Origin of the sequence: Bradyrhizobium sp. ISRA464 (assembly GCF_029910095.1) — a bacterium.
Classification (GTDB): Bacteria; Pseudomonadota; Alphaproteobacteria; order Rhizobiales; family Xanthobacteraceae; genus Bradyrhizobium.
In genome coordinates, this window is sequence record NZ_CP094526.1 from 3,132,920 (window position 1) to 3,242,369 (window position 109,450).

At 64.5% G+C, this 109,450-nt stretch carries 114 protein-coding genes and 2 pseudogenes (2 of these 116 cut by a window edge); 61 read left to right on the top strand and 55 right to left on the bottom strand.

What is annotated here, in order from left to right; genetic code table 11:
• A protein-coding gene (locus MTX19_RS14465) for a phosphoketolase family protein (RefSeq protein WP_280984169.1) crosses the window boundary here: on the bottom strand, positions 1–2,340 show its 5' portion. 81 nt of this gene lie to the left of the window's left edge; the window shows 2,340 of its 2,421 coding nt (coding positions 1–2,340); its start codon is at positions 2,338–2,340; its stop codon lies beyond the left edge, outside the window.
• A gap of 260 nt (positions 2,341–2,600) precedes the next feature.
• Here MTX19_RS14465 and MTX19_RS14470 point away from each other — a divergent pair, with 260 nt between their 5' ends.
• Both MTX19_RS14470 and cynS read left to right on the top strand, forming a co-directional pair.
• Positions 2,601–3,329 (top strand): SDR family oxidoreductase, encoded by a 729-nt coding sequence (locus tag MTX19_RS14470; RefSeq protein WP_280984170.1) that lies wholly within the window; start codon positions 2,601–2,603, stop codon positions 3,327–3,329.
• A 193-nt stretch (positions 3,330–3,522) separates the two neighbouring features.
• Positions 3,523–4,011 carry a cyanase gene (cynS, locus tag MTX19_RS14475; protein ID WP_280984171.1) on the top strand — a complete coding sequence of 163 codons (489 nt, stop codon included), beginning with the start codon at positions 3,523–3,525 and terminating at the stop codon, positions 4,009–4,011.
• Positions 4,012–4,160: 149 nt separating this feature from the next.
• Here cynS and MTX19_RS14480 read toward each other — a convergent pair whose 3' ends face one another.
• Positions 4,161–4,484: a DUF1476 domain-containing protein gene (locus MTX19_RS14480; protein ID WP_280984172.1), complete on the bottom strand. Its 324-nt coding sequence runs from the start codon at positions 4,482–4,484 to the stop codon at positions 4,161–4,163.
• A 349-nt stretch (positions 4,485–4,833) separates the two neighbouring features.
• On the opposite strand from MTX19_RS14480, the gene purC reads away from it, so the two are divergent.
• The 4 genes from purC to purQ all read left to right on the top strand — a co-directional run bounded on the left by purC (position 4,834) and on the right by purQ (position 7,210).
• Complete coding sequence (gene purC / locus MTX19_RS14485; RefSeq protein WP_171708996.1) at positions 4,834–5,601, top strand: phosphoribosylaminoimidazolesuccinocarboxamide synthase; 768 nt, start codon at positions 4,834–4,836, stop codon at positions 5,599–5,601.
• A gap of 68 nt (positions 5,602–5,669) precedes the next feature.
• On the top strand, positions 5,670–5,912 hold the full coding sequence (gene purS, locus MTX19_RS14490; RefSeq protein WP_280984173.1) for a phosphoribosylformylglycinamidine synthase subunit PurS: 243 nt from the start codon (positions 5,670–5,672) through the stop codon (positions 5,910–5,912).
• A 13-nt stretch (positions 5,913–5,925) separates the two neighbouring features.
• Positions 5,926–6,504 carry a hypothetical protein gene (locus MTX19_RS14495; RefSeq protein WP_280984174.1) on the top strand — a complete coding sequence of 193 codons (579 nt, stop codon included), beginning with the start codon at positions 5,926–5,928 and terminating at the stop codon, positions 6,502–6,504.
• A 4-nt stretch (positions 6,505–6,508) separates the two neighbouring features.
• Positions 6,509–7,210 (top strand): phosphoribosylformylglycinamidine synthase subunit PurQ, encoded by a 702-nt coding sequence (gene purQ / locus MTX19_RS14500; protein ID WP_280984175.1) that lies wholly within the window; start codon positions 6,509–6,511, stop codon positions 7,208–7,210.
• Between the two features lie 222 nt (positions 7,211–7,432).
• Here the strand turns inward: purQ and MTX19_RS14505 are convergent, their stop codons facing one another.
• Both MTX19_RS14505 and MTX19_RS14510 read right to left on the bottom strand, forming a co-directional pair.
• Positions 7,433–8,377, bottom strand: coding sequence for a DMT family transporter (locus MTX19_RS14505; protein WP_280984176.1), 945 nt, complete (start codon positions 8,375–8,377; stop codon positions 7,433–7,435).
• Between the two features lie 369 nt (positions 8,378–8,746).
• Complete coding sequence (locus tag MTX19_RS14510) at positions 8,747–9,445, bottom strand: helix-turn-helix domain-containing protein (protein ID WP_280984177.1); 699 nt, start codon at positions 9,443–9,445, stop codon at positions 8,747–8,749.
• A 194-nt stretch (positions 9,446–9,639) separates the two neighbouring features.
• Between MTX19_RS14510 and MTX19_RS14515 the strand changes: the two genes are divergently transcribed.
• Positions 9,640–10,455 carry a class I SAM-dependent methyltransferase gene (locus MTX19_RS14515; protein WP_280984178.1) on the top strand — a complete coding sequence of 272 codons (816 nt, stop codon included), beginning with the start codon at positions 9,640–9,642 and terminating at the stop codon, positions 10,453–10,455.
• Positions 10,456–10,491: 36 nt separating this feature from the next.
• Here MTX19_RS14515 and MTX19_RS14520 read toward each other — a convergent pair whose 3' ends face one another.
• Positions 10,492–10,971, bottom strand: a complete 480-nt coding sequence (locus MTX19_RS14520; protein ID WP_280984789.1) for a PaaI family thioesterase — start codon at positions 10,969–10,971, stop codon at positions 10,492–10,494.
• A 162-nt stretch (positions 10,972–11,133) separates the two neighbouring features.
• Here MTX19_RS14520 and purL point away from each other — a divergent pair, with 162 nt between their 5' ends.
• The gene (gene purL, locus MTX19_RS14525) at positions 11,134–13,353 is read left to right on the top strand and encodes a phosphoribosylformylglycinamidine synthase subunit PurL (RefSeq protein ID WP_280984179.1); all 2,220 of its coding nucleotides are present in this window, start codon (positions 11,134–11,136) and stop codon (positions 13,351–13,353) included.
• A 121-nt stretch (positions 13,354–13,474) separates the two neighbouring features.
• Here the strand turns inward: purL and MTX19_RS14530 are convergent, their stop codons facing one another.
• Genes MTX19_RS14530 through MTX19_RS14540 form a run of 3 tightly spaced genes read right to left on the bottom strand, consistent with a single transcriptional unit; the run spans position 13,475 to position 15,118 of the window.
• The gene (locus tag MTX19_RS14530; RefSeq protein WP_280984180.1) at positions 13,475–13,735 is read right to left on the bottom strand and encodes a GlsB/YeaQ/YmgE family stress response membrane protein; all 261 of its coding nucleotides are present in this window, start codon (positions 13,733–13,735) and stop codon (positions 13,475–13,477) included.
• Between the two features lie 7 nt (positions 13,736–13,742).
• Positions 13,743–13,898, bottom strand: coding sequence for a hypothetical protein (locus MTX19_RS14535; protein WP_280978692.1), 156 nt, complete (start codon positions 13,896–13,898; stop codon positions 13,743–13,745).
• Positions 13,895–15,118 (bottom strand): IS701 family transposase, encoded by a 1,224-nt coding sequence (locus tag MTX19_RS14540; RefSeq protein ID WP_280984181.1) that lies wholly within the window; start codon positions 15,116–15,118, stop codon positions 13,895–13,897. The genes MTX19_RS14535 and MTX19_RS14540 overlap by 4 nt, the downstream gene beginning before the upstream one ends.
• 482 nt (positions 15,119–15,600) lie before the next feature.
• Here MTX19_RS14540 and MTX19_RS14545 point away from each other — a divergent pair, with 482 nt between their 5' ends.
• From MTX19_RS14545 to MTX19_RS14555, 3 genes and pseudogenes are all read left to right on the top strand, one after another.
• Positions 15,601–16,824 carry an IS701 family transposase gene (locus MTX19_RS14545; RefSeq protein WP_280985451.1) on the top strand — a complete coding sequence of 408 codons (1,224 nt, stop codon included), beginning with the start codon at positions 15,601–15,603 and terminating at the stop codon, positions 16,822–16,824.
• Complete coding sequence (locus MTX19_RS14550; RefSeq protein ID WP_280978692.1) at positions 16,821–16,976, top strand: hypothetical protein; 156 nt, start codon at positions 16,821–16,823, stop codon at positions 16,974–16,976. The genes MTX19_RS14545 and MTX19_RS14550 overlap by 4 nt, the downstream gene beginning before the upstream one ends.
• A gap of 123 nt (positions 16,977–17,099) precedes the next feature.
• Positions 17,100–17,815 (top strand): annotated as a pseudogene (locus MTX19_RS14555) (IS5 family transposase).
• Positions 17,816–17,947: 132 nt separating this feature from the next.
• Here MTX19_RS14555 and MTX19_RS14560 read toward each other — a convergent pair.
• Positions 17,948–19,198 carry an IS701 family transposase gene (locus tag MTX19_RS14560; protein WP_280985968.1) on the bottom strand — a complete coding sequence of 417 codons (1,251 nt, stop codon included), beginning with the start codon at positions 19,196–19,198 and terminating at the stop codon, positions 17,948–17,950.
• Positions 19,199–19,248: 50 nt separating this feature from the next.
• Positions 19,249–20,433, bottom strand: coding sequence for an acyltransferase (locus tag MTX19_RS14565; protein ID WP_280984182.1), 1,185 nt, complete (start codon positions 20,431–20,433; stop codon positions 19,249–19,251).
• Between the two features lie 194 nt (positions 20,434–20,627).
• Between MTX19_RS14565 and MTX19_RS14570 the strand changes: the two genes are divergently transcribed.
• Positions 20,628–20,801 (top strand): DUF1328 domain-containing protein, encoded by a 174-nt coding sequence (locus MTX19_RS14570; protein WP_280977095.1) that lies wholly within the window; start codon positions 20,628–20,630, stop codon positions 20,799–20,801.
• 131 nt (positions 20,802–20,932) lie between these two features.
• Here the strand turns inward: MTX19_RS14570 and MTX19_RS14575 are convergent, their stop codons facing one another.
• Positions 20,933–21,292 (bottom strand): DUF427 domain-containing protein, encoded by a 360-nt coding sequence (locus MTX19_RS14575; RefSeq protein ID WP_280984183.1) that lies wholly within the window; start codon positions 21,290–21,292, stop codon positions 20,933–20,935.
• Between the two features lie 183 nt (positions 21,293–21,475).
• Between MTX19_RS14575 and MTX19_RS14580 the strand changes: the two genes are divergently transcribed.
• Both MTX19_RS14580 and MTX19_RS14585 read left to right on the top strand, forming a co-directional pair.
• Positions 21,476–21,712 (top strand): BolA family transcriptional regulator, encoded by a 237-nt coding sequence (locus MTX19_RS14580; protein WP_024518049.1) that lies wholly within the window; start codon positions 21,476–21,478, stop codon positions 21,710–21,712.
• A gap of 24 nt (positions 21,713–21,736) precedes the next feature.
• The gene (locus MTX19_RS14585) at positions 21,737–22,930 is read left to right on the top strand and encodes a low temperature requirement protein A (RefSeq protein ID WP_280984184.1); all 1,194 of its coding nucleotides are present in this window, start codon (positions 21,737–21,739) and stop codon (positions 22,928–22,930) included.
• Between the two features lie 197 nt (positions 22,931–23,127).
• On the opposite strand, the gene egtD is transcribed toward MTX19_RS14585, so the two are convergent.
• Positions 23,128–24,096 carry an L-histidine N(alpha)-methyltransferase gene (gene egtD, locus MTX19_RS14590; protein ID WP_280984185.1) on the bottom strand — a complete coding sequence of 323 codons (969 nt, stop codon included), beginning with the start codon at positions 24,094–24,096 and terminating at the stop codon, positions 23,128–23,130.
• A 53-nt stretch (positions 24,097–24,149) separates the two neighbouring features.
• Positions 24,150–25,403 carry an ergothioneine biosynthesis protein EgtB gene (egtB, locus tag MTX19_RS14595; RefSeq protein WP_280984186.1) on the bottom strand — a complete coding sequence of 418 codons (1,254 nt, stop codon included), beginning with the start codon at positions 25,401–25,403 and terminating at the stop codon, positions 24,150–24,152.
• A gap of 293 nt (positions 25,404–25,696) precedes the next feature.
• Between egtB and grxD the strand changes: the two genes are divergently transcribed.
• From grxD to MTX19_RS14615, 4 genes are read left to right on the top strand one after another with little or no spacing between them, the layout of a single operon-like run.
• Positions 25,697–26,029: a Grx4 family monothiol glutaredoxin gene (gene grxD, locus MTX19_RS14600; RefSeq protein ID WP_280977100.1), complete on the top strand. Its 333-nt coding sequence runs from the start codon at positions 25,697–25,699 to the stop codon at positions 26,027–26,029.
• Positions 26,026–26,577, top strand: a complete 552-nt coding sequence (locus MTX19_RS14605; protein WP_280984790.1) for an O-acetyl-ADP-ribose deacetylase — start codon at positions 26,026–26,028, stop codon at positions 26,575–26,577. Before grxD ends, MTX19_RS14605 begins: the two co-directional genes overlap by 4 nt.
• 48 nt (positions 26,578–26,625) lie before the next feature.
• Positions 26,626–27,906, top strand: a complete 1,281-nt coding sequence (locus MTX19_RS14610) for a serine hydrolase domain-containing protein (protein ID WP_280986035.1) — start codon at positions 26,626–26,628, stop codon at positions 27,904–27,906.
• Position 27,907: 1 nt separating this feature from the next.
• Complete coding sequence (locus MTX19_RS14615) at positions 27,908–29,170, top strand: serine hydrolase domain-containing protein (protein WP_280984791.1); 1,263 nt, start codon at positions 27,908–27,910, stop codon at positions 29,168–29,170.
• A 114-nt stretch (positions 29,171–29,284) separates the two neighbouring features.
• Here the strand turns inward: MTX19_RS14615 and MTX19_RS14620 are convergent, their stop codons facing one another.
• The 9 genes from MTX19_RS14620 to MTX19_RS14660 form a co-directional block, all read right to left on the bottom strand.
• The gene (locus MTX19_RS14620) at positions 29,285–30,352 is read right to left on the bottom strand and encodes a threonine aldolase family protein (protein ID WP_280984188.1); all 1,068 of its coding nucleotides are present in this window, start codon (positions 30,350–30,352) and stop codon (positions 29,285–29,287) included.
• A gap of 201 nt (positions 30,353–30,553) precedes the next feature.
• Positions 30,554–31,171 (bottom strand): 30S ribosomal protein S4, encoded by a 618-nt coding sequence (gene rpsD, locus MTX19_RS14625; RefSeq protein WP_280977103.1) that lies wholly within the window; start codon positions 31,169–31,171, stop codon positions 30,554–30,556.
• A gap of 269 nt (positions 31,172–31,440) precedes the next feature.
• Entirely contained in the window at positions 31,441–32,226 is a 786-nt protein-coding gene (locus MTX19_RS14630; RefSeq protein ID WP_280984189.1) for an acyltransferase, read from the bottom strand.
• A gap of 445 nt (positions 32,227–32,671) precedes the next feature.
• A complete protein-coding gene (locus tag MTX19_RS14635) occupies positions 32,672–33,448 on the bottom strand; it encodes an aldolase/citrate lyase family protein (RefSeq protein WP_280984190.1) in 777 nt (258 codons plus the stop codon).
• A 61-nt stretch (positions 33,449–33,509) separates the two neighbouring features.
• Complete coding sequence (murI, locus tag MTX19_RS14640; RefSeq protein ID WP_280984191.1) at positions 33,510–34,307, bottom strand: glutamate racemase; 798 nt, start codon at positions 34,305–34,307, stop codon at positions 33,510–33,512.
• A 218-nt stretch (positions 34,308–34,525) separates the two neighbouring features.
• The gene (locus MTX19_RS14645) at positions 34,526–35,698 is read right to left on the bottom strand and encodes a M20 aminoacylase family protein (RefSeq protein WP_280984192.1); all 1,173 of its coding nucleotides are present in this window, start codon (positions 35,696–35,698) and stop codon (positions 34,526–34,528) included.
• Between the two features lie 175 nt (positions 35,699–35,873).
• Positions 35,874–37,181: an adenylosuccinate lyase gene (gene purB / locus MTX19_RS14650; protein ID WP_280984193.1), complete on the bottom strand. Its 1,308-nt coding sequence runs from the start codon at positions 37,179–37,181 to the stop codon at positions 35,874–35,876.
• Positions 37,182–37,572: 391 nt separating this feature from the next.
• A complete protein-coding gene (locus tag MTX19_RS14655) occupies positions 37,573–38,226 on the bottom strand; it encodes a response regulator transcription factor (RefSeq protein ID WP_280984194.1) in 654 nt (217 codons plus the stop codon).
• Positions 38,226–39,599: a histidine kinase gene (locus tag MTX19_RS14660; protein WP_280984195.1), complete on the bottom strand. Its 1,374-nt coding sequence runs from the start codon at positions 39,597–39,599 to the stop codon at positions 38,226–38,228. The genes MTX19_RS14655 and MTX19_RS14660 overlap by 1 nt, the downstream gene beginning before the upstream one ends.
• 382 nt (positions 39,600–39,981) lie before the next feature.
• On the opposite strand from MTX19_RS14660, the gene MTX19_RS14665 reads away from it, so the two are divergent.
• The 6 genes from MTX19_RS14665 to MTX19_RS14690 all read left to right on the top strand — a co-directional run bounded on the left by MTX19_RS14665 (position 39,982) and on the right by MTX19_RS14690 (position 43,987).
• The gene (locus tag MTX19_RS14665) at positions 39,982–40,743 is read left to right on the top strand and encodes a MotA/TolQ/ExbB proton channel family protein (RefSeq protein ID WP_280984196.1); all 762 of its coding nucleotides are present in this window, start codon (positions 39,982–39,984) and stop codon (positions 40,741–40,743) included.
• Positions 40,740–41,411: a hypothetical protein gene (locus MTX19_RS14670; protein ID WP_280984197.1), complete on the top strand. Its 672-nt coding sequence runs from the start codon at positions 40,740–40,742 to the stop codon at positions 41,409–41,411. Before MTX19_RS14665 ends, MTX19_RS14670 begins: the two co-directional genes overlap by 4 nt.
• Positions 41,404–42,012, top strand: a complete 609-nt coding sequence (locus MTX19_RS14675) for a hypothetical protein (RefSeq protein ID WP_280984198.1) — start codon at positions 41,404–41,406, stop codon at positions 42,010–42,012. Before MTX19_RS14670 ends, MTX19_RS14675 begins: the two co-directional genes overlap by 8 nt.
• 377 nt (positions 42,013–42,389) lie before the next feature.
• On the top strand, positions 42,390–42,524 hold the full coding sequence (locus MTX19_RS14680; RefSeq protein ID WP_280977119.1) for a hypothetical protein: 135 nt from the start codon (positions 42,390–42,392) through the stop codon (positions 42,522–42,524).
• Positions 42,521–43,117, top strand: coding sequence for a TetR family transcriptional regulator (locus MTX19_RS14685; RefSeq protein ID WP_280984199.1), 597 nt, complete (start codon positions 42,521–42,523; stop codon positions 43,115–43,117). Before MTX19_RS14680 ends, MTX19_RS14685 begins: the two co-directional genes overlap by 4 nt.
• Positions 43,118–43,246: 129 nt before the next feature.
• Positions 43,247–43,987, top strand: a complete 741-nt coding sequence (locus tag MTX19_RS14690; RefSeq protein WP_280984200.1) for a metallophosphoesterase family protein — start codon at positions 43,247–43,249, stop codon at positions 43,985–43,987.
• Between the two features lie 165 nt (positions 43,988–44,152).
• Here MTX19_RS14690 and MTX19_RS14695 read toward each other — a convergent pair whose 3' ends face one another.
• Together MTX19_RS14695 and rpe are read right to left on the bottom strand one after the other, a co-directional pair.
• Positions 44,153–44,293: a hypothetical protein gene (locus MTX19_RS14695; protein ID WP_280977122.1), complete on the bottom strand. Its 141-nt coding sequence runs from the start codon at positions 44,291–44,293 to the stop codon at positions 44,153–44,155.
• Between the two features lie 178 nt (positions 44,294–44,471).
• On the bottom strand, positions 44,472–45,173 hold the full coding sequence (gene rpe, locus MTX19_RS14700; RefSeq protein WP_280984201.1) for a ribulose-phosphate 3-epimerase: 702 nt from the start codon (positions 45,171–45,173) through the stop codon (positions 44,472–44,474).
• Between the two features lie 312 nt (positions 45,174–45,485).
• On the opposite strand from rpe, the gene MTX19_RS14705 reads away from it, so the two are divergent.
• Positions 45,486–46,289, top strand: a complete 804-nt coding sequence (locus MTX19_RS14705) for an EF-hand domain-containing protein (RefSeq protein WP_280984202.1) — start codon at positions 45,486–45,488, stop codon at positions 46,287–46,289.
• Here MTX19_RS14705 and MTX19_RS14710 read toward each other — a convergent pair.
• The 7 genes from MTX19_RS14710 to MTX19_RS14740 all read right to left on the bottom strand — a co-directional run bounded on the left by MTX19_RS14710 (position 46,286) and on the right by MTX19_RS14740 (position 53,287).
• Entirely contained in the window at positions 46,286–47,281 is a 996-nt protein-coding gene (locus MTX19_RS14710; RefSeq protein WP_280984203.1) for a P1 family peptidase, read from the bottom strand. The genes MTX19_RS14705 and MTX19_RS14710 overlap by 4 nt on opposite strands.
• 170 nt (positions 47,282–47,451) lie before the next feature.
• Positions 47,452–48,570, bottom strand: coding sequence for a branched-chain amino acid ABC transporter substrate-binding protein (locus MTX19_RS14715; protein ID WP_280984204.1), 1,119 nt, complete (start codon positions 48,568–48,570; stop codon positions 47,452–47,454).
• A 161-nt stretch (positions 48,571–48,731) separates the two neighbouring features.
• A complete protein-coding gene (locus MTX19_RS14720) occupies positions 48,732–49,472 on the bottom strand; it encodes an ABC transporter ATP-binding protein (RefSeq protein ID WP_280977129.1) in 741 nt (246 codons plus the stop codon).
• A gap of 169 nt (positions 49,473–49,641) precedes the next feature.
• Positions 49,642–50,475, bottom strand: coding sequence for an ABC transporter ATP-binding protein (locus tag MTX19_RS14725; protein ID WP_280984205.1), 834 nt, complete (start codon positions 50,473–50,475; stop codon positions 49,642–49,644).
• Entirely contained in the window at positions 50,472–51,794 is a 1,323-nt protein-coding gene (gene livM, locus MTX19_RS14730) for a high-affinity branched-chain amino acid ABC transporter permease LivM (RefSeq protein ID WP_280986036.1), read from the bottom strand. The genes MTX19_RS14725 and livM overlap by 4 nt, the downstream gene beginning before the upstream one ends.
• 14 nt (positions 51,795–51,808) lie before the next feature.
• Positions 51,809–52,726: a branched-chain amino acid ABC transporter permease LivH gene (locus MTX19_RS14735; protein ID WP_280984206.1), complete on the bottom strand. Its 918-nt coding sequence runs from the start codon at positions 52,724–52,726 to the stop codon at positions 51,809–51,811.
• Positions 52,727–53,071: 345 nt separating this feature from the next.
• Complete coding sequence (locus MTX19_RS14740) at positions 53,072–53,287, bottom strand: hypothetical protein (RefSeq protein ID WP_280985024.1); 216 nt, start codon at positions 53,285–53,287, stop codon at positions 53,072–53,074.
• A 203-nt stretch (positions 53,288–53,490) separates the two neighbouring features.
• On the opposite strand from MTX19_RS14740, the gene MTX19_RS14745 reads away from it, so the two are divergent.
• Complete coding sequence (locus MTX19_RS14745) at positions 53,491–54,015, top strand: hypothetical protein (protein WP_280984207.1); 525 nt, start codon at positions 53,491–53,493, stop codon at positions 54,013–54,015.
• Here MTX19_RS14745 and MTX19_RS14750 read toward each other — a convergent pair.
• From MTX19_RS14750 to MTX19_RS14765, 4 genes are all read right to left on the bottom strand, one after another.
• A complete protein-coding gene (locus MTX19_RS14750; protein ID WP_280984208.1) occupies positions 53,995–54,387 on the bottom strand; it encodes a carboxymuconolactone decarboxylase family protein in 393 nt (130 codons plus the stop codon). The two genes, MTX19_RS14745 and MTX19_RS14750, sit on opposite strands and share 21 nt — an antisense overlap.
• A 166-nt stretch (positions 54,388–54,553) precedes the next feature.
• Positions 54,554–55,336 (bottom strand): 3-oxoadipate enol-lactonase, encoded by a 783-nt coding sequence (gene pcaD, locus MTX19_RS14755; RefSeq protein ID WP_280986037.1) that lies wholly within the window; start codon positions 55,334–55,336, stop codon positions 54,554–54,556.
• 19 nt (positions 55,337–55,355) lie between these two features.
• The gene (locus MTX19_RS14760) at positions 55,356–56,711 is read right to left on the bottom strand and encodes a 3-carboxy-cis,cis-muconate cycloisomerase (RefSeq protein WP_280984210.1); all 1,356 of its coding nucleotides are present in this window, start codon (positions 56,709–56,711) and stop codon (positions 55,356–55,358) included.
• The gene (locus MTX19_RS14765) at positions 56,708–56,851 is read right to left on the bottom strand and encodes a hypothetical protein (RefSeq protein ID WP_280986038.1); all 144 of its coding nucleotides are present in this window, start codon (positions 56,849–56,851) and stop codon (positions 56,708–56,710) included. Before MTX19_RS14765 ends, MTX19_RS14760 begins: the two co-directional genes overlap by 4 nt.
• Positions 56,852–56,931: 80 nt before the next feature.
• Between MTX19_RS14765 and MTX19_RS14770 the strand changes: the two genes are divergently transcribed.
• The 16 genes from MTX19_RS14770 (at position 56,932) to MTX19_RS14845 (ending at position 72,348) form a co-directional block, all read left to right on the top strand.
• Positions 56,932–57,378, top strand: a complete 447-nt coding sequence (locus MTX19_RS14770) for a carbon monoxide dehydrogenase subunit G (RefSeq protein ID WP_280984211.1) — start codon at positions 56,932–56,934, stop codon at positions 57,376–57,378.
• Between the two features lie 255 nt (positions 57,379–57,633).
• Positions 57,634–58,119: a (2Fe-2S)-binding protein gene (locus MTX19_RS14775; RefSeq protein WP_280977139.1), complete on the top strand. Its 486-nt coding sequence runs from the start codon at positions 57,634–57,636 to the stop codon at positions 58,117–58,119.
• An 83-nt stretch (positions 58,120–58,202) separates the two neighbouring features.
• On the top strand, positions 58,203–59,009 hold the full coding sequence (locus tag MTX19_RS14780) for a xanthine dehydrogenase family protein subunit M (protein WP_280984212.1): 807 nt from the start codon (positions 58,203–58,205) through the stop codon (positions 59,007–59,009).
• A gap of 48 nt (positions 59,010–59,057) precedes the next feature.
• Positions 59,058–59,966: a MoxR family ATPase gene (locus MTX19_RS14785; protein WP_280984213.1), complete on the top strand. Its 909-nt coding sequence runs from the start codon at positions 59,058–59,060 to the stop codon at positions 59,964–59,966.
• Between the two features lie 127 nt (positions 59,967–60,093).
• Positions 60,094–61,296 (top strand): VWA domain-containing protein, encoded by a 1,203-nt coding sequence (locus MTX19_RS14790; protein ID WP_280984214.1) that lies wholly within the window; start codon positions 60,094–60,096, stop codon positions 61,294–61,296.
• 66 nt (positions 61,297–61,362) lie between these two features.
• Positions 61,363–61,686, top strand: a complete 324-nt coding sequence (locus MTX19_RS14795) for an XdhC family protein (protein ID WP_280984215.1) — start codon at positions 61,363–61,365, stop codon at positions 61,684–61,686.
• A gap of 2 nt (positions 61,687–61,688) precedes the next feature.
• Positions 61,689–62,390 (top strand): XdhC family protein, encoded by a 702-nt coding sequence (locus MTX19_RS14800; protein ID WP_280984216.1) that lies wholly within the window; start codon positions 61,689–61,691, stop codon positions 62,388–62,390.
• On the top strand, positions 62,387–63,991 hold the full coding sequence (locus MTX19_RS14805) for a molybdopterin-binding/glycosyltransferase family 2 protein (protein WP_280986039.1): 1,605 nt from the start codon (positions 62,387–62,389) through the stop codon (positions 63,989–63,991). The genes MTX19_RS14800 and MTX19_RS14805 overlap by 4 nt, the downstream gene beginning before the upstream one ends.
• A 262-nt stretch (positions 63,992–64,253) precedes the next feature.
• Entirely contained in the window at positions 64,254–64,622 is a 369-nt protein-coding gene (locus MTX19_RS14810; RefSeq protein WP_280984792.1) for a DUF4189 domain-containing protein, read from the top strand.
• 136 nt (positions 64,623–64,758) lie between these two features.
• Positions 64,759–65,169, top strand: coding sequence for a DUF2000 family protein (locus MTX19_RS14815; protein WP_280984217.1), 411 nt, complete (start codon positions 64,759–64,761; stop codon positions 65,167–65,169).
• Positions 65,170–66,218: 1,049 nt separating this feature from the next.
• Complete coding sequence (locus tag MTX19_RS14820; protein WP_280984218.1) at positions 66,219–66,857, top strand: TetR/AcrR family transcriptional regulator; 639 nt, start codon at positions 66,219–66,221, stop codon at positions 66,855–66,857.
• Complete coding sequence (locus tag MTX19_RS14825; protein WP_280984219.1) at positions 66,854–67,639, top strand: efflux RND transporter periplasmic adaptor subunit; 786 nt, start codon at positions 66,854–66,856, stop codon at positions 67,637–67,639. The genes MTX19_RS14820 and MTX19_RS14825 overlap by 4 nt, the downstream gene beginning before the upstream one ends.
• Complete coding sequence (locus tag MTX19_RS14830; protein ID WP_280984220.1) at positions 67,636–68,580, top strand: ABC transporter ATP-binding protein; 945 nt, start codon at positions 67,636–67,638, stop codon at positions 68,578–68,580. The genes MTX19_RS14825 and MTX19_RS14830 overlap by 4 nt, the downstream gene beginning before the upstream one ends.
• Entirely contained in the window at positions 68,577–69,740 is a 1,164-nt protein-coding gene (locus MTX19_RS14835; protein WP_280984221.1) for an ABC transporter permease, read from the top strand. The genes MTX19_RS14830 and MTX19_RS14835 overlap by 4 nt, the downstream gene beginning before the upstream one ends.
• 139 nt (positions 69,741–69,879) lie before the next feature.
• Entirely contained in the window at positions 69,880–71,202 is a 1,323-nt protein-coding gene (locus tag MTX19_RS14840) for an adenylate/guanylate cyclase domain-containing protein (protein WP_280984222.1), read from the top strand.
• Positions 71,203–71,430: 228 nt separating this feature from the next.
• Positions 71,431–72,348: a PhzF family phenazine biosynthesis protein gene (locus MTX19_RS14845; protein WP_280984223.1), complete on the top strand. Its 918-nt coding sequence runs from the start codon at positions 71,431–71,433 to the stop codon at positions 72,346–72,348.
• Here MTX19_RS14845 and MTX19_RS14850 read toward each other — a convergent pair.
• Both MTX19_RS14850 and MTX19_RS14855 read right to left on the bottom strand, forming a co-directional pair.
• Positions 72,345–72,806 (bottom strand): DUF488 domain-containing protein, encoded by a 462-nt coding sequence (locus tag MTX19_RS14850; RefSeq protein WP_280984224.1) that lies wholly within the window; start codon positions 72,804–72,806, stop codon positions 72,345–72,347. The two genes, MTX19_RS14845 and MTX19_RS14850, sit on opposite strands and share 4 nt — an antisense overlap.
• 11 nt (positions 72,807–72,817) lie before the next feature.
• Positions 72,818–73,657, bottom strand: a complete 840-nt coding sequence (locus MTX19_RS14855; RefSeq protein ID WP_280984225.1) for a DUF72 domain-containing protein — start codon at positions 73,655–73,657, stop codon at positions 72,818–72,820.
• A 126-nt stretch (positions 73,658–73,783) separates the two neighbouring features.
• Here MTX19_RS14855 and MTX19_RS14860 point away from each other — a divergent pair, with 126 nt between their 5' ends.
• The 7 genes from MTX19_RS14860 (at position 73,784) to MTX19_RS14890 (ending at position 81,417) form a co-directional block, all read left to right on the top strand.
• Complete coding sequence (locus MTX19_RS14860) at positions 73,784–74,140, top strand: hypothetical protein (RefSeq protein ID WP_280984226.1); 357 nt, start codon at positions 73,784–73,786, stop codon at positions 74,138–74,140.
• A gap of 71 nt (positions 74,141–74,211) precedes the next feature.
• Positions 74,212–74,418, top strand: coding sequence for a hypothetical protein (locus tag MTX19_RS14865; RefSeq protein WP_280977159.1), 207 nt, complete (start codon positions 74,212–74,214; stop codon positions 74,416–74,418).
• Positions 74,419–74,667: 249 nt separating this feature from the next.
• Entirely contained in the window at positions 74,668–75,801 is a 1,134-nt protein-coding gene (locus MTX19_RS14870; protein ID WP_280984227.1) for a glycosyltransferase family 2 protein, read from the top strand.
• A gap of 7 nt (positions 75,802–75,808) precedes the next feature.
• Complete coding sequence (locus MTX19_RS14875) at positions 75,809–77,311, top strand: glycosyltransferase family 39 protein (RefSeq protein WP_280984228.1); 1,503 nt, start codon at positions 75,809–75,811, stop codon at positions 77,309–77,311.
• A gap of 79 nt (positions 77,312–77,390) precedes the next feature.
• The gene (locus tag MTX19_RS14880) at positions 77,391–78,086 is read left to right on the top strand and encodes a DUF899 family protein (RefSeq protein ID WP_280984229.1); all 696 of its coding nucleotides are present in this window, start codon (positions 77,391–77,393) and stop codon (positions 78,084–78,086) included.
• A gap of 425 nt (positions 78,087–78,511) precedes the next feature.
• Positions 78,512–79,711 carry a tlde1 domain-containing protein gene (locus MTX19_RS14885; RefSeq protein ID WP_280986040.1) on the top strand — a complete coding sequence of 400 codons (1,200 nt, stop codon included), beginning with the start codon at positions 78,512–78,514 and terminating at the stop codon, positions 79,709–79,711.
• A 209-nt stretch (positions 79,712–79,920) separates the two neighbouring features.
• Entirely contained in the window at positions 79,921–81,417 is a 1,497-nt protein-coding gene (locus tag MTX19_RS14890; RefSeq protein ID WP_280984230.1) for an AMP nucleosidase, read from the top strand.
• Positions 81,418–81,439: 22 nt separating this feature from the next.
• On the opposite strand, the gene MTX19_RS14895 is transcribed toward MTX19_RS14890, so the two are convergent.
• Positions 81,440–82,069, bottom strand: coding sequence for a glutathione binding-like protein (locus MTX19_RS14895; RefSeq protein WP_280984231.1), 630 nt, complete (start codon positions 82,067–82,069; stop codon positions 81,440–81,442).
• 10 nt (positions 82,070–82,079) lie between these two features.
• Positions 82,080–82,673, bottom strand: coding sequence for a cysteine hydrolase family protein (locus tag MTX19_RS14900; RefSeq protein WP_280984232.1), 594 nt, complete (start codon positions 82,671–82,673; stop codon positions 82,080–82,082).
• Between the two features lie 127 nt (positions 82,674–82,800).
• Between MTX19_RS14900 and MTX19_RS14905 the strand changes: the two genes are divergently transcribed.
• Entirely contained in the window at positions 82,801–83,640 is an 840-nt protein-coding gene (locus MTX19_RS14905) for a LysR family transcriptional regulator (RefSeq protein WP_280984794.1), read from the top strand.
• A 180-nt stretch (positions 83,641–83,820) separates the two neighbouring features.
• On the opposite strand, the gene MTX19_RS14910 is transcribed toward MTX19_RS14905, so the two are convergent.
• From MTX19_RS14910 to MTX19_RS14920, 3 genes and pseudogenes are all read right to left on the bottom strand, one after another.
• On the bottom strand, positions 83,821–84,126 hold the full coding sequence (locus MTX19_RS14910) for a hypothetical protein (RefSeq protein WP_280984233.1): 306 nt from the start codon (positions 84,124–84,126) through the stop codon (positions 83,821–83,823).
• Positions 84,127–84,287: 161 nt separating this feature from the next.
• Complete coding sequence (locus tag MTX19_RS14915) at positions 84,288–87,629, bottom strand: adenylate/guanylate cyclase domain-containing protein (protein WP_280984234.1); 3,342 nt, start codon at positions 87,627–87,629, stop codon at positions 84,288–84,290.
• Positions 87,630–87,945: 316 nt separating this feature from the next.
• A pseudogene (locus MTX19_RS14920) lies at positions 87,946–88,181 on the bottom strand (hypothetical protein); the annotation flags it as partial.
• A gap of 516 nt (positions 88,182–88,697) precedes the next feature.
• On the opposite strand from MTX19_RS14920, the gene MTX19_RS14925 reads away from it, so the two are divergent.
• The gene (locus MTX19_RS14925) at positions 88,698–89,399 is read left to right on the top strand and encodes a Crp/Fnr family transcriptional regulator (RefSeq protein ID WP_348638291.1); all 702 of its coding nucleotides are present in this window, start codon (positions 88,698–88,700) and stop codon (positions 89,397–89,399) included.
• A gap of 16 nt (positions 89,400–89,415) precedes the next feature.
• On the opposite strand, the gene MTX19_RS14930 is transcribed toward MTX19_RS14925, so the two are convergent.
• The 3 genes from MTX19_RS14930 to MTX19_RS14940 form a co-directional block, all read right to left on the bottom strand.
• Positions 89,416–89,613 (bottom strand): hypothetical protein, encoded by a 198-nt coding sequence (locus MTX19_RS14930; RefSeq protein WP_280977171.1) that lies wholly within the window; start codon positions 89,611–89,613, stop codon positions 89,416–89,418.
• A 21-nt stretch (positions 89,614–89,634) separates the two neighbouring features.
• Positions 89,635–89,859 carry a hypothetical protein gene (locus tag MTX19_RS14935; RefSeq protein ID WP_280977172.1) on the bottom strand — a complete coding sequence of 75 codons (225 nt, stop codon included), beginning with the start codon at positions 89,857–89,859 and terminating at the stop codon, positions 89,635–89,637.
• Between the two features lie 216 nt (positions 89,860–90,075).
• Positions 90,076–90,432, bottom strand: a complete 357-nt coding sequence (locus tag MTX19_RS14940) for a phasin family protein (RefSeq protein ID WP_280984795.1) — start codon at positions 90,430–90,432, stop codon at positions 90,076–90,078.
• Between MTX19_RS14940 and MTX19_RS14945 the strand changes: the two genes are divergently transcribed.
• Positions 90,431–90,625, top strand: a complete 195-nt coding sequence (locus MTX19_RS14945; RefSeq protein WP_280984236.1) for a hypothetical protein — start codon at positions 90,431–90,433, stop codon at positions 90,623–90,625. The genes MTX19_RS14940 and MTX19_RS14945 overlap by 2 nt on opposite strands.
• A gap of 284 nt (positions 90,626–90,909) precedes the next feature.
• Here the strand turns inward: MTX19_RS14945 and groL are convergent, their stop codons facing one another.
• Positions 90,910–92,550 carry a chaperonin GroEL gene (gene groL, locus MTX19_RS14950; RefSeq protein ID WP_076830236.1) on the bottom strand — a complete coding sequence of 547 codons (1,641 nt, stop codon included), beginning with the start codon at positions 92,548–92,550 and terminating at the stop codon, positions 90,910–90,912.
• Between the two features lie 45 nt (positions 92,551–92,595).
• A complete protein-coding gene (gene groES, locus MTX19_RS14955) occupies positions 92,596–92,910 on the bottom strand; it encodes a co-chaperone GroES (protein WP_280984237.1) in 315 nt (104 codons plus the stop codon).
• A 383-nt stretch (positions 92,911–93,293) separates the two neighbouring features.
• Here groES and MTX19_RS14960 point away from each other — a divergent pair, with 383 nt between their 5' ends.
• Both MTX19_RS14960 and MTX19_RS14965 read left to right on the top strand, forming a co-directional pair.
• Positions 93,294–93,584, top strand: coding sequence for an usg protein (locus tag MTX19_RS14960; protein WP_280984238.1), 291 nt, complete (start codon positions 93,294–93,296; stop codon positions 93,582–93,584).
• Positions 93,585–93,740: 156 nt separating this feature from the next.
• Positions 93,741–94,295 (top strand): cupin domain-containing protein, encoded by a 555-nt coding sequence (locus MTX19_RS14965; protein WP_280984239.1) that lies wholly within the window; start codon positions 93,741–93,743, stop codon positions 94,293–94,295.
• A gap of 121 nt (positions 94,296–94,416) precedes the next feature.
• Here the strand turns inward: MTX19_RS14965 and MTX19_RS14970 are convergent, their stop codons facing one another.
• Positions 94,417–95,673 carry a nucleoside transporter C-terminal domain-containing protein gene (locus tag MTX19_RS14970; protein WP_280984240.1) on the bottom strand — a complete coding sequence of 419 codons (1,257 nt, stop codon included), beginning with the start codon at positions 95,671–95,673 and terminating at the stop codon, positions 94,417–94,419.
• Between the two features lie 115 nt (positions 95,674–95,788).
• Between MTX19_RS14970 and MTX19_RS14975 the strand changes: the two genes are divergently transcribed.
• The gene (locus tag MTX19_RS14975) at positions 95,789–97,012 is read left to right on the top strand and encodes an MFS transporter (RefSeq protein ID WP_280984796.1); all 1,224 of its coding nucleotides are present in this window, start codon (positions 95,789–95,791) and stop codon (positions 97,010–97,012) included.
• Between the two features lie 111 nt (positions 97,013–97,123).
• On the opposite strand, the gene MTX19_RS14980 is transcribed toward MTX19_RS14975, so the two are convergent.
• Positions 97,124–97,885 (bottom strand): SDR family oxidoreductase, encoded by a 762-nt coding sequence (locus MTX19_RS14980; RefSeq protein ID WP_280977179.1) that lies wholly within the window; start codon positions 97,883–97,885, stop codon positions 97,124–97,126.
• Positions 97,882–98,658 (bottom strand): peptidase, encoded by a 777-nt coding sequence (locus tag MTX19_RS14985; RefSeq protein ID WP_280986041.1) that lies wholly within the window; start codon positions 98,656–98,658, stop codon positions 97,882–97,884. Before MTX19_RS14985 ends, MTX19_RS14980 begins: the two co-directional genes overlap by 4 nt.
• A gap of 381 nt (positions 98,659–99,039) precedes the next feature.
• Here MTX19_RS14985 and MTX19_RS14990 point away from each other — a divergent pair, with 381 nt between their 5' ends.
• Positions 99,040–100,635 (top strand): ABC transporter substrate-binding protein, encoded by a 1,596-nt coding sequence (locus tag MTX19_RS14990; RefSeq protein WP_280984241.1) that lies wholly within the window; start codon positions 99,040–99,042, stop codon positions 100,633–100,635.
• A 157-nt stretch (positions 100,636–100,792) separates the two neighbouring features.
• On the opposite strand, the gene MTX19_RS14995 is transcribed toward MTX19_RS14990, so the two are convergent.
• Positions 100,793–101,086 (bottom strand): GYD domain-containing protein, encoded by a 294-nt coding sequence (locus MTX19_RS14995; RefSeq protein WP_280977182.1) that lies wholly within the window; start codon positions 101,084–101,086, stop codon positions 100,793–100,795.
• A 384-nt stretch (positions 101,087–101,470) separates the two neighbouring features.
• On the bottom strand, positions 101,471–101,689 hold the full coding sequence (locus tag MTX19_RS15000; protein WP_280986042.1) for a hypothetical protein: 219 nt from the start codon (positions 101,687–101,689) through the stop codon (positions 101,471–101,473).
• Between MTX19_RS15000 and MTX19_RS15005 the strand changes: the two genes are divergently transcribed.
• Genes MTX19_RS15005 through MTX19_RS15020 form a run of 4 tightly spaced genes read left to right on the top strand, consistent with a single transcriptional unit; the run spans position 101,688 to position 105,052 of the window.
• Positions 101,688–101,822 carry a hypothetical protein gene (locus MTX19_RS15005; protein WP_280986043.1) on the top strand — a complete coding sequence of 45 codons (135 nt, stop codon included), beginning with the start codon at positions 101,688–101,690 and terminating at the stop codon, positions 101,820–101,822. The genes MTX19_RS15000 and MTX19_RS15005 overlap by 2 nt on opposite strands.
• 38 nt (positions 101,823–101,860) lie before the next feature.
• Entirely contained in the window at positions 101,861–102,958 is a 1,098-nt protein-coding gene (gene pdhA / locus MTX19_RS15010) for a pyruvate dehydrogenase (acetyl-transferring) E1 component subunit alpha (protein ID WP_280977184.1), read from the top strand.
• Positions 102,951–103,931, top strand: a complete 981-nt coding sequence (locus MTX19_RS15015) for an alpha-ketoacid dehydrogenase subunit beta (protein ID WP_280984243.1) — start codon at positions 102,951–102,953, stop codon at positions 103,929–103,931. The genes pdhA and MTX19_RS15015 overlap by 8 nt, the downstream gene beginning before the upstream one ends.
• A gap of 20 nt (positions 103,932–103,951) precedes the next feature.
• Entirely contained in the window at positions 103,952–105,052 is a 1,101-nt protein-coding gene (locus tag MTX19_RS15020; protein WP_280984244.1) for a dihydrolipoamide acetyltransferase family protein, read from the top strand.
• Between the two features lie 84 nt (positions 105,053–105,136).
• Here the strand turns inward: MTX19_RS15020 and MTX19_RS15025 are convergent, their stop codons facing one another.
• The 3 genes from MTX19_RS15025 to MTX19_RS15035 form a co-directional block, all read right to left on the bottom strand.
• Positions 105,137–105,979, bottom strand: a complete 843-nt coding sequence (locus MTX19_RS15025) for a transglutaminase family protein (protein ID WP_280984245.1) — start codon at positions 105,977–105,979, stop codon at positions 105,137–105,139.
• Between the two features lie 39 nt (positions 105,980–106,018).
• Entirely contained in the window at positions 106,019–106,963 is a 945-nt protein-coding gene (locus MTX19_RS15030; protein ID WP_280977188.1) for an alpha-E domain-containing protein, read from the bottom strand.
• A gap of 176 nt (positions 106,964–107,139) precedes the next feature.
• Positions 107,140–108,558, bottom strand: a complete 1,419-nt coding sequence (locus MTX19_RS15035; RefSeq protein ID WP_280984246.1) for a circularly permuted type 2 ATP-grasp protein — start codon at positions 108,556–108,558, stop codon at positions 107,140–107,142.
• Positions 108,559–108,781: 223 nt separating this feature from the next.
• Here MTX19_RS15035 and MTX19_RS15040 point away from each other — a divergent pair, with 223 nt between their 5' ends.
• Positions 108,782–109,450, top strand: the 5' portion of a protein-coding gene (locus tag MTX19_RS15040) for a molybdopterin-binding protein (protein ID WP_280984247.1). The gene runs 87 nt beyond the window's last position; only the first 669 of its 756 coding nucleotides appear in the window; its start codon is at positions 108,782–108,784; its stop codon lies off the right edge, out of view.

Here is a 109,450-nt window from a genome sequence, read left to right on the forward strand (position 1 = left end):
ATGCTCGCGCACGTAGCGGGAGTGCTCGATCAGGGCGTCGCGGAATTGCTGCGTGACGGGTGCGGCGGCGACGTCGAGCCCCGGCACCCGCTCGATCACCTCGATGGCGAGATGGAAGCGGTCGAGCTGGTTCAACACCACCATGTCGAACGGCGTCGTGGTGGTGCCTTCCTCCGCAAAGCCGCGCACATGCATGCCCGCATGATTGGTGCGGTTGTAGGTCAGGCGGTGGATCAGATAGGGATAGCCGTGATAGGCGAAGATCACCGGCTTGTCGCGGGTGAACAGGCTGTCGAAATCGCGGTTGGACAGGCCATGCGGGTGCTGCTCCTTCGGCTGCAGCGTCATCAGGTCGACCACGTTGACGACGCGGATCTTCAGGTCCGGCAGCGCCTTGCGCAGCAGGTCGACCGCGGCGAGCGTCTCCAGCGTCGGGACGTCGCCGGCGCAGGCCATCACCACGTCGGGCTCGGCATCCGGCGGCTCCGTGCCGGCCCATTTCCAGATGCCGATGCCTGCCTCGCAATGCGTGATGGCCTCGCGCATCGGAAGCCATTGCGGGGAGGGCTGCTTGCCGGCGACGATCACGTTGATGCGGTTATAGGTCCGCAGGCAGTGATCGGCGACCCAGAGCAGCGTGTTGGTGTCCGGCGGCAGATAGACGCGGACGATATCGGCTTTCTTGTTGCTGACGAGATCGATGAAGCCGGGATCCTGGTGGCTGAAGCCGTTGTGATCCTGGCGCCAGACATGCGAGGTGAGCAGATAGTTCAGCGAGGCGATCGGACGCCGCCAGGGCAGCTCGCGCGAGACCTTCAGCCATTTGGCGTGCTGGTTGAACATCGAATCCACGATGTGGATGAAGGCCTCGTAGCAGGAGAAGAAGCCGTGCCGCCCGGTGAGCAGATAGCCTTCGAGCCAGCCCTGGCAGAGATGCTCGCTCAACACCTCCATCACCCGCCCGTCATGGGCGAGGTGGACGTCATAGGGCTCGATCGCCTCCGTCCAGACGCGGTTGGTTGCCTCGAACACCGCGTCGAGCCGGTTCGATGAGGTCTCGTCCGGGCCCATGATGCGGAAATTGCGGGCGTCCGCGTTCAGCTTCACGACCTCGCGCAGGAGCTTGCCGAGCTCGCGCGTGGCTTCGCCGACAACGCCGCCGGGGCAGGGCACCTCGATGGCATGCTTGCGGAAATCCGGCAGCTTGAGCTCGCGCTTGAGCAGGCCGCCATTGGCGTGCGGATTGGCGCCCATGCGGCGGTCGCCGGTCGGCGCGAGCGCCTGCAATTGCGGCACCAGCCGGCCGTCCGCGCCGAACAGCTGGTCCGGCTCGTAGCTCTTCATCCAGCGTTCGAGCTGCTTCAGGTGATCGGGATTGCTGCGTGCATTTGATATCGGCACCTGATGGGCGCGCCAGAACCCTTCGACCTTCAAGCCATCGACCTCTTTCGGACCGGTCCAGCCCTTCGGACTGCGCAGCACAATCATCGGCCATTTCGGCCGCTGGACACCCGCGGCCTGCTGGCGCGCGCCTTGCTGGATCGAGCGGATGCCGGCGAGCGCGCTGTCGAGCGTGTCGGCCATCAGCCGATGCATCACAGGCGGATCGTCGCCTTCGACGAACAGCGGCTCGTAACCATAGCCGGTGAAGAGGTTGCGCAGTTCCTCGTCGCTCATTCGCCCCAGCACGGTGGGGTTGGCGATCTTGTAGCCGTTGAGGTGCAGGATCGGCAGCACCGCGCCGTCATGCACCGGATTGAGGAACTTGTTGGAGTGCCAGGAGGCCGCGAGCGGGCCGGTCTCCGCCTCGCCGTCGCCGACCACGCAGGCCACGATCAGGTCGGGGTTGTCGAAGGCGGCACCGTAGGCGTGCACCAGCGCGTAGCCGAGCTCGCCGCCCTCGTGGATCGAGCCGGGCGTTTCGGGCGCCGCGTGGCTCGGAATGCCGCCGGGGAAGGAGAACTGGCGGAACAGCTTGCGCAAGCCATCCGCATCGCGCGTCACCTCCGGATAAATTTCGGTGTAGGTGCCCTCGAGATAGGTGTTGGCGACCATGCCGGGTCCGCCATGGCCGGGACCGCAGATATAGATGACGTTGAGATCGGACGCGCGGATCGCGCGGTTGAGGTGGGCGTAGATGAAGTTGAGGCCTGGCGTGGTGCCCCAATGCCCGAGCAGCCGCGGCTTGATGTGCTCGGGCTTGAGCGGCTCCTTGAGCAGCGGATTGTCGAGCAGATAGATCTGGCCGACGGAGAGATAGTTGGCGGCGCGCCAGTAGCGGTCGAGCAGTTCCAGATCGTCGGTGCGGGCTTGTTCGCCTGGGGATGTCGTCAGCGGCATGCCGATCTCCTTGGGAGGATGCGAACAAATGACCCCTAAGCCGCCGATCTGTTCCATCGGCGCCGACGTTAGATTGCAAATGTGACGACGGGTTTGAGGTGGGTCAAAGCGCGCGGCGCCGTGGCAGATTGTCCGCTCGGTGCGACAATGTCTGCAACCGAGCGCAAGCCAAGTGGCAGGCTGCCTCCGACGCCGACAATAGCGGATGGGATTGCTATACTCCGCCGCAAGGCGTGGAGATTTCAGCAAGGCGGGGACCTATGACGAGAGAATTGGAAGGGAAAGTCGCCGCCGTGACCGGGGCCGCCTCGGGCATCGGTCTGGCGAGCGCGGAAGCGATGCTGGCGGCGGGGGCGCGCGTCGTGATGGTCGACCGCGACGAGGCGGCGCTGAAGTCGCTCCGCGACAGGCACGGCGACGCGGCAATCCCGCTGGTCGTCGACCTGCTCGACCCGAACGGCTGCGCGACGCTGTTGCCGGGCGTGCTGGAGAAGGCCGGCCGGCTCGACATCCTGCATGCAAATGCCGGGACGTATATCGGCGGCGACCTGGTCGATGCCGACACCGCCGCCATCGACCGGATGCTGAACCTGAACGTCAATGTCGTGATGAAGAACGTGCACGACGTGCTGCCGCACATGATCGCGCGCAAGACGGGCGACATCATCGTCACGAGCTCGCTGGCCGCGCATTTTCCGACGCCGTGGGAGCCGGTCTATGCGTCGTCCAAATGGGCCATCAACTGCTTCGTGCAGACGGTGCGACGGCAGGTCTTCAAGCACGGCATTCGCGTCGGTTCGATCTCGCCCGGACCCGTCATCAGCGCGCTGCTCGCCGACTGGCCGGCGGAGAAGCTGAGGGAGGCCAAGGCGGCGGGAAGCCTGCTCGAAGCCAGCGAGGTGGCCGACGTCGTGATGTTCATGCTGACGCGGCCGCGCGGCATGACCATTCGCGACGTCGTCATGCTGCCGACGAATTTCGATCTCTAGGGCACGATCCGGAAAAGTGTGAAGCGGTTTTGCGAAAAGATCATGTGCAAACAAGGAGCTAAAGCGCGATGATGACTCAAGCCGATTTCATCGCGCTTTAGGCAGCAAGGTCAGGGCACGGGCGTCTCTGCTCACGGCTGCTGGCATGCTCCTTGCTCGTTGTTGGACAGTGCAACGCCCAAGGAGACGACCCATGAAACGATCCGAGCTCACCGAAAAGCTGCTCGACATCAAGCGCGAGAAGGGCTGGAGCTGGAAGTACATTTGCGAAAAGATCGGCGGCTATTCGGAGGTGCTGATAACAGGCGCGATCCTCGGCCAGATGAAATTGACCAAGCCGCAGGCGGCCAATGCCGGCGAGCTGTTCGGGCTGTCGACATCGGAGGTCGCGATGCTGAACGAGACGCCGATGCGCGGGCATGGCGTTCCGATGCCGCCGACCGATCCGCTGATCTATCGCTTCTACGAACTCGTGATGATCAACGGCCCGGCCTGGAAGGCGCTGATCGAGGAAGAGTTCGGCGACGGCATCATGTCGGCGATCGACTTCGACATGGTGATGGAGCGGCTGCCGAACCCGAAGGGCGACCGCGTCAAGATCACCATGAGCGGCAAGTTCCTGCCCTACAAATATTACGGCGCCAGCGGCAACGTGCCGGAGTACGGCTTCAAGGAAGGCTGAAGCGGTGAATTGCGGCTGACGCAGCAAGCGCGTCGCGCGCCATCGTCCGCTGTCTTCTGGAGATCATGCGTGCGGACTTCACCATGGCGAAATCCGCACAAGCGCGCGCCGGATCGACATCCGCCGCGTGCAGGGGTTGGATTGGGTCCTCAGGTGCCCGCCTTCACCTGCGCCACGGCCTGTGCCAGAAGTTCATCCATCTTGGCGCGGATGTCGGCCTCGGTGACGGCGTTGCCCTTGGCGGTGAGATCCTTCAGCACCTTGTGGAGGACGTCGCGGTCGCCGGCTTCCTCGAAATCGGCGGCCACCACCTCCTTGGCGTAGGTATTGGCGGCATCGCCCGTGATGCCGAGCTTTTCCGCGGCCCATAGGCCGAGCAGCTTGTTCCGGCGGGCTTCGGCCTTGAACTTCTGCTCCTCGTCGAGGGCGAACTTCTTCTCGAAACCTTCCTCGCGCTTGTTGAATTCGTTCATGGCCGAAGTTCCAATCCCCTGCTGAATGGTAGGCCGCAGCTCGTTGCGGCAGCCCCGATCCCTGCCTAGATATGCAAGAGGAATCGGCAACACAACGAGCCGTTAAGCCGCAGGCAAAACAGGCGGAATCGGCCCTTTATCATATGGCGGTATAAGTCAGCCCGATGGGGTCGTATCGATTGTGCTGGATGGGCCAATCGGATAGGTTGCCAGCAGGCTTGGTTCTTGTTCTGTTTCCAGTTGGAGCACCAAGGTTCCAGGCCTCCGCGGCAGCTCCGTCGTGGGTCGTAACCCCAAGTCATCCGGAGCACCCAAATTCATGGATTTCAACAAAACACGGTACATCCCAATGAGCCGTCGACGCCGTATTTATGAAGGCAAGGCCAAGGTCCTTTACGAAGGCCCAGAGCCGGGAACCCTGATCCAGCACTTCAAGGACGACGCGACCGCGTTCAACGCCAAGAAACACCAGGTGATCGAGGGCAAGGGCGTCCTCAACAACCGGATTTCGGAGTACCTGTTTCAGCACCTCAACGACATCGGGGTGCCGACCCACTTCATCCGCCGCCTCAACATGCGCGAGCAGCTGATTCGCGAGGTCGAGATCGTGCCGCTCGAGGTGGTGGTGCGGAACGTCGCTGCCGGCTCGCTGTCGCAGCGGCTCGGAATCGAGGAGGGCACCCAGCTGCCGCGCTCGATCATCGAATTTTACTACAAGAACGACCAGCTCAACGACCCCATGGTGTCGGAAGAGCACATCACCGCCTTCGGCTGGGCCACGCCGCAGGAGATCGACGACATCATGGCGCTCGCCATCCGCGTCAACGATTTCCTGACCGGCCTCTTCCTCGGCATCGGCATTCGCCTCGTCGACTTCAAGATGGAGTGCGGGCGGCTGTTCGAGAACGAGATGATGCGGATCATCGTCGCCGACGAGATCTCGCCGGATTCGTGCCGGCTGTGGGACATCAAGTCGAACGAGAAGCTGGACAAGGACCGTTTCCGCAGGGATCTCGGCGGCCTGCTGGAGGCCTATACCGAGGTCGCGAAGCGGCTCGGCATTCTCATGGAAAACGAGCGGCCGGCCGGGACCGGCCCGGTGCTGGTGAAGAGCTAGAGCATGATCCCGAAAAGTGGGAACCGGTTTTCGGAAAAAGATCATGCTCAAGCTTTAGGAGGGCGATCGTGAAGGCACGTGTGACTGTGACGTTGAAGTCGGGCATCCTCGATCCGCAGGGCAAGGCGATCGAGGGCGCGCTGAAATCGCTCGGCGTCGATGGCATCGCCAGCGTCCGCCAGGGCAAGGTCTTCGACATCGAACTCGCCGCGTCCGACAAGGCGAAGGCGGAAGCCGCGCTGAAGGCGGCCGCCGACAAGCTGCTGGCGAACACCGTGATCGAGAATTACCGGGTCGAGGTTCTGAGCTAGTCGGGCGAGCCAAATGATAACAGCCGCTCCCGCCTTTCCCGGCGGCAACCGCGTTTTCATCAGATCGTTGTTGCTTGCCCTGTTCACGGTTGCCGGAATTGGCGGTGCTTCGGCTCAATCGTCACCTGCGCCCACAGCAGGACCGCAGGCTCCGCCAGTTTCAGTCAGCGGGTGGAGTTATCATCGCGGCGGCTCCGATGTGCACATCTTCCACTGCGAGCAGCCAAGTTGTGGTGCGGGCTCCAAGGTGACCTATCGGCTCTATGCAGCCAATAATCCGATGACCCTGCAACAGTTTCGTGCGAGCCAGGACCAGATCATCAAGGCGCTGGAGCAGCGGAAGCCAGGGCAGCGGATCACGCTTCTCGGTGTCGATGGCGCCAAGGGCACAGCGGTGCCGCGGATGTACCGGGCCCGGCGCCTGACGGTGACACCCGACGGCACCAGCGAATATCAAGTCAACGGTTTGCTGTTTGGCACACGCGCCTCGGCCAGCCTGATCAGCTCGGCACACGACGAGAAGGCCAGCAACGACAATTACGCAAAGTTTGCGGCCGCAGTTATGCTTGCTCTAGCGCCTAAAACCCGGTGAACTCATGAAATCAGCCGTCCTCGTCTTCCCCGGCATCAACCGCGAGCGCGACATGGCGCGCGCACTCAAGCTCGCCTCCGGCAACGAGACCGCGATGGTCTGGCACGCCGAAACGTCCCTGCCCAAGGGCACTGATCTCGTGGTGGTGCCCGGCGGCTTCTCCTACGGCGATTACCTGCGCTGCGGCGCGATCGCGGCCCGCGCGCCCGTGATGGACGCGGTGCGCGACTTCGCCGCCAAGGGCGGGCTCGTGCTCGGCGTCTGCAACGGCTTCCAGATCCTTTGCGAGTCCGGCCTGCTGCCGGGCGTGCTGATGCGCAATGCCGGGCTGAAATTCGTCTGCCGCGACGTGCATATGCGCATCGAGCGCTCCGACACGCCGTTCACCCGCGGCTACAATGCCGGCCAGGTGATCCGCGTGCCGGTCGCGCATGGCGAGGGCAATTACGAGGCGGACGAGGAGACGCTGAAGCGTCTCGAAGGCGAGGGCCGCGTGCTCTATCGCTACTGCTCGCCGGAGGGCGTGGTCGACGAGGCCTCCAATTTCAACGGCGCGGCGCATTCGATCGCCGGTATCGTCAATGAGCGCGGCAACGTGCTCGGCATGATGCCGCACCCCGAGAACCACGTCGAAGAGATCATGGGCTGCACCGACGGCCGCGGCCTGTTCGCAGGGCTGGTCCAGCATCACGAGAAGGCGGCGTAAGTCGCATCGTGCTTTCTCGCGCGACGTCGCGAATACCGCCCGCTGCTGGCTGACGGCCAGAAGTCATCGCATGCCCGTCATTCCGTGGCGTTGCGTCAGCATCAAACTATGGCGCGCATTTGCGCGCCTGAGAATCTCAAAATTCCCCGATGCGCAATTGCGCACCTGAGGTTCGCGTCTCGCGACACGCCCTGGAATGATGCCCCTTGGCGCGACCGGAAGCTACGTGCCCCGTAAGCGACTTAGTCCGCGCTTGAGCACGTTGGCCGGCACGGTCATCGCGGCGACGCCGGCCATCACGAGCACCAGGCCGAGCGCAAGGTTCGACGGCACGGATTCCCCGATCAGCACGACCGACAGCGCCACGCCGATCGGGATGCGCAGATAGGCCTGCGCGTTGGTGGCGAGCGTGCCGAGCCGCGTCAGGCACATGTAGAACAGCATCAGGCCGAACGCGCTCGAGAAGATGCCCATGGTGACGGTGGCCACCAGCGCCTGCGGCGTCGGATGCAGCGTCCAGGGGTGTTCGAGGATCAATGCGACCGGCAGCAGCACCATGCCGCCGAACAGCAGCGAGCCGGCCGCGACCACCATCGGGTCGTAATCCGACAGGCGCAGGCCGAAGATCGTGGCGCAGGCAAACGAGATGGTAGCGAGCAGGATCGCGATCTCGGCAGCGATCTCCTTGCCGAAACCGCTGAGCGCATCGAGACCGATGATCGCGACGGTGCCGGCGAGGCCGAGGATCGCCCCTAGCAGCTTGATGAGCGAGGCCGGCTCGTGCCGCGTGATCGCCCAGGTGATGAGGAAGGCGAAGATCGGCGTCGTCGAGGCCAGCACCACGGTGTGCGATGCCTGCACGAATTGCTGCGCCCAGGTGATCACCAGGAACGGGATCGTGGAGTTGATGGTCTGCTGGAACGCGAACAGCTTCCAGGCCTTCAGGTCGGTCGGGACGCGGATGCCGCGGATGCGCAGTACTACGAGCAGGAAGAGCGCGGCGATCAGCGAGCGGGCCGAGATGAAGGTGACCGGCGGGATCGAGCCCAGCGCGATCTTGGTCAGCGGATAGGTCGAGCTCCAGCAGCAGGCGAGCGCCAACAGCAGTGCGTAGTCGCGCCAGCCGCGCACGGATGGTGCTGTCGTGGATACAGTGGACGTTCGCACGGGAGCCGTCACGCCGCCCGCTCTAGCTGTGCTCTTCGGCACCTTGATTGGCTCCCGGCGCATTGGCGCGCTGGGACACTGATACTTCGGGATTCCGGTGGAGGCCAGCGGATAATCCGCCGCGCCTCACCGGATCATCTCGGTGCGGCACAGTCTCGGCGGACGGTCGACCAGCCGGTTTACCGTGACGAGGAATTCGACCGTGTGCGGAGTGTGGCGCGGAGATCGACAGTGGCATCGGCTCACTCGCAATTCTGCCATACGGCATATCAGAACGACGCGTGCGTGCTGCAGTCTCAATCGAGCCATGCGTCTTTCACAAGAGCAACACTGGCGCGCCGCGCGATGCAAGAGCGATGGCACCCGGCTTCAGGCAACCCTCTTCTCCCTGTTTGCGAACATGCTGAGCTTCAACCACGTGCGCAGGTCGGCGGCGAGCTTCGGGTTTCCTGTCAGGACGAGCCGGCCATCTTCAGACACAGCGCTGATCGCCGCATATCCGAGCCAGATCTCGGTCATCGTCCGCAGATCCGTTGACACGTAAAGATCGACATCGAAGCCGGGATCGACGAGACACAGGTCAACTCCTGCGCCCGGCTCCACGATGAGCCAATAATTGCGCTCCGAGGACGGCCTGTCATTGAAGATGAACTGGATTGTATTGCGGCGAGCGGGCATTGGATCCGTGTTTATGTTTCGCCTGATGTCCCACATCAGCAGATTGGCATCGAGATTCTTCAGCGTAGCTTCGGTCGTAACCCACCGATGTCCCCAGACGCCGATCGCTTCGATGATGGAACGCAGCTCGTTTCCTGCTTCGGTGAGACGATATTCAAGTACGCCAGGCTCGCGTTCAGCGGCGGCGTGCACGACGATCCCGGCGGCTTCGAGATCCTTCAGCCTCTTGGAGAGAAGCGCGGGCGACATGCTCGGCAGCCCGCGCCGCAGTTCATTGAAACGGTTCGAACCCAGCACGAGCTCGCGCAGTACGAGAAGCGTCCAACGGGAGCAGATGATCTCTGCTGCCATCGAGACGGGACAGAACTGATTGTAGCCGCTGTCGGACATTGCAGCGTTCCTCCGACCATAACTCGCACGGCAAGAATGCTACGATCGATCCAACGGGGCCAGTTCAAAATCTGTACCACCCGGATTCAGATCCTGAACTGGCGGCTTTCCGGGCCGTGATGAGATGCTCCCGCCCGCTCGCAAGTTGCGGGGTCCGCCTTCAGGCGGAGGCATTTAGGCAAAGGAGATCGCTTATGTCGGTTGCGACGCTACCCCTTGATTATACTGCCATCAAGCAACGCCAGCAGGCCGTCTGGTCCGCAGGCGACTATGCAATCATTGGAACGACCCTTCAGATCGTCGGCGAGCGGCTCTGCGAGGCTGTCGATATGCGCGCCGGCAGCACCGTGCTCGACGTTGCAGCCGGCAACGGCAACGCGACCCTGGCTGCAGCACGCCGTTTCGCGCGCGTCACCTCCACCGACTACGTCGGCGCACTTCTCGAGCGAGGCAAGGAGCGCGCCGCCGCCGATCGTCTTGCCGTCAATTTTCAGGAGGCCGACGCCGAAGCGCTTCCATTTGCTGATGGCGGCTTCGACGCGGCGCTGTCCACGTTCGGTGTCATGTTCACTCCAAATCAGGAGAAGGCGGCCGCCGAGCTCATTCGCGTCGTCCGCAAAGGAGGTAAGATCGGGCTCGCCAATTGGACGCCGGATGGCTTTGTCGGCCAGCTTCTCAAAACCGTTGGAAGCTACGTGCCGCCGCCGACCGGCATCAAATCGCCTACGCTCTGGGGAACTGCGGCCCGCCTCGGAGAGCTGTTCCAAGGGCATGAAATCGATAGCTCCGTGCAGACCTTCACCTTCAGGTATGAATCTCCGGAGCACTGGCTCGAGGTCTTCCGCACCTGCTACGGTCCTACGAACCGTGCGTTCGCGGCGCTGGATGCCGAGAAGGCGGCCGCACTTGAAGCCGACATTCTCGACCTGCTGGAAAGGTCGAACTGGAGCCGCGGCGGCAGCCTCATCGTCCCCGGCGAATATCTCGAAGTCGTAGTTACGAGATCTTGAGTTCGCACCGGAGAGTGGCCGCATCGTCGCCAGGCTCTACGCGCCGGCCTCCGCCGGCACCTTCCGCTTCACCCGCTTGATGGTGCCGGAGAAGGTGAACAGCGGCCGCTCGCCCGATGTCAGCATACCTCGCACGAAAATCAGCGATCCGCCGGCGCGAGTGACCTCGCCGGTGCATTCGATCAGCTCTCCCTCGCGGGCCGCGTCGAGGAATTCCGAGGAAAACGACACCGTGACGCCGGGCCCTTGGAGCACCGAAGCGGCGAGCGCGAACAGGCAGTAGTCCGCGAAGGTCATGAAGCAGCCGCCGTGGACGTTGCCGGAGCCGTTGAGGTGCTTTTTGCCGACCCGGAACGCGCAGGTGATGACGCCATTCTCGTCCATGCGGTGGTAGAAGGGGCCGGTATGGGTCTCGAAATTGTCGCGAGTCCAGGTTCGCCAGCCGGCGAATTCGCCCTCGGTTTCGACGCGCAGATCGGGGCGGCGGTTGAATGCGGTCTTGGCGAGCTCGTTCACGAAATTGGCCTTCAATTATCGGGTTTCGGTCCTTAAATCCGATCCATCCGCGATGTGCAAATCCTGCGATCCGCGGCCAGCTGCCGCAAAGCTCTGGACAGGCCGAAAATGCCCCGTAATAAGGCCTTTTCGCCCCCGTTCGATCTGCCTATTAAGGGACCCATGAACGAGCCCAAGAACGAGCCCAAGATCACCCCCGAACTCGTCGCCGCCCACGGGCTGAAGCCGGATGAGTATGAGCGCATCCTGAAGCTGATCGGGCGGGTCCCGACCTTTACGGAGCTCGGTATCTTCTCGGCGATGTGGAATGAGCACTGCTCGTACAAGTCCTCGCGCATCCATCTGCGCGGGCTGCCGACCAAGGCGCCTTGGGTGATCCAGGGCCCCGGCGAGAACGCGGGCGTGATCGATATCGGCGACGGCCAGGCGGTGGTCTTCAAGATGGAGAGCCACAACCACCCGAGCTACATCGAGCCCTATCAGGGCGCGACCACCGGCGTCGGCGGCATCCTGCGCGACGTCTTCACCATGGGCGCACGCCCGATCGCCTGCCTCAACGCGCTGAGCTTCGGCGCGCCGGAGCATCCCAAGACCCGGCACCTGGTGTCCGGCGTGGTCGCGGGCGTAGGCGGCTATGGCAATTCCTTCGGTGTGCCGACGGTCGGCGGCCAGGTGCGCTTCCACACCCGCTACGACGGCAACATCCTCGTCAATGCGATGGCGGTCGGCCTCGCCGATGCCGACAAGATCTTCTATGCGGCGGCCTCCGGCGTGAACATGCCGATTGTCTATCTCGGCTCCAAGACCGGCCGCGACGGCATCCACGGCGCCTCGATGGCCTCGGCCGAATTCGACGACGCCTCCGAGGAGAAGCGCCCGACCGTGCAGGTCGGCGATCCCTTCGCCGAGAAGCTGCTGCTGGAAGCCTGCCTCGAGATCATGGAGCAGGGGTGCGTGATCGCGATCCAGGACATGGGTGCGGCGGGCCTGACCTGCTCGGCGGTCGAGATGGGCGCCAAGGGCGATCTCGGCATCGAGCTCGATCTCAACGCGGTGCCGACCCGCGAGACCGGTATGAGCGCCTACGAGATGATGCTCTCGGAAAGCCAGGAGCGCATGCTCATGGTGCTCAAGCCCGAGAAGGAGAAGCAGGCCGAGGCGATCTTCCGCAAATGGGGGCTCGACTTCGCCATCGTCGGCTACACCACGCCGACCAAGCGCTTCGTCGTCAAGCACGGCGGCGACGTGATGGCCGACCTGCCGATCAAGGAGCTCGGCGACGAGGCGCCGGTCTATGACCGTCCGCACGTCGCCTCGAACGCGCTGCCGGTGATCCGCGCGCAGGACGTGAAGCCGCCGCTCGGCATCGCGCCGGCGCTGGAGAAGCTGATCGGCACGCCCGAGCTCTGCTCCAAGCGCTGGGTGTGGGAGCAGTACGACCACGTCATTCTCGGCAATACCGTGCAGCGGCCGGGCGGCGACGCCGCCGTTGTTCGTGTGCAGGAGGGGCCGAAGGGCCTTGCGCTCACCGTCGACGTCACGCCGCGCTATTGCGAGGCCGATCCGTTCGAGGGCGGCAAGCAGGCAGTGGCCGAAGCCTGGCGCAACATCACCGCGGTCGGCGGCCGCCCGCTCGCGATCACCGACAATCTCAATTTCGGCAATCCGGAGCGGCCCGAGATCATGGGCCAGTTCGTCGGCTGCCTGAAGGGCATTTCGGAAGCCTGCCGCGCGCTGGACTTCCCGGTCGTCTCCGGCAACGTCTCGCTCTACAACGAGACCAACGGCCGCGGCATCCTGCCGACACCCTCGATCGGCGGCGTCGGTCTGCTCGACGATTTCACCAAGTCGGCGACGCTGGCCTTCAAGGCTGCGGGCGAGGCGATCCTTTTGATCGGCGACACCCAGGGCTGGCTCGGCCAGTCGGTCTATCTGCGCGACGTCTGCGGCCGCGAGGAGGGCGCTCCGCCGCCCGTCGATCTCGCCGCCGAGAAGCGCAACGGCGACGTCGTGCGCGGCATGGTCCACGCCGGCACCGCCACCGCGGTGCATGACGTCTCCGACGGCGGGCTTCTGATCGCGCTGGCCGAGATGGCGATCGCGAGCGGCATCGGCGCGCAGCTTCTGGCAGCGCCGAGCTCGATCGTGCCGCATGCCTATTGGTTCGGTGAGGATCAGGCGCGCTACATCGTCACCGTGCCGGCAGCGGAAGCCGGTCTCGTGCTCGCCAAGATGAAGGGCGCGGGCGTGCCGTGCGCGCGGATCGGCACCACCGGGGGCGACGCAATCGCAGTTGCCGGAGAGCCGCCGGTATTGGTCGAGACTCTCTCGCACGCGTTCGAACACTGGCTGCCGAACTATATGCGCGGCGCTGCTGCCTGATCAGGCGTCACAGTGTGAAGGTAAGATAACAGCGCGATGAAGCATCATCGCGCTGTTATTTTTTGTATGGGCATGATCTCCGCGCAAACGCTCTTTGCGTTGTCGCGAGGGAAGATCGCCATCAGGTCGCGCTCCGGACCGCGCGCCAGGCGAAAATGATGATGCAGGCGCCGATGAAACCGGCCACGAGGTAGCTGATCCATCCACCGCCGAGCGACACGCCAACGAGACCGAGCAGCCAGTTCGCCAGCGCCGCGCCGACGATGCCGAGAATGATGTTCATCACGATGCCGGTTCCGGACTTCATGAACATCTCGGCAAGCCAGCCGGCGACCCCGCCGACGATGATTGCGGCGATCCATCCGATTTGAGGGTCGTTCATCCTAGCATTACAGTTGTAATTTTTGCTTGAGATGCGCTTTGCGCGCGTTGGCTTGATGAGCCCTGCGCCAGGATGACCATGCGAGGATGTGGGCATGCGGGATGCGCCGCTGGGCGAGCTTCATGGCGATGCGGCGGATTTCCTGGATCGACCAGCGGATCAAGAACGATGCTTCGGTCGGGGCCGCGGTCGCGTTTTTTTAAGCAATGCTCCGGTGTTGGCCCGATGACGGATGACGGCCATCGTGGCGAAGGCAAGCATGACCAGTGAGACATGGCGATGCCAGCCATGCCAGGAGCGGGTTTCGTTGTGATCAAGACCGAGCTCGTTCTTGGCGGTTTCGAAGCTGTCTTCGATGGCCCAGCGATGGCCTTCCACGGATACCAGCTTCTGCATGGACGTGCCCTTGGGGCACCATGTGGAGAAGAAGGCTAAGCTGTTGTCGGCAATATTGCGGCGGATCAGAAGACCTCGGGTCCATTCCCCGGCAAGGTCGTCGTTGTATTCGCCGGCGTCGAGATCGGCCAGCTCAAGATAGGCCCAGTCGTGCCAGCGCGGACCTTTGGTTCCTTCGCCGGACGGCAGGCGGCGCCAGGCCTTCTTGGGAAGGCTCTGCGCGATCGTAGAGGCAGTGCCGGCGACAGGCTGCTGCTTGCCCCAGGAATAGAACACGTGATTGGAAGCAACCCCCAGAACATAGCCTTTGCCCGCCTTGCGCAGCAGGGTTTCGATCGCTCCCGTGCCATACACGCTGTCCGCTGCTATGAACGAGAACGGCACCTTTGCGGCGATCGCGCGAGCGATCATTTGATGCGCGATCCGGGGCTTCGTCGCAAAGCTCACATCGCTCGGGACATGTGCGGCCTTCAGGCGAGCGGGTTCGTCCGTCCATTCCTTTGGCAGGTAGAGCGCCCGATCGATGAAGGCATGGCCATGCCGCGACACATAGGAGGCAAACACTCCGATCTGGCAATTGGTGATCTTGCCCGCCGAGCCAGTGTACTGGCGCGCGACCCCACACGAGGCCTTGCCCTGTTTCAAAAAGCCGGTCTCATCGATGACCAGAACCGCGTCCTCGTCACCCAGCGTTTCCAGCGCGTACTCACGTACAATATCGCGCAGCGCGTCGGCATCCCACTGCCCCCGACCCAGAATCGCCTGCTGGCGCCACGGGCCTGGATCGCCAGCCGCTTCCGCCCGCATCCAACCCGTCTTGCGCGGCTCGTTGCCCAACAGTCCGTCGAGAAATTGCCCCGCCGAGGCCGCGACCCGCTCTTGCGTAAACAGCGGACGGATGCGTTGCTTGGCATCTCGCAACGACGAAGCCCACAGCGTCAGCGTATCCTCAACCGACGCGCCACCAATCATCAGATCCCGAATCATGGTCGCCCATAGATTCAGAACCTTCAGGAAGATGCAACTGTAATGCTAGTCTCCGTGTGCGGTCCACCAATACGATCAGCATAACCGAGAACCATTCACTCGCAATCGCATGCACGCGCGCCGCAGTCATTGCTGCCGACCTGCAGCAACGAAAGAGTGCAAGGATGAACGAAAGACTCCAATCGCACCAAGGCGATGCGCACGGATATCTCGGGTGCAATACTGTTTGTGACGAACTCGCGTCACGCCGCGAAATCCGTGGACGAAAAGCCGGGATGGTGGAGTGACGCTCGGTTCCAGCCGTGTGCGGCTTGATTCGCGTTGACCTGGCGGTGGTGCAGATGCCGCCTACTTGCACAATGCGTTCAGGCGAAGACGCGCCGGCGGCGCCGTTCGCGCTGGGACGCAGTCCCGGTGTTGAATGCTCAATGCTCTAGCATTACAGTTGCATCTTCCTGAAGGTTCTGAATCTATGGGCGACCATGATTCGGGATCTGATGATTGGTGGCGCGTCGGTTGAGGATACGCTGACGCTGTGGGCTTCGTCGTTGCGAGATGCCAAGCAACGCATCCGTCCGCTGTTTACGCAAGAGCGGGTCGCGGCCTCGGCGGGGCAATTTCTCGACGGACTGTTGGGCAACGAGCCGCGCAAGACGGGTTGGATGCGGGCGGAAGCGGCTGGCGATCCAGGCCCGTGGCGCCAGCAGGCGATTCTGGGTCGGGGGCAGTGGGATGCCGACGCGCTGCGCGATATTGTACGTGAGTACGCGCTGGAAACGCTGGGTGACGAGGACGCGGTTCTGGTCATCGATGAGACCGGCTTTTTGAAACAGGGCAAGGCCTCGTGTGGGGTCGCGCGCCAGTACACTGGCTCGGCGGGCAAGATCACCAATTGCCAGATCGGAGTGTTTGCCTCCTATGTGTCGCGGCATGGCCATGCCTTCATCGATCGGGCGCTCTACCTGCCAAAGGAATGGACGGACGAACCCGCTCGCCTGAAGGCCGCACATGTCCCGAGCGATGTGAGCTTTGCGACGAAGCCCCGGATCGCGCATCAAATGATCGCTCGCGCGATCGCCGCAAAGGTGCCGTTCTCGTTCGTAGCAGCGGACAGCGTGTATGGCACGGGAGCGATCGAAACCCTGCTGCGCAAGGCGGGCAAAGGCTATGTTCTGGGGGTTGCTTCCAATCACGTGTTCTATTCCTGGGGCAAGCAGCAGCCTGTCGCCGGCACTGCCTCTACGATCGCGCAGAGCCTTCCCAAGAAGGCCTGGCGCCGCCTGCCGTCCGGCGAAGGAACCAAAGGTCCGCGCTGGCACGACTGGGCCTATCTTGAGCTGGCCGATCTCGACGCCGGCGAATACAACGACGACCTTGCCGGGGAATGGACCCGAGGTCTTCTGATCCGCCGCAATATTGCCGACAACAGCTTAGCCTTCTTCTCCACATGGTGCCCCAAGGGCACGTCCATGCAGAAGCTGGTATCCGTGGAAGGCCATCGCTGGGCCATCGAAGACAGCTTCGAAACCGCCAAGAACGAGCTCGGTCTTGATCACAACGAAACCCGCTCCTGGCATGGCTGGCATCGCCATGTCTCACTGGTCATGCTTGCCTTCGCCACGATGGCCGTCATCCGTCATCGGGCCAACACCGGAGCATTGCTTAAAAAAACGCGACCGCGGCCCCGACCGAAGCATCGTTCTTGATCCGCTGGTCGATCCAGGAAATCCGCCGCATCGCCATGAAGCTCGCCCAGCGGCGCATCCCGCATGCCCACATCCTCGCATGGTCATCCTGGCGCAGGGCTCATCAAGCCAACGCGCGCAAAGCGCATCTCAAGCAAAAATTACAACTGTAATGCTAGGCAGTGTGGACTCTAAGGATTCCCTTTTGAGAGCAAATCAGATTCAAGGCTGCTTTTGGGGAGGCAGTCTTGGGTGTGATGGATCGTTTGGTGTTGAGCGACGCGGCCTGGGAGCGCATGGCGCCGCTGATCATCGGCCGGCCCGACCAGAAGGGCTCGACCGGGCGAGACAACCGGATGTTCGTGGAAGGTGTGCTTTGGATCGTGCGGACCGGCTCTCCCTGGCGTGATCTTCCGGAGGTGTTCGGGGACTGGAACAGCGTGTTCCGGCGCTTCAGCCGATGGAGCACCAAGGGTGTTTGGTGGCGGATCTTCGAGGCGATGTCCGACGACCCAGACTTCGAATATCTAATCGTCGATTCCACCATCGTCCGGGCGCATCAGCACGCCGCTGGGGCGAAAAAAGGGGGCCTGAAGATCAGGCGCTTGGCCGCTCGCGCGGCGGCCTGAGCACGAAGATCCATATGGCCGTTCGCGGTCTTGGATGTCCTGTCCGGTTCACGCTCACCGCAGGCCAGAAGGGCGATGCACCGCAAGCCGCCGCATTGATCGAGGGACTGCCCGCCGAGGTCGTCATCGCCGACACAGCCTATGACGCCGACCATTTGCGCCAAGACATCGCCGCCAAAAAGGCGCTCGCCGTGATCCCCAACAACCCGTCACGCGCGCTCAAATATCCGCTCGACAAGCATCTCTATGCCCAGCGCCATCTCGTGGAATGCTGCTTCTCCAAACTCAAGCAGTTCCGTCGCGTCGCTACCCGCTTCGAAAAAACCGCCCGAAATTACCGCGCCGTCGTCACTCTCGCCGCCATCGTCCTATGGATGCGATAAGTGTCCACACCGCCTAGCACTACAGTTGCATTTTTGATTTGAGATGCGCCTTTCGAGCTGCGGCTTGATGGGCGCGTCGGAATGTGGACCATGCCAGGACGCGAACGATTGGGATCCGGCGCTGTGCAAGCTTTAAGATGAGGCGTCGGATTTCCTGGACCGACCAGCGGATGAGTCTTGCCGGTGCGTCGATTTCGTTTTTTTCGGCATCATCGCGTTCACCTGAGATCGGACGGTGGTCATGACGGCGTAAGCCAGCATGACCAGGGAGACATGCCGGTGCCAGCCGTGCCAAGAGCGACTTTCATTGTGGTCGAGACCGAGCTCGCCCTTTGTCGTCTCAAAATCTTCTTTGACACGCCATCGCGTTCCTTCAACACGAACGAGGCTCTCGATCGAGGTGCCCTCGGGACACCATGTGGTGAAGTAGGAGAGTTCACCGTCGGCAAGGCCGCGTCGGATCAGCAGCCCGCGGGTCCAGATGCCTGGCAGCTGCATGTCGTATTCGGCAGCGTCGAGATCGGCCAGCGGGCAATAGGCCCAATCGTAGAGACGTTCGCCCTTGGTTCCATGACCTGCCGACAGGCGCTTCCACTTTTGGGCGGGGAGCGCCTCGGCAATCTCCTTTGCTTCACCAGCCACGAGGTAATCCGGGTGCCATGAGCTGAACCAGTGGTTGGCGTGGACGCCCAGCACGTAGCCTTTGCCGGCACGCCGCAGAGCCGCTTCGAGGTCGCCGACGCCATACACACTGTCGGCAGCCACCCAAGCGAAGGGGACGTCGGCCGCGATCGCCCTCTTGACCATGCTGACGGCCAACTGCGGCTTGGTGGCAAATGCCACCGTCTCCGGCACATGGGTCGCTTTCAATCGGGTGGGATCGGATGTCCAGGCTTTCGGCAGATAGAGCGCACGATCAATGAAGGCGTGACCCTTGACGGATACGTAGGAGGCGAACACGCCGATCTGGCAGTTGGTGATCTTGCCGGCAGAACCCGTGTATTGCCGCCCCACGCCGCACGAGGCCTTGCCCTGCTTGAGAAAGCCGGTCTCGTCGATCACCAGGACTGCGTTGTTGTCGCCCAGATGTTCGATGACATGATCACGAACGATGTCGCGCAAGTCGTCGGCATCCCAGCGCCCACGACCCAGTAAGGCCTGCTGTCGCCACGGTCCGCTGTCGCCAGCTGCCTCGGCCCGCATCCAGCCTGTCTTGCGCGGCTCGTTGCCGAGCAACGCGTCGAGAAACTGGGCCGCCGAAGCGGCTACACGCTCCTGCGTGAACAAAGGTCGGATACGCTGCTTGGCCTCCCGCAATGACGCCGCCCACAGCGACAGCACATCCTCAACCGAAGCACCACCATTCATCTGATCCAGAATCATGGTTGCCCATAGATTCAGAACCGTCAGATAAATGCAACTGTAGTGCTAGGCTACAGCACCTGCTTGGCGCCCGGGAGCTTGCGCAGCGCCGCCGTGGCGGCCCAGCTCAGCGCCACCGTGGCGAAGAACGCGATCGCCGCCTTTGCGATCGCCGGCAGGTCGAAGTCGAACAGCCAGTATTGCAGCCACAGCACGATCGGATAATGCGCCAGGAACATGCCATAGGCGTCTCCCTGCATGCGATCGAGCAGCGTCGGCCCCGACGCCTTCGAGTGCAGGAAATAGCCCAGGATCGCAAACAGGATCGAGGCGCTGAACAGCACGAAGAAGGTGCCGTAGAACGCAAGATACCAGCCCGGCAGCGGATCGGGATTACCGATGATCGCGCGCTTGATGTAGATCATCATCCACATCCCGGCGTAAGGGATCAGCGTGATGATCGCCCAGAACAGCGGAGTCCTGGTCAGCCGTCCGTTCGCGCTGAGGACGCCACGTTCGAAGTTTGCCGCACCGATGCCTGCGCCAATGAAGAAATAGGACGCATAGAGCAGCACGCGGCTGGCCTGCACCGAAAATGGTCCGAACTCGAACCAGCGGTTCTGGCCGTAATAGACCAGCATCGGCAGGTAGACGGCGGCGCTCCCGACGACGATCAACAGCCAGAACGTTGCGGGGCGATCGAATGCCTGCTGCGACAGGCGGTTGATCGGATCGAGCAGGCGCGGCGACACCCGGTAGAGCAGGCTCGCGGTCACGTCGAAGGCCAGCAGCACCCAGACGAACCAGATCGGGCCGCTCGGCCATGGTCCGACAGTCACCGTCTTCCACCAGAACTCAGAGAATGTCAGCGTCGGCGTCTCGCGCAACGCGATCGCGTAATAGGCGAGCGGGATCACGGTGAAGGCACAGATCGCGAAGGGCAGGCCGAGCCGCAACAGGCGGTCGCGCAGGAAAATGGGCAGCGGCTTGTGGCCAAGCCCAGGCCAGACAAACAGCCCCGACAGGAAAAAGAACATCGCCATGAAGAAGCTGTCGGTGGCGAGCACCACGCAGTCGAAGCCGATCCACGACGTCGGATCGGTGTGCCCGAAATAGGTGTAGGGGATCACCGAGTGATGCAGCAGCACGACCAGGGTCAGGAATGTGCGCGCACGGTCCAGCGCGACATTGCGCGCATGAGCCTTCGGGGCTGCCTGAACGTCGACGGCCGGAGCGGCGTGAGCGATCGATTTCATGGTACCCCCAGCAGGGTGAGTGATCGGATGTTGCAACCGGGAATCCGATTCAGCAAGGCCCATTCGTCTCGATTCCGTGGCGTCGAGGTCCATCATCTGCGTGCATCTGCTTCGTTTCAGGAACTGCGGTCATTCGCGGACGTTGTCGCGGCGACTGGCGGCCGCGCATGCCGCACGGTTTGGAGGAGTTGGTAATGACTATTCTTAAATGGGCGCTGATCTTCCTTGTCGTGTCGATCATCGCGGGCTTGTTGGGCTTCACCGGCATTGCGGCCGCCTCCGCCGACATCGCGCGCTTCCTGTTCTACGTTTTTGTCGTGATCTTCCTGGTGCTTCTGATCCTCGGGCTCACGATATTCAGAGCGTAGCCTGAGCCGGGTCGAACACCCTCGTCGTCATGCCCGGGCCTGTCCCGGGCATTCATGTCTTGCGGGCTGGGAAGGGACCGCGTGACAGGCCGGGACGAGCCAGGCCAACCACGGCAGGGGAAGACTGACCCCTAGGATACTTCCTCGATCTTCACTCTGTCCGGGTAGAACGCCAGGTGGCCGGCGATCTCGGTCATGGCCGGGAATGGCGTCTCATAGGTCCAGATCGCGTTGTCCAGCGTCTTGCCGTTGGCCTTGATGCTGAAATAGCTGGCGTCGCCCTTGTAGGGGCAGTGCGTGGTCCGCTCGGTGCGGGCCAGCAACTCCATGTTGGCGTCCTGGCGCGGGACATATTGCACGGCGGGATAGCTTGCTTCCTTCAACGTCAGCGCGTGGCTGGTCTCGGCCACGACAACGCCGTCTGCGGTGACGCGGACGCGCTTCGGATTGGGCGTGATCGTGATCGGATGGTCGGGGCCGGGGAGCTTCATGGTTCTGCGCCCTTTCTGGTCATTTCGTCGTGAATGCTTGTGACCGATTGATGCAGGTTTAAATCGCTGGGAATGGGAATATAGTGCTGCCAGGGATGACCTAGAAGACCACTGGCGCTAGGTTTTGCCCGCATGGCTGCCGACCCAGCCATGATTCGAATGACCTGATGGAGGTGGACTGGGATGCCGATGGACGCCCGTGATATCGAATCGATGATCAAGGCCGCGATCCCGGACGCCGAGGTAACGATCCGCGATCTGGCCGGCGACGGCGACCACTACGCGGCCACTGTGATTTCAGAGTCCTTCCGCGGCAAGTCCCGCGTTCAGCAGCACCAGATCGTCTACCAGTCGCTCAGAGGGCAGATGGGCGGCGTGCTGCACGCGCTGGCCCTGCAGACCGGCGTGCCGGAAGGCTAGGTCCGGCCGGCGGAGGCCTGATCGATGGCCGACAACCCACACGGCGCGATGTTCCGCGTTGTCGTGCCGAACCAGCATAGCCGCGTCACCAACGCCGAGCTGTTCTTCGACCTCGTCTTCGTCTTCGCCGTCACGCAGCTGTCGCACACGCTGCTGCACCATTTCACCCCGCTCGGCGCGGTCCAGGTCACGCTGCTGTTCCTCGCGGTCTGGTGGGTATGGGTCTACACCACCTGGGTCACCAACTGGCTCAACCCCGAGCTGACGCCGGTCCGCATCCTGCTCTTCCTGATGATGCTGGGCGGGCTCGTGCTGTCGACGTCGATCCCGACGGCGTTCGAGGGGCGCGGGCTGTGGTTTGCCGCCACCTATGCCGTCATGCAGACCGGGCGGACGCTGTTCTGGCTGCTGGCGACGCCGCGGCACCGGACGGCGGTGCGCCACAACGCGATCCGCATCCTGACCTGGCTGACCTGCTCGGGCGTGCTCTGGATATCAGGCGGCCTGTCCGAGGGCGACACCCGGCTGCTTCTGTGGATCGCGGCGCTGGTGATCGAATATGTCGCGCCGGCCGCGCGGTTCTGGACGCCGAAGCTCGGCTTCTCCTCGATTGAGGCCTGGGCGGTCGAGGGCGGCCATATGGCCGAGCGCTGCTCCTTGTTCGTTATCATTGCGCTGGGCGAGGCCATCGTCGTCGACGGCGCGACCTTCGCCGATCTGGCCTGGACGCCGGAGAACGTTGCCGCCTTCGTCTCCGCCCTGGTCGGCAGCATTGCGATGTGGTGGATCTACTTCCACAAGGGGGCGGAGGCCGGCTCGGAGATGATCTCGAAATCGGCCGAGTCCGGGCGCGTGGCGCGGATCGCCTACACCTATCTCCATATGCCGATCGTCGGCGGCATCATCCTCACCGCGGTCGCCGACGAGCTGGTGTTGAAGCACCCGAGCGGGCATTCCGATCTCAAGACGATCGTGAGCTCGGTCGGCGGTCCGCTGCTGTTCCTGGTCGGGACCATCCTGTTCAAGCATGTGATCCGCAATTTCCTGCAGCTCTCGCACTGCGTCGGCATCGTCGCGCTCGCCATAACCGCCTATTTCGCAAGCGAGCTGCCGCCGCTGTGGCTCTCGATCGTCACCACCGCGATCATGATCGTGGTCGCGGCGTGGGAATCGATCTCGCTGGGGTCGTCGGCGGCGGAAGGTGAAGAGCAAGCGTAATCGCATGTGGGCGATTCACTATCTCATCAATGGTCTATCTCCTCATCCTGAGGAGCCCGCGTATGCGGCGTCTCGAAGGATGTAGCCCGCAGACGGGCCTCATGGTTCGCCTGGCGATGCGCGGGATCGTCCAGAGACGTGGTGCGCGCTCCTCACCATGAGGAGCCTATGCGGCAGCCGTCGCCGCCCGCGTCGATTTACTCCGCGACTAGCGCATGCACCGAGAACATCTTGTTGGCGTCGGTCCAGCTTTCGCGCACCTGCCAGCCGGAGTTGCGGGCGAGCGCGGTGAAACGGTCGAGGCTGTATTTGTAGCTGTTCTCGGTGTGGATGCTCTCGCCCGGACGGAACGCGAAGGTGTTGCCGAGGATGCGCACCGTCTGCGCCTTGTGGCTGATCAGGTGCATCTCGATGCGATGGCGATCGCGGTTGTAGATCGAGCGGTGCGTGAATCCCGACAGGTCGAAATTGCCGCCGAGCTCGCGGTTGATCCGCACCAGCACATTGAGATTGAAGCGCGCGGTGACACCGGCCGCGTCGTTGTAGGCGTCGTAGAGCACGCGCTCGTCCTTCTCGAGGTCGACGCCGATGATCATCTGCGCGCCGTGGCCGAGGATCTTGCGCGCGCTGCGCAGGAAGGCCGCCGCCTCGTGCGGTTCGAAATTGCCGAGCGTCGAGCCCGGGAAGAAGCCGACCTTCGGCATGCCGGCGACGGCCTCGGGCAGGGCGAACGGCGTGGTGAAATCGGCGGCGACCGGATAGATGCCGAGATCCGGAAAATCCTTGCGCAGGCCGTCGGCCTGGGCATTGAGGAAGTCGCCCGAGATATCGACCGGCACATAGGCGCTGAATTCGCAGTGATCGAGCAGCAGCCGCACCTTGGTGGTCGCGCCGGCGCCGAATTCGACCAGCGCCGCGCCGTGCGGAATGATCGCGGCGATCTCGTCGCCGCGGTCGCGCAGGATGCCGAGCTCGGTCCGCGTCGGATAGTATTCCGGCAGCACCGTGATCTGCTCGAACAGCTCGGAGCCGGCGGCGTCGTAGAAATATTTCGGCGACAGCCGTTTCGGATGGCGGGCGAGGTCGCCGATTACGTCGCCGGCAAATGCCGAGGTCGCCTCGTCGAACGGGTACGCTTTTGCCAAAGCGGCGGCATGCACATTCATGGTACTCTCCCGAACGCGCTTACCGGCGCGCTATTGATGTCGACAGGACTCAATCAGGCGTAATCAGCGAGGCGTACCCCCGTGAATTGCCAGCGATGGTGCGGATAGAAGAAGTTGCGGTAGGTGACGCGGCTGTGGCCGGCCGGCGTCGCCAGCGACGAGCCGCGCAGCACAAGCTGGTTGACCATGAACTTGCCGTTGTACTCGCCAAGCGCGCCCTCAATGGCGCGGTAGCCCGGATAGGGTGAATAGGAGCTGCGCGTCCATTGCCAGACGATGCCGTAGGCGTCGTTGAGCAGGCCGGCGCGGGCGGCGACCTCCCATTCCATCTCGGTCGGCAGATGCTTGCCGGCCCAGCGGGCAAAGGCATCGGCTTCGTAATAGCTGACGTGGCACACGGGGGCCTGCGGATCGATCGGCTGCAGGCCGCCGAGCGTCATGATCTTCCATTCGCCGTCGATCTCGCGCCAGTGGCCGGGCGCCTCCCAGCCCTCGTTGCTGACGGTGGCAAAGCCATCCATCAGCCATAGCGTCGCGGTCGAATAGCCGCCGTCCTTCATGAAGGCGAGCCACTCGGCATTGGTAACGAGGTTCTTGGCGAGCTTGACCGGGCCGACGAGGGAGCGATGCGCGGGCTTCTCATTGTCGAAATGGAAGCTGTCGTCGGCGTGGCCGACCGTGTGGATGCCTTCGTTCAGCGTCACCCATTCCTCGGTCGCGCGGCTGGACGCCGGGAAGCGCCATGCCGGATCGTAAGCGGGCGAGATCGGGTTCTGCGCGAAGGCATGCAGGATGTCGGTGAACATCAATTCCTGATGCTGCTGTTCGTGATTGAGGCCGACTTCGACCAGCGGCACCAATGCCTGAAGCTTCGTCTCTCCGGCGGTCTGGAAGAACTTGACGACCTCGGTGTCGACATGACGGCGGTAGGCGGTGACTTCGTCGGCGGTCGGGCGGGTCAGATGGCCGCGCTGATGGCGGGCATGCCGCGGGCCGGCGCTGACGTAATAGGAATTAAACAGATAAGCGTAGTCCGGATGGAATGGCGTGTAGCCGTCGACATGCTCGCCAAGCAGAAACTGCTCGAAGAACCAGGTCGTATGGGCGCGGTGCCACTTGGCGGGGCTCGCGTCCGGCATCGACTGGATCAACTGGTCTTCCGGCGACAATGGCGCCGCCCGGCGCTCGGTCTCGCCGCGGACCGCAAGGTAAGCGTCCACCAGCCTCTGGGCGAGGGGCCCGGACTCGGACGACAGTGACGGGGAAGCGGTGGCTTTGGCGGCCGCAGCAGAGGCTGGTTTCGTCACGGTGATCTCCGATTCTTCAGGAAACGTTGCTTCGGCGAACTGGTTCCTGACGGACAGTTCGTCCTAGATAGGAGCTACCGTTCAGGAAAAAAGCCTCCCCCGGTGATTATATTAGTGCCGTCAGACTATGATTTGCCCCTAGAGGGACACCGTCCGGCTCCTGCCGCATGCCAGATTTCCGCCATTTTGCTTTGGATGCACAATGGTTTGAGCTACATATATGGCATGTCACGGGTTAAGCAGGGCGGGCCGGCCCGTCGGGCTTCAGAGCGCCGCCCCATAAGGAAGCGAAAATGAGCATCGAGCAATTCATCGACAATGAAGTGAAGTCGAACGACGTCGTGCTGTTCATGAAGGGCACGCCGCAATTCCCGCAGTGCGGTTTTTCCGGACAGGTCGTGCAGATCCTCGATCACATCGGTGTCGGCTACAAGGGTCTCAACGTTCTCGAATCCGCCGAGCTGCGTAACGCCATCAAGGTCTATTCGAACTGGCCGACCATTCCGCAGCTCTATGTGAAGGGCGAATTCGTTGGCGGGTGCGACATCGTACGCGAGATGTTCCAGGCCGGTGAACTGCAGCAGCTCTTCGCCGACAAGGGCATCCCGGTCGACGCGGCGGCCTGAGCTTGACCGCGCGCCAGATCGGCAAGGCGCGGCTTGAAGTCATCGTTGCAGATATCACAACCCTGCGCGTTGACGCCATCGTCAACGCGGCCAATTCGTCGCTCTTGGGTGGCGGTGGCGTGGACGGCGCGATCCATCGTGCAGCCGGCCCGGAGCTGCTCGCCGAGTGCCGCACGCTGAACGGCTGCAGCACCGGCGACGCCAAGATCACCAGAGGCTATCGGCTTCCCGCCAAGCACGTGATCCACGCCGTCGGCCCTGTCTGGCACGGCGGCACGCAGAAAGAGGATGCGCTGCTCGCGTCCTGCTATCGCCGCGGCATCGAGCTGTGCCAGGCCAACCGGCTCGCCTCAGTGGCATTTCCGGCCATTTCGACCGGCGTGTATCATTTTCCGCCCGACCGTGCGGCCGGCATTGCGATCAAGGCGGTCGTCGATGCCCTGGCCGCCGCTCCCGATGTCACGCACGTCATCTTCTGCTGCTTCTCCGCCCAGGGCGGCAAGCTGCACGAGGCCGCGTTGTCCACCTTTGGCAGCCCTTGTGCCTGATGCCGTGGTCGCTACACTTCCTGGTGATTTTCCGGGGGAGGGAGATAGATGACTTTGTCAGGATTGTTGCGCGCGGCAGCCGCTGGCGCGGTGCTGCTGGCGGCGCCTCTGGCGCACGCCGAAGGCACCTACGAAATTCCGGCGGGCGCGCATTTCAATCAGGAGAAGCTCGCCAAGATCGGCGCGTTCTTCAAGAACGAGGTGGCGACCGGCAAGATTCCCGGTGCGATCGTCCTGATCCAGCAACACGGCAAGCCGGTCTACCATGAAGCCTTCGGCGTGCAGGACGTGGTCAGCAAGGCGCCGATCACTGACAAGACGATCTTCCGACTGTTCTCGATGACCAAGGCGATCACCGCCGTGGTCTCGATGCAGCTGCTGCAGGAGGGCAAGTACAAGCTCGACGATCCCGTCTCGAAATACATTCCCTCCTTTACCAATGTGAAGGTCGGCGTCGAGAGGAAGGCCGAGGACGGCACCAAGACGCTCGAGCTGGTGCCGCCGAACCGGCCGCCGACTATTCTCGACCTGATGCGGCACACCTCCGGCATCACCTATGGCTTCTATGGCGACAGCCTGGTGCGCAAGGCCTATCGCGCGGCCAACATCTATGCCGGCGATTTCGATCTCGCCGAGTTCGCCGAGCGGATCGCCAAGCTGCCGCTGCAGAACCAGCCCGGCGCGCTTTGGCAGTACGGCCATTCCACCGACATCCTGGCGCGTGTGATGGAGGTCGTGACCGGCCAAAAGTTCTCGACGATCGAGCGCGAGAAATTGCTCGATCCGCTCGGCATGAAGGACACCAGCTTCTTCGTCACCGATCCCGAAAAGCAGAAGCTGATGGCCGAGCCGATGCCGAACGACAGCGATTTCCGGGTCGGGCGGATCAACGATCCGACCAAGGTCAAGAAGTGGGAGTCCGCGAGCGGCGGCATGGTCTCGACCATGGCTGACTATTCGCGCTTCGCGCAGATGCTGCTCAACGGCGGCACCTTCGAAGGCAAGACCATCCTGAAGCCGGAGACGTTCAAGGAGATGACGACCGACCATGTCGGTCCGGGCTCCGGAGTCGACCGCGACTATTTCTACTTCCCCGGTGACGGCTTCGGCTTCGGGCTGGGGCTCGCGGTGCGCACCGATCCCGGCAATGCAAAGCCGCCGCCGCCTGGCGACCTCGGCGAGCTGAAATGGGACGGCGCCAGCGGCTGCTACTTCGTGATCGACCGCAAGCAGGACATGTTCTTCATCCTGCTCGAGCAGACGCCGAGCGAGCGCCAGCGCATCCAGCGGACCCTGAAGCAGTTGATCTATGAAGCAATGGACAATTGACCTGCCCGGGCGCCGCGCGATCGTCGCAGCGCTCGTGCTTACGGTTGGCGCGACCGGTGCGAAGGCGGGCGCCGAGGGGCACGTCGGGCACAGGTTCTCGCCGGAAGGTTTGGCCAAGGTCTCCGACTACATCAGGAATGAGATCGCGACCGGCAAGATTCCCGGCGCGATCCTCCTGCTGCAGCAGCACGGCAAGCCGGTCTATTACCAGAATTTCGGTGTCCGCGACGTCGCAACCGAGCTCTCGATGAGCGCCGACACCATCTTCCGCCTCTATTCGATGTCGAAGCCGATCACATCGGTCGCAGCGATGATGCTGGTCGAGGAGGGCAAGCTCGGGCTGGACGATCCGGTCTCGAAATACATTCCGGCCTTTGCCGACATGAAGGTCTGCGTGGAGAAGCCCGGGGACGACGGCAAGCCGATGATGGTGATGGAGCCGATGAAGCGTCCTGTCACGATCGAGGACCTGATGCGCCATACAGCCGGACTGCCCTATGGCTATTATGGCGGCGGCCTGGTGAACAAGGTCTATGCTGACGCGGGCCTGTTCGGCAGTGACATGACGAACGCCGATTTCGTGGCGAAGCTCGCCAAGCTGCCGCTCGCCGAGCAGCCGGGTACGCTCTGGGACTATGGCTATTCCACCGACGTGCTCGGTCGCATCATCGAGGTGATCTCGGGGAAGTCGCTGCTCGAGTTCGAGAAGGAACGGCTGCTCGATCCGCTCGGCATGAAGGAGACCGCGTTCTATGTCGCCGATCCCGCAAAGTGGCGGCTGATTGCCGAGCCGATGCCGAACGATCGCGCGCTCAGCCCGACCAACCAGATCAGCGATCCGCGAAAGCCGTCGAAGCGGGAGTCGGGCGGCGGCGGGATGGTCGGCACCGTCGGCGACTACGCGCGCTTCACGCAGATGCTGCTGAACGGAGGCACCTATGAGGGAAGGCGCTACCTGAAGCCCGAAACCATCGCGCTGATGACGCGGGATCATGTCGGGCCCGAAACCGGGATCAGGCGGGACAAGAACTACTATCCAGGCGAGACCTCGGGCTTCGGTCTCGGCTTCGCAGTGCGCACCTCGGTCCCGGCGAACACCTCCTGGCCGCTCGGCGAGTATCGCTGGGACGGCGTCGGGGGCACGTTCTTCTTCATCGATCCCGAGGATGACCTGATCGGGATCTTCCTGGTGCAGACGCCGTCGGAGCGCGGCCGGATCCAGCTCAGGCTGAAGACGTTGATCTACCAGGCGATGGGGCGGTAAGAAACGCTCGTTTCGTAGTTTGGTAGCCCGGATGGAGCGAAGCGCAATCCGGGGCAGTCTCCCCGTGGATCATGCTCTCCCGGATTGCGCTGCGCTCCATCCGGGCTACAAGAGCTATGTGGCGCGCACGATGTCTCTGACGTGGCCTATGGCCTCCTCGATCATCGCGGCGGTGACGTCGAGATGCGTGCAGGCCCTGATCCGGCCGTCCATCATCGCCAGCATCACGCCGCGCTTGCGCAGCTCGGCGACCATCCTGTCGCCGGGCACGCCGGCACCGTCGGGCTTGAAGAAGACGAGGTTGGTCTCGGGCGCCTGCACCTGCAGGCCGTTGATCTGGGACAGCCCGCGCGCCAGCGCGCGCGCATTGGCGTGGTCGTCGGCGAGGCGATCGACGTGATGGTCGAGCGCGTAGATGCAGGCCGCGGCGCAGACGCCGGACTGGCGCATCGAGCCGCCGAGCCGCTGCTTCCAGCGCCAGACGTCGTCGATGAAGGCGCGCGTGCCGGCGATCACGCCGCCGATCGGGGCGCCCAGTCCCTTCGAGAAATCGATCCAGGCGGAATCCCAGCCCGCCGTCATGTCGCGCGGCGAGATGCCAGATGCGACGGTGGCATTGAGCAGCCGCGCGCCGTCCATATGGGTGGCAAGTCCATGGGCCTTGGCGATGCCGACGACCTCGTCGAGCGCGGCCTTCTTCCAGATCGTGCCGCCGCCGATATTGGCGGTTTGCTCGACGCTGACGAGGACTTGCGGCGGCTGGTAGCGGGTGCGCGGATGCAGGGCGGCGCGGAGCGCCTCTGGCGTGAACTGGCCGTCGTCGCCCGCGAGCTGTGTGATCTGGAAGCCACCGAGGGCTGCATGCGCGCCGCCTTCGCGGGCGATGATGTGCGCGGTCGCATGCGCCAGGATCTCGTCGCCGGGGCGGCAATAGGCCAGAGTCGCCGCGACGTTGCACATCGTGCCCGACGGCATGAAGACGGCCGCCTCCTTGCCGAGCAGATCGGCGACCCGGGCGCAGAGCTCATTGGTGGTCGGATCGTCGCCGACCTGCTCGTCGCCGACCTCCGCTTTCGCCATCGCCTCGCGCATCGCAGCCGTCGGCTTCGTCTGCGTATCCGACAACAGGTTGATGCGGACGGGCGGCGCCTTGGGATCGGGCGGGGCAGGGGTGTAATGCATGATGTGTCTCTCGGTCGGTGCGCGCAGACTTTAAAGCGTTTTCGAGCGAAGTGGATACCGGTTCCCGGTTCGCGTGAAGAAAACGCGTCAAGACAAGAATCCAGAGCTTCGGTTCTGATTCAATCAGAACCGAAATGCTCTAGCCAAACAAAAAGGCCCCGGCAAAACCGGGGCCTTTCGTATCTCGCAACGCTGCAGTGATCAGCGCGAATAGAATTCGACGATCAGGTGCGGCTCCATCTGCACCGGGAACGGCACGTCGGAGAGGCCGGGGATGCGCGCGAACTTCGCGGTCATCTTGGAGTGATCGACCTCGATGAAGTCGGGCACGTCGCGCTCGGGGAGCTGGGTCGCTTCCAGCACCGGCGTGAGCTGCTTGGAGGCTTCCTTCACCTCGATGGTGTCGCCGACCTTCAGCTTGTAGCTGCCGATGTTGACGCGGCGGCCGTTCACCTTGACGTGGCCGTGGTTGATGAACTGGCGCGCGGCGAACATCGTGGAGACGAACTTGGCGCGATAGACCACGGTGTCGAGACGGCGCTCCAAGAGGCCGATCAGGTTCTCGCCGGTGTCGCCCTTCAGTCGGCTGGCCTCGACATAGATGCCGTGGAACTGGCGCTCGGAAATGTTGGCGTAGTAGCCCTTGAGCTTCTGCTTGGCGCGGAGCTGCACGCCGAAGTCGGAGAGCTTGCCCTTGCGGCGCTGGCCGTGTTGGCCGGGGCCGTATTCGCGGCGGTTGACGGGGCTCTTCGGGCGGCCCCAGATATTCTGGCCCATGCGGCGATCGATCTTGTACTTCGCCTCACTGCGCTTTGTCATCGCGTCCTCTTTGCATAGCCGTCGCACAGTGCGCCGGCGTTTTGTCTGGTTTCAGGTTTGAGGAGACGCGCCCTCCTGTGCACCGGCCCAAAGGCCTGTGCCGACAGATCCGCCTCGAAAGCTCGGGGACGAACCACGGGTCGCGAAACGCTTCGCGGGCCGAAACCGGCCCGCGAGCAGGGGTGGTCTTAAGGTCATTGTGCCGTCATGTCAAACAAATAGGCCGATTTTTCGGGCCGATTGACGCCAAACCGGCTATTTTGGGCCCTTTACGGCCGGTTTCCGACCACCCGGACGGGGCGGGCTTCGGCCTGCGGCCGGATCGCGCGCAGCTCGGCGGCGATCTCGCTGTTCAGCACCTCTTCGAGCCTGGTCAGGGTCTTGGCGATCATGGCGGCATCGCAGACCAGATGGTCCCAACGCAGCACGACATCGACGGTGTGGTCCGGCTTGACCACGCCATAGCTGACGAGAAAGGGGCCCGGGCTCAGCGCGTGCAGCTCACCCGAACCATAAGCCGCGACCGAGGTCACGCCAAAGCTGCCGCAGAAATTGGCGCGTTGCCGGCCGACATTCATCCCGATCGCCCAGGCCAGCCGCCGCAGCGGCAAAGGCAGGCGTTCCACGCACAGGATCTTGCGGAACGCGTCGACTTCGAGCAGCGGGGCAGTCTTGGCGCGCCGGATCAGCGCGTCGATATCGGCAAGGGTCATCTGGTCCGGCGCACAGACGCGCTCGAACATCACACAATCCTCGCCGTTCTCGACGCGGGCAATGGCCACCATGCCGACGCTGCGTGGCAATTCATAGAGGGCCGGCCAGGGCCATCTGACATAGAGCGTCCGCAAGATCGGCTCGCTCTTGGCAACCAGCGCGAATGCCTTGACGAAGATTGCGGCCCAACCCGCCGACCGGCCCGCCTGGGCGCGGGCCTCGATCACCGCGCTGACGTTCAATGGACGGGTCAATGTGACTAGCGGCACACGGACCGACGCGTACATCAGATCGGCAACAAGGCGGCGCGGCAATGAGATCTTCCGAGGCGTACCGCGCATCCGTTCTGCTCAAATCCCTGCAATCGGCAAAAAAGTCAGGCGCCCGGCGAGCAAAATCGACTGCTCGCCAAGCCACTGATAGCACGAACTAACTGGCCTAGGGCCAGTCGGTTCTACCTATCTCTTAGTCCTATCTGTGGCACGGGTTTCGCCTGGGGGCTCGAAAGCCTTGCTCGGGTGAATCCCGAACACCTTGAGGGGCTTGTCAGGATATTCCAGTGTGATGCATCGCACCTTCCGGAATCCCGCAGGAACGGCCCGCTTCAGTTTCAGGGGAAGTTCGAGCTTGCCTTCGCTTCCCACCCCGGAATGGGTGTGACCTCCCGACGCACCTCGGTGGGAACTTCGGCAATCGCGATTGCGGTGTTGTCGCGCGCCGGGACATCGAGGTCCGGCGGGTTCGTTGCGCGAATCGCTCGCGCATCCGGATCAAGCCGGCTTGCGTTCAGCGCTTGATCCCGGCGAACGCCGCGGCGATGCCGCGCTGGAACAGCGACCAGTCGAAGCCGAGCGCGAGCGCGAGATAGCCGCGGTCGATCATCGCGTTGGCTTGCTCCGCGGTGCGCGCGACGCCGCCGATCGGCACGCCACTTTTCATGATGCCTTCCTCGGCGCGCTGCATCAGCGCGACGACCTCCGGGTCGTCGGGCAGGCCGCGCTTGTTGATGGATGTGGCGAGATCGCCGGGGCCGATCACGGCGAGATCGATGCCAGGCGTCGCCATGATCTCGTCGATGCGGTTCACCGCCTCGACATGCTCGATCGTGATCATGCAGATCATGTCGTCATCGGCGGTCGCCATGTAGTCTGTCATCGAGACGCCCCAGCGGAACGGGGCGTGGAACGGACCCCACAGCCGGTCGCCCTTCGGCGGATAGCGGACGCTGCGCACGGCCTGCTCGGCATCCTGCCGGTTGCAGATCATCGGGAAGTTGATGCCGAGCGCGCCGAGATCCATCGGCGCCTTCGCAAGGTGCGGCTCGTTGGCCGCGATCCGCACCATCGGCACGCACGGCGTGCCAGAGGTGGCCACGATCATCGCATGCGCGGTGGTCAGGTCGATCGGCCCGTGCTCGAGATCGACGATGATCCAGTCCAGCGACTGCGCCATGATCTGCACGGTCTGGATGCTCGGAATGGTGGCGATCGCGCCGAAGGTCGGGCGCTTATCGCGCCACTGCTTGCGCAGGCGGTTGAGCGGCGTCAGCGGTGCGGATGTCAAAGGCAGTCCTCCCTCGGTGAGGCGAGGGAAAACTAGCAGCACGCCGTGACGGCGGAAAGGATCAGGCCGGGACGCGGCCGCCGAAGAACGGCGTGAGCGCTTCGCTCAGCTTGTGCGGGCGCTTGGAGGTGAAGATCATCTCGGCGCCGGCCGCATCGCCCTTGCCATTGGCCGGGCCGAGCAGGTCGGCGACGCGGCGGGCGATCGCGGGTGCCGGATCGATCCAGTCGACCGGCCACGGCGCGAGCCGGGCGAGCCGCTCCAGCAACAGCGGATAATGCGTGCAGGCGAGCACGACGGTGTCGGTGCGGGCGGGGTCGTCGGCGCCGTAACCGACGAAGCAGGGCGCGAGCTCGGCCGCGATGTCCTCGTCGCGCACCATCTGCCCGCTGAGCGCCGCCTCCGCCAGCGAGGCGAGCTCGCCGGAGCCGACCAGCGTCACCTCGCAGCCTTGGGCGAAATCGGCGATCAGCTTGCGGGTATATTCCCGCTTCACGGTGCCCCTGGTGCCGAGCACCGAGACCCGCCGCGTCTTCGACGAGGTGCAGGCCGGCTTGATCGCGGGCACCGTGCCGACGAAGGGCACCCGGTAGGCGTCGCGCAAATGCGACATCACGATCGTGGACGCGGTATTGCAGGCGATCACGACGAGGTCGGGCGCATGTGTCTCGATCAGTTCGCCGACCAGCGGCACCACGCGGGCGACGATCTCGTCCTCGCCGTGATGGCCATAGGGAAAAAAGGCGTCGTCGGCGACATAGATGTAATGCGCGTCGGGCCGGGCCCGGACGATCTCGCGCAGCACCGTGAGGCCGCCAAGGCCGGAATCGAAGACAAGGATGGTTGGGGAAGTAGACACGTCCAGAAGATATCCGGTCCAGGGTTACCATTCGGTTGTGTTGCCTGTCCGACCATTGGGGCATGCACAAGGCGGTGGTGTTAGGGAATTTCGGATAGCCTCGACCGATATCTTTATCTGTCAGCGCAAGCCATTGCTGTGACATGCAAAATCCGAACGGACCGCAGGGGAACGCGACCTGATGGTTCGTGGCAGAACGGTGTGCGGGCAGGCGGTCCTTATCCCGCCGGCATCTGCTTCTCGACCAGCCGCACCCAATAGGACGCGCCGTGGCCGAGGATGTTGTCGTTGAACTTGTAGGCCGGGTGGTGGCACATCGGGCCGTCGCCCATGCCGAGAAACACGAAGGCGCCGGGGCGCGCTTCCAGCATGAAGGCAAAGTCCTCGCCGCCCATCACGGGCACCACCCGCTCGTTGACGCGGTCGGCGCCGACCACGTCGCGGGCAACCTCCGCGGCAATGCCGGCCTCGCGCGCATGGTTCAGCGTCACCGGATAGAGCCGGGTATAGCTCGTCTCGGCCCGCCCGCCATAGGCGCGGGCGACATTGTCGGCGATCTCGCCGATCCGGCGCTCGACGAGATCGCGCACCTCGGGATCGAGTGTGCGCACGGTGCCGGCGAGCTTGACAGTCTCCGGGATGATGTTGAAGGCCGTGCCCGCCTGGAACATGGTGATCGAGATCACCGCTGATTTCAGCGGATCGACGTTGCGCGCGACGATCGACTGCAGCGCATTGATGACCTGCGCGCCGATCAGGACGCTGTCGATCGCCTCATGCGGAGCGGCGCCGGCGTGACCGCCCTTGCCGTGGATCGTGATCTGCACCGTGTCCGACGAGGCGAGCATCGGGCCCGGCGTGGTGGCGAAATGCCCCTCGGGTAGGCCCGGCATGTTGTGCAGGCCGTAGACCTCCTGGACGCCCCAGCGGGTCATCAGCCCGTCGTCGACCATCGCCTTGCCGCCCGCGCCGCCTTCCTCGGCCGGCTGGAAGATGACGACCGCCGTGCCGTCGAAATTGCGCGTCTCGGTCAGGTATTTCGCGGCCCCCAGCAGCATCGCGGTGTGGCCGTCATGGCCGCAGGCGTGCATCTTGCCGGGAATCTTCGAGGCGTAGGGCACGCCCGAGGTCTCCTCGATCGGCAGCGCGTCCATGTCGGCGCGCAGGCCGATGGTCTTGCCCGACGTATTCTTGCGCCCGCGGATCACGCCGACCACGCCGGTGCGCCCGATCCCGGTCACCACCTCGTCGCAGCCGAACTCGCGCAGTCGGTCGGCGACGATGCCGGCCGTGCGGTGGACTTCGTAAAGCAGTTCAGGATTCTCGTGGAAGTCATGGCGCCAGGCGGCCATTTCGTCCGAGAGGGCGGCGACGCGGTTGACGATGGGCATGGGGAGAGTCCGTTTGTGCGTTTTGCAGGGCGCGTGAGCCTAGCGTAACCCGCCGCTTTGTCACGCGGAAGGACGTCAGCCGGTAGCCCGGATGGAGCGAAGCGCAATCCGGGATCCAGGCATCCAAACGATCCCCGGATTTCGCTTCGCTCCATCCGGGCTACGTGTCTGTGCTTCAGCCTTCGCCGAACACCCGCTTGAAGATCGTGTCGACGTGCTTGAGGTGATAGCCGAGGTCGAACTTTTCCTCGATCTCCGCGTCGGTCAGGTACTTCTTCACGTCGGCGTCCTTCTTGAGCAGCGTCTGGAAGTCGCCTTCGCCGCGCCAGACCGGCATCGCGTTGCGCTGCACAAGCTTGTAGGCGTCCTCGCGGCTCGCGCCCTTCTGGGTCAGCGCGATCAGCACGCGCTGCGAATGTACGAGGCCGCCGAGGCGGTCGAGGTTCTTCTGCATGTTCGCCGGGTACACCAGCAGCTTCTCGATCAGTCCGGCGAGGCGCACCAGCGCGAAGTCGAGCGTCACCGTGGCGTCGGGGCCGATCATGCGTTCGGCGGAGGAGTGCGAGATGTCGCGCTCGTGCCAGAGCGCGACGTTCTCCATCGCCGGCGTCACATAGGCGCGCACCATCCGCGCCAGGCCGGAGAGGTTTTCCGACAGCACCGGGTTGCGCTTGTGCGGCATCGCGGACGAGCCCTTCTGGCCTTCCGAGAAGAACTCTTCGGCTTCCAGCACTTCGGTGCGCTGCAGGTGGCGGATCTCCACCGCGAGGCGCTCCACCGAGGAAGCGATCACGCCAAGCGTGGCAAAATACATCGCATGGCGGTCGCGCGGGATAACTTGCGTCGAGATCGGCTCCGGCCGCAGGCCCATCGCCTTGGCGACATGCGCTTCGACGCGTGGGTCGATCTGCGCGAAGGTGCCTACCGCGCCCGAGATCGCGCAGGTCGAGATCTCGTCGCGGGCGGCGACCAGGCGGGCGCGGGCGCGGCTGAACTCGGCATGGGCATAGGCGAGCTTGAGGCCGAAGGTCACGGGCTCGGCATGGATGCCGTGGGAGCGGCCGATGGTCGGCGTCATCTTGTGCTCGAAGGCGCGGGTCTTGAGCGCCGCCAGCACTCGGTCGAGGTCGGCAATCAGCATGTCGGCGGCACGCTTGAGCTGGACGTTGAGGCAGGTGTCGAGCACGTCGGAGGAGGTCATGCCCTGGTGCACGAAGCGCGCCTCGGGGCCGACGATCTCGGCCAGATGGGTCAGGAAGGCGATGACGTCGTGCTTGGTCTCGCGCTCGATCTCGTCGATCCGTTCGACGTTGAAGGTGGCATCCTTGGCCTTGGCCCAGATCGTCTTCGCGGCCTCCTTGGGGATCACGCCGAGCTCGGCCAGCGCGTCGGCGGCATGCGCCTCGATCTCGAACCAGATCTTGAAACGCGTCTGCGGCTCCCAGATGGAGGCCATTTCCGGGCGGGTATAGCGGGGGATCATCGAAAACTCCGAAGGGGGGCGGGGCGCGCAAAGCAGCGCTGCCGGCCGATTTGTTTTTACGCCGCGCTATAGCAAATCGGGCCCGGGGAGGCCACCCATATGGGGGATTTCGAGGGGAAAACCAGGCCAAATGGGCACTCCGCGGCGGCCGGCGGAATGGTAGCCGCGAAGGGACTGCGCTCCCTCTCCCGCTTGCGGGGGAGGGCTGGGGTGGGGGCTCTTTCCGCGAGTCATGCCGTGGAGAGAGCCCCCACCCGGATCGCATCTCTCGATGCGACATAGCCGAAGCTCCGCTTCGGCGTCGTTCTCAAGAACGGCCGCCAACGGCGGCCTATGCCTCCCCCGCATGCGGGAGAGGCGCAGCGAGCCTTGGGATGGACCGATCATCCCTCTAAAGGTTCGCCAGCCCGCACTCGACGGCCAAGCGGACGAGCTGGGCGTCGGTCCGCATGCCGGTCTTGGCCTTGATCAAATAGTGGTAGTTCTGCACGGTCTTGGTGCTGAGGTTGAGGTTGGCGGCGATCTGCTCCTTGGTGCTGCCTGCCGCGAATTGCCTGAGGATCTCGATCTCCCGTTCGCCGAGCTGGTCGAGCACCGATTTCGTCGGCACCAGGCTTTCCATGGCCAGCACCCTGGCGACGTCGTCGCTCATCGCATGTTCGCCGCGCGCGACCGAGCGGATCGCCCTGATCAGCTCGGCCGGTTCGCTGCCCTTGGTGACGAAGCCGCTGGCGCCGGCGCCGAACGCCGCCTTCACCTGGGCCGCTTCGCTGTGCATGCTGAAGACGAGGATGCGGGCGGTGGAGTTGCGCGCGCGGATGTTGCGGATGGCTTCGAGGCCGCTTGCCCCCGGCATCGAGATGTCCATCACCACGACGTCGGGCTCATGCGACTTGAACGCACGATAGGCGTTGGCGGCGTTGTCGGCTTCGGCGACCACGCGGAAATCGTCCTGGTGTTCCAGCACGCGCCGGTAGCCCTGGCGGACGACGGGATGATCGTCGACCAGCAGGATCGAGATGCCTCCGGTCCTTGCCGCGGTCATCAGGCGGCGAGCGGAATCGTGGCGGCGACGGACAGGCCGCGGCTGGCGCGCGCAATCGACAGCGAGCCACCGAGCGCGGCCACGCGCTCGCTCACCCCGATGAGGCCGAAGCCCGCCGACTGCGCCACCTTGGCCGCGTCGCCGTCGCCGTCGTCCTCGACGCGGACCAGCAGCGCGTTCTCCGGCTCGGTGCGCCGCTCGATCCGCAGCACGATCTCGCGTGCGGCGCTGTGGCGCAGCGCATTGGTCAGGCATTCCTGCGCCACACGGTAGGCGGTGGCAGCGACCGTGCCGCTGATATCTGCGAGGTCGCCCTGCAGGTCGAGCTGGATCATCGGCTGGGTCGCGGCGCGCGATCGCCAGCTGTCGACGAGATCCACCAGGCTCGCCTCCAGCCCGAGTTCCTCGGCCGGCGGATGGCGCAGGCGATTCAACGTGTCGCGCAGGCACGCCATGATGCGGCGCGTGGCCTGCGAGATCATCCGTGCGTCCTGCGCGATTTCGGTACCCGCAGCGTATTTGTCCCCAGCGCTCGCTTCGATCGTACTGGTGAAGGCGAGGATGGCCGTGAGGTTCTGGCCGAACTCGTCGTGCAGCTCGCGGGCCAGCGTGCGGCGTTCGTCGTTGCGGATCTCGAGCAGGCGCCGGGTCAGAACGGCGCGCTCTTCCTCAGCCTGTGCGAGGCGCTCGCCGAGATCGCTGACGGCTTGTCCGATCATCGCCAGCTCCATCGAGCGGATGCGAGGCAGCGTCGTTCGATATTGGCCATCGGCCATGCGCCGCAGCGCCGAGACGATCGAGCGGGCAGGTGCCAGCGTATGCGCGATCGCCAGCGAGGCAAGCAGTGCGATGGCGAAGGCCATCAGCAAGGCGACATGGATGTTGTCCAGGATGTGCTGCCAGGCGAGCGCGATCGCGGCGTCCGGATCGGGCTTGGCGAGGACGGTTCCCGCGGTGACCGAGCGGGCGCTGATCGGCCGGGCGACGGCGGCGTGATCGCCGAGCAGCGTGTGCACGGCGGCAGCGAACCAGCGCGGTGGCGCCTTGCCGATCCCCTTGCTCTGGCCGCAGAGCGGCTTCTCGAACGGGCGGGCGGGCTCGAACTGAACGCAGATGCCGGGCGAGATCAGCCCCATCGTTTCGATCGTGCGCCAGTCCGGCGCGGGCAGCAATTGGTCGCGCATGCGGTTGCTGCGTAGCAACAATTCATGCCAGTAGAGCGCTCCGAGCGCCTGCGAGACACGCTCGGCGGACGCCGCCGTGGTGCGATCGACGCTGCGGTAGGCGTCGATCGTGGCCCAGACGGTGGCCGCGCCGAGGCACAGCGCGACGATGACGAGCAGGCGGGCAACCAGTTGAAGCACGAGGCGCATGCGATCACTCCACAGCCAGAGCTACTGCGTCACAGCGACGGACCCTCCTCCTGGGGAGCCCGCTGAACGCGGGCGTCTCGAAGGATGTAGGCCACAGATGGAGCCTCATGGTTCGCCTGGCGATGCGCAGTATCGTCCAGAGACACGCTTCGCGCTCCTCACCATGAGGGTGTTGTGCCACCGCAGGACTAGTAAACGATCGTAACAGCACCGCCATTCCCGGCCAATTGCAAGCGCGCGTCGCGGTGCAGATCGGGAAATTTGCCCAACAGATTTTGGGCAGATGTCTTTGGACGGCAACGGAGGCCTCTGGTCTAACGACAGGAGAGGCCTTCGATCAGGCAAGGCCGCAAGGGACAGTCGGAGCAGGGAGCCAACGCAGATGAGTGCCAAGGTCGGCGCCGCGACCGCAACAGCGGGCAAGGACAAGGACACGGCCGAACGCAGGGTCCTCTTGCTTTGGATGATTTTCACCGGCCTGTCGCTGTTCGCCGCATTCCTGCTCTGGCGATATGGGCTGATCCATCTCATGGTCAGCTCCGATCGCACCTACATTTCCAGCGTCATCGCGGTGCTCTACATCGCCACCTGCGTCCACTGCTTCTGGCGGACACGGGCGATCGCGCGGGAGGGCGAGGTGGCACGCGGCTGTCGCGCGATCCTCGCCGCGCCCGGCGGCGCCAGGGCGCTCGCTCACGAAGCGCAGGGCCTGCCGCGCGGGCTGGTCACCGATCACATAAGGAGCCTGGTGCAGAAGGCCGAGGCGCAGGCCAAAGGCCCGATCGACCAGACCCTGCTGCTCAGGACGCTCGCGGACCGCCTGCGCGGTTCCAACGGCTTTGGCGCCTTCGCCTCCGACACGCTGATGAAGCTCGGCCTGCTCGGGACCATTATCGGCTTCATCATCATGCTGGCGCCGATCGCCAGCCTCGACGCCGCCGACAAGGTCGCGATGAAATCGTCGATGGGGCTGATGAGCGACGGCATGGCGGTCGCCATGTACACGACGCTGGCGGGGCTGATCGGATCGATCATGGTCAGGATCCAGTACTACATGCTGGACTCCGCGACCCAGCGGGTGTTTTCCGACGCCGTCGTGCTGACCGAGACGCACGTTACCCCGGCTTTGGAACGCCGGTCATGATGGATGAATTCGGCCTCTATCCGCGCGACGAACAGTTCGACCCGCTCGGCGTGATGCTGTTCAAGGCGCTGCAGGTCGTGGCTTTCCTGTTCTTCCTGGCGCTGCTCGTCGTGTCGCCGGACTCCAAGGAAGGCAAGATCGACTCCAAGGCAGAGTTCATCATCACGATGGATTGGCCGGACAACCATCCCGATGATCTCGACCTGTTCGTGCAGGATCCCGCCGGCAACATCGCCTGGTACCGGCATCGCGAGGCCGGATTCCTGACGCTCGACCGCGACGATCGCGGTGGCGCCAACGACTTCATCGTGGTCAACGGCAAGAAGATCCCATCGCCGATCCGCGAGGAGATCGTCACGTTGCGTGGCATCATCCCCGGCGAATACACCGTCAACGTCTCGCATTTCCAGGCCACGACCGGCGAACCGGTCGAGGCGAATGTGAAGGTGCAGAAGCTCAATCCGACGGCGCAGGTGATCTTCGACGACAAGGTGACCCTCAACCACACCGGCGACGAGAAGACCGCAGTGCGCTTTCGCCTCGATGCCGAAGGCAAGGTGATCAACGTGGACCAGCGGCCGAAATCGCTGCTGGAGACGTTCCGCAATGTCCACGCGAACGGCGCCGATATCGATCCGAAGACAGGGGTGAGGACGCGCCGTGACTAGCTTGCAGTCGATCATCCTTACGCTCGCGGTCGCCTACGCGGTGATCGGCGCACTGTTGTTGATCGTGCTCGTCTATGCGCGGCTGCACTGGTCGCTGAAGGCGCTTGCGATCATCGTGACCAGCTCCTTCTACGTCGTCAGTTTCGGTGGAATGCGCGGGCTGCTCGGCTGGGCCACGACGGACAAGCTGCCCGCATCCTTCAAGCTGCTCGCCGCGCGGATCGTGGAGCCGCATTCGCTGGAGGGCGACCCCGGCGCGATCTACCTGTGGGTCGAACAACTCGATGAAGACAATCGGCCGAGCGCCATTCCGCGGGCCTTCCGCGTCCCTTACAACGACGCACTGGCCGAGCAGACTCACGCCGCGGAGAACGAGATCAAGGCAGGGCATACGCAGGGCGGGCGGGCGGCTGATTTCGGCGGTGGCGACGGCAGCCTCATGGATTTTGTCCGGGAGTACGTCACACCGAAGGCGATCCTGGAGACATCGGGCGGGGATTCCTCGACGGGCGAGTTCAAAGCTCCGCCGGTGGGCGCGCAAGGATCAGTTTTCACGCCGGTGCCACCGCCCCGGATGCCCGCCAAGGACGAGCAGCAATAGTGGTTAATTGGTCAGCAGGGTGGACAGTAATCGCCCGGAATCCCCTCAATCCGCAGAATATGTAAACTCGGCGCCATCCGGGGCTAGAATTTCATTTCGTAACCCATTTTTCCCGGCAAGGGGGCCGCCGCGTGAGCGGCCCCTTTCGTTTCAGGGCCTCCCCGGCGAAGCTACGGGCTGCCGCAACCCGAAGGAGAGAAGCCGTCGTCGGGCGCCAGGGTGCCCGCCGGCCGGACAGAAATATTCTATGACAGATATTGAAATCTGTCAGCGAGATGGTCTATATTGAGATCAGCGCCAGGCAGGGGCGCCAGAAGGCTTTTCCGGCACTTGGTCGGGAGGCCGAGCTTAATTGACTACCTCGAAGGACTACCTCCATGACTATCGAAATCATTCAATTGACCGCCCAGATTCAGAAGTGGCTCAACCATCGCGTCGCCCGCCATTTGGCCGCCCAGGCCGCCAAATTCACCCGCGGGCAGGACGGCGACAATCAGACGGTGAACGCATGAACGAGGCGGTGGTCTTGACACCCGAGCGGATCCTCGAAGCAACCGAGGATGTTTTGCGGCGCTTCGGATTAGCCAAGGCCACCGTGGTCGACGTCGCTCGCGCGCTGGATGTCAGCCACGGCAGCGTCTATCGCCATTTTCCCAGCAAGGCTTCGCTGCGCGACGCGGTGGCCAAGCGCTGGCTCGATCGCGCCAATGAACCGCTCTGCAAGCTTGCGGCGAGCTCCGGCCCGGCGCCAGAGCGGCTGGAGAAATGGCTCCGCACTGCCTTTACGATCAAGCAGAAGAAGGTCTGCGACGATCCCGAGATGTTCGCGACCTATCTCGCGCTGGCCCAGGAGGCGCGCGAAGTGGTGGAAGCTTACAAGGACAAGCAGGTCGACCTGATCGCGCGGATCCTGTCCGATGGCGTCGCGCAGGGCGTGTTCCAGATCGACAACGTCAAGGCGACCGCGCGGGCCGTGTTCGATGCGACCGTCCGCTACCATCACCCGGCGCATGCCGAGGAGTGGGCCAAGCCCGAATGCCCGGCGCGGATCGATGCGCTGCTCGCCCTGCTGCTGAAGGGCCTGGAAGCGCCGCGCAAGCACTAACGCCGCCGTTTAGACATCCTCCACACCTACGTTGACGCCTCTGGTCCGATTGCGGGCCCGGGGCCGCGCGCGCTTGATGTCGATCAAGGCCGGGTTCAGTCTGATCCGCCTCAACTGCAGCGGACCACGATGCGGCTCGCACTCTTTGCCGATATTCACGCCAACCGGCAGGCCTTCGCCGCCTGTCTCGAGGCCGCGCGGGCGCACGGCGCCGAGCGGCTGATCTGCCTCGGCGATATCGTCGGCTACGGCGCCGATCCCGAATGGGCCGTGGACACCGTGGCGGACCTCGTGGCCAGGGGCGCCATCGCCGTGCGCGGCAACCACGACGATGCGGTCGGCTTGCCGAGCGACCGCATGAATGACGAGGCGCAGGCCGCGATCGATTGGACCCGCGGCCGGCTCAGCGCGGAGCAGAAGCGCTTCCTCGCTAGCCTCCCGATGATGCACGAGGAAGACAATCGTCTGTACGTGCATTCCGAGGCGTCGGATCCGGCGAGATGGCGCTATGTCCGCGACACCTCCGATGCCGCGCGCAGCATGATGGCGACCGAGTTGCAGATCACGTTCTGTGGCCACATCCACCGGCCCGGGCTTTATTCAATGTCGTCGGCCGCGAAGATGACGAGCTTCGTTCCGACTGCGGGCGTCGCGGTGCAATTGCTGACGGGACGGCGCTGGCTCGCGGTGCTCGGTTCGGTCGGCCAGCCGCGTGACGGCGATTCCGCCGCAGCGTTTGCGATGTTCGATACCGCAAGCCGCGAGATCACCTATCTGCGCGTGCCCTACGACGTCCAGACCGCGGCGGCGCGGATCAGGGCGAACGGGCTGCCGCACTGGCTGGCCGATCGCCTGTTCATCGGCCGGTGATGGCCGCGGCGGCGCAATGGAGCGCGCCGCATCCGGCCGTCGCGGCTGGCCTCACAGGCGAATGCCGACGAAAGCGGTGGTGCGGATCGCACAACCAATCAGGCTGCGGTCATGCCGCCCGGAATGTTCTGATCACGCGCCTCGCCGCGCGCGGGTGAATCGGCCTCAGGCCCGCCGCAGATGCACGTAGACGATGCGTGCGGCGGCGGCCTGATCGGGCAATGCCACGTACGCACGCCGGGCAACAAAGGCAGCGTTCAGGCCAAGCCAGAACGCCAGGCCGGTCCAGACAAGGGTCATCGTCATGATGCGCGCCTCCCTTTTTATTTTAAGGAGTGTTGTGCATCCGATTGTATGAGTCTGTGAAGCCCGGATGGCCACGGTGCCCAGCACGAATATTATGCATGCGGCAACGCAGCAGCGTGGTGTGCGCCGCACATGCAGGCATCGGCGCGCACCACGCGTGACGATCGGATCGCGATGATTAGACCGCTTCGCCGCGCGCCAAGGCTGCCGCGTTGCGGATCGCGGAGATGTTGGTCTTGTAGGCCTCGACAGTTCCGCCCTTGAACACGGCGGAGCCCGCAACGAAGGCATTGGCGCCGGCGGCCGCGAGCTGGCCGGCGACATCGGGCGCAACGCCGCCATCGACCTCGATGTCGATCGGCCGGCCCGCCGTCATCGCCTTGATGTCGCTGACCTTGCCCAGCGCCGAGCGGATGAAGGCCTGGCCGCCGAAGCCTGGATTGACCGACATCACGAGCACCAGATCGATCAGATCGAGCACGTATTCGATCGCGCTTGCCGGGGTTCCCGGATTGATCGAGACGCCGGCCTTCTTGCCGAGCGCGCGGATCGCCTGCAACGAGCGGTGCAAGTGCGGGCCGGCCTCGGCGTGCACGGTGATGTGGTCGCAGCCGGCCTTGGCGAAGGCTTCGAGATAGGGGTCGCACGGCGCGATCATCAGATGCGCGTCGAAGATCTTCTTGGTGTGCGGCCGCATCGCCTTGATCACGTCGGGGCCGTAGGAAATGTTCGGCACGAAGTGGCCGTCCATCACGTCGAGATGGATCCAGTCGGCGCCGGCTTGGTCGACGGCACGGACTTCCTCGCCGAGCTTGGAGAAATCCGACGCCAGAATCGACGGAGCGATGACGAGGGGACGCGGGGTGAACGACTGAGTCATATGCGCTGTTCCGGAGACTTGCGGGGGCGTACGGGCGATTCCGCCTAACATGCGGATGCGCGGCGGGCAATGCGAGCGGGCTGGGCGCTGTGGCCGGAAAAATATGCCGCGGCGGCAGCTCTTGCCGGGTGTGCGGCCTTCCGGCCGCTTGCGGAAGGCGCGGATTTGATTGGGTTTTTGCCATGGCACAGCGCTTGCTGGAGCATGATCCAGAAGAGTGGGGCCGGCTTTCCGTCGACCGAGGCGCGATCATGCTCGAGGGAACCGGCAAGCGTTGTAGCCGCCATGTGCGGCGCTGTTCGGAGTATTGCCATGTTGTTTGCCATTGGCGCTGCGTCGTCCGCCATCGATCTCTTGAGCTCCTTGATATCGTCGAAGTCGCCCCAGGCGACGGCGCAGACGCAGACGGCTGGGTCCAACCAAGGCACCGGCCTGTTCGACCCGTCGACGGCCACGTCGATCTCGACCAGCAGCAATGCGAGCGTCGGATCGGGCAGCGGCACCGCGCAGATCTCGCCGCAGACGATGAGCGCGCTGCTCGCCGCGCAGAGTCAGTCGCAGACCACAGGCACGAGCAGCGCGAGTTCGACCAGCCGGTCGGACGCGCTGAAGGACCTGTTCTCCCAGATCGACACCAACGGCGACGGCCAGATCACCAAGTCCGAATTCGAGAGCGCGCTCGGCGCCGGCGGCACAAACGTCGCGCAGGCCAACGATGTGTTCTCCAAGCTCGATACCAATGGCGACGGCACCGTCAGCCTCAACGAGATGGCGCAGGCGCTGCAGGGCCACAAGGGTGGCCACCATCACCATCACATGGCCGGCGGCTCGACCGATGGCGCCGGCTCCAGCAGCGGCGCCGGCGGTTCGGGCTCCGATCCGCTGACACAGTCGCTTGATGGCGCCACCACCACCTCGGTGACCAACAGCGACGGGTCGACCACGACCACCACGACCTACGCCGACGGCTCGAAGGTGACGCTGACGATGCCGGCCTCGTCGTCGTCCGCCTCCAGCAACGCGACCTCGTCCTACAATTTCATCGAGCAGCTGATCCAGCGCCAGTCGCAGGCGATCACCGCGCAGGCGTCGCCGTCGGTTTCGGTCAGCGCCTAGCCGAACCGGCCCTGCCAGCTCGGCAGGGCGCCGCGGAAGGGCAGCGCGGTCGCTGAATAGACGCCGCGTGCGATCGCCCGCGCCACCGTGTTGGCGGCCACCGCGCCGAGACTGGTCAGGCCGAACAGCGGGTCGATCGGCTTTGCGCCGGTGGCTGCGGCAAACACCACATCGCCGTCGAGCGGCGCATGCACCGGATAGATCGCCCGCGCCATGCCGGTCTGCGCGATCATCGCAAGCCGCTTGGCCTGCGGCTTGGTCAATTGCGCGTCGGTCACGACCACAACGAGCGTGGTGTTCTCCGCGGCGGTCGCGTCCACACCGCCCTTCAGCCGCACCTTCAGCATGTCCGGCGTGAACGACGGCGGCAGGCCGCGGCCGCCGAACTCGCCGTCGACCTCGAACGGTGCGGCCCAGAACCAGGGGCCGGTGCCGATGGTCACGCTGCCGACGGCATTGACCACCGCGAGCGCTGCGACCGTCACGCCGTCGTCGGTCCTGGCCGACGCCGAGCCGAGGCCGCCCTTCAGGCCGGCCGTGGTCGCGCCCATGCCGGCGCCGACGCTGCCGAGCCGGAAGTCGCTCGTTGCCGCGCTCACCGCCGCGTAGCCGAGATCGCGATAGGGCGGAAAGCGTCCCCACGCCTTGTTGCCGCCGTTGAGCAGATCGAAGCAGACCGCGCCCGGCACGATCGGGATCACCGCGTCGCGAATGCGGAAGCCGCGGCCGCGCTCGGCAAGCCACGCCTGGACGCCGCCGGCGGCATCGAGCCCGAGCGCGGAGCCGCCGGACAGCGTGATTGCATCGATCGCCTCGACGACGTTCTGCGGCGCAAGCAGGGCATCCTCGCGGGTGCCGGGACCGCCGCCGCGGACATCGATCGAGGCCACCGCCGGCTTGTCGAAGATGATGGCGGTGACGCCCGAGGCGATCGCGGCGTCGTCGGCGTGGCCGACGCTGACGCCGATAATGTCGGTGAGAAGGTTTTTCACGATGCGATCCGTTCGTGCCTGCTGCCCTGGATCGGATATAGCAGCCGCGCCGGCTGCATCAACCGCAATGCGCGCGGGCACGCGCGGCAGGTATTGCCGAACGCTCAACAAAAAACGCCCCGGCTTGCCGGGGCGTTTTGCGCTGTCGTCCGATTGCGATCAGAACGATCTCAGGAACCCTTCGGGTTGATCTCGGCGTAGTTGCCCTTGGCGTCCCACTTGTAGACGACGTAGTCGATCGCCTTGATGTCGCCCTTGGCGTCGAAGCCCATCTTGCCGAGCACGGTATCCCAGTCGCCGGCCTTGATCGTGGCCATCACCTTCTTGGGGTCGGTGGTGCCGGCCTTGGCGACGGCCTGCGTCCAGACCTGCATCGCGGCGTAGGTGTAGAGCGTGTAGCCTTCGGGATCGATATTCTTGCTCTTGAACTTCTCGACGATCGCCTTCGCGGTCGGCTTGTTGCGCGGATCGGGGCCGAAGGTGAACAGGGTGCCTTCCGCGGCCGGGCCGGTGATCGAGGCGAACTCCTTGTCGTTCAGCGCGTCGCCGGCCATCAGCACGGTCCGCAGGCCCTGGTCGCGCATCTGGCGCAGGATCAGGCCGGCTTCCTGATGGTAGCCGCCGACATAGACCAGGTCGATGTTCTCGCGCTTCAGGCGGGAGACGATCGAGTTGAAGTCCTTGTCGCCCTTGTTGTAGGACTCGAACATCTTCTCCTTGAAGCCGGCCTTGTTCAGCGCCTTCTTGGTCTCGTCGGCGAGGCCTTTGCCGTAGGTGGTCTTGTCGTTCAGGATCGCGACGTTCTTGCCCTTGAAGTTCTTGATGATGTAGTCGGCGGCGACCAGGCCCTGCTGGTCGTCGCGGCCGCAGACGCGTGCCACGTTCCAGAGCTTGCGCTCGGTGAACAGCGGGTTGGTCGAGGCCGGCGTGATCTGCAGAACGTTGCCGTCGGCATAGGCTTCCGACGCCGGGATCGAGGACGACGAGCAGAAGTGACCGGCCACGAACGGAATCTTCGAGCTGCCGATCTTCTCCGCCACCGAGCGGGCCTGTTTGGGATCGCAGGCGTCGTCGTCGGTCTCAAGCGCGAGCTTCTTGCCGAGCACGCCGCCGGCCGCGTTGATATCGGCGATCGCCATCTCGGCGCCGTTCTTCATCTGTCGGCCGAACGCGGATTCGGAGCCCGTCATCGGGCCTGCCACTGCGACGGTGATGTCCTGCGCGAACGCGCTCGCCGACAATGCGAACGAAGCGCCCAAAGCCAGGCCGATGAGCTTCAATGATTTCATGACAAGTCCTCGTGGTCGTTGCCTCTTGGGAAGAACCCGGCAGGCGGGTTCAATAACCGGCGCCATTGTCGGCTGATTTCCCGGCGAAGTCACCGGCAATTTTCAGGCAAATCGACGCTTCGCGCGCAGCATCCTGATGCAGGGGGCGTCGCAGCGCGAGGTTAGCCGCGGCGGCCGCCTTCCAGATAGGCGGCGCGGATTTCCGGGCGCTGCAGTAATTCGTTGCCGGTTCCGGCCAGCGTGATCAGGCCGTTGACCATGACATAGCCGCGATGGGCGAGCTTCAGCGCGTGGTTGGCGTTCTGCTCGACGATCAGCACAGTGAGGCCATCCTGCCGGTTCAGCGTGCGGATGGCCTCGAAGATCTGCCGCGCGATCAGCGGCGCGAGGCCGAGCGAGGGCTCATCCAGCATCAACAGGCGCGGCCGGCTCATCAGGGCGCGGCCGATCGCGAGCATCTGCTGCTCACCGCCCGACAGCGTGCCGCCGCGCTGGGCGATGCGTTCCTTCAGGCGCGGGAACAATGCGAAGACGCGCTCGAGCGCGACGGCGCGTTCGGCCTCGCTGCTGTCGGTTGCATCGGCGCCCATCTGCAGGTTTTCCGCCACGCTCATGCGCGGAAAGATCCGCCGTCCTTCCGGTGACTGCGCAATCCGCAGCCGGGCGATCTCGTGGGTCGGCACGCCGGTGATGTCGTGGCCGTCGAACTCGATCCGGCCGGCGCGGGCGCGCGGCTTGCCGAAGATCGTCATCATCAGCGTCGACTTGCCGGCACCGTTGGCCCCGATCAATGCCACGATCTCGCCGGGATTGATCTCGATGTCGACGCCCTTCAGCGCCTCGATCTTGCCGTAGGCGGCGCGGAGGCCGCGGACCGCGAGGAGGGGTGTGGTCGAGCTCATCGAACCACCTGGCAACGGTCATGGCCGGGCTTGTCCCGGCCATCCACGTCTTTCTCGCCACGTGATCGGAAACGCGTGGATGCCCGGGACAAGCCCGGCCATGACGATGATGGAGAACGGACGAGCATGAGTCCCTTGCAGGGGGAGGTGGGGAGTTTGTCAGCGGCGCTCACGGGGTACTCTCCATCACCGCGATCGCCTCTTCCTCGTCGGCGCCGAGATAGGCGGCGATCACCTTGGGATCGTCGCGCACGGTTTGTGGCGTGCCCTCGGCGATCTTGACGCCGTAGTCCATGACCACAACGTGATCGGAGATCTCCATCACGACCGACATGTCGTGTTCGATGAGCAGGATCGAGGTGCCTTGCTCGGCGCGGATCGACAGCAAGAGCTCGTTGAGCGCGCCGCTCTCCCGCGCGTTCAGGCCGGCCGCCGGCTCGTCGAGGCAGAGCAGCGCGGGCTCGGTGCACATCGCGCGCGCGATCTCGAGGCGCCGCTGGTCGCCATAGGGCAGGTTGCCGGCGGCGTCGTCGGCGCGCGCGAGCAGCCCGACACGACCGAGCCAGGTCCGCGCCAGCTCGATGGCCCGCTGCTCGGCCTGCCGCCATGTCGGCGCGCCGATCAGGCCGAGGAAGGTCAGCCCGGAGGCGCGCATCAGCGCGTTGTGCTGGGCGACCATCAGGTTCTCCAGCGCGGTCATGCCTGGAAACAGCCGGATGTTCTGGAAGGTGCGCGCGACCTTGGCCTGCCTGGAGATGCGGAAATCGTTCAACCGCTCGAGCTGGATCACCCGGCGGTCGTCATGGGCCAGCCGGATGGCGCCGCCGCTCGGCCGGTAGAAGCCGGTGATGCAGTTGAAGACCGTGGTCTTGCCCGCGCCGTTGGGGCCGATCAACGCGGTGATCTTGCGCCGTTCGGCGGCAAAGGAGAGGTCGTTGACGGCGACGATGCCGCCGAAGCGCATCATCAAATGGTCGACGGTGAGGATGTCGTCGCCGCTCATCCGTGGCCCTCCTTGACGAGGTCGGACGAGATCGCCTGCTGCCGCTCGAGGAACACGGTCGGCGCACGATGGCCGATCAGCCCGCGCGGCCGCCAGATCATCAGCAGCACCATGGCCATGCCGAACACCAGCATGCGGTATTGGTCGAGGCCGCGGAACAGCTCGAAGCCGCCGATCATGGCAAGCGCGGCCAGCGCGACGCCGAGCTGCGAACCCATGCCGCCGAGCACGACGATTGCCAGCACCAGCGCCGATTCCTGGAAGGTGAAGGATTCCGGGCTGATGAAGCCCTGACGGGTGGCGAAGAACGCGCCGGCAAGGCCGCCGAACATCGCGCCGGTCGCGAACGCCGTCAGCTTGGTCGTGGTGGTGTTAATGCCGAGCGCGCGGCAGGCGACCTCATCCTCGCGCAGCGCCTCCCAGGCGCGGCCGATCGGCAGCCGCCGCAGCCGGATCGTCACCCAGTTGGTGATCAGCGCCATCGCCAGGATCAGGTAGAACAGGAAGACTAGGCGGTGGGTCGGCGAGAACTCGATGCCGAGCTTGGCGGCGAGCCCGTCATCGCTGTTGTCGAGCGGGATACCGAACACGGTCGGGCGCGGAATCCCCGATACGCCGTTCGGGCCGCCGGTCAGGTCCTGCCAGTTGATGATGACCAGGCGAATGATCTCGCCGAAGGCGAGCGTGACGATGGCGAGATAGTCGCCGCGCAGCCGCAGCACGGGGAAGCCGAGCATCACGCCCCAGCACGCCGCCAGGATGCCGGCGAGCGGCAGGCAGACCCAGAACGAAAGGTCGAAATTGGTGGCGAGCAGCGCGTAGGAATAGGCGCCGACCGCATAGAAGGCGACATAGCCGAGATCGAGCAGGCCGGCGAGGCCGACCACGACGTTCAGCCCCCAGCCCAGCATCACATAGGTCAGGACCAGGATGGCGAGGTCGAGAATGTAGCGCTGGTTGTAGAAGATCACCGGGACGAACAAGGTGAAGGCCAGCAGCGCCGGCGCGAGCCAGCGCCCCACGAAGGACGTCGCGGCTTGCAGCGGCTTCGGGATGACCCGATCGGTGTCGACCGGTCCCCACCATTGCCGCAGCAGTTCGATGATGATGCTGCCGCCGAACACGGTCGCGACGATGGCGGCGAGATCGCCGAACCGCGTCCAGTAGATCAGACTGCCTTCTGGGCCGGCTTCGGTGCGCGCGCCGATCATTAGCGAGAACAGGACCAGCGCGGCAGCAGCGCTGACCAGGGCTTTCTTGAGGATGAAGGCGCCGCCCGAAGGCTGCGAGGCGTGGGGGCGGGCTGATGTCGCGCTCACGTAGTGCCGCCTCGTCAGACTTTTTCGATTTCGGGACGGCCGAGTAGACCGGTCGGCATGAAGATCAACACCACGATCAGGATCGAGAATGCGGCGACGTCCTTGTACTCGACCGAGAAATAGGCCGACCAGAACGTCTCGATCAGGCCGATCGCGAGCCCGCCGAGCATCGCGCCGGGCAACGAACCGATGCCGCCGAGCACGGCAGCGGTGAACGCCTTGATGCCGGCGACGAAGCCCATGAAGAAATCGACCAGGCCATAATAGAGCAGGTACATCATGCCGGCGACGGCGGCGAGCGCGGCGCCGATCACGAAGGTCATCGAGATGGTGCGGTCGACGTCGACGCCGAGCAGCGCAGCCATCGTCTGGTCCTGCTCGCAGGCGCGCATGTCGCGGCCGAGCCGCGTGCGCGAGACCAGCCAGGTGAACAGCGCAAGCACCACGATGGTGGCGAGCACCACCAGGATCTGGATGTTGGAGAGCTGCACCGCGAAGCCCTCTGCGCCTTCATGCAGCGTGTAGCCGCCGGTGATGATCGGCGGCACCGGCTTCACCCGCGCGCCCTGCGACACCTGCGAGAAGTTGGTCAGCACGAACGACATGCCGATCGCCGAGAGCATCGGCGCGAGGCGGAACGAATGCCGCAGCGGCCGGTAGGCGATCCGCTCGATGGTCCAGCCATAAAGCGCGGTGATCGCCATCGAGACCAGCAGCACGATCAGGAGGATCACCGGGATCGCGGTGAGGCCGAGCGAGACCAGGACCAGGAACGAGATCAGGGCGATGAAGCCGCCGATCATGAAGATGTCGCCATGGGCGAAGTTGATCATGCCGACGATGCCATAGACCATCGTGTAGCCGATGGCGATCAGGCCGTAGATCGAGCCGAGCACGAGGCCGTTGATCAGTTGCTGGGCGAAATAATCCATGCGCTGCCGCTAGAGCCCGTTCGATTGAGAACCAAGCAGGCCCTCGTTTTGGGTTGAACGCGTTTTCTTCACGCGAACCGGTCTCCACTTCGCTTGAAAACGCTACGTCGAGAGTGACGCGGCGAGGGCCCCGGCAGCCTGAGGCGACGCGTCGTGTCATTTTCTAACAGCGGAACCACGGGGGCGGCAACAGCGCCGGCTGCCGCGGAAGGGGCTTGTACATAACTACTTTGGAGGGTGCGGTTCCGCCGTCACAGGTCAGACACGGCTTTGCCTTGCAATGATCACGCCGGAACTGTTGTTCCCGCGCAACTCCGGATCAGGCCGATGCGTTGCTTCTATGCTTCACGAAGCAAGGGAGATACCCGCATGGGCGGCCAGAACCAGAACCCGGGCCAGCAAGATCAAAAGCCGGGCCAGCAGAGCCAGACCCCGGGTCAGAAGCCCGGACAGCAGCAGGGCGGCGGCGCCAAGCCCGGCCAGCAGCAGCAGGATCCAGGCCGTCAGGGCCAGAACCCCGGCCAGCAGGGGCGCTAGTTCGGGAAAACCTGAGAGCAGCAATGACCGAAGGGCCTCGCCGTAAGGCGGGGCCTTTCATCTTTGCCCTTTTGCCCCGTTTTGGCACGGGTACGGACCGTCCCCGACAATCCCCAGACGAGTTAAGGTAAACAAAGGGTTTAAATTGCCGCTGGCTGTCTAACGGCGTTACGTCGCAAGCCGGATCGCCGCCCGCAACCAGGGGCCGCGCAAGCGTGAGAAGCGACATGTCCAGCAATTGGCGGATCAGTTCATGCAACGGCGCGCTGCTCGCGGCTTATTTCATTCCAGTGTGGACGCTCATCGCCTTCAACATCATGGTGTCGCCGATCCACGGGCTCTATGAGCGGCCGAGCGTATCGATCGCGCTGTACGCCAGCGATCATCTGCAGCTCGCCAAGATGGCGACCGTGCGGCTCGCCTGGCTGCTGGCGCTGGCGCGGATCACTGTGGTGGCGTTCTTCGCGGTCTTCCTTGTGATGCTCACCCGTCCGTCGCTGCGCAAGACCGGCGGCTGCGACGAAGCGCTCGCCGTCGCGCTCTGCCTCGGCAGCGTGCTCAGCTTCACCAGCATGCTGCTGGCCTCGAAGGCCGGCGAGCTGGAAGCGCTGCGCATGCATGCGGCCGAGCTTCTGATGCTGCTCGGCACCGCGATCGTGATGCTGGTCGAGAAGCCGGTGACGCCGGCCGTCGAAGCAGGCGCGGCCAAAGCAGCCGCACCGTCCGGCGAGCTATCCCTTCAGCAGCCCTAATTCGGCGATGATCGCATTGGCTTCCTTGACGGCGTGGTTGGCCGCCGGGACGCCGCAGTAGATCGCCTGTTGCAGCAGGATTTCCTTGATGTCGTCGGGCGTGAAGCCGCCCTCGGCGAGCGCCGCCCGCACATGCAGGCGGAATTCCTCCCACTGGCCGAGCGCGACCATGGTGCCGATGACGAGCACGCGCCGCGTGCGATGATCGAAATGCGGCCGCGTCCAGATGTCGCCCCACGCATAGCGGGTGATCAGGTCCTGGAAGTCGGTGTTGAACGCGTTGCGGCTCTTGATCGACTTGTCGACCCATTCGTTGCCCAGCACCTTGCGTCGCTGCGTCATGCCCGCATCGCGGCGTTGGTTGTCGTCCATGGCTGTCTCCTCTCCGTCGGTCCTTCACCTCTCCCCGTGGGAGAGGTCGGCGCGAAGCGCCGGGTGAGGGGCTCAGGTGTTACGAGCGAGCGTAACCCTCACCCGGATCGCATCTTGCGATGCGATCCGACCTCTCCCGAAGGGAGAGGTGTTCGAATGCACGGCGTTAGCGTTGCGTCAGGAAGCCGACCACGGCTTCGGTGAAGGCGTGCGACTGCTCGACATTGGAAATGTGCGCGGCGTCGAGCAGCGTCATGCTGGCGTTGGGAATGCCGCTGCGGATCATTTCCGCCGCCGACACCGGCGTCGCCATGTCCTGCCGTCCCGCGATCACCAAAGTCGGGCTCTTGATCTTCGGCAGCAGCGCGCGCTGGTCGAGCGTGGAGAGCGCCTCGCAGCAGGCGAGATAGCCCTCGACAGGAGAGGCGAGCAGCATCGCCTTCAGGCGCGCCGTGGTCTCGGGCTCGCGTTCGCGGAAATCCGCGGTCAGCCAGCCGGCGATCACGGTGTCGGCGACGGCCGCGATGCCGCCTTCCTTCACCGCCTTGATCCGGTTCAGCCAGTTGGTCGGATCCGGGTAATAGCAGGAAGTATTGGCAAGGATCAGCTTGTCGAATCGTTCAGGCGCGTTGGCGCCGAGCCATTGCCCGACCATGCCGCCCATCGAGAGCCCGCACCAATGCACCTTCTCGATGTTGAGGTCGTCGAGGATCGCCAGCACGTCGCGGCCGAAGCGCTCCATCGAGTAGGGGCCGGGTGGCACGCTCGATTTGCCATGGCCGCGGCGGTCGTAGCGGATGACGCGGAACATCTGCGTCAGCGCCTTCATCTGCGGCTCCCACATTTGCAGGGTGCAGCCGAGCGAGTTCGACAGCATCAGCGTCGGTCCGCCGTCGCGGCCGTCGACCTGGACATTGAGCAGGCATCCATCGGCGTCGATCATTGGCATCGGACAGTACTCCCGGTTCTCATGTCTCGTTGAGGGAAGCGAGCAGGCGGTCGATCAGCGCCTGCGAGGCGCCCTGATAGGCCATCGGCTCGAACAGTCTTGCGATCGCGCCGGCGTCGAGATGCGCGGTGACCCTGGCATCCGCGCTCAGCACGTCGCGCAGATGCTTCTTTTCGGCGACGGCGCGCTTGCTGGCGGCCTCGATCAGATGATGGGCGTCGCTCTTGCCGATTGTCTCGGCGAGCGCCATCGCCACCGCTTCCGCCATGATCAGTCCGCCGGTTGCGTCGAGATTGGCGCGCATCCGCGCCACGTCGACCTCGAGCCCCTCGGCGAGATCGACGATTGCCGCAAGCGCGCCCGAGGTGACGAGCATCAGGCTTGGCAACGTCGGCCATTCCGCGTGCCACGGGCCGGCGCTGCGCTCGTGGTCCTGCACCTGCGCGGCAAAGATCGTCGCGGCGAGGTTGGGCGCCATGGTGGCGGCGCCGAGCGCGCTGGCCGCGGCCACCGGGTTTCGCTTGTGCGGCATGGTGGAGGAGCCGCCGCGCCCGACGCCCGCAGGCTCGAAGGCTTCGGCGACGTCGGTCTGCATCATCAGCGAGACGTCGCGCGCGATCTTGCCGCAGCTGCCTGCTGTTATCGCAAACACCGAGGCCGCCTCGGCGATGCGGTCGCGATGGGTGTGCCACGGCGCGTCGGGCAGCGGCAGATCCAATTCTTTCGCAAGCTGCTCGGCGACCGCGAGACCTTTGTCGCCGAGCGCGGCCAGCGTCCCGGCGGCGCCGCCGAATTGCAGTGCCAGGGTTTCCTTGCGCAGGCGTTGCAGCCGCTTGCGGGAGCGGTGCAGCGCCGCGGCATATTCGGCGAGCTTCAATCCGAACGGCATCGGCAGCGCGTGCTGCAGCCAGGTGCGCGCCACCACCGCGGTGTTGCGATGCGTGAGCGCCAGCTTGGCAAAGCCTGTGACGGCGCGGTCGAGATCGGCGAGCAGCGCGTCGATCCCGGCGCGCAGCGTCAGCATCGTCGCGGTGTCGATCACGTCCTGGCTGGTGGCGCCCCAATGCACGTAGCGGGCGGCCTCGACATCGGCCTTGGCGACATTGGCGGTCAATGCCTTGACCAGGGGAATCGCCAGATTGCCCGATCGCGTCGCGGCTTCCGCCAGCGCGGCCCGGTCGATTGATTCGCTCCGGCAGGCGGCGCCGATCGGCCCCGCGGCCGGCTTGGGAATCACGCCGCGGGCGGCCTCGGCGCGGGCCAGCGCGGCCTCGAAATCCAGCATGTTCTGCAGGTATGCGGCATCGTCGCATATCGCGCGCATCGCGGCGCTCGACAGCATCGGCGCAAGCAGGGGAGAGAGGGCTGTGCTCATGCCGTGCGACCTAACCACTCCGGCGCGCCCGTGCCAATGCCCGGCGACGGCTCGCCGGCGTTATCCAACCAGAGCGCCGATTGCGCGATTTTGTGAATGGCGAGATCGTCTTGCTGCGGTTGCGAATATGCATCGCTCATCCTCCGAAGGTGCCCTTTCCTTTGTCCGCCGGCTGCTTTACTTGGAAAGACAGAGGTTCTAGCGACGAGGAGGTCCCCCCATGGCCATGACGATGACCGGCGAAGTCCAGCTTGCGGCGCCGCGCCAGGCCGTGTGGGACAAGCTCAACGATCCCGAGGTGCTGAAGGCCTGCATCCCCGGCTGCGAGGAGCTCGAGAAGACCGACGAGCACGGCTTCCGCGCCACCGCCAAGATGAAGGTCGGACCGGTCTCTGCCCGCTTCAAGGGCAAGGTCACGTTGAGCGATCTCGACCCGCCCAACGGCTACAAGATCACGGGCGAGGGCGAGGGCGGCGTGGCCGGATTCGCCAAGGGCGGCGCCACCGTTGCGCTGGCGGAAAAGGATGGCGGCACGCTGCTCAGCTACAACGTCGAGGCACAGATCGGCGGCAAGCTCGCCCAGCTCGGCCAACGCCTGATCAACGGCGCCGCCAAGAAACTCGCTGACGAATTCTTTGCCAATTTTGCCAAGGCGGTGCAGGGTTAGAGCGTTTTCGAGCGAAGTGGACACCGGTTCGCGTCAAGAAAACGCGTCAAAACTAGAATCTTGAGGCTTGGTTCTGGTAAGACCAGAACCAAGCCTCAAGCCCTGCCGCCAGGCTGGATCACACCGGTCCGGCCATGCCCTGGATGAGTGGCTCGAAAGGTTGCTCATTGGGGGGCCCGCCCATATTATGCCGTCTGGAATGATTTAAAACCGCCTGTTCTGCCGATATGCGGCAGTGCAGATAAGAGAGTGCTGATGGCCAAGATTTCAATGATCGTGAACGGCAACCCCGTTACCGCGAACGTCGACCCCCGTACCCTTCTGGTTCAGTTTCTGCGTGAAAATCTGCGGCTGACGGGGACGCATGTCGGCTGCGACACCTCGCAGTGCGGCGCCTGCGTCGTGCATCTGGACGGCAAGGCGGTGAAGTCCTGCACCACGCTCGCGGTGATGGCCGACGGTCATGAGGTCAGGACCATCGAAGGGCTCGCGCCCGACGGCGCGCCGCTGCATCCGATGCAGGAGGCCTTCCGTGAGCACCACGGCCTGCAGTGCGGCTTCTGCACGCCCGGCATGATCATGACCGCGGTCGACCTGGTCCATCGCAAGGGCCACGATCTCACCGACGAGGTGATCCGCGAGGAGCTGGAAGGCAATCTGTGCCGCTGCACCGGCTATCAGAACATCGTCGCTTCGATCGCCGCCGGCGCCAAGGCGATGGCGAAGTCGGACCTCGCCTAAAGCATGATCCGGAAAAGTGTGAAGCGGTTTTCCGAAAAGATCATGCTCCAGTAAATATCGCGACAAGCGATCAGGACATTCCAATGTACGAATTCAAATATCATCGTCCCGGGACCGTGCGGCAGGCCGCCAACCTCCTGGTGAAGAACGAGGACGCCAAGCTGATCGCCGGCGGTCACACGCTGGTGCCGGTCATGAAGCAGCGGCTCGCAAGCCCGCCGCATCTGGTCGACCTCTCCCACATCGAAGGCCTCGACACGATCGAGATGAAGGGCCGCTCGCTGGTGATCGGCGCCACCGCCAAGCATGACGATGTCGCGAACTCCCCGATCGTCGGTGAGGCGATCCCGGCACTCGCCGAGCTTGCCGGCATGATCGGCGATCCGGCCGTGCGTCACCGCGGCACCATCGGCGGCTCGCTCGCCAACAACGATCCGACCGCCGACTATCCGGCCGCGGTGCTGGCGCTGGGCGCGACCATCGTCACCAACAAGCGCCGCTTGAAGGCCGAGGAGTTTTTCCAGGGCCTGTTCTCGACCGCGCTCGAGCCGGACGAGATCATCACCAGGGTGATGTTCCCGCTGCCGAAGAAGGCGGCCTATGTGAAATTCCGCAACCAGGCGTCGCGCTACGCGTTGGTAGGTGTGTTCGTGGCCAAGCGTCCGTCGGACGTGCGCGTCGCGGTGACCGGTGCGGGCTCGGACGGCGTGTTCCGTGTCACCTCGTTCGAGGAAGCTCTGAAGAAGCGCTTCTCGCACAAGGTGCTCGACGGCATGACCGTTCCGGCCGAAGGGCTGAACAGCGACTTGCACGGCAGCGCGGAATACCGCGCACATTTGATCGGCGTCCTGGCACGCAGGGCCGTGGAAGCCGCGACCGCCAAGGGCTAAATACCAAGGCGTGATTTTGCTAACCCCTGCTTCAAGATTGGCTGTTCCATGAGTGCATCGGCGTTACCCACTTCCGTCGATGCGCTCGTGGAGCTCTTGACCTCGCGCGGCTATCTTGCCGAGCGGTCGCTGGCGACGGTGACCTATCTTGCGCTGCGCATGGGCCGGCCGCTGTTTCTCGAGGGCGAGGCCGGTGTCGGCAAGACCGAGATCGCCAAGGTGCTGTCGGCCGCGCTTGGGCGCAAGCTGATCCGCCTGCAATGCTATGAAGGCCTCGACGTTGCCTCCGCCGTCTATGAGTGGAGCAGCGCGGCGCAGATGATCGCGATCCGCCTTGCGGAAGCCTCCGGCGATACCGATCGCGACCAGCTCGCAAGCGACATCTTCGCCGAGCGCTTCCTGATCAAGCGGCCGCTGCTGCAGGCGCTCGAGCCCGATGTCGCCGGTCCCCCGGTGCTCTTGATCGACGAGCTCGACCGCGCCGACGAGGCGTTCGAGGCGTATCTGTTGGAAATCCTCAGCGACTTCCAGGTCACCATCCCCGAGCTCGGCACCGTGAGGGCGCCGGCGCCGCCGATCGTGATCATCACCTCGAACCGCACACGCGAGATCCACGACGCGCTGAAGCGCCGCTGCCTCTATCACTGGGTGGATTATCCCTCCGCCGAGCGCGAGCTCGCGATCGTCAAGTCGCGGGTGCCGAACATCTCGGCGAAGCTGTCGCAGCAGGTCGTCCGCTTCGTGCAGGCGCTGCGCAACCAGGATTTCTACAAGTCGCCGGGCGTGGCCGAGACCATCGACTGGGCGACCGCGCTGTCCGAGCTCGACGCGCGCTCGCTGACGCCGCAGGTGGTCGGCGACACGCTGGGCGCGCTGCTCAAGTACCAGGACGATATCGCGCGCATGCAGGGCGATGCGCTGCAGAAGACATTAAAGGACGCGACGAGCGAGATCTAGCTCGCGCGTTGTATGTTGCGTCCGTCATTCCGGGGCGATGCGTCAGCATCGAACCCGGAATCTGGAGATTGCGGCGCGAGATTCCGGGTTCACGCGTCGCGTGCCCCGGAATGACGAGGTAAGAACGATGGCGATCAATCACCTTGCGCCTCCGACGGGTCACATGGCCGACAACGTCATCGGCTTTGCCCGTGCGCTGCGGGCGGCCGGACTTCCCGTCGGTCCGGGCTCGGTGATCGACGCGCTGAATGCGCTGCAGCTGATCGAGGTCGGCAACCGCGCCGATTTCTACGCCACCCTGGAAGCGATCTTCGTCAAGCGCCACGAGCACGCGCTGATCTTCCGCCAGGCCTTTGAGCTGTTCTTCCGCGCCGCGGAGGAATGGAAGAGCATGCTCGATTCGGTGCCGCTGCCCGATCACGCCAAGAAGAAGCCGCCGCCGGCCTCGCGCCGCGTCCAGGAGGCGATGTCGCAGCCGGCAAGCCGCGAGGAGCGGCCGCAGGCCCAGGAGCAGGAGCTGAAGCTCTCGGTCTCCGACAAGGAGGCGCTGCAGAAGAAGGATTTCGCGCAGATGACGGCGGCTGAAATCGCCGAGGTCACGCGCGAGATCGCGCTGATGCGGCTGCCGCAGGCCGAGCTCGTGACCCGCCGCTACCAGCCGGACGCGCGGGGACTGCGGCTCGACATGCGCCGCACGGTGCGCAACTCGCTGCGCACCGGCGGCGAGATCATCGACCTCCGCAAGCTCGGCCGGATCGAGAAGCCGGCGCCGATCGTGGCGCTGCTCGATATCTCCGGCTCGATGAGCGAATACACCCGCCTGTTCCTGCACTTCCTCCATGCGATTACCGATGCCCGCAAGCGCGTCTCGGTGTTCCTGTTCGGCACCCGCCTCACCAATGTGACGCGGGCGTTGCGGCAGCGCGATCCGGATGAGGCGCTGGCGAGCTGCTCGTCCTCGGTGGAGGATTGGGCCGGGGGAACGCGGATCGCGACCTCGCTGCACAGCTTCAACCAGCTCTGGGCCCGCCGCGTGCTCGGGCAGGGGGCGATCGTACTCCTTATATCCGATGGACTAGAACGGGAGGCCGATGCCAAACTGGCCTTCGAGATGGACCGATTGCACCGTTCCTGCCGCCGCCTGATCTGGCTCAACCCGCTGTTGCGCTATTCCGGCTTCGAGGCCAAGGCGCAGGGCATCAAAATGATGTTGCCCCACGTTGACGAATTCCGCCCGGTGCATAACTTGACGTCCATCAAGGGGCTGATCGAGGCGCTGTCATCCCCGCCGCCGGCGCATCATCGCAGCCTGATCCGCTCCGTAGCCTGAGAGGCATGATCCGAAAAAGTGGAAGCCGGTTTTTCGAATAGATCATGCCCAAAAGAGGAGGCGCACATGCTCAACCGCGACGAAGACATTCTTCAGGCTGCCGAGGCCTGGCAGAAGCAGGGCCACGGCGTGGCGCTCGCCACCGTGGTCGACACCTGGGGCTCGGCGCCGCGTCCGGCCGGCTCGAGCCTCGTCATCAATGACGAGGGCACGTTCTTAGGGTCAGTGTCCGGCGGCTGTGTCGAGGGCGCTGTTGTCACCGAGGCGCTCGACGTGATTTCGAGCGGCCAGCCCAAGATGCTGGAATTCGGCGTCGCCGATGAAACGGCCTGGAATGTGGGACTGTCCTGCGGCGGCACCATCCGCGTCTTCGTCGAGAAGGTCGGCTAGCCGTGAAACTGGAAACGCTGAAAGAGCTCAACGCCGAGCGCGCCGCGCGCCGCCCGGTTATCATCATCACCGACACGTCGAATGGCGAGCAGCGCCTGGTGAAGGCCAAGGACATCGCCGCCGATCCGCTCCGCGCCGAGCTTTCCAAGCAATTGCGGATGGGCAAGAGCGGCAATGTCGAGGTCGCCGGCAAGAAGCTGTTCCTCAACGTCTACGCGCCGACCGCCAAGCTCGTGATCGTCGGCGCGGTCCATATCAGCCAGGCGCTGGCGCCGCTGGCGCGCTCGCTGGACTATGATGTCACGGTGGTCGATCCGCGCACTGCCTTTGCCAGCCCCGAGCGCTTCCCCGACGTGCCGCTCGTGGCGGAATGGCCCGATGTCGCGCTGCCGCCGCTCAACATCGATCCCTACACCGCCTTCGTCGCGGTGACCCACGATCCGAAGATCGACGATCCGGCGCTGATGCACGCCTTCGATCGCGGCTGCTTCTATATCGGTGCGCTCGGCTCGCGGAAGACTCATGCCAAGCGCGCCGAGCGGCTGCGCGCGCAGGGCGCGAAAGACAGCGACATCGCGCGCATCCACGCGCCGATCGGGCTCGACATCGGCGCGGTGTCGCCGGCGGAGATCGCGGTCGCCATCATGGCCGAGATCACCGCGCAGTTGCGCCTGCCTCCCAAAGAAAAAGAAGAAGCGGCATGAAGTTCGGTCCCGCCAGTCCGGCCGACGCGATTGGCGGCGTCACCGTGCACACGCTCCGCCAGGGCTCGCTGGTGCTCAAGAAGGGCACGACGATCGGCCCAGCGGAAGTCGAGGCCCTCAACAAGGCCGGCGTCAACGAGATCGTCGTGGTGCGGCTGGAGGAGGGCGACGTCTCCGAGGACGTCGCGGCTGCCAGCATCGCACAGGCAGTGGCGGGCGACGGCGTCAATGTTGAGCGCGCCTTCACCGGCCGCGCCAATCTGTTCGCCGCGCGCCCCGGTGTGCTCGTGGTCGATCGCGCCGCGGTCGACCGCATCAATGGCGTCGACGAGGCCATCACCTTCGCCACGCTCGCAGCCTTCAAGCCGGTGGTCGAAGGCGAGATGATCGCGACTGTCAAGCTGATCCCGTTCGGCGTCGAAGCCAGGCTGCGCGATGCGGCGGTTGCGGTGGCAGGCAAGGATACGCTGCGGATCGCGCCTTACGTGATCAAGAAGGTCGGCGTGGTCTCGACGATGCTGCCGGGCCTCGTGCCCAAGGTGATCGACAAGACGCTGCGCGTCACCGCGGAGCGGCTGGCGCCGGCCGGCGCTGCCATCATCGCCGAGCGGCGCATTCCGCATGATGAGGCGGCGCTTGCGGCCGCGATCAAGGAATTGCTCGGCTTGGGCGCCGAGCTCGTTATCGTGTTCGGCGCGTCTGCGATCGCCGACCGGCGCGACGTGATCCCGGCCGCGATCACCGAGATCGGCGGTGCGGTCGAGCATTTCGGCATGCCGGTCGATCCCGGCAATCTGCTTCTGATCGGCAGCGCCGGCGGCGTGCCGGTGCTGGGCGCGCCGGGCTGCGCGCGCTCGCCGGTCGAGAACGGCTTTGACTGGGTGCTGATGCGGCTGCTCGCCGGCATCAAGGTGACGCGCGCCGATCTCACCGGCATGGGCGTCGGCGGCCTCCTGATGGAGATCGTGACGCGGCCGCAGCCGCGCACCGTTCCGGACACCGAAGGCAACCGCAACGTCGCGGCGATCGTGCTCGCGGCGGGACGTTCGACCCGAATGGGCGGGCCCAACAAGCTGCTCGCCGAACTCGACGGCAAGAAGCTCGTGCGCATCGTCGCCGAGCAGGCGCTGGCCTCGAAGGCGTCGGAGGTGATCGTCGTCACCGGGCATCAGGCCGAATTGGTCGAGCAGGGGCTTGATGGCCTCAAGGTGAAATTCGTCCGCAATCCGGATTTCGCTGGCGGCCTCGCGAGTTCTGTGAAATCAGGCATCGCGGCGGTATCCGACAACGCCGACGGCGCCATCGTCTGCCTCGGCGACATGCCGTTGATCTCTGCGCAATTGATCGACCGCCTGATCGAGACCTTCGCGCCGGACCGCGGCCACCTGATCGCGGTGCCGGTCGCCGAAGGCCGTCGCGGCAATCCGGTGCTGTGGTCGCGGCGCTTCTTCAAGGAGCTGATGACGCTGGACGGCGACATCGGCGCCCGCCATCTGATCGCCAAGCACGCCGAAGCGGTCGCCGAAGTGCCGGTCGAAGGCGAGAGTGCCTTCCTCGACATCGATACTCCCCAAGCGCTGGAAGCGGCACGGCGCGGGTAGGAGCGCCTGAGAAATCGTCTCGTCCTCCTGAACTGTCAGACCTCATCCTGAGGGGCCGCGCAGCGGCGTCTCGAAGGATGAATGGCACCAGCCGGGCCTCATGGTTCGAGACGGCGCTTCGCGCCTCCTCACCATGAGGGGCAAATGATTGTCATCCGCTCCCATTCACCATCTGGAAACGACCCCCGAATACAGTCGCCGCGGAGCTTGGGGGATTTCCGTCTTGATCATTTCGACCGCCGCCGCGCAGCGCCGCGCGCTGATGATTCTTGTCTTGACGTTGCTGCTCGGTGCCGCGCGTTACATCACGGAAAACTTCGTCAGCAAGGCCTGGGCGGCCGGTGCGTTCGCGGTCGGCAAATGCGGCGCCTACGGCCAGGCCTATGATTACCCGGCGGAGGCGGCGGCGCGCGCGGCTGCGCTGAAGCAGTGCAAGGGCGATTGCACCACCGTCACCATGAAGCGCGCCTGCGCCGCGCTCTCGATCGACATGACCAATCCCTGCGGCGCCCACGGCTATGCCGTGGCGCCGCAGATCTCGAGCTCGCTCAACGCCGCCACCCGCAAATGCTACGAATATGGCGGCAAGGAATGCGTGATCCGCGCCTGGGCCTGCGACGCCAAGGGGTAGAACGTTCACGAGCGAAGTGGCCGCCGGTTCGTGTGAAAGAAAACGCGTCAAGGCAGGAATTGAGAGCGTGCGGTGCTGATTCAATCGGAATCGATAATGCTCTAGCCTTGCCGCACAATGCCGCTACATTTGCGTCATGCAGTTCGACACCAAGATCGCGGTCGTGATCCGCAACGACCTTGAAGTCTGGCAGAAGCTCAACGTCGCATCCTTTCTGTCAGGCGGTATCGCGGCTTCCTTTCCGGAATGCGTCGGCGAGAATTACGAAGACGGCTCAGGGACCAGATATCTGCCCCTGATCGGCCAGCCGATCCTAATCTACGGCGCCGACCGCGCCGCGCTGTCGCGGGCGCTGGAGCGCGCGTTGAGTCGCAACGTGATGCCTGCGCTTTACACTGAGGACATGTTCAAGACCACGCATGACGCCGCCAACCGCGAGGCGGTGAGGGCGGTTGCACGCGCCGATCTCAATCTCGTCGGCCTCGCCGTCCGCGCCGAACGCAAGGTGGTGGACAAGATCCTCGACGGGCTCAAGTTTCACAGCTAGCGGCGGATGCGTGACATTCGTCGCATGACACGTCGCGCGAGTTCGGATTCGGCGCGGGTGCAGTCGGTGCGAACTCTCCCGGCTGGTGTGAGGTGAGCACGTACGTCAGGCTCCCTCCCCCCTTGCGAGGTCCGAGGCGAGCGAAGCTCGCTCTCGAGGGTGGGGAGAGGGGTAAGCCGCGGGCGAGATGATCAATGAGGGCAGGGCCCTCGCAAATTGCGTTCGCTTGCCGTCATCACGAAAGCGGAGAGAGCGCGTCGTGTGGCACCCTCTCCCTAACCTCGAGAGCGAGCTTCGCTCGCCTCGGACTCCCGCAAGGGGAGAGGGAACCCTTTTGCCGGTGCCTCCCTAACACGCCAATCACTGAGTTGCCCGACGTGGCAAGCCCCTGTGGCAAAAATATTTCCGTTTTACAGAAATGCAACTCGGTGTATGAATGACCCTGTCTCACCCGCTTGAGGGGCGCTTCGCGATCGTCACGAGTGTTGGGTCGAGATGCGGTGGACGCCGATTGCGCGACTGACGAGTGCGCATGAGGCGGACGGCGAAATCGTGCAGGCCTGACGCCCTAGTGGCAGGTGTCTCATCAGCAGGAGGCAAGGTCACTCGCTAATGACGGTGACAACAAAGCCCAGTCTCGCCGGGGAGAGCGCGTATAAGCCGTAGCCCATCGCGCAGGGAAAGCCGGGATTGCTCCGGTTTCACCTGTGGTCCTACCCCTGTGCTTTTTTTGTTGCACAGGGCCCATGGGTGCGATCGGCACCCGGCTTTCCCTGCGCCCTCTGATCGGAGAGGGCGGAACGAACCGCAAAAGCTCGGACACGTCGTGCCGTGAGATCGCGGTTGCACGGCGACAGGAGCGGAATCCCTCGACACCTCGGCAAAGACGTCGCGATGACCCCGTCGGATATTCTGATCCGCTTGGTGTTGACAATGACTGACCAGTCAGTCATAATTTACGCATGATAAAGCGCACCCAACCCTCGACGTCCTCACCCGCCGCAAGGCGCCGGACCATTGCGAGAGCCGCTTCGGCCAACGTTCCGAAGATGACTTCGCCAAAAGCACCCGACGCCGGGCGGGCAGCGAACCGCTCCGAAAAATCGGCGGAGCGGCGCGCCGCGATCGTCGAGGCGGCGATGGAGGAGTTCGTCGCACGCGGCTTTGCCGCGACCCGGCTTGACGACATCGCGAAGCGGGCAGGGGTCGCCAAGGGCACCATCTACCTGCACTTCAAGGACAAGGAATCGATGTTCGAGGAGCTGATCCGCACCGCCGTCGTGCCCTTGATCGATCGCTTGGCGGCGCCGCCCACCATCGCAGGTCCGGTGCGCGACGCGGTGGAGCGGTTCGCCGAGACCTTCATCCGCGAGGTCGCCTCGACCCGGCGCGGCGACATCATCCGCCTGATCGTGGCCGAAGGGCCGCGCTTTCCGGCGATCGCCGATTTCTATTTCCGCGAGGTGGTGTCGAAGGGGCTGGCCGGCATGACCGCATTGATCCAGCTCGCAATCACCCGCGGCGAAATCCGGCAGAAGGAGCTGGCGCGATTCCCGCAACTGCTCGTCGCGCCCGCGATCGTCGCGGTGATCTGGCAGAGCCTGTTCGCCAGGCATGCGCCGCTGGATGCGATCGCGATGTTCAGGGTTCATCTCGATCTGGTCTTCGGCGAACGGAGGACGTCATGACCTCGTCGCACCTGGTGAAGCTGATGGCGGTGCTCGCGCTGGCGGCGGCGCTCGCCGGTTGCAAGGAAGAGCGGGACCCCGGCTTCCAGGGCTGGGTCGAAGCCGACATGATCTTCGTCAGCCCCGACGAATCCGGCCGGGTCATCAAGCTCAACGTGCGCGAGGGCGACGAGGTCAAGCCCGGCGAGTTGCTCTATTCCGTCGACGACGATTTGCAGAAGGCCGACCTCAACCAGAGCAATGCGACGCTGGCGAATGCGCAGCAGACCTATGACCGCGCCGCGTCCCTGAGGAGCACCGGCGCAGGCACCCAGGCGGCGCTGGATTCCGCGGTCTCGGCGCTGCGCGTCGCGGAAGCGCGCGTCAACACCTCGCAGACGCGGCTGGACCGGCGCAAGGGCTTTGCGCCGATCGCCGGTACGGTGCAGCAGATTTACTTCCGCGAGGGCGAGATGGTGCAGGCGCAGCGGCCGGTGCTGTCGATCATGCCGCCCGGCAACATGAAGCTGCGCTTCTTCGTGCCGGAGAGGGAGCTGCCGAAGCTTGCGATCGGCGACGAGGTGAAGGTCACCTGCGACAACTGCGCCGCCGATCTCACTGCGAAGATCTATTTCATCGCGACCACGGCCGAATACACCCCGCCCGTGATCTACAGCCTCGATGAGCGCAACAAGCTGGTCTATCTGATCCAGGCACGGCCGAGCCGGCCGGATGCTCTGCGCGTCGGTCAACCGATCAGCATCTATCTCAACCCCAAGACTCCGGTGGCGGACCAGCGATGAACGGCGGCTCGACCAACGCGCACGGCATCGCCATCGATGTTGAAGGCCTCTCGAAGTCGTTCGGCGGGCGCGAGGTGGTCCATGACCTCTCGATGCAGGTCAAGCGCGGCTCGATCTACGGCTTCCTCGGCCCCAACGGCAGCGGCAAGACCACGACGATCCGGATGCTCTGCGGCCTGCTGACGCCCGACAGCGGCCGCGGCACCTGTCTCGGCTACGACATCCGGCGCGACGCCGACAAGATCAAGCGCAAGGTCGGCTACATGACCCAGCGCTTCAGCCTCTACCAGGACCTCTCAGTGCGCGAGAACCTCGAATTCGTGGCGCGGCTCTATGGTCTGCCGGACGCGCGCGGCGCCGCGGCCGACATGATCGCGCGCATCGGGCTGCAGGGGCGCGAGGAACAGCTCGCCGGTGAGCTGTCCGGCGGCTGGAAGCAGCGGCTGGCGCTCGGGGCCTGCACGTTGCCCAATCCGCAATTGCTGCTGCTGGACGAGCCGACCGCCGGCGTCGACCCGAAGGCGCGGCGCGATTTCTGGAACGAGATCCACGCGCTCGCCGCCGAGGGCCTCACCGTGCTGGTCTCGACCCATTACATGGACGAGGCCGAGCGCTGCCATGAGATCGCTTATATCGCCTATGGCCATCTGCTGGCCCGCGGCACCGTGGATGAGGTGATCGCGAACTCGGCGCTGTCGACCTACACGGTGACCGGCGACGACCTCAATGGCCTGCCGGCCGAACTGACCGGCAAGCCCGGGATCGACATGGTGGCGCCGTTCGGCACCAGCCTCCACGTCTCCGGCCGCGACAAGGCCGCGCTCGAAGCCGCCGTTGCGCGGTATCGCGACAATGCGAAATGGCACTGGCAGGCGAGCGAGCCGTCGCTCGAAGACGTCTTCATCGATTTGATGGGCCGCTCGAAGGATAATTTCCAATGAGCGCGACAGATGTGACCCGGAATGGCGAGGAGAGGGAGCCGGCCTTCGGCTTCTGGCGGCGCAGCTATGCGATGCTGGTCAAGGAATTCATCCAGCTTCGCCGCGACCGCGTGTCATTCGCCATGATCATCATGATCCCGGTGATGCAGCTATTGTTGTTCGGCTACGCCATCAACACCACGCCGCGCAATTTGCCGACTGCGGTGCTGTTGCAGGAAGACACGGACATCGGCCGCTCGATCCTGAAGGCGATGGAGAACACCCGCTATTTCCGCTTCACCCGCGAAGTGCACACTGTCGAGGAGTTCGACGAGCTCCTGAAGTCCGGCAAGGTGCTGTTCGGCGTCGAGATCCCGCGCGGCTTCGAGCGCGCGGTGCGGCGCGGCGACAAGCCTGCACTGCTGGTCGCGGCTGACGCCACCGATCCCGTGGCGGCCGGCGCGGCGCTGGGCGCGTTGGGGCCGCTGGTGCAATCTGCGCTGGCGCACGACCTCCATATTGGCGATCCGCCCGAGATGCCGTTCGAGATCCGGGCCCATGCCCGCTACAACCCGGCGGCGGAATCGCGGCTCAACATCGTGCCCGGCCTGGTCGGCACCATCCTGACCATGACCATGCTGATCTTCACCGCGCTCTCGGTGACGCGCGAAATCGAGCGCGGCACCATGGAGAACCTGTTGTCGATGCCGATCAAGCCCGTGGAGGTGATGTTCGGCAAGATCATTCCTTATGTGATGGTCGGCTTCATCCAGGCCGCGCTGATCATCAGCATCGGCGTGCTGCTGTTCGGCGTGCCGATCCTCGGCAGTCTGCTGCTGCTGGCGCTCCTGACCACGCTGTTCATCACCACCAACCTGTCGATCGGCTACACCTTCTCGACCATCGTGCAGAACCAGCTGCAGGCGATGCAGCTCTCGATGATGTTCTTCCTGCCGAGCATCCTGCTTTCCGGCTTCATGTTTCCGTTCGCGGGCATGCCGGTCTGGGCGCAATATATCGGCGAGATCCTGCCGCTGACTCATTACGTCCGCATTGTGCGCGCGATCATGCTGAAAGGCGCGGTGGTGCAGAACCTGCAATATGACACGATCGCGCTGGCCGCCCTGATGCTGTTCGCGATGACGGTCGCGGTGACGCGCTTCCGCCGCACGCTCGATTGAGGTTAGTATGGCTGCTGGCAGTGATCGTCATTCCGGGGCGGTGCGAAGTGCCGAACTGGGGTGCGCAATTGCGCACCTGAGAATCTCTAGATTCCGGGTCTGGTCCTTCGGACCATCCCGGAATGACCGGGTACAGGACATGGCGGGATTCTGGGGCACCACCAGCGAGAAGACGACGCAGCAAGACACGTCCGTATCGGCCGACTTCCATCACGCGCTGATGCGCGAGGTCATGACCACGGAGTTGCTCCGCATCAAGGTGCTGATCGGTACCGCTGCCGTGCTCGGTACGGTCAGTCTCGCCATCTTCTTCCTCGCGCCCGAGGCGGTCAGCCGCGTCTGGCACGGCAATCTCAGCCCCGTCTATGTCTTCTACGTTATCGTCCCGCTGATCCTGTTCGAACTGTGGGTGCATGGGGCGATCACCTGGCACATGCGCAAGGGGCGCGATTTGCCGGTGATCCGGCGCTATGTCGGCGTCCTGGTCGAGACCTCGCTGCCGACCGTGGTGCTGGGGATGCACATCAACAGCATGGGCCATGAGCAGGCGCTCGGCTTCGTGGCGCCGCTGATCTATTTCGTCTTCATCATCCTCTCGACGCTGCGGCTCGATTTCTGGCTCTCGGCCTTCACCGGTTTCGTCGCGGCGTCGGAACTGTTCTACATGGCGGTGTTCTTCCACCCGGCAGGTCCCGGCGCGGCGGAGCAGAGTGTCTACTATCATGCCGCGCGCAGCACGATCGTCCTGATCTGCGGCGTGCTCGCCGGCGCCGTCGGCATGCAACTGCGCCGGCAGTTCGAGGCCAGTATCACAGCCGCCACCGCGCGCGACCGCATCACCAATCTGTTCGGCCAGCACGTCTCGCCGCAGGTGGTCGAGCGGTTGATGGCGGAGGGGGCCAGCACCGAGAGCGACATCCGCCGTGTCGCCGTGATGTTCGTCGACTTCCGCAGCTTCACCGCCAGCGCACGCACACGCTCGCCGCAGGAGGTGGTGGACCGGCTCGACGGCGCCTTTGCGGTACTGGTGGATATCCTCGACCGTCACGGCGGCATCGTGAACAAGTTTCTCGGCGACGGCTTTCTCGCCTTGTTCGGCGCGCCGTTCGAAGCCGGCGACGCCGCGCAGCATGCGGTCGCCGCCGCGCGCGAGATGCTTGCGGCCAACGAGCGCGCCAATGAGACGTCGGACTGGCCGCTGCGCATCGGCATCGGCGTTCATGTCGGCGAGGTCGTCGCAGGCAACATAGGCTCGCCCCGGCGCAAGGAGTACACCGTGATCGGCGACACCGTGAACTTCGCCGCGCGGCTCGAGGCGCTCAACAAGGATCTCGGTTCGCAATTCCTGATCTCGTCCGCGGTGCGCGACGCGCTGGGCGACGACGGCAAGGATGCCGTGCCGCGCGGAGCGGTGCCGGTGCGGGGCTACGACCGTCCCGTCCCGGTCTGGCAACTGGGGTAGGGGCACACATTAAGAGATCGATGTATTTTCGAAGTACTGAATCCGTCGTCATCTCGACGCGCTTGTCAGTGATGCCGACGAACGCGCGCGCGTGCTCGCATCGCCGCGTGAGCTGTTTCGCTTCTGAGGCTTGATTGCACCGAATGCTCTGAAGGGCGTGTTCTTGGCCGTGTTATCATCACTGCGATCCGGTCGATCACGATCGGCCAAAGCCTGAGGACAAGCAAGATGCAGCGGCGCTATATCACCGTCGACGTTTTCACCGACCGGGCATTCGGAGGCAACCCGCTCGCCGTGGTGCTCGACGCCGGTGGGCTGTCGACGGCGCAGATGCAGGCGATCGCGACCGAGTTCAACTATTCCGAGACGACCTTCGTGCTGCCGCCGCAGGACGGAGCGCACAGCGCCCAGGTGCGCATCTTCACGGTGCGCTCGGAAATTCCGTTCGCCGGCCATCCCAATGTCGGCACGGCTTTCGTGCTGGCAACGCAGGTCGCGAAGGCGCCGGCGCGGCTGGTATTCGAGGAGAAGGCCGGACTGGTGCCGGTCGAGATCCTGTCCGAGCAGGGCAGGGTACTCGGCGCCGAACTGACCGCGCCGGAGAAGCTGCAGCGGACCAACGAGGTGAGCGCCGCCGAGGCGGCGGCGTGCCTCTCGCTGTCGGCGAGCGATGTGAAGACCGATCGCCATGCGCCGCAGGTCGTCTCGGTCGGCCTGCCGTTCCTGGCGGTGGAGATCGCGTCGCGCGAGGCGCTGAAGCGTGCCCGGCCGGATGCCGCGGCCTTCGACAAGGCACGGGCGCGCATCGGCCGTGACGTCGTCTATTTCTACACACGCGATATCCCGGCGAGCGAGCAGCCGCTGGACTTGCAGGCGCGCATGTTCCATCCGGGCGCGAGCGGGATGTCCGAGGATCCCGCCACCGGCAGCGCGACGGCCGCCGCTGCGGCGTTGCTTGCGGACATCGATCCGCTGCGCGACGGCGAGTTGCGGTTGCGGATCGGGCAGGGCGTCGACATGGGCCGGCCGAGCCTGCTGCTGACACGGGTGCGCAAGCAGGGCGGCGCCGTCGCGTCGGTGCATGTCGGCGGCGGCTGCGTGGAGATGATGGAAGGGACGCTGAACGTGCCGGGTGAGGGGGGCTAGACCTGCGGCGCCACCAGATTCTCGATCCTGACGCCGTCGCGCTCTTCGATGATCTCCGCGATCCATTGCCGGTGGCAGTGCGAATGGTCGCGCTCGTAGCACAGGATGCAGACGGGACCGGACTTCTTCACCAGCGCCGACAGCTCGTCGAGCTCATCCCGGGCCTGCGTCGTCTTGAGGTGGGCCGAATAGATCTTGTGCAGGAGTTCGTATTTGCCGCTGCGCGCGGCCTCGCGGCCGGTCTTCGGCGTGCCCAAACCGCGCAGATGAACGTAGGAGATACCACGCTCGTCGAGGCCCGCGGCGAGCTGACTCTTGGAGAAGCCCGGCCGGCGCGAGGAGGCGATGGCGCGGACGTCGACCAGCAGCTTGACGCCGGCATGCTGGAGCTCGTCGAGCACCGCCTTCGACGGCGTCTGCTCGTAGCCAATGGTGAACAGCTTCTTGGCCCTCGCCATCGCCGCTCCGTCTATTTCACGCGTTCGATCAATTCCATCGCGCCCGCCGGCGCGCGGATCTTGCCTTCATGGATCACGTAGGCGAACACGTCGCGCGGGACCTTCTTCGGCTTGGCCTTGTCGACGCGCGGCAGGTCATCCGGCTCGTCGCCGCCGGCCCAGTCCTGAAACCGCTTGGCCCAGGCGTCGAGCTGCTTCGGCGGGTAGCAGGTCTTCAATTCGTCATTGCCCTTCTGCAGCCGCGCATAGACGAAGTCGCCGACCACGTCGGCGATCGCGGGATATTTGCCGTGTTCGGCGAACACCACGGGGATCTCGAACTCGCGCAGCAGTGCGACGAACTCGGGCACGCGGAAACTGTCGTGACGCACCTCGACGACATGGCGCAGCGCGCGGCCGTCGAGCTTGCGCGGCAGCAGCTCGAGGAACTTGCCGAAATCCGCGCCGTCGAATTTCTTGGTCGGAGCGAACTGCCAGAGCACCGGCCCGAGCCGGTCCTTCAGCTCCAGTACGCCCGAATCATAGAAGCGCTTCACGGAATCGCCGGCCTCGGCCAGCACGCGGCGGTTGGTGGCGAAGCGCGGTCCCTTCAGCGAGAAGATGAAGCCGTCGGGCACCTCGCTGGCCCATTTGCGAAAGCTCTCCGGCTTCTGCGAGCCGTAATAGGTGCCGTTGATCTCGATCGAGGTCAGCTTCGACGCCGCGTAGGCGAGCTCCTTCGATTGCGCGAGCTTCTCCGGATAGAACACCCCGCGCCACGGCTCGAAGGTCCAGCCGCCGATGCCGATATAGATGTTGCCTGCGTCCGTCTTGGCTGTCTTGCTGGGAGCTTTGGCCACGATTGCACTCATCGCGAGGAGGGAGAAGAGGTCAGAGTAGTCAAAATAATCGTGATTGACCAGTTTGCCAGATCTGCGGGGCGATGCTTATCGTGGCGATCGGCCTTCGTTAGGATGCGGCAAAACGGGAGAACAACAATGCGCATGCTGATCGCAGCCGTCCTCTTGATCATGTCCTCCGCCGCAATGGCTGACGAGGTCGACGATGCGCACAAGCTCGCGGTCAGCGGCCGCGATGCCTACTGGAATTGTCTCGCCCGCGAGTATCCCCGCGACAGCAACAAGACGATGTCCGACCAGGAGTTCACCTCGTTGATCGCGAACGTCTGTCCCTCGGAGCGGCAGAATTTCCGGGTGTCGCTGATCGACTTCCTGGCGCTGCGGTTTCCGAAACAAGATGCCGACACGCATCTGGCGACCGCCAATCGCGCGATCGAGCTCGCGCAAAAGGACATCGTGAACGCGTTCGTCCACCGCAGGGCGGCGGCCAAATAGGCGTCCCAAATCCTGTTGCGGTTGACCGATTTTTGATATCAATCCAGGCATAGGCGAGGGATGAGTCCGGCATGAATTCACAATCGGCGGCAGGCTTTTTGGGCGCCCTGGTCGCGGCCATCGTGTTGGCGGCGGCGTTCATCTATGGGCCGTCGCCCAGCCAGATCCACAATCCCGCCCCGCCCGCCGCGGCGCAGCAGCAGGCGGCCCCCGCCGCAGAGCCCGCGCCGGCCCCGACACCACGAGGCCCGGTGATCCGGGAAGTCCCCAACAACTAGCGCCCCTGGACACCTTGCGGACAGCTCGAGGCCTTCCTAGCTGCAATGGAACGGCGGCGTTGCAGCTCGCAAGGGCTCCGGCGCGGGGACGACCACGACAATGTTGGCTGCGCCGGATGTACGCGCAGCCTCCGGTCGTGGTCGTTGGCATTTCAGGGGTATTTTGCCCCCGTTTTCCCGCCTTCCGAGAGGTGTTTGGGCTCCGTCTGCCTTGGCAGCGGGAGAGGCTCCGGCTATACGCTGGCGCTCATGTATGACGCCATCAAACCGGGCCCCGAAATCCCGTCGCAGGCCGCTGGTTTGCCGCAACTTTCGGTCGTCGTCCCGACCTTCAACGAGCGCGACAATGTCACGGTCCTGTACCGGCGGCTCGACGCCACGCTGAAGGACGTGGCCTGGGAAGTCATCTTTGTCGATGACAATTCACCCGACGGAACCTGGGATGTGGTGCGTGGCCTGGCGCGGCAGGATTCTCGCGTCCGCTGCATCCGCCGGATCGGCCGGCGCGGCCTGTCGGGCGCCTGCATCGAGGGCATCCTGGCCTCGAGCGCGCCCTATGCCGCCGTGATCGATGCCGACCTGCAGCACGACGAAACCCAGCTTCCGAAGATGATGACGTTGCTGCAGAGCGGCAAGGCCGAGCTCGTAGTCGGCAGCCGCTACATCGAGGGCTATCGTGCCGAGGGCTTCAACAAGAGCCGCGCCGGCGCCAGCGCCTTCGCCACCGAGATCGCGCGCCGCGCGCTCAAGGTCGAGGTCGCCGACCCCATGAGCGGCTTCTTCATGATCCGCCGCGACCGCTTCGAGCAGCTCGCGCCGCAATTGTCGACCCAGGGCTTCAAGATCCTGCTCGACGTGGTCGCGACCGCGCATGGCAAGCTGCGCACGGTCGAGATCCCCTACACATTCGGCGCTCGCCAGCATGGCGAGAGCAAGCTCGACTCCATGGTTGCGCTGGACTTCCTCGGCCTCGTGCTCGCGAAGCTGACCCATGACGTGATCTCGCTGCGCTTCCTGTTGTTCGCGATGGTCGGCGCGCTCGGTCTGGTGGTGCATCTCGCCGCGCTCTTCATCGCGCTCGAGCTGTTCGGCGCGCGGTTCCCGGAGGCGCAGGCCACCGGCGCGATCGTCGCCATGACCAGCAATTTCATTCTCAACAACTTCCTGACCTACCGCGACCAGCGGCTGAAGGGCTTTGCGATCGTGCGCGGCCTGCTGCTGTTCTATCTCGTCTGCGGCGTCGGCCTGCTCGCCAATGTCGGCGTCGCGTTCTCGGTGTACGACCAGGAGCCGATCTGGTGGCTTGCCGGTGCGGCGGGCGCGCTGATGGGCGTGGTCTGGAACTACGCGATGTCCGGGCTGTTCGTCTGGCGCAAGCGATGACGCTGGCATGAACCCGAACGAGGGGCGGCTCGCCCTCAACACAGCTCTCGTGGTCTGCGGGCTGGTCGCGCTGCGGCTTGCGGCCGCGGCCTGGACGCCGCTGACCTTCGATGAAGCCTATTACTGGATGTGGTCGAAGGCACTCGCCGGCGGCTATTACGATCATCCGCCGATGGTGGCGGTCGTGATCCGGCTCGGCACGATGATCGCGGGAGATACGCCGCTCGGCGTGCGGCTGGTGTCGGTCCTGCTTGCGCTGCCGATGAGCTGGGCGATCTACCAGGCGGCCGCGATCCTGTTCGGCGGCCAGCGCGTTGCCGCAAGCGCCACGATCCTGCTCAACATTACGCTGATGGCTGCCGTCGGCACGCTGATCGTGACGCCGGATGCGCCGCTCCTGGTCGCCGCGAGCCTGCTGCTGTTCTCGCTCGCAAAGGTGCTGGAGAGCGGCCGCGGCGCCTGGTGGCTTGCTGTGGGCGCCAGCGCCGGCGCGGCGCTGCTGTCGAAATACACCGCGCTGTTCTTCGGCCCTGCGATCCTGATCTGGCTTGCGATGGTGCCGAAGCTGCGGCGCTGGTTCCTCTCACCCTGGCTCTATCTCGGCGGTCTGGTCGCGCTCGGGATGTTTGCGCCGGTCATTCTCTGGAATGCCGATCACCATTGGGTGTCCTTCATCAAGCAGATGGGCCGCGCCCGGATCGAGGATTTCCGGCCGACCTACATCGCCGAGCTGATCCCGACCCAGTTCGCGTTTGCAACCCCGCTGGTCTTCATCCTTGGCGTGATGGGGCTTTATGCGCTGTACAAGCGTCGCGCCGGCGCGATGGCCGCGCGTGTGCTCGTCAACACCATGTTCTGGACCATCGTCGGCTATTTCGCATGGCACGCGCTGCATGCGCGGGTCGAGGCCAACTGGTTCGCGCCGGTCTACCCGGCCTTCGCGGTCGCGGCTGCGGTTGCCGCGATCCAGGTGCAATGGGCGCCGCGCGAGCAGCGGACGATCGATTTCTGCCGCCGGTGGGCCGCTCCGAGCGGCATCGTGCTGTTCGCGCTGCTGATCGTGCAAGCCAACACCGGCGTGCTCTCCGGCTATCGCCGCGACGCCACCGTGCGCAGCGTCGGGGTCGGTTGGCAGGAGCTCGCGGACGAGATCGAGAAGGTGCGCGTGCGCATCGGCGCGACCTGCGTGCTCGCGCCGGATTACGGCACCACCGGCTGGCTCGTGTTCTATCTGCCGAAGGGCACCTGCGTTGTGCAGCAGGGGCAGCGCATCCGCTGGGTCAATATGCCTGAGCCAAACCCGGCGGAGCTTTCCGGCAAGCTGCTTTACGTGCATGAGGTCGAGCAGGCCGTGCCGGCGTCGATGCGCGCCAACTTTGCCCACATCGAGACCGTCGCCGAGGCCAGGCGCATGCGCGGGCCCTTGACCATCGAGAGCTACGCGCTCGATGCGCTGGAAGGCCCGAAAGGCGACGTCCTCGATCGCTCGCCGCCGCCGGAACTGGAGTAGGAACGTTGGTGGTCGATGTCGGATCGTCTCGCTCCGACTCGTCTTCCAGGAAGCCCGTCAACCAAACGAGGTTCCACCCATGACCGGTTCCACCCTCAAGCCTGCCGCTGAACTCGCCAAGACCAACACCACGCGCTTTCCCAATGAGAGCGCCGAGTATCGTCGTGCCCGCCAGACGCTGCTCACCGAGGAGATCGAGCTGCGCCGCCACATCGAGCGCGTCGCCGAGCTGCGCCGTGCACTGCCGCCGGGCGGCGAGGTGACGAAAGCCTATGAGTTCATCGGCGAAGCGGGTCCGGCGTCGCTGGCCGATCTCTTCGGCAACAAGCAAACTCTCATCATCTACAGCTACATGTTCGGTCCGCAGCGCGAGAAGCCGTGTCCGATGTGCACCTCCTTCATGGGCACATGGGAGGCGAAGCTGCCAGACATCGAGCAGCGCGTCTCCTTCGTCTTCGTGGCGCGTTCGCCGATCGCGCGGCTGATCGAGGCGAAGACCGCGCGCGGCTGGACGCGCCACAAGCTCTATTCGGACGCATCGGGCGACTACACGCGCGACTATGTCAGCAAGGAGGACGCCGACATGCCCGGCTACAACGTCTTCACGCGGCGTGACGGCACGGTTCGTCATTTCTGGGCCGGCGAGATGGGGCAGGGCACCGCGGATCCCGGCCAGGATCCGCGCGGTGCGCCTGACGTGGATCCGCTCTGGACCATTCTCGACACCACGCCCGAGGGACGCGGCAAGGACTGGTATCCGAAGCTCTCCTACTGAGGAGATTGTTCTTGCAAAATGCCCGCGTGATTACGGGGCGATCGGCAAGGAATTTCTTCCGCGGCATGTCGCTGCCGGTGCTTGCCTCAGCGGCATCTGCGGATGTCCCATGATGAGACAAAAAATCCGCTTTCGCGATCCAATGTGATCTTAAAAAAGCCCCACGCCACAGGCACTTCCCGCGCTGCAGGGGATCGCATCCGGTTAAGTCGCATTTAACTAAAAGTCGCCTTAATGGGCATCCGCGTCCCTGCGAGACGCTGAGCCGAAACTCGTTCGGCTCCGAGTCGCATGAGGGACAAGGTGGACCTGTTTTGAGCGCCGGGCGTATGGGTACGAGTGCGACTGCGTATGTTATTGGGGCTCCGGGCCGCAAGAAATCCTCCGGAAGGATTCTCCCTCAGCATTTCCTCGGCAGCGCCGCTGTGGCGGGGCTGGTGCTTGGCTGCGCCTGGACCGTCTACGCCAACATCTTCGCAGCGAGTGTCTATCCTTCGGTGAGCAGCGCGGTGCTCGATGAGCCTGCGGTCAAGCACCGCGTGGCGGTCGCTCCGCGGCCTGCGCCGTCGTTCAACGAGGTGTTTGCGTCATTGACGCCTCCGCCGTCCGCGCCCGGGAAGGCCGAGGTCGCAAAGTCGGATTCTGCCAAGTCCGAGTCTGCCAAGTCCGAGTCTGTTAAGTCCGAGCCTGCCGCACCGCCGCTGATGTTTAACGAAAGGTTTGCCGCAGCGTCGCCGGACGGCGTTCCGTCCAGCGTCGTGGCCGACGCCGCGCCGCAGACGGATCCGGTCAAGCCGGCCAATGCGCCGAAGGTCGCTGAAGCGCCGAAGCCCGTCGCCGCACCGAAGCTTGCCGAAGCGAAGACGCCGAAGCCGGTCGAGGCCGCGAAGAAGGAAGCTGCCGCCAATCTGCAGGTCGCACTCAACACGCCTGCCGACGCCGTGGAGCCGAAATCCGCCGAGTCCAAGCGGGCTGAGACCAAGTCCGCCGGATCCAAATCCGCCGCGGCGAAGTCGTCCGCAAAATCCGATGGCGTCACGGTGCGCGACATGGCTGCGCGCGCCAAGGCCGCGGTGATGTCGATCGCATCGAACGAACGGCAGACCATGGTCGAGAAGCTGTGGGGCAAGCGCGAGTCGACCGGCGGTCTGCTCTCCTTCGCGTCCGCCGATGCAAACGTCACCGGCAGCATCCCCTCGACGCTCGACCAGGACCCGACCCGCGGCGGCTCGCCGCCCTATGACCGCCAGACCGCGGTCTACGACATCTCGGCCAGTACGGTGTACCTGCCCGACGGCACGCGATTGGAAGCGCATTCTGGGCTCGGCTCCAGGCTCGACGATCCGCGCTCCGCGAGCATGAAGATGGTCGGCGTGACGCCGCCGCACATCTATGAGCTGAAGCCGCGCGAGGCGCTGTTCCACGGTGTGCCGGCGCTGCGGCTCAATCCGATCGGCGGCGAGGGCCGGATCTACAACCGCGTCGGCCTGCTCGCGCACACCTATATGCTTGGCCCGAAGGGCGACTCCAACGGCTGCGTCTCTTTCAAGAACTACTACGCATTCCTCGACGCCTATCGCAACAAGGGCATCCGCCGCCTCGCGGTGCTCGCGAGGATCCAGTAGGCCGGGGGATTGCGTTCGTCGCGGTCCTTTGGAGCCTTCGCGATAACGCAAGACCGCCGGCTCGTTCGTGACGATGGTCCTAGGTGAAGCCCGGGCGGCTTCGAGCCACCAGGCCCACAACTCCGACAGCATGCAGCATTCCGGACCCGTCTGGAACCAGGGACTCGATTGTTGTTATACTTCAACGGCAAATCACCGGTTGAAGCGCAATGTCTCCTGCACCGTTCATCGAAACTCCGCCCCAGATCGCAACCGAAGCCTTCGTCGATGCAGGTGCGGCCGTCAGCCGTCTCGAAGAGATCTACGAGCGCAACACCCAGTTCCTTCGCGATCGCTTTGAGGCCTATGTCAGCGGCGTGTCGTTCGCGACACGCGTGCGTGCGCATTATCCGTTCGTGCGCCTCACGACCTCGTCGCATGCGCGGCTCGATTCCCGTCTCGCCTACGGCTTTGTCGCCGGGCCGGGCGTGCATGAGACCAGCGTCACGCGGCCAGACATCTTCAGGACCTATCTCACCGAGCAGATCGGCCTGTTAATCAAGAACCATGGGGTTGCCGTCGAGATCGGCGAGTCGAACGAGTCGATCCCGATCCACTTCGCCTACCGGCGCGACATCAACATCGAGGCGGCGCTGACAGTTGCCGACAGTTCGGCCTTCACGCGATCGCTGCGCGACGTGTTCGATACTCCCGATCTCGCCGCGATGGACGATGCGATCGCCGACGGCACCTTCGAGCTGGCGCCGGGGACGCCCGAGCCGCTGGCCCTGTTCCGTGCGGCGCGGGTCGATTACTCGCTGCGCCGGCTCTATCACTACACCGGCACCGATCCGGAGCACTTCCAGAACTTCGTGATCTTCACGAACTACCAGTTCTATGTCGATGCCTTCGCGCAATCGTGCCAGCAGCGCCTCGCGTCAGGCGAGGCCGGCCTGGAAGCTTTCGTTGCGCCCGGCAACGTGATCACGCGCAATGCGCGGCTCGGCGGCGGCACGACCGGGACTGCGCCGGACCGCGTGCCGCAGATGCCGGCCTTTCATCTGGTCGAGCCCGGCTATCGCGGCATCACCCTGATCAACATCGGGATCGGTCCGTCCAACGCGCGGAATGCCACCGATCACGTCGCGGTGCTGCGGCCGCATGCCTGGCTGATGATCGGGCACTGCGCGGGCCTTAGGAATACGCAGCGGCTCGGCGACTACGTGCTCGCCCACGGCTATGTCCGCGAGGATCACGTGCTCGATCACGAGCTGCCGCTCTGGGTCCCGATCCCGGCGCTCGCCGAGATGCAAGTCGCGCTGGAGGAGGCGGTCGGCGAAGTCACGGGCGTGTCCGGCTTCGAGCTCAAGCGGCTGATGCGCACCGGCACGGTCGCCAGCGTCGACAATCGCAACTGGGAGATCAGCGGCCCGTCGGTGATCAGGCGCATGTCGCAATCGCGCGCCATCGCGCTCGACATGGAGTCGGCGGCCATCGCCGCCAACGGCTATCGCTTCCGCGTGCCCTACGGCACGCTGCTGTGCGTCTCCGACAAGCCGCTGCACGGCGAGATCAAGCTCGCAGGCATGGCCAGCGAGTTCTACCGGCAGCGCGTCGGCCAGCATCTCGAGATCGGCCTGAGGGCGCTGGAGCGGCTCAAGCAGCAGGAATCCGAGCGCCTGCATTCGCGCAAGCTGCGGAGCTTTGCCGAGGTCGCGTTTCAGTAGCGTTATGTCGCGTCCACGGCGATCACGCCGCGACCGACTTCCACAATTGCATCTCGGTGCCGACGGCGGCCCTGACATGCGGCCGCGCCTGGATGCGCGCAAGATAGTTGGCGAGATCAGGCCATTGCGCGATATCGACGCCGGCGTGGCGCAGCAGCATCAGCGCCCAGGCGAGATAGCCGTCGGCGACCGTGAAGCGGTCCCCGATGAGGAATTCGCGGTCCCTAAGATGCGCGGCGGCCACCGACACGCTTTGTTCGATCCGCTCGCGCGCGCTGGCCCTGGATGTGTCGTCCTTGTACCAGAAGGTCGGGAACAGGAAGCCCTTGTGGAGCTCGGTGCCGATGAAGCTCAACCATTCCTGCAGCCGATAGCGATCCGGATCGCCGGGCGGCGGCGCGAGGGCGAGTTCGGGCTTGAGGTCGGCGATGTATTGCAGCACCGCAGCGCTCTCCGTCAGCCGCTCGCCGTTCTCCAGCACCAGCACCGGCACCGCGCCTTTCGGCGAGATCGCGCGGAAGTCGCCATCGTCCTCCAGCACCTTCTTGGTCCAGAGATGAACGAGGTGGTAGCGCGCCTCGATGCCGGCTTCCAGCAGCGCGATGCGGCTGGCGAGGGAGCAGGCCATCGGCCAGAAATAGAGCTGGAGCATGCCGGTGTCCTCAGGCAAGGGCGTCGCCGCGCGCGATGATGGCGAAGCGGTCGGACAGCTCGGCGAGCGCGACGTCGTGAATGACCTTTGCCGCAATCGTGCCGCCGATGCCGTCCGGCAGGTCGCGGGTGGCGCAGCTGTCGGCGTCGATGGTGGTGCGGAAGCCGAGATCGAGCGCCGCACGGGCGGTGGAGCTGACGCACATATGCGTCATGAAGCCGGCGAGAACCAGCTCCTTGCAGCCGGTCGCGGCAAGCTGCGCGTCGAGCTCGGTGCCGGCGAACGCGTTCGGCAATTCCTTCTCGATCACGGCTTCGCCCGAGCGCGGTGCCAGCGGTGCGACGATCGCGCCGCGCTCGGCGGTACGGTCGAACAGGCTTCCGGGCCGTCCCTTGTGCGCGATGTGGAAGATCGCAGCGCCGCTCTCCCGCGCCTGGGCAAGCAACGCGGTGGCGCGCGCAATCGCGGCGTTGGCGTCGGGCAGGGCGAGGGGACCTGCGAGATACTCGTTCTGGATATCGATCAGCACCAGGCAGGCGTCGCCGAGGCGAGGCGGGGTGAGGTCGATACCGGCAAGCTGCATCAGTGTTTTGGCCGCGGTCATGGTTCTGAAGTCTCCCGGAAGTTTGCTCGTTCAGAATAGCCGTGGAGCGTCCTGCCGTTATGCAGGGATATTGCAGCCGGTGGCTGCGTTATTGCAGGTGAGGCAGTGGCGATGTAGCCTTGCAGCCATGAACTGGGACGATCTTCGCATCATCGCGGCCGTCAGGGACGAGGGCACGTATGCGGGCGCCAGCGCCCGGCTGCGCATCGACGAGACCACGGTCGGCCGCAGGCTGGCACGCATCGAGCGTGCGCTTGGCTTGCGCCTATTCGAGGCCGCCGACGGCGTGCGTACGCCGACCCGGCAATGCGAGATGGTGCTGGCGCATGTCCAGGCGATGGCCGCGCATGCCGAGGACATCGGCCGTATCGGCGAGAGCCTCCCGGGTCCGGTGGGCCGGCTTCGCGTAGCTTCCACCAATGCGGTCGCTGAAGAGGTGCTGGCGCCGCGCGCGAGCGATTTCCTGCGCGCCAATCCGGGCCTGACCCTGCAATTCCTGACGTCGAGCGACAACGTCAAATTCTCGCGCTGGGAGGCGGACCTCGCGATCCGCCTGCGCAAGCCCGACAAGGGCGACTTCGCGATCTCGAAGCTCGCCGAGGTCAGGCTGTATTTTTTCGAGCCGATCACGGCCGCCGCTACGGGCGAAGCGGTGACCTGTGCCTATCCCGATGAGCTCGAAGGTATCCCCGAGATGCAGTTCCTGCGTGCGCGGAGAATTCGCGCGCGCTGCGTCACCGACAATGTTCGCGTCATCCGCACGCTGATCCAGTCGCATCAGGCGGCCGGCGTGCTGCCCGAATATGGCTCCGCGGCCTTGCTGGCTGATCGCCGTCTGCGCGCCACGCTGCTGCCGAAGCGACGCGACGTTTGGCTGTTGGTGCAAAATCACCTCAAGCGCGACCCTGCTGCGCGGGTCACGATCGATTGGGTGCGCAGCTGCTTTCAGGATGTTTCGCGGGGCTGACGTCGCGCGTCTTCAGTTCTTGAATCAGGTCTCAAATGACGGCCGTCGGCGAAACGGTTTACATCTGCAGGGCGGGCGGCGGCGCTTGGAGTGACGCGGGCGACTGCCCCGCCGCATCGCGGCTGATGATTGATACAGATGTCCTCGCACGAGGAAAGCGTCCCCGTGCGATACGTTGGACTAGCCGCCGAACATCTCGACGCCGGAGACCAGCGTCGCCTTCACGGCTCCCAGTTTTTCTATTTCCTCGGCAATTCGGATGGTTGCGGCAGCGCTCACGCCCGTGATGACGCTGACATAGTCAAAGCTCGACCCGCGGGTCGAATAGAGCCGACACTGGCCTCCGGCCTTTAGAACGACTTTCGTGACATCGTTCGCGCCCCTCTTCTTCTGGGCCTCGCTTTGTGCCCGGCCTCTTTCGGTGCGAGTGATGAGATAAAAATACGTCACCTCATCCTTGGCGACACCTTTTGAAATCCGCCTCATTATTGATTCCTCCACTATGATCGCGTCCGCTGGACGCGGCCGATACAATCGAGCCAGTCGCAGAGGATTGTCAATATTGGTTGAATTCTTATCCGGGCGTCACAAGTTCGGACGACGCTTGCGCCCCTGCGAACGCAGCCAGGACTTGCAGATCGGGCAAATCACGAGGCGCGCATGTCAAGCAACGCCCTGGCTTCCTTCAGGTCGGGCGCATCAAGGCCTTCTGCGAACCAGCCGTAGATCGAGGCGAGCAGATCATGGGCCTCGGCATGTCTGCCCTGTTCGCGCAGGAGACGCGCCAGACCGATCGACGTTCGCAATTCGAAGGGCTTTGTGCTCTGCAGCTGTGCGACGGCGATGGCCTGACGATAGTTCTGCTCCGCCGCGACTGGATCGCCTGTCGCGTTCAACAGTGTGCCGCGCAGCCGATACAATTCGGCCTCGCCGTACCGCTCGTCAGTCGCCTCGATGACCTGCTTGGCCTCGGCGAGGCAGCTTAATCCCTCGGCGGGCCTTTCGAGTTTGGCGTAGGCGTCGGCGAGCATCATCAGGAGGTCCGGGGTGCCTGTGACGGCTCCGGTCGTTCTAATTGTCGTCATCGCCTGATGGATCAGCGACAGCCCTTCCTGCGGCTGTCCGAGCAGGGTCAACGACACGCCTCGGTACGCCGTAGCCCAACCCAGATGCAACGGAAAGCCGCGCTCGGTCGAGAGCGCGAGCAGTTCTTCCTCGTGCTGCTGTAGGTTCGGCGAGCCGATGATGCGTTCGACAGGGCACGCCGAGAGCAACACTTCGACCAGCGTCTGGGTATGGTTGAGCCGACGTGCCTCCGACAAGGCTTCGTTCAACCGCGTCCGGGCCTCGTCCAAGTGGCCGAGCACGGCGAGAGTCCAGGCCAGATAGGCAAGGGTCATCACAAAGGGATCGGCGAACGAGACGCCGCTCCGATGCGCCGGATCCGCAAGGCCGTGACAGCGCTCCAGGAGCTCGCGGGCCGCGGCGAATTCGCCGAGGAAGAGGCGGGTGCGCCCGTTGGCCCAACGGCCGACCAATTGGGCTGCGACATCGTTTCGCGCCTCGCCGACTCGCTCCAGTTGCTCGGCCAGCTCGAGCGCGCGCCGGTGTTCGCCCCGGACCCGGTGAAACGAGGACTGGCCGAGGATCACCGGCCAGAGGTAGCGTGGTTGATCGATCCGCTCGGCGAGAACGCGGGCGCGGCCAAGAGTCTCACCCACTTCAGGCGCCGAATAGCCCTTCATAGCCATCTGCGCCAATGCAAGCGCGAGTTGCAGGTCGAGTTCCTGCTTGCGTCGCTCAGGCGTGTCCTGCAACCCTTTCAGCGCGTCCAACCCCTTCCGCAATTGGGTGGCGGCCTCAATCGTAGCCGAGCGCGCGAGCGCCTGCTGACCGGCCTTGAGCCAGTAAGAGACCGCCTTGTCGGTCAGCCCGGCCTCGGTGCAGTGCCGCGCGAGCACGGCGGGTTGAGTTGCGCAGATGTCGGGAAACTGTGCCTCCAGCGCTGCGGCAATCCGGCCGTGAACCTGATGGCGGGTGCTCCGTAGCATCGTGCCGTACGCGGTATCCTGCACAAGCGCGTGCTTGAACGTGTACTCTGCGTCAGGCGGCGTACCGCGCCTGAATATCAACTCGGCGTTCACGAGCTGCTGCAAGGTTTCGTTCAACGGCGCGGGCGGCATTCCTGCGACGGCGCTGATCAATTCGTGCGAGAATTGCCGGCCGAGCGCAGCGGCGATCTGCGCCACATTGCTGGTGGGGGCAAGGCGATCGAGCCGTGCCAGCAGCGATTCCTGCAGCGACGTCGGGATCGCAACCTGGGTCACCGGGCCGGCGGCGACGTACCGATCATCCTGCTCGACCAGCACGCCGCTTTCGACGACAGCCTTGGTCAATTCCTCGACGAACAGCGGTACGCCGTCGGTTCGTTCGGTGATCTGGTCCGCAATCTCCTGCGGCAGGACCTTGCGGGCCGTGAGGTGCACGATCATCTCGGTGCAGTGCCGCCGCTGGAGGCGGTCGAGACCGATCATCGTCACCTGGGGACGGCCGGCCCAGGGCGGGACAAAATCGGGACGGAAGGTTGCGATCGCGAGCAGCGGCAGGGCAGGGGCGCGATCCATGATCTGCCCGAACAATTCGAGAGAGGTCGAGTCGGCCCAGTGCATGTCCTCCATGAGGAACAGCAACGGCTGGCGCGTTGCCAAACCCTCGAGCTGCGCGAGCAGCGCCTGCAGGGTCCTTTCCTTGCGCTTTTGCGGCGTCAGATCGAGAGCCGGATAGCGCCCGCCATCGGGGATCGACAGCAGGCCGGCGAACAGCGACATGGTCTCGGCGCGGCCGCTAGCCGGCGTGACGAGCGACGCCTCCAGCTTCGCCAGCCGTTGCTCGTCCTTGTCGTCGCGACGAAAGCCCGCGGTTCGTTCGAGCTGTGCGATAACCGGGTAGAGCGCTGTATCTTGGTGGTAGGGCGAGCAGAATTGCCGCACCACCGTATGCGGCTCGCTGCTCAGCCGCTCCAGCACCGTCTGTGCGATCCGTGACTTGCCGATGCCGGCCTCGCCCGACAGCAGGACGACCGAGCCCTCGCCATGCTGCACGCCGTCCCAGCGTTGCATGAGCTGGTCGAGCTCCTGGTAGCGGTTGACCAGCGGCAACGCACTTGCGCGCAGCGCCTCGTACCGGCTTTCGGCTGCGCTGACGCCCAGCGCCCGCCATACCTTGACCGGCTCGTCGAAGCCCTTGAGCGGAAACGTCCCGAGCTCGCGGTAGTCGAACAGGCCGCCGGTCAGGCGGCGGGTGCTCGATGAGATCACCACGGTGCCGGGCTCGGCGATTGCCTGCAGTCGCGCGGCCAGGTTCGGCGTCTCGCCGATCACCGCCTGCTCTTCGGCGAGGCCGGCCGAGATCAGGTCGCCGACGACCACAAGACCGGTCGCGATGCCGATACGGACCTGCAAGGAGTCGCCGACCGGCGAGGCGAGCTTCGGCACCTCCTCGACCAGCGTCAGGCCCGCCCTGACGGCGCGTTCGGCGTCATGTTCGTGCGCCTGGGGGTAACCGAAATAGGCGAGGACTCCGTCGCCCATATATCTGGCGACAAAACCCTTCGCGCCGGTGATGATGTCGGCGCAGCAGCTCTGGTAGGCGCCGATGACCTCGCGCAAATCCTCGGGGTCGAGTCGCGTCGACAGCGCGGTCGAGCCTACAAGATCGCAGAACATGATCGTCAGTTGACGGCGCTCTGCTGCATCATGCTTGCGAGGTGGAGCGGTTGCCGTCAGCGCAACGGGGGAGGCGCTCTTGTCGACGGCTCCGAGTTCGGCGGCAGCCCGCAGGAATTTGCGGCGGTGCCCGAGCAGCACGCCGAGCTTCTCCAGATCTTCATCGGTTAAATAAGGGACGACGCTGAGGTCGACGGCGTTCTCTCGGAATATCTGCGCATATCGGTCCAGACCGATGCTGTGAAGCCAACTGTCGATATCCAAGTCAGGGCCTCTTGGCAGCTTGTCAGTGGCAGCTTGCGATCCGTAACAATTCCAATGGGGTACTGCTTGTGCCGCGGAATTTTGCGCTTGCCGGTATCGTAGTCCGGAAAGCAGCATGCCGCAGGCACAAGGGTATTTCCCTGCCTGTTGTAGATTTGCCGTTGCCATTCGTCAAAGCGTCTCGCCTTCGAAAGCTGCCCAGACTCGAGGCAATCATTGGCGAAGTGCAGACTTTGGAGCAACGACCTTCCCGGCGTCCAGGCGCAGGCATTCTGTGCTCCAAACAAAAACCCCGGCATCGCTGCCGGGGTTTCGCTTATCGTGGATAGCTTGAGAGGCTGGATCGGAAGTCCATGCCGCCCATGCCGCGGCCCGGAGGCATTGCGAGGCCGGCAGCGGCCTTCTTCGGCAACTCGGCGACCATCGCCTCGATGGTGATCAGCAGCGCGCCAACCGAGGCAGCGTTCTGGATCGCGGTGCGCACGACCTTGGTCGGGTCGATGATGCACTTCTTGACGAGGTCGGCAATTCACCGGTCCGGGAGTCGAAGCCCGCCGGCGCGGGCCTCTGAGGAATGATCTGGGTCGTAAGACGCCCGACTATGTCGCACACGGGCGGCACTTGCGTCACGTTGTGCATGAGCGCAATTTCCAAAATTGCCTGACCCTGCGCATCAGAAGTCCTGTGCTGCCCACGCCTTGCGCACGATCTAGCCGATGCGGTTCAGAGACGTGCGACATCCGCATCGATCGCACGCAGCATCGCCATCTCCGGAAATTGGAACTTCCGGGTTCCCGCAGTGCTACCGTAAGACTCACGTAAGGCTCACGCGCATTTTATTGTTGCGTCCGGCCACGCATTTCTGCATCTAACTCCCGAAAATGCTGCGTACAGAAATTCCGTCTGGCCAAGCGTTTGGAGTTGTTTTTTGAGAGTGTATCTGAGTGAGTTGGTTCTCGTTGCGCGTCGCCTCACTACGGGGCCCCGCTAGTGAGTCCTCCCGGCGGAATCGGTAATCGCCTTCTTGCATCACTGCCGGCAGCGGACCTCGATCTGCTGAGGCCCGAATTGGAGATCGTTGCGCTCGAGCAGGACACGGTGATCTCGCGAGCGGGTGACCAAATCGATCACGTGTACTTTCCATATGGCGGCGCCATTTCGCTCATGATCGAAATGGCGGACGGACACACCGTTGCCACCGGCGTGATCGGGCGCGAGGGGGTCGTGGGCAGTCTTTCGGTGCTCGGGTCGTCACCGTCGGCCATTACCGCGGTCGTCCATGCGGCGGGCTCCGCTTCGCGGATTCCTGCGTCACGATTTTACACGGCCTTCGGCCGCAGCCCCGCGATCCGGCAGGTCATTCAAAGTCACTTCAGGGCGATGCTGATACAGTTTCAGCTCGGTTCGGCCTGCAATGCGCTGCATCCGGTCGAAGCCCGCATGGCGCGCTGGCTGCTCCAGCTTCGCGATCGCGTCGACAGCGACGTCCTCCCGCTGACCCAGCAGGCGCTGTCGCAGATCCTCGGTGTGCGACGAACGACGGTGACGCTGCTGATGCGCAATCTGCGCGCGCGTGGCGCGATCAGGTCCGATCAACGAGGCCGGATCGAGATCGACCGGTCGCGGCTTTCGGCGGTGGCGTGCGAATGCCACCGCGTCATGCGTCTCGAAGCCGAGGAGATCTTCTCGGACCACAAGATCCGATCTCACGCGGCGGCTCGAGCTGACGATCCGTGCATCCCGGAAATCGAAGCGGACGACGCGGTGTGAGCGCGTTTCGGCGCGATCAGCTCCTCCGCCGCCGATCAGGCTCCCGTGCGGGTTCGGATGCCGTCTCGAGCTTCGCAATCTCGCGCAGCACCTTCGCCGTCTGGCGCAACTCATTGCGCTCTGGGCCGGGCTTCAGCCGTCGTGCTTCGTCGAGAAAATCCTTGGCCTGTAGCAGCCAGGCGGATGTTTCGGTCGAGGTCTGCATGCGCCCCATGGTGTCCCTCCATCGCGATCATCAATAGTCTGTGTCGACCTTCAGGCCGGTGAGCCGGCGCCGCACGCGGATGCTCGGCTCAGCGACCCAGGCGTCCCGCGCGAACCAGGCGTGATCGGTGCGGCAGAATGGGCAAGGTGTGCGCGAGAAGAATACCGTGCTACGTCCAAAGCTTTCGCGATCGGTTTTGATGCCGGTGGGAATCGCGTGTGCGGTTTGCGGACATTTGACCATGAGCATGCCCATGTGAGCCTCCCTCGAGATTGCCTTTTTGTTTTTTGCAGAAAAGCACCGGCCGGTTGGATTGCGCCTCTTGTCGGTGCGACCAGTTGGGGGGCATCGCGCACCTGTGGCTTTTGACAGAGCATCGGGCAGTGGGGGCTGCATGCTCGTCACTGGGCTTCTCCAACCGGCCGGATCCCTCCTCAAACGAATCCTCGACGTGAATTGAGCGCCGCTTTTTTAGCCGGCTTGGTGGAGAACCTTGCCGAAATGCTTCCTGACCGGCTCACCCATTTCCGTCGCAAGCTTCTGGCCAAGCGCCCACAATTCCTTGTTCTGGTCGGATGCCATATCGAAGGCTTTGCGGGTTTGCTCGGTAGACAAGGCCAAGACATCGGTCGCTGACCTGCTGCCGGCGAGATGGACGAAGAAATCGAGCGCGGAGGCGGTATTGGCGTATGAGATTTCGAACACCTTGAGCCCGTAGTCGGCCGCGCATCGCGCATTGCGCGAATACGTTTCGCCCAACGTCTCCGTCATCTGTTCGGAGGCGGCCCGGGCGCGGGCAAAACCCTGTTCGGCAAGATCGCCGATCATGCCGGGCAAGGCGATCTTCGGGAAGCTCGACAACGGCATGCCGAAGATAGTCGTGCCGTTCACTGTGACTTTCATTTCTGTTTCACTCAAGACGCAGTTCCTTTCTCAAGCGAAAGCGTTCCTCGCAACGCTCGCTCGCGTCACGAGAGCTGACGCTCCGTGTTCGGTTCAGATTCTAGGTGAGCAGTTTTGATCAGTCCCGATCCTACTGTGCGGGACGAAAGTGGGACTGTCGGTTCGGTTTGCGACTCTCGCCAATAATTTTTTTGAAATTGTCAACTCAGACCAAGGTATGTTTACCGGCGTGGCTGTGTATAGCGTGGACATCGTGAGCGCCAGCGGACTCCCCGCTTCAGCGTAAGGTTGTGCAGGACCCGCCACTGGCTGCGCTGCGGCAAGCACCCGGTTTGCCGCAAACAAAAACCCCGGCATCGCTGCCGGGGTTTTGCATTTCGTGGATTGCCTTGAGAGGCTGGATCAGAAGTCCATGCCGCCCATGCCGCCGCCCGGAGGCATCGCGGGACCGCCGGCATTCTTCTTCGGCAGCTCGGCGACCATCGCTTCCGTGGTGATCAGCAGCGCGGCAACCGAGGCAGCGTTCTGGATCGCGGTGCGCACGACCTTGGTCGGGTCGATGATGCCCTTCTTGACGAGGTCGGCGTAGTCGCCGGTCTGGGAGTCGAAGCCGTAATTGTAGGTCTTGTTCTCCAGGATCTTGCCGACGATCACCGATCCGTCTTCACCGGCGTTGATCGCGATCTGGCGAGCGGGAGCCGACAGCGCCTTGCGCACGATCTCGACGCCGGTCTTCTGGTCGTCGTTCTTGGTGCGCAGGCCCTTGAGCTGCTCGGAGGCACGGAGCAAGGCGACGCCGCCGCCCGGAACGATGCCTTCCTCGACCGCCGCACGGGTCGCATGCATCGCGTCATCAACGCGATCCTTGCGCTCCTTCACCTCGACTTCGGTCGCGCCGCCGACGCGGATCACCGCGACGCCGCCCGCGAGCTTGGCGAGACGCTCCTGCAGCTTCTCACGGTCGTAGTCCGAGGTGGTCTCCTCGATCTGCGCCTTGATCTGGGCAACGCGAGCGTCGATGTCGGCCTTCTTGCCGGCGCCGTTGACGATCGTGGTGTTCTCCTTGTCGATCATCACCTTCTTGGCGCGGCCGAGCATCTGCAGCGTGACGTTCTCGAGCTTGATGCCGAGGTCTTCCGAGATGGCCTGGCCGCCGGTCAGGATCGCGATGTCCTGCAGCATGGCCTTGCGGCGATCGCCGAAGCCCGGAGCCTTGACGGCCGCGACCTTCAGGCCGCCACGCAGGCGGTTGACGACGAGGGTGGCGAGCGCTTCGCCTTCGACGTCCTCAGCGACGATGACCAGCGGCTTGCCGGTCTGCACCACGGCCTCGAGCAGCGGGAGCAGCTCGTTCAGCGAGGAGAGCTTCTTCTCGTTGATGAGGATGTAGGCGTCGTCCATTTCAACGCGCATCTTGTCGGCATTGGTGACGAAGTAGGGCGAGATATAGCCGCGGTCGAACTGCATGCCCTCGACGACGTCGAGCTCGGTCTCGAGCGACTTGGCTTCCTCGACCGTGATGACGCCCTCGTTGCCGACCTTCTTCATGGCGTCGGCGAGGAACTTGCCGATTTCGGCGTCGCCGTTGGCCGAGATGGTGCCGACCTGGGCGATCTCCTCGTTCGAGGTGACCTTCTTGGAGTTCTTCTGGAGGTCCGCCACCACGGCTTCGACCGCGAGGTCGATACCGCGCTTCAGGTCCATCGGGTTCATGCCGGCGGCGACCGACTTGGCGCCTTCCTTCACGATCGCCTGGGCGAGCACGGTCGCGGTGGTGGTGCCGTCGCCGGCCGCGTCAGCGGACTTGGAGGCGACTTCGCGCACCATCTGGGCGCCCATGTTCTCGAACTTGTCGTCGAGCTCGATCTCCTTGGCGACGGTGACGCCGTCCTTGGTGATGCGGGGAGCGCCGAACGACTTCTCGAGCACCACGTTGCGGCCCTTCGGACCGAGGGTGACCTTCACCGCGTTGGCGAGAACGTCGACGCCGCGCAGCATCTTGTCGCGCGCCTCGACGGAGAATTTGACTTCTTTAGCTGCCATCTGAGTTTTTCCTTGAGAGATTTAACCAGGGAGGGAGAGGGGCGCTTAAGCGGCCTTCTTCTTGGAAGCGGGGACGTCGAGCACGCCCATGATGTCGCTTTCCTTCATGATCAGCAGGTCTTCACCGTCGATCTTGACCTCGGTGCCCGACCACTTGCCGAACAGGACGCGGTCGCCGACCATGACGTCGATTGGGATCAGCTTGCCAGCCTCGTCGCGGCCGCCCGGGCCGACGGCGACGACTTCGCCCTGGGAGGGCTTTTCCTTGGCAGTGTCCGGAATGATGATGCCGCCAGCAGTCTTCTCTTCGGCGTCGATGCGCTTGACCACGACGCGGTCGTGAAGCGGACGGAATTTCATGCAGTCCTCCTAAACATTTGCAGATGTTGTAGAATTTTGGAGAGTTAGCAGTCCAGGTCAGCGAGTGCCAACCTAGCCGAGATGGAGATAGGCCAGTCGCGGGCACCGGGCAAGGGCTTCTAGCAGAAAAATTGGCACTCGGACGGGGCGTCTGCCAGCATCGCCGGTCATGCTTAATGACGGCTTGGAGGCCGCCCAACTGGTATTAGCACCTGCGGTAAGCTGCTGCCAGCGCGAGAAATTTCAACAACCCGTTAAACATTTAGGCTTGAGATCGGTTAGTCGCGTGCGTCACATTTCTCTCATGTGAGCGCATCTTTGCCGGCGGTGGCCCCGGCAGGTCGGCCACCACGCGCACATGCGCTCCGTCACAGGAGGTTGGCATGGTCTCGCGTGTTGGTGGGGTTGTTTCCGACGACTTCCGGAAGCAGTTGCTGGGGTATGGGCTGACAACGGCGCAAATCCTGTATCGGATGCCGGATCACCCCTCGTTGCTGCAGACCTACGTCTGGCAGAATTACGATCTCTTCCCGAAATTCCCGGCGCTGCAGGATTTCCTCGCCTTCTGGCAGGAGAAGCTCGAGGGGCCGCTGTTCTCGGTGACGGTCGCGCACTCCAGGCTGGTCAAGCCCGCGGAGCTGCGCGCCGTCGACGGCGTCTTCCGGCTGCATTGACGGCGGAGGGGACCACGGCGTGATCGCGCCGGGGCCGCCGCTTGGCGGCGCGCTTGAGGGAGCGCATGCACGTTCGCGCGACCCGATGCTTTCGCCCATCCCCCAACAGGCTTTTGTGCTACCGTCATCCGGTTAGAAGACGGGAGGTAACCAACAATGGCCAAGCGAAAGCCGGCATCAAGACCAGCGGCCAAGACCGCGGTGAGGAAGAAATGGACCGGGCTCGGGAGCGCCGCCAAACCCTCGGCGCGCAAGACCATCAAGTCGAAGGGCCGCGTCTCGGCCGCCAGGAAGACGACAACAAAGGCCAAGCCCAAGGCGCGGCCGAAGCAGCGGGTTGCCATCAGCCACCACCGCGAGGAGGATTTCAGGGCTGACGGACTGCGCGCCTATGCCAAGTATCGCGACCTCGGCATCGCTGATGCCACGCACGGGCTGGCCCAGGCGCATGTGATCCGGCTGCAGGGTCCGTGCAATCCGGAAGAGGTGTCGAAGCTGCATTATCATGACGTCGAGTTCCAGATGGTCTACGTGCTCAAGGGCTGGGTGAAGACCTACATGGAAGGCGAGGGCGAGACGTTGATGACGCAGGGCAGCGCCTGGACCCAGCCGCCGCGCATCCGGCACGTGATCCTGGATTACTCCGACGACGTCGAATTGCTGGAAGTGATCCTGCCGGCGGAGTTCAAGACGGTCGAGTTGACGGCGTGATCTCGTAGCCCAGATGGAGCCAACGGGTCGCGCGAATGCGCGCCCGATGACAGGCTCCGCGGAATCCGGGAGTCGTGCACACTATGATGATGCCCCCGGATTGCGCTTCGCTCCATCCGGGCTACGGGGACGTCATCGTCCCCACAATCGCGCCCATCAGGCATGTTGTGAGCGTGCCTGATACGATCGACTTCAGCCCGAGCGCGTTGATCTCCTCGCGCCGCCCCGGCGCCATGATGCCGAGTCCGCCGATCATGATGCCGAGGCTCCCGAAATTGGCGAAGCCGCACGTCGCATAGAGCATGATCAGCCGCGAGCGCGGATCGAGCGCATCGGTGCCGAGCTTCGAGAGGTCGACATAGGCGATCAGCTCGTTCAGCACGGTCTTGGTGCCCATCAGGCTTCCCGCCGTGACCGCCTGCGACCATGGCAGGCCCATCAGCCAGCACACCGGCGCCATCGCATAGCCGAGCAGCCGCTGCAGCGAGATCTTCGCGCCGCCGACCTCCGGCAACAGGCCGACGATCGCGTTGAGGAGATACACCAGTGCCACCAGCACAAGGAGCATCGCGATGATGTTCATCAGCAGCTCGAGCCCGGCCACCGTGCCCTTGACGATCGCGTCCATTGTCGACGAGACATGGATGTCGGGATCGTCGAGCGATCCGCCGGTGCGCTTGTCTGTCGTCTCCGGCACCATGACCAGGCTGACCAGGATGGCGGCCGGCGCGCCGAGCACCGAGGCAATGACGAAATGCGCGGCGGCGTCCGGGATCAGCGGCGCGAGCAGCGTGGCGTAAAGCACCAGCACGGTGCCGGCGATTCCCGCCATGCCGCCAGTCATCACCAGAAACAATTCGCTGCGGGTGAGCTGGGCCAAATAGGGGCGGATGAAGAGGGGCGCCTCCACCATGCCGAGGAAGATGTTGGCCGCGGTCGAGAGCCCGACCGCGCCGCCGACGCCGAGCGTGCGCTCGAGCAGCCAGGCCATGCCGCGCACCACCGGCGGCAGCACGCGCCAATAAAACAGCAGCGTCGTCAGCACGCTCATGACAAGCACGATCGGCAGCGCCTGGAAGGCGAGAATGAAGTCTGTGCCCGGCGCCTTGGGATCGAACGGCGCAGGGCCGCCGCCGACATAGCCGAACACGAAGGCGGTACCGGCGTGCGTCGCGGCGGCGATGGTGCCGACCGCATCGTTGATCGAGCCGAAGGCTTTCGTCACCAGCGGCACCTTGATCAGCACCAGCGCGGTGACGATGGTGACGGCCAGCCCGATCGCGGCCTGACGCAGCGACACCGCGCGGCGGCTCTCCCCGAACGCCCAGGCGATCGCAAGGAGCGCCACCACGCCAAACGCTGATTGCAATTGCAGCATCAAGACCCCGAAAACCCTTCGCGCGATTATGGCAGGGGCTTCGTGCAGCGCAATGCTGTTGCGCGTTGACGTCGCCGCCATTGACAAGTTGCAGGCGGTCGGCCACGGCTCGCTCATGTCTTCCGTAACGACCGTCGGCGCCCGCGATCTGCTCGGTCACAGATCTTTTCTGTTCTTCCTGTCGTCGCGCAGCCTGTCGCGGTTTTCCAGCCAGATCGGCGCGGTCGCGATCGGCTGGCAGATCTACGACTTGACCGGCAGCGCCTTTGCCCTCGGCATGGTCGGCCTGGTTCAGTTCCTGCCGACGGCGCTGCTCGTGTTCGTCGCCGGCCACGCCGCCGACCGGTTCGAACGCAAACGCGTGGTGCAGGCCTGCCAGCTCGCCGAGGCGCTGACCGCGCTGTTCCTCGCAGTGAGCACGTTTGCCGGCACCATCTCCGAGGTGCAGACCTTTGTTGCGACCTTCGTGCTCGGGATCGCCGGCGCGTTCGAGAGCCCGGCGACCGCGGCGCTGCTGCCGCTGATCGCGCCGCAGGGTTCGCTGCAGCGGGCGACCGCAATCTCGAGCGGCGCGGCGCAGGTTGCGACCATTGCCGGACCTGCGCTGGGCGGCTTTGCCTATGCCCTGATGCCGAGCGCGCCCTATGCCGTGATGACGGTGTTCTGGTTGTTCGGCATGATCCTGACCGGCGGCATCGGCCGGCTGCAGCAGGCGCCGGCGAAGAACGGCGCATCGTCGGACGATGTGTTCGCCGGCGTCACCTTCGTCCGCAGCAATCCGGCGATCCTCGGCACCATCTCGCTCGACCTGTTCGCGGTGCTGTTCGGCGGCGTCACCGCGCTGCTGCCGATCTATGCGCGCGACATCCTGCAAACCGGTCCGCTCGGCCTCGGTATCCTGCGCGCCGCGCCCGCGGTCGGCGCGCTCTTGATGACCATGGTGCTGGCACAGCATACGATCAGCCGCCGCGTCGGACTAAGGATGTTCCAGGCGGTCATCGTGTTCGGGGCGGCGACGGTGGTGTTCGCGCTGTCTCATTGGATGTGGTTGTCGGCGCTGGCGCTCGCGGTCCTGGGCGCGGCCGACACGATCAGCGTCGTGATCCGGTTCTCGCTGGTACAGTTGGCGACGCCCGACGAGATGCGCGGCCGGGTCGGCGCCGTCAATTTCCTCTTCATCAACGCGTCGAACCAGCTCGGGCAGTTCGAAAGCGGCGTCACCGCGGCGCTGCTCGGCACGGTGCCGGCCGCAGTCCTCGGCGGCGTCGGCACGATCGCGATCGCGCTGCTCTGGATGAAGCTGTTCCCGACGCTGCGGACTGTGGAGAAGCTGGAGTAGGGGCTTTCTCTTGTCATTGCGAGCGAAGCGAAGCAATCCATCTTGCCGCTTGTGGAGGCATGGATTGCTTCGTCGCTAACGCTCCTCGCAATGGCGGCAGCGGCTGTGGGGCTAGCCTCGTCCCACAAACGGCATCTTGGTCGCCATCACCGTCATGAACAGCACGTTGGCGTCGAGCGGCAGGCCCGCCATGTAGGCGACGGCATCGCCGACCGCTTTCGCGTCCATGCGCGGTTCGTGCTTGGTCGTGCCATCGGGCTGCAGCACGCCGGGGCCGTTGACCATGCGGTCGGTCATCGGGGTTGCGGCGTTGCCGATGTCGACCTGGCCGACTGCGATGTCGTACATGCGTCCGTCAAGGTTGGAAGACTTGGTGAGGCCGGTGATGGCGTGCTTGGTCGAGGTGTAGGCCGCCGAGAACGGGCGCGGCGCGTGCGCGGAGATCGAGCCGTTGTTGATGATGCGGCCGCCGCGCGGCTTCTGGTCCTTCATGATGCGGAAGGCGTGCTGGGTGCACAGGAACGGGGCGGTGAGGTTGGTGTTCACCACGGCTTGCCACTGCTCGAGCGGCAGATCCTCGAAATTGACCGGCGGTGCGCCCATGCCGGCATTGTTGAACAGCAGGTCGAGCCGGCCGTAGGTGGCTTTCACCTTGTCGAACAGCGCGGCGATCGAGGCCGGGCTGGTCATGTCGGCGGTGACGCACAGGCTCTTGCCGGCGGGGCCGAGCTTGCTGGTTTCCTCCAGCATCTCCAGCCGGCGTCCGGCGAGCACGACGGTGAAGCCTGCATTCATCAGGGCAAGCGACGCGGCGCGTCCGACGCCGGTGCCGGCACCGGTGACGACGGCGATCTTGTTGGCTGCCTCAGTCATCTGGTTTCCTCTTTCTTGGCTTTTGCTTCGATCTCGGTCTTGTAGGGCGGACGCGGAATATTCTGGTGCGCCGCGCGCAGCGCCGCGGACCAGCGCGAGCGCAGGTCATGGAAATAGGGTTCGCCGGCCTCGATGCGGTGGTTGAGGTCGGCCTCGCAGGCGTCGGCGCGGACCACCAGCACGTCGATTGGCAGGCCGACGCCGAGGTTGGAGCGCATCGTCGAATCCATCGAGATCAGGCCGGTCTTCAGCGCCTCATAGAGCTCGACGTCGTAATGCATGGCGCGGTCGAGCACCGGTTTGCCGTATTTGTGCTCGCCGATCTGCAGGTACGGCGTGTCGGTGGTGCATTCGATGAAGTTGCCGGCGGTGTAGACCATGAACAGGCGCATCCGCGAGCCCTTGATCTGACCGCCGAACAGGAAGGAGACGTCGAAGGAGATGTCTTCGCCGCGCAGCGCTTCTCCCTCGGTTGCGTGCACGGCGCGGATGGCGCGGCCGATCCGCTGTGCCGCCTGGAACATGGTCGGCGCATTCATCAACGTTTCGAGCTCGCCGGTCTGCGGGTCTGCCATGCCCTCGGTCAGGGTCGATAGCACCGACTGGCTGATCGCCAGATTGCCGGCGCTCGCGACCGCCATGATGCGCTCGCCTGGCGTTTCGAAGATGTGCAGCTTGCGGAAGGTCGAGACATTGTCGAGGCCGGCATTGGTGCGGGTGTCCGCGATCATGACGAGGCCGTCTCGCACCAGAATTCCACAGCAATAGGTCATGTCCAGTCCCCGCCGGTCCGACTGTCTCGGCGCCAAACTAGTAGCCAATTTCACGGTGCCATCCAACCCCAATTCCTTTCCGCGGAACATGCGGTGAATGGTCAAAAATGGTTGCCTCTCGACCGCGTCGATGGCCAGGGCAGCGGCTGCCTTGGCTCGCGGCTGGCAACGGTCCCGGCAGCCCGAGGCGCCGTCCCGGTTCAGGAACGGCTGGCCGGAATGTTCAGCGCGATGCGCGGCCTCCAACGACGCAATGACTCATGCGCCTGCTCTGCGTTGCGCGCAGCCGGCAATGATCTGCCTCCCGCATCGTTGCGGCGCGCACGGCATTGTGCTCGACTGTTCGCGATCAACAAGAAAAAGAAATTCCGAGAGGCGAGAATGTCGTTCAGGCTGGCCGCATGCATTGCGGCGTTGGGTCTCGTGACCATGGCGGCAAGCCCAGCATTGGCGCAGAAGAAGGGTGGCACGCTGCGGCTCTATCACAACGACAATCCGCCCTCGACCTCGCTGCTCGAGGAATCCACCATCGCCTCGGTGATGCCGTTCGCGGCTGTATTCAACAATCTCGTGGTGTTCGACCCGGCCAAGGTTCACGAGAGCATCGACACCGTGATCCCCGATCTCGCCGAAAGCTGGTCATGGGATTCGACCAACACCAAGCTCACCTTCAAGCTGCGGCAGGGTGTGAAATGGCACGACGGCCAGCCGTTCACGGCAAAGGACGTGCAATGCACCTGGCGGATGCTGATCGGCAAGAGCGAGACCCAGGACTTCAAGCGCAATCCGCGCAAGGTCTGGTACACCAAGCTCAAGGACGTCAGCATCAACGGCGATTATGAGGCGACGTTCGAATTGAGCGAGCCGCAGCCGGGGCTGCTGGCGCTGCTCGCCAGCGCTTTCTCGGTCGTCTATCCCTGCCACGTGCCGCAGCAGGTGATGCGCACCAAGCCGATCGGCACCGGGCCGTTCAAATTCGTCGAGTTCAGGCGCGGCGATTCGATCCGGCTCGTGCGTAACCCGGATTACTTCAAGAAGGACCGGCCGTATCTCGACGAGATCACGGTGCGCACGATCGACAGCCGCGCGACGCGCATGCTGGCGTTTGCGACCGGCGACTACGACATCACCTTTCCCTCCGACGTCACCATTCCCCTGATGAAGGACGTCAAGGCGCGGGCGCCGAACGCGATCTGCGAGATGACGGCGACCAACACCCAGATCAATCTGATGGTCAACCGCGTCAATCCGCCGTTCGACAATCCCGACATCCGCCGCGCGATGTCGCTGGCGCTGGACCGCAAGGCCTTCAACACCATCCTGTTCGAGGGCAACGGGCGGCTCGGCGGCGCCATGCTCGCGAAGCCGGAAGGCGAGTGGGGCATGCCGCCCGATGTGCTGGCGACGCTGCCGGGCTATGGGCCTGATACCGAGAAGAATATCGCGGAGGCGCAAGCGATCATGCAGAAGCTCGGCTACAGCGACGCCAAGCCGCTGCCGATCAAGATCCAGACCCGCAACCTACCGACCTATCGCGATCCGGCGGTGATCCTCGCCGACCAGCTCAAGAAGATCTACATCGTGGCCGAGCTGGACATTCTGGATACGCCGCGCTGGTACTCCCGGCTGCAGCGCAAGGACTACACGATCGGGCTGAACGTGACCGGCGTCAGCGTCGACGATCCCGACGGCAATCTGGTCGAAAACTACTCCTGCCACTCCGAGCGCAACTACACCCAGTATTGCAATGCGGAGGTCGACAAGCTGCTGGCCGCGCAGTCCCGCGAGCTGGACAAGGACAAGCGCAGGCAGCTCGTGTTCGACATCGAACGCCTGCTGGCCGAGGACGCGGCGCGCCCGATCATCCTGCACTCATCGGCCGGCAATTGCTGGCAGCCCTATGTGAAGAACTTCCATCCGCACGACAACAGCCAGTACAACAATCTGCGGTTTGAGGACGTGTGGCTGGATAAATGACGTGTGGCTGGATAAATAATGCGTCCTGCCCCGCTGGCGACGACATGCGCCGCCGCCCTTCGCACACGCGAAGCGCTCGCGCCGATCGCCGGGTGTCAGAGTAGCGACGGCACCGTCAGTCAGGCCGCGTAGAGATCCATCGGGACATCCGAAGCCGCTACGGAAGTTCGGATATCAGCTTGGTCCACTCGGCCTCGGGCCAGGCCCGTGAGGTGCAGGTCCGTATGTTTCCCTGAGAACTGAGGGCAAGTGCGAGCTTTGTGATGTGGTCGCCGAGCGGCGCTTCGGCGAGGAGAAGAAGGTCATGCTCGCCGGAGGTGAGATAGACCTCCTTGATTTCGACGCCGAGCGTCTTGGCGAGTTCTCTCGCCGCTCGGCTGCGCTTGGGAGCTTCCCGCACATTACGAATTCCCTGGTCGGTCCAGTCGATCCTCACTATGAATGTCGCCATGTCGTCCTCCAAGGGTTACGCATTCCCCTTGTCTGCCGCGCGCGGCAGGCCAACCTGCTTCATGTTGAAGCTGAGGGAGCGCCATATAAGGCAGGCGCTACTTTCAGACTGAGATGCCTGCCGACGGCCTGACCGCTGCCTGTTCCGTCAAACGGCGACGTCGGCCCGTCCCGTCTCAAAGGGCAGCTCCCCCGAGATTACGCCATGTCCTTTGCTCAAGGAAGAGGGCTCCCCGCGTTGTGATCGCAAACGCGGTGGCAAGGCTCGGTGATCACACGATATTCGCGTAAGCGAGAGCACTGCGTCGAGATCACACGCTCTGCGCAAAGGATAAGGGCCGCAGAAGGCTTTCGCTTGCCGGGCTGCCATTTGGTGCAAGTCAAGTCAGGTGTGGGTGTAGTCACCCGGTTTCAATCCGAGGGCTTTGACAGCCGCTTCGGGAAGCGGCCCCCACGCTTCGACCCTTTCATTCGGGGCCATCATTTCCGCAATAATTGCCGTGGCCTTTGCCGCGTCTCCTTCAGCAACGAAGAAGACCGAGCGAACGGGCGGGCCGCCGTCCAACGGCTCAGTTGTTACGAGGACAACCTGACCATTTGCCATGCCCTCATATATCACTATCGCGGCGCTGTTTCCACGGATCCCATCGATCGATCTCGGCGATCCGGCCGGCGACGTGCGCGCCAAGAGAGAAGCCGCCACGGTATTGCATCGTGGCGGCTCGAACACCAAATAGTTGAACGTGGGAGGCAGAACCGCTCCAGGAGAGTGAGCGTGGCCAGCAAAAGAGCAAACGAAGAGCTCCCCGTCATTGCGCGCTTTGAGGTGCGCCGCCGCAACTACCTCGCGCCGGACGGCGCGATGAACCGGCCGCTTCCCGCCTTCGCCAGCGATGCCAAGCTGCTCGTCGAACTTTACCGTTCGATGGTGCTCTTGCGCCTGTTTGACCGAAAGGCTGTCGCATTGCAGCGCACTGGCCGGCTGGGAACCTATGCCGTTTCGCTCGGCCAGGAGGCGGTGTCGGTCGGCATCGCGAGTGCGATGCGGGAAGATGATGTTCTGCTGCCCTCTTATCGTGACAATGGCGCGTTGCTCTGGCGTGGCGTCAAGCTGGAGGAGATCCTGCTGTTCTGGGGCGGCGATGAACGGGGCAATCAATTCTCCGGTCCGGTTCACGATTTCCCGTTCTGCGTTCCCGTCGGATCACAGGCGCCGCATGCCGCCGGTGTGGCCTATGCCTTGAAGCTGCGCAAGCAGCCGAGCGTGGCCGTCTGCCTGTTTGGCGACGGAGCCACTTCGAAAGGCGATGTCTACGAGGCCATGAATTTTGCCGGCGTGCACAAATTGCCGGTCGTATTCGTCGCCACCAACAATCAATGGGCCATATCCGTGCCGCTGCGGCTGCAGACCGCTTCTGAAACGCTGGCCCAGAAGGCGATCGCTGCCGGGTTCAGCGGCGAGCAAGTGGATGGTTGCGACGTGGTGGCGATGCGCGCCGCGGCCGAGGAGGCCATTGCCGCTGCCCGCGACGGCAAGGGCCCTCACTTCATCGAAGCGGTCACCTACCGGCTCGGCGATCACACGACGTCAGATGATGCATTGCGCTATCGTTCGGCCGAAGAAGTCCAGGCGCATTGGAAGGAAGAGCCGATCGCGCGCCTCAGGTCATATCTTGTCGGTCAGAAGATGTGGACCAAGGCGGACGAGGAGCAGCTTGCCGCCGAGTGCCATCAGCGCATCGAGGCGGCGGTGGAGCGTTATCTGACGACGCCGCCGCGCCGGCCAGAAACCATGTTCGACAACCTCTATGCCGATCTGCCCGAGGCGTATGCCGTGCAGCGTCGCGAACTCGCGGGAGAGGACGATGCCTGAAGTGACGTTGGTCGAAGCCATCAATCTGGCGCTCGGCCGCGCGATGGCTGATGATCCCGCTGTGGTCGTGCTCGGCGAAGATATCGGTGTCAATGGCGGCGTCTTCCGCGCGACCATCGGCTTGCAAGAGCGCTTCGGTCCGGAGCGCGTCCTTGATACGCCGCTTGCCGAACTCCTGATCAGCGGTCTCTGCGTCGGCATGGCCGCGCAGGGACTGAAGCCCGTCGGCGAAATCCAGTTCATGGGATTCATTTATCCCTGTCTCGATCAGCTGGTGAACCACGCATCACGGATGCGTAACCGTACCCAGGGACGGCTTACCTGTCCGATGGTTCTGCGCACGCCGCATGGTGCCGGCATTCGCGCGCCCGAGCATCATTCCGAAAGCACCGAAGCGATGCTCGCCCACATTCCGGGCCTGCGTGTCGTCATGCCTTCGTCGCCGGAGCGCGCCTATGGACTTCTCCTCGCCGCGATCCGAGATCCCGATCCGGTGGTGTTCCTGGAGCCGACGCGACTGTACCGCGCGGCGAAAGGCGAGGTCGAGGACAACGGCGAAGCCTTGCCGCTGGATCACGCCTTCGTCTTGAGGGAAGGTCGCGACGTCACGCTGATCAGCTGGGGCGCGATGCTGAGGGAAACGATGGCCGCAGCGGACGCGCTCGCCGATGAGGGGATCGCTGCGGAGGTCGTCGACCTCGCCACGCTCAAGCCCTACGATGAGGACACCGTGCTCGGATCGGTCGCAAAGACCGGGCGCTGCGTCATCGTGCACGAGGCGGCGCACACCGGCGGATTTGGCGCGGAGATCGCCGCTCTGATCGCCGAGCGCGGACTATCCTCGCTGCTCGCACCCGTGACCCGCGTTACCGGCTATGACACGATCGTCCCGATGGCCCGCCTTGAGCAACGCTACATGCCGTCGGTCGGACGCATCGTGACCGCAGCCCGAAAGGCGTGCCAGTACAACTGAACACTAGCGGACCTTGTGCCATGCGCCAGTTCACGTTGCCGGACCTTGGTGAAGGTCTTGAAGAAGCGGAAATCGTCACCTGGTACGTCAACGAGGGCGACCACGTCGTGACCGACCAGCCGCTCGTTTCGGTCGAGACCGACAAGGCGGTGGTCGAGATACCGGCGCCGTCGAACGGACGCATCGCGCGTCTGTTCGGTGCCAAGGGCGATATCGTGAAGGTCGGCGCGCCGCTCGTGGAGTTTGCCGAAGGCGCCGGGGAGGACACCGGCACGATTGTGGGCGAGCTCGGCACCGGCGAGCAACAGCCGGCGGCAGCAACTCCTTCGACGCCGCCCAGCGCGCAGGGAGCTCACGTGTTTCCGGCGGTGCGCGCCCTCGCGCGCAAGCTTGACGTCGCGCTCGATCTCGTCGAGGCGACGGGGCCCGGCGGCACCATCACGCGGGCAGATGTCGAGAGGGCGGCGAAGCGGATGTCTCACGGCGGACCCGCCGAGCCGCTGCGCGGCTTGCGCCGCGCGATGGCGCAACGCATGGCGGCGGCGCACGCGGAAATCGTCCCTGCGACGGTCACCGATGAAGCCGACATCGACGACTGGCGACAGGGCGAGGACGTGACAATCCGTCTGGTGCGCGCGATCGCTGCCGCCTGCAAAGCAGAGCCCGCGCTCAATGCCTGGTATCATTCCGGCTCGGGAGAGCGGCGCCTGATCGAGCGCATCGATCTCGGCATCGCTGTCGACACCGGCGGCGGCCTGATCGTTCCCGTGCTGCGCAACGTCGCGGAGCGTAGCGTATCGGACCTGCGGGCTGGGCTCGACCGCCTGCGCGCCGACGCAATCGCGCGCGCCATACCCCCGGAGGAGCTGCGCGGTGCGACGATCACGTTGTCGAATTTCGGAATGATCGGAGGCCGGTTTGCCAATCTCATCATCGTGCCGCCGCAGACGGCGATCGTCGGCGCCGGGCGGATTTCGGAGCGCGTGGTCGCCCATGGGGGGCAGATTGCAGTTAGACGCACGCTGCCGCTATCGCTCACCTTCGACCATCGGGTGGTGACGGGCGGCGAAGCGGCCCGTTTCCTGGTTGTCCTCAAATCCGAGCTTGAGCGCATTCCCTGATTCCAGCCATGCGCCTGTCGACCGGCGGCACTTGGCACCGACCGGGTGGCTCGCAACGGGCGCGGGTAGGGTGCCGGTCTTCCGCTAGGACTGCGTCTGACTCTGCCACTGCCCGGGACGTCCTGCCTGGTCGACCTTGACTGCAACCGTGAGCGTCTCGGTGCCGCCGCCATAGCGGGTGCCGCGCACGGGAGCGGCGCCGAGATAGTCGAGGCCGATCGCGACGCGGGCGTGGGCGTCGGTGGTGCAGATGCCGTTGGCGGCGTCGAAGCCGACCCAACCGAGGTCGGGCACATGAGCTTCCGCCCAGGCGTGGCCGGCCTGCTGGTTGACCATGCCGTCCGAGCGCAGGAAATGGCCGGAGACGAACCGCGCCGGGACGCCGCCGGCGCGCGCGCAGGCGATGAAGATATGCGCGTAGTCCTGGCAGACGCCGCGTTTCAGCGCGAACGCCTCCGAGGCCGAGGTGGCGCTGTTGGTCGGGTCCTCGTCGAAGGTCATGTGCTCGTAGATCTGCACCATCAGCGCGTGCAGGAAGCCGAGCACGTCGCTGCCCGCTTCCGCGCGCAGCTCGCGCACGGATGTCGTCATCGCCGGGTTGAGGTCGGTGAGCGGCGTGGAGCGCAGGAACAGGCTCGGCGGAAACCGCTCGTCGGTGCCGCGCAGCACGCCGCCGGTGTCGTGGGTCTCGATCAGACCTTCGCAATGGATCGTGAGGTCGGCGATTGAGCCGTATGTCAGCACATGGGTGATGTTGCCGAACGCGTCCTCATGGGTGTCCAGCCGGGAGTCAGTGGAGACGTCGATCTGCCAGTCCGCAACATATTGGCTGTCATGACTGCCTGGCGTCATCCGCAGAATCTGGATCACGGCCGAGGCCGCCGGCTCGTAGCGATAGGTGGTGGTATGGGCTATCCGCAGGCGCATGGCACCGGTCCCGAAATGCTTGGAGCAGCGAAGCTGGCGCTAGATCAAATACTGCTTGGTGACGATCTCACCCAGCCGCGAGTTATCCGCGATGAACTCCTGGATGAACTCGTGCACGCCGTGCTGGAAGATATCGTCCATATGGCTGTGTTCAAGCCGGTTTCTGATGCCGCGAGCGTGGCGCTGGGCGGCGCCCTGGCGGCCATAGGCAACGCCGATCTGGTCCAGATTGCGCACCAGATTGCTGTAGCAACTGGCCAGCGACCGCGGCAGCGTGTCATTGAGGATCAGGAGATCGGCGATCAGCCAGGGTTTGAGGGTTTCGCGGTAGACCCAGTGATAGGCCGTCAGCGCCGAGACCGAGCGCAGGATCGAGGTCCACTGGTAATAATCCAAGGGGCCGCCGACATGCTCCTCCTCGGGCAGCAGCACATGGTATTTCACGTCGAGAATGCGCGCGGTGTTGTCGGCGCGCTCGAGATGCACCCCGAGCCGCGAGAACCAGTAGGCGTCGTTTCGCAGCATGGTGCGGTAGGCCGAGCCGTCGAAGCGCAGCGAGGTCTCCTGCACAAAGCGCAGGAATTTGGCCAGTTCCTCGCGATTGGCGGGGCCCTTGCTCCAGACCGCCTGCAGCTCGATCCAGGCCGAGTTGATGGTGTCCCACATCTCCGACGTCAGCGCAGTGCGCACGGAGCGGGAGTTGAGCCGGGCCGCCTCGATGCAGTTCTTGATTGAGGACGGGTTTTCCGGCGAGAAGGAAAGATACTCGACGACGTTCTGCTCGTTGGCTTCCTGGTAGTGATCATAGAAGCTCGCACCGACGCCGGCGGTGAGCAGCGCGGAGTCCCATTCATTGGTCTTGCCGATATAGGCTGCGGGCAGGGCGGTGACGCGCAGCGTCGCATCGATCGTGCGCGCGAGATATTCGGCGCGTTCGACATAGCGGGCCAACCAGAACAGGTTTTCGGCGGTGCGCGACAGCATCGAGAAATCCTCACAAGACGCCAAGCAATTTGAGTTCACCTCCTCCCGAAAGGGGGAGGTCGACGCGTAGCGTCGGGTGGGGGTCTTCTCTCCATGCAGCGCAAGCGGCCGGCCTCCACCCCGACCCTCCCCCTTGCAGGGGGAGGGAGGGTTTCCGCTGCGCGTTGGGCTTCAAATCACTCACTCAGTATCCAGGTGTCCTTGGTGCCGCCGCCCTGGCTCGAATTGACCACGAGCGAGCCTTCCTTCAGCGCGACGCGGGTCAGCCCGCCCGGCACGATGGTGGTGTGGCTGCTGCCGGTCAGCACGAACGGCCTGAGGTCGACATGGCGGGGCGCGAGGCCCTTGTCGGTGCAGGTCGGGCAGGTGGATAGCGCCAGCGTCGGCTGGGCAATGAAGCCTTCGGGCTCGCGCTTGAGCTTGTCGCGGAATGCCTCGATGGTCGCTTTGGTGGCGGCCGGGCCGATCAGCATGCCGTAGCCGCCGGAGCCGTGCACCTCCTTGACGACGAGATCGGCGAGGTTGTCGAGCACGTAGGACAGATCCTGCGGTTCGCGGCAGCGCCAGGTCTGCACGTTCTTCAGGATCGGCTCCTCGCTGAGATAGAATTTCACGATATCGGGCATGTAGGAGTAGATCGCCTTGTCGTCGGCGATGCCGGTGCCGACCGCGTTGGCGAGCGTGATGTTGCCGGCTGCATAGGCCGACATCAGCCCGGGCACGCCGAGCGCCGAATCCGGGCGGAAGGTGAGGGGATCGAGGAAATCGTCATCGACGCGGCGATAGATCACATCGACCCGCTTCAGCCCCTCGGTGGTACGCATGAAGACCTCATCGTTCTTGACGATGAGGTCGCGGCCCTCGACCAGCTCGATGCCGAGCTTGTCGGCGAGGAAGGAGTGCTCGTAATAAGCCGAGTTGTAGACGCCCGGCGTCATCAGCGCGACCGTTGGTTCGGCGGAAGCGCTGTGCGGCGCTACCGAGCGCAGCGCCGACAGCAATTCATCCGGATAGCGTTCCACCGGCGCGACACGGTGCCGCGCGAACAGGTCCGGAAACAGCCGCATCATGATCTCGCGGTTTTCCAGCATGTAGGACACGCCGGACGGCGTGCGTGCATTGTCCTCCAGCACGATGAAGTTTTCCGGATCGGTGCGGATGATGTCGATGCCGGCGATGTGGACGTAGACGTCGTGCGGCACGTCCTGGCCGTTCATCTCCGGCCGAAACACCGGGTTCTGGAAGATCAGGTCTTCGGGGACGACGTTGGCGCGCAGGATGTCACGGCCGTGATAGATGTCCCTGAGGAACATGTTGAGCGCGAGCACGCGCTGCTTGAGGCCCTTTTCCAGCAGCGTCCATTCGTTCGCCGACATGATGCGCGGGATCACGTCGAAGGGGATCAGCCGCTCCTGGGCTTCGGCATCGCCATAGACCGCGAAGGTGATACCGATCCGGCGGAACAGGAGCTCCGCTTCCTGGCGTCGATATTCGAGCGCGTCTGGCGGGGTCTCTTTGAGCCAGCGGGAGAGCTCCTGGTAGGCCGGGCGGATGTCCTCGCCGAGACCGTTCATCTCATCGAACGCAACTGCCATAAAGCCTGCCGCCCTCCGAAGCCGTGTGACACAGTGCATGACTTGATGGGATGGTAGCAAGGGGCGGGCCAGCGCTATATGCATTGGCTTGCGGCATTTGCCGGGGATGACCCGGCGGGCTGCCTGAAAAACCGGCGGAGATCTGCTTATTTCGACGGCAAAACCCCGTGACATCAAGGCGTTGGATCGGCAATGTCAGGGGACCAAGTTAAGGAATGAGATCATGAGCGAGATCGTCACGGCAGGACTTCTGGTGATCGGCGACGAGATCCTGTCCGGCCGGACCAAGGACAAGAATATTGGCTTCATCGCCGAGTACCTAACCAACATCGGCATCGACTTGAAGGAAGTGCGCGTCGTCGCCGACGAGGAGGCCGACATCGTCTCTGCTCTTGATGCGCTGCGGCATAGGTACACCTACGTGTTTACCACCGGCGGCATTGGGCCGACCCATGACGACATTACCGCCGACAGCGTGGCGAAGGCGTTCGGTGTCGATATCCACCATCATCCGGAGGTGGTGGCGCGGTTCAGGGAGCGCTGGAGCGGGCAGGATCTGAACGAGGCCCGGCTCAGGATGGCCCGCGTGCCCGACGGCGCCGAGCTGATCCAGAGCGCGACGATTCTGGCGCCTGGCTTCAAGCTCGGCAATGTCATCGTGATGGCCGGCATCCCGACGATCATGCAGGCGATGATGGACATCGTGGCGCCCACCCTGAAGTCCGGCGTGCGCATGCTGTCGGATTCGGTGCGGGCCGACGCGCGGGAGGGCGACATCGGCGGCCCGCTGCGGGCGATCGCGGAGGCACATCCCGACACGATCATCGGCAGCTATCCGTTCCAGGACGAGAACAAGAAGCCGAACACCAATCTGGTGGTGCGCTCGCGCGAT

What these genes read in the sequence shown, in the direction of transcription:
- MTX19_RS14470 (WP_280984170.1), top strand. Translation starts at nt 2,601, where the DNA reads ATGACGAGAGAATTGGAAGGGAAAGTCGCCGCCGTGACCGGGGCCGCC.
- cynS (WP_280984171.1), top strand. Translation starts at nt 3,523, where the DNA reads ATGAAACGATCCGAGCTCACCGAAAAGCTGCTCGACATCAAGCGCGAG.
- MTX19_RS14480 (WP_280984172.1), bottom strand. Translation starts at nt 4,484, where the DNA reads ATGAACGAATTCAACAAGCGCGAGGAAGGTTTCGAGAAGAAGTTCGCC.
- purC (WP_171708996.1), top strand. Translation starts at nt 4,834, where the DNA reads ATGAGCCGTCGACGCCGTATTTATGAAGGCAAGGCCAAGGTCCTTTAC.
- MTX19_RS14495 (WP_280984174.1), top strand. Translation starts at nt 5,926, where the DNA reads ATGATAACAGCCGCTCCCGCCTTTCCCGGCGGCAACCGCGTTTTCATC.
- purQ (WP_280984175.1), top strand. Translation starts at nt 6,509, where the DNA reads ATGAAATCAGCCGTCCTCGTCTTCCCCGGCATCAACCGCGAGCGCGAC.
- MTX19_RS14510 (WP_280984177.1), bottom strand. Translation starts at nt 9,445, where the DNA reads ATGTCCGACAGCGGCTACAATCAGTTCTGTCCCGTCTCGATGGCAGCA.
- MTX19_RS14515 (WP_280984178.1), top strand. Translation starts at nt 9,640, where the DNA reads ATGTCGGTTGCGACGCTACCCCTTGATTATACTGCCATCAAGCAACGC.
- purL (WP_280984179.1), top strand. Translation starts at nt 11,134, where the DNA reads ATGAACGAGCCCAAGAACGAGCCCAAGATCACCCCCGAACTCGTCGCC.
- MTX19_RS14530 (WP_280984180.1), bottom strand. Translation starts at nt 13,735, where the DNA reads ATGAACGACCCTCAAATCGGATGGATCGCCGCAATCATCGTCGGCGGG.
- MTX19_RS14540 (WP_280984181.1), bottom strand. Translation starts at nt 15,118, where the DNA reads ATGATTCGGGATCTGATGATTGGTGGCGCGTCGGTTGAGGATACGCTG.
- MTX19_RS14545 (WP_280985451.1), top strand. Translation starts at nt 15,601, where the DNA reads ATGATTCGGGATCTGATGATTGGTGGCGCGTCGGTTGAGGATACGCTG.
- MTX19_RS14560 (WP_280985968.1), bottom strand. Translation starts at nt 19,198, where the DNA reads ATGATTCTGGATCAGATGAATGGTGGTGCTTCGGTTGAGGATGTGCTG.
- MTX19_RS14565 (WP_280984182.1), bottom strand. Translation starts at nt 20,433, where the DNA reads ATGAAATCGATCGCTCACGCCGCTCCGGCCGTCGACGTTCAGGCAGCC.
- MTX19_RS14570 (WP_280977095.1), top strand. Translation starts at nt 20,628, where the DNA reads ATGACTATTCTTAAATGGGCGCTGATCTTCCTTGTCGTGTCGATCATC.
- MTX19_RS14575 (WP_280984183.1), bottom strand. Translation starts at nt 21,292, where the DNA reads ATGAAGCTCCCCGGCCCCGACCATCCGATCACGATCACGCCCAATCCG.
- MTX19_RS14580 (WP_024518049.1), top strand. Translation starts at nt 21,476, where the DNA reads ATGCCGATGGACGCCCGTGATATCGAATCGATGATCAAGGCCGCGATC.
- MTX19_RS14585 (WP_280984184.1), top strand. Translation starts at nt 21,737, where the DNA reads ATGGCCGACAACCCACACGGCGCGATGTTCCGCGTTGTCGTGCCGAAC.
- egtD (WP_280984185.1), bottom strand. Translation starts at nt 24,096, where the DNA reads ATGAATGTGCATGCCGCCGCTTTGGCAAAAGCGTACCCGTTCGACGAG.
- grxD (WP_280977100.1), top strand. Translation starts at nt 25,697, where the DNA reads ATGAGCATCGAGCAATTCATCGACAATGAAGTGAAGTCGAACGACGTC.
- MTX19_RS14610 (WP_280986035.1), top strand. Translation starts at nt 26,626, where the DNA reads ATGACTTTGTCAGGATTGTTGCGCGCGGCAGCCGCTGGCGCGGTGCTG.
- MTX19_RS14620 (WP_280984188.1), bottom strand. Translation starts at nt 30,352, where the DNA reads ATGCATTACACCCCTGCCCCGCCCGATCCCAAGGCGCCGCCCGTCCGC.
- rpsD (WP_280977103.1), bottom strand. Translation starts at nt 31,171, where the DNA reads ATGACAAAGCGCAGTGAGGCGAAGTACAAGATCGATCGCCGCATGGGC.
- MTX19_RS14630 (WP_280984189.1), bottom strand. Translation starts at nt 32,226, where the DNA reads ATGCGCGGTACGCCTCGGAAGATCTCATTGCCGCGCCGCCTTGTTGCC.
- MTX19_RS14645 (WP_280984192.1), bottom strand. Translation starts at nt 35,698, where the DNA reads ATGCCCATCGTCAACCGCGTCGCCGCCCTCTCGGACGAAATGGCCGCC.
- purB (WP_280984193.1), bottom strand. Translation starts at nt 37,181, where the DNA reads ATGATCCCCCGCTATACCCGCCCGGAAATGGCCTCCATCTGGGAGCCG.
- MTX19_RS14655 (WP_280984194.1), bottom strand. Translation starts at nt 38,226, where the DNA reads ATGACCGCGGCAAGGACCGGAGGCATCTCGATCCTGCTGGTCGACGAT.
- MTX19_RS14660 (WP_280984195.1), bottom strand. Translation starts at nt 39,599, where the DNA reads ATGCGCCTCGTGCTTCAACTGGTTGCCCGCCTGCTCGTCATCGTCGCG.
- MTX19_RS14665 (WP_280984196.1), top strand. Translation starts at nt 39,982, where the DNA reads ATGAGTGCCAAGGTCGGCGCCGCGACCGCAACAGCGGGCAAGGACAAG.
- MTX19_RS14670 (WP_280984197.1), top strand. Translation starts at nt 40,740, where the DNA reads ATGATGGATGAATTCGGCCTCTATCCGCGCGACGAACAGTTCGACCCG.
- MTX19_RS14680 (WP_280977119.1), top strand. Translation starts at nt 42,390, where the DNA reads ATGACTATCGAAATCATTCAATTGACCGCCCAGATTCAGAAGTGGCTC.
- MTX19_RS14685 (WP_280984199.1), top strand. Translation starts at nt 42,521, where the DNA reads ATGAACGAGGCGGTGGTCTTGACACCCGAGCGGATCCTCGAAGCAACC.
- MTX19_RS14690 (WP_280984200.1), top strand. Translation starts at nt 43,247, where the DNA reads ATGCGGCTCGCACTCTTTGCCGATATTCACGCCAACCGGCAGGCCTTC.
- MTX19_RS14695 (WP_280977122.1), bottom strand. Translation starts at nt 44,293, where the DNA reads ATGACGATGACCCTTGTCTGGACCGGCCTGGCGTTCTGGCTTGGCCTG.
- rpe (WP_280984201.1), bottom strand. Translation starts at nt 45,173, where the DNA reads ATGACTCAGTCGTTCACCCCGCGTCCCCTCGTCATCGCTCCGTCGATT.
- MTX19_RS14705 (WP_280984202.1), top strand. Translation starts at nt 45,486, where the DNA reads ATGTTGTTTGCCATTGGCGCTGCGTCGTCCGCCATCGATCTCTTGAGC.
- MTX19_RS14715 (WP_280984204.1), bottom strand. Translation starts at nt 48,570, where the DNA reads ATGAAATCATTGAAGCTCATCGGCCTGGCTTTGGGCGCTTCGTTCGCA.
- MTX19_RS14720 (WP_280977129.1), bottom strand. Translation starts at nt 49,472, where the DNA reads ATGAGCTCGACCACACCCCTCCTCGCGGTCCGCGGCCTCCGCGCCGCC.
- MTX19_RS14725 (WP_280984205.1), bottom strand. Translation starts at nt 50,475, where the DNA reads ATGAGCGGCGACGACATCCTCACCGTCGACCATTTGATGATGCGCTTC.
- MTX19_RS14735 (WP_280984206.1), bottom strand. Translation starts at nt 52,726, where the DNA reads ATGGATTATTTCGCCCAGCAACTGATCAACGGCCTCGTGCTCGGCTCG.
- MTX19_RS14745 (WP_280984207.1), top strand. Translation starts at nt 53,491, where the DNA reads ATGTCCAGCAATTGGCGGATCAGTTCATGCAACGGCGCGCTGCTCGCG.
- MTX19_RS14750 (WP_280984208.1), bottom strand. Translation starts at nt 54,387, where the DNA reads ATGGACGACAACCAACGCCGCGATGCGGGCATGACGCAGCGACGCAAG.
- pcaD (WP_280986037.1), bottom strand. Translation starts at nt 55,336, where the DNA reads ATGCCAATGATCGACGCCGATGGATGCCTGCTCAATGTCCAGGTCGAC.
- MTX19_RS14760 (WP_280984210.1), bottom strand. Translation starts at nt 56,711, where the DNA reads ATGAGCACAGCCCTCTCTCCCCTGCTTGCGCCGATGCTGTCGAGCGCC.
- MTX19_RS14765 (WP_280986038.1), bottom strand. Translation starts at nt 56,851, where the DNA reads ATGAGCGATGCATATTCGCAACCGCAGCAAGACGATCTCGCCATTCAC.
- MTX19_RS14770 (WP_280984211.1), top strand. Translation starts at nt 56,932, where the DNA reads ATGGCCATGACGATGACCGGCGAAGTCCAGCTTGCGGCGCCGCGCCAG.
- MTX19_RS14775 (WP_280977139.1), top strand. Translation starts at nt 57,634, where the DNA reads ATGGCCAAGATTTCAATGATCGTGAACGGCAACCCCGTTACCGCGAAC.
- MTX19_RS14780 (WP_280984212.1), top strand. Translation starts at nt 58,203, where the DNA reads ATGTACGAATTCAAATATCATCGTCCCGGGACCGTGCGGCAGGCCGCC.
- MTX19_RS14785 (WP_280984213.1), top strand. Translation starts at nt 59,058, where the DNA reads ATGAGTGCATCGGCGTTACCCACTTCCGTCGATGCGCTCGTGGAGCTC.
- MTX19_RS14790 (WP_280984214.1), top strand. Translation starts at nt 60,094, where the DNA reads ATGGCGATCAATCACCTTGCGCCTCCGACGGGTCACATGGCCGACAAC.
- MTX19_RS14795 (WP_280984215.1), top strand. Translation starts at nt 61,363, where the DNA reads ATGCTCAACCGCGACGAAGACATTCTTCAGGCTGCCGAGGCCTGGCAG.
- MTX19_RS14805 (WP_280986039.1), top strand. Translation starts at nt 62,387, where the DNA reads ATGAAGTTCGGTCCCGCCAGTCCGGCCGACGCGATTGGCGGCGTCACC.
- MTX19_RS14810 (WP_280984792.1), top strand. Translation starts at nt 64,254, where the DNA reads ATGATTCTTGTCTTGACGTTGCTGCTCGGTGCCGCGCGTTACATCACG.
- MTX19_RS14815 (WP_280984217.1), top strand. Translation starts at nt 64,759, where the DNA reads ATGCAGTTCGACACCAAGATCGCGGTCGTGATCCGCAACGACCTTGAA.
- MTX19_RS14820 (WP_280984218.1), top strand. Translation starts at nt 66,219, where the DNA reads ATGACTTCGCCAAAAGCACCCGACGCCGGGCGGGCAGCGAACCGCTCC.
- MTX19_RS14825 (WP_280984219.1), top strand. Translation starts at nt 66,854, where the DNA reads ATGACCTCGTCGCACCTGGTGAAGCTGATGGCGGTGCTCGCGCTGGCG.
- MTX19_RS14830 (WP_280984220.1), top strand. Translation starts at nt 67,636, where the DNA reads ATGAACGGCGGCTCGACCAACGCGCACGGCATCGCCATCGATGTTGAA.
- MTX19_RS14835 (WP_280984221.1), top strand. Translation starts at nt 68,577, where the DNA reads ATGAGCGCGACAGATGTGACCCGGAATGGCGAGGAGAGGGAGCCGGCC.
- MTX19_RS14840 (WP_280984222.1), top strand. Translation starts at nt 69,880, where the DNA reads ATGGCGGGATTCTGGGGCACCACCAGCGAGAAGACGACGCAGCAAGAC.
- MTX19_RS14845 (WP_280984223.1), top strand. Translation starts at nt 71,431, where the DNA reads ATGCAGCGGCGCTATATCACCGTCGACGTTTTCACCGACCGGGCATTC.
- MTX19_RS14850 (WP_280984224.1), bottom strand. Translation starts at nt 72,806, where the DNA reads ATGGCGAGGGCCAAGAAGCTGTTCACCATTGGCTACGAGCAGACGCCG.
- MTX19_RS14855 (WP_280984225.1), bottom strand. Translation starts at nt 73,657, where the DNA reads ATGAGTGCAATCGTGGCCAAAGCTCCCAGCAAGACAGCCAAGACGGAC.
- MTX19_RS14860 (WP_280984226.1), top strand. Translation starts at nt 73,784, where the DNA reads ATGCGCATGCTGATCGCAGCCGTCCTCTTGATCATGTCCTCCGCCGCA.
- MTX19_RS14865 (WP_280977159.1), top strand. Translation starts at nt 74,212, where the DNA reads ATGAATTCACAATCGGCGGCAGGCTTTTTGGGCGCCCTGGTCGCGGCC.
- MTX19_RS14870 (WP_280984227.1), top strand. Translation starts at nt 74,668, where the DNA reads ATGTATGACGCCATCAAACCGGGCCCCGAAATCCCGTCGCAGGCCGCT.
- MTX19_RS14875 (WP_280984228.1), top strand. Translation starts at nt 75,809, where the DNA reads ATGAACCCGAACGAGGGGCGGCTCGCCCTCAACACAGCTCTCGTGGTC.
- MTX19_RS14880 (WP_280984229.1), top strand. Translation starts at nt 77,391, where the DNA reads ATGACCGGTTCCACCCTCAAGCCTGCCGCTGAACTCGCCAAGACCAAC.
- MTX19_RS14890 (WP_280984230.1), top strand. Translation starts at nt 79,921, where the DNA reads ATGTCTCCTGCACCGTTCATCGAAACTCCGCCCCAGATCGCAACCGAA.
- MTX19_RS14895 (WP_280984231.1), bottom strand. Translation starts at nt 82,069, where the DNA reads ATGCTCCAGCTCTATTTCTGGCCGATGGCCTGCTCCCTCGCCAGCCGC.
- MTX19_RS14900 (WP_280984232.1), bottom strand. Translation starts at nt 82,673, where the DNA reads ATGACCGCGGCCAAAACACTGATGCAGCTTGCCGGTATCGACCTCACC.
- MTX19_RS14905 (WP_280984794.1), top strand. Translation starts at nt 82,801, where the DNA reads ATGAACTGGGACGATCTTCGCATCATCGCGGCCGTCAGGGACGAGGGC.
- MTX19_RS14910 (WP_280984233.1), bottom strand. Translation starts at nt 84,126, where the DNA reads ATGAGGCGGATTTCAAAAGGTGTCGCCAAGGATGAGGTGACGTATTTT.
- MTX19_RS14930 (WP_280977171.1), bottom strand. Translation starts at nt 89,613, where the DNA reads ATGGGGCGCATGCAGACCTCGACCGAAACATCCGCCTGGCTGCTACAG.
- MTX19_RS14935 (WP_280977172.1), bottom strand. Translation starts at nt 89,859, where the DNA reads ATGGGCATGCTCATGGTCAAATGTCCGCAAACCGCACACGCGATTCCC.
- MTX19_RS14945 (WP_280984236.1), top strand. Translation starts at nt 90,431, where the DNA reads ATGCCGGGCAAGGCGATCTTCGGGAAGCTCGACAACGGCATGCCGAAG.
- MTX19_RS14940 (WP_280984795.1), bottom strand. Translation starts at nt 90,432, where the DNA reads ATGATCGGCGATCTTGCCGAACAGGGTTTTGCCCGCGCCCGGGCCGCC.
- groL (WP_076830236.1), bottom strand. Translation starts at nt 92,550, where the DNA reads ATGGCAGCTAAAGAAGTCAAATTCTCCGTCGAGGCGCGCGACAAGATG.
- groES (WP_280984237.1), bottom strand. Translation starts at nt 92,910, where the DNA reads ATGAAATTCCGTCCGCTTCACGACCGCGTCGTGGTCAAGCGCATCGAC.
- MTX19_RS14960 (WP_280984238.1), top strand. Translation starts at nt 93,294, where the DNA reads ATGGTCTCGCGTGTTGGTGGGGTTGTTTCCGACGACTTCCGGAAGCAG.
- MTX19_RS14965 (WP_280984239.1), top strand. Translation starts at nt 93,741, where the DNA reads ATGGCCAAGCGAAAGCCGGCATCAAGACCAGCGGCCAAGACCGCGGTG.
- MTX19_RS14970 (WP_280984240.1), bottom strand. Translation starts at nt 95,673, where the DNA reads ATGCTGCAATTGCAATCAGCGTTTGGCGTGGTGGCGCTCCTTGCGATC.
- MTX19_RS14975 (WP_280984796.1), top strand. Translation starts at nt 95,789, where the DNA reads ATGTCTTCCGTAACGACCGTCGGCGCCCGCGATCTGCTCGGTCACAGA.
- MTX19_RS14980 (WP_280977179.1), bottom strand. Translation starts at nt 97,885, where the DNA reads ATGACTGAGGCAGCCAACAAGATCGCCGTCGTCACCGGTGCCGGCACC.
- MTX19_RS14985 (WP_280986041.1), bottom strand. Translation starts at nt 98,658, where the DNA reads ATGACCTATTGCTGTGGAATTCTGGTGCGAGACGGCCTCGTCATGATC.
- MTX19_RS14990 (WP_280984241.1), top strand. Translation starts at nt 99,040, where the DNA reads ATGTCGTTCAGGCTGGCCGCATGCATTGCGGCGTTGGGTCTCGTGACC.
- MTX19_RS14995 (WP_280977182.1), bottom strand. Translation starts at nt 101,086, where the DNA reads ATGGCGACATTCATAGTGAGGATCGACTGGACCGACCAGGGAATTCGT.
- MTX19_RS15005 (WP_280986043.1), top strand. Translation starts at nt 101,688, where the DNA reads ATGCCCTCATATATCACTATCGCGGCGCTGTTTCCACGGATCCCATCG.
- MTX19_RS15000 (WP_280986042.1), bottom strand. Translation starts at nt 101,689, where the DNA reads ATGGCAAATGGTCAGGTTGTCCTCGTAACAACTGAGCCGTTGGACGGC.
- MTX19_RS15015 (WP_280984243.1), top strand. Translation starts at nt 102,951, where the DNA reads ATGCCTGAAGTGACGTTGGTCGAAGCCATCAATCTGGCGCTCGGCCGC.
- MTX19_RS15020 (WP_280984244.1), top strand. Translation starts at nt 103,952, where the DNA reads ATGCGCCAGTTCACGTTGCCGGACCTTGGTGAAGGTCTTGAAGAAGCG.
- MTX19_RS15025 (WP_280984245.1), bottom strand. Translation starts at nt 105,979, where the DNA reads ATGCGCCTGCGGATAGCCCATACCACCACCTATCGCTACGAGCCGGCG.
- MTX19_RS15030 (WP_280977188.1), bottom strand. Translation starts at nt 106,963, where the DNA reads ATGCTGTCGCGCACCGCCGAAAACCTGTTCTGGTTGGCCCGCTATGTC.
- MTX19_RS15035 (WP_280984246.1), bottom strand. Translation starts at nt 108,558, where the DNA reads ATGGCAGTTGCGTTCGATGAGATGAACGGTCTCGGCGAGGACATCCGC.